Origin of the sequence: Sphingopyxis sp. SE2 (assembly GCF_032227185.1) — a bacterium.
Lineage (GTDB): Bacteria > Pseudomonadota > Alphaproteobacteria > Sphingomonadales > Sphingomonadaceae > Sphingopyxis.
Map to the genome: position 1 here is coordinate 3484662 of NZ_JAPMXW010000001.1, position 115343 is coordinate 3600004.

General features: G+C 62.7%; 94 protein-coding genes and 1 pseudogene (2 of these 95 cut by a window edge). 46 read left to right on the forward strand and 49 right to left on the reverse strand.

Translation table 11 applies throughout. The annotated features are described in order from the left end of the window. Window positions 1-87 carry the 5' end (the start) of an energy transducer TonB gene (locus tag OVY29_RS16780; RefSeq protein ID WP_313911743.1) on the reverse strand. It extends 810 nt beyond the left edge of the window, so only the first 87 of its 897 coding nucleotides appear in the window; the start codon lies at window positions 85-87; its stop codon lies beyond the left edge, outside the window. Between the two features lie 542 nt (window positions 88-629). Here OVY29_RS16780 and OVY29_RS16785 point away from each other — a divergent pair. The 3 genes from OVY29_RS16785 to prfH are packed head-to-tail and all read left to right on the forward strand — an operon-like array spanning window position 630 to window position 2838. Next, a complete protein-coding gene (locus tag OVY29_RS16785) occupies window positions 630-1115 on the forward strand; it encodes a hypothetical protein (RefSeq protein ID WP_313911744.1) in 486 nt (161 codons plus the stop codon). Beyond that, window positions 1112-2215, forward strand: coding sequence for an RNA ligase RtcB family protein (locus tag OVY29_RS16790; RefSeq protein WP_313911745.1), 1104 nt, complete (start codon window positions 1112-1114; stop codon window positions 2213-2215). Before OVY29_RS16785 ends, OVY29_RS16790 begins: the two co-directional genes overlap by 4 nt. Next, on the forward strand, window positions 2212-2838 hold the full coding sequence (gene prfH / locus OVY29_RS16795) for a peptide chain release factor H (RefSeq protein ID WP_313911746.1): 627 nt from the start codon (window positions 2212-2214) through the stop codon (window positions 2836-2838). The genes OVY29_RS16790 and prfH overlap by 4 nt, the downstream gene beginning before the upstream one ends. A gap of 62 nt (window positions 2839-2900) precedes the next feature. Here the strand turns inward: prfH and OVY29_RS16800 are convergent, their stop codons facing one another. From OVY29_RS16800 to groES, 3 genes are all read right to left on the reverse strand, one after another. After that, window positions 2901-3083 (reverse strand): hypothetical protein, encoded by a 183-nt coding sequence (locus OVY29_RS16800; protein ID WP_313911747.1) that lies wholly within the window; start codon window positions 3081-3083, stop codon window positions 2901-2903. A 74-nt stretch (window positions 3084-3157) separates the two neighbouring features. Continuing rightward, a complete protein-coding gene (gene groL, locus OVY29_RS16805; RefSeq protein WP_313911748.1) occupies window positions 3158-4777 on the reverse strand; it encodes a chaperonin GroEL in 1620 nt (539 codons plus the stop codon). A 49-nt stretch (window positions 4778-4826) separates the two neighbouring features. Next, window positions 4827-5141, reverse strand: coding sequence for a co-chaperone GroES (gene groES, locus OVY29_RS16810; RefSeq protein ID WP_313911749.1), 315 nt, complete (start codon window positions 5139-5141; stop codon window positions 4827-4829). Window positions 5142-5401: 260 nt separating this feature from the next. Between groES and OVY29_RS16815 the strand changes: the two genes are divergently transcribed. Beyond that, window positions 5402-5638 (forward strand): hypothetical protein, encoded by a 237-nt coding sequence (locus tag OVY29_RS16815; protein ID WP_313911750.1) that lies wholly within the window; start codon window positions 5402-5404, stop codon window positions 5636-5638. Next, entirely contained in the window at window positions 5635-5904 is a 270-nt protein-coding gene (locus tag OVY29_RS16820; RefSeq protein ID WP_313911751.1) for an usg protein, read from the forward strand. The genes OVY29_RS16815 and OVY29_RS16820 overlap by 4 nt, the downstream gene beginning before the upstream one ends. On the opposite strand, the gene OVY29_RS16825 is transcribed toward OVY29_RS16820, so the two are convergent. From OVY29_RS16825 to OVY29_RS16840, 4 genes are all read right to left on the reverse strand, one after another. Then, window positions 5888-6343 carry an NADH dehydrogenase ubiquinone Fe-S protein 4 gene (locus OVY29_RS16825; protein ID WP_313911752.1) on the reverse strand — a complete coding sequence of 152 codons (456 nt, stop codon included), beginning with the start codon at window positions 6341-6343 and terminating at the stop codon, window positions 5888-5890. The genes OVY29_RS16820 and OVY29_RS16825 overlap by 17 nt on opposite strands. Window positions 6344-6392: 49 nt before the next feature. Further along, window positions 6393-6914: an Hsp20/alpha crystallin family protein gene (locus OVY29_RS16830; protein ID WP_313911753.1), complete on the reverse strand. Its 522-nt coding sequence runs from the start codon at window positions 6912-6914 to the stop codon at window positions 6393-6395. Between the two features lie 88 nt (window positions 6915-7002). Next, the gene (locus tag OVY29_RS16835; protein ID WP_313911754.1) at window positions 7003-7482 is read right to left on the reverse strand and encodes an Hsp20 family protein; all 480 of its coding nucleotides are present in this window, start codon (window positions 7480-7482) and stop codon (window positions 7003-7005) included. A 248-nt stretch (window positions 7483-7730) separates the two neighbouring features. Further along, window positions 7731-8426, reverse strand: coding sequence for a type 1 glutamine amidotransferase domain-containing protein (locus tag OVY29_RS16840; RefSeq protein WP_313911755.1), 696 nt, complete (start codon window positions 8424-8426; stop codon window positions 7731-7733). 273 nt (window positions 8427-8699) lie between these two features. Here OVY29_RS16840 and OVY29_RS16845 point away from each other — a divergent pair, with 273 nt between their 5' ends. Further along, window positions 8700-9614, forward strand: a complete 915-nt coding sequence (locus OVY29_RS16845; protein WP_313911756.1) for a LysR substrate-binding domain-containing protein — start codon at window positions 8700-8702, stop codon at window positions 9612-9614. Window positions 9615-9775: 161 nt separating this feature from the next. Here OVY29_RS16845 and rtcA read toward each other — a convergent pair whose 3' ends face one another. The 5 genes from rtcA to OVY29_RS16870 form a co-directional block, all read right to left on the reverse strand. Next, window positions 9776-10795, reverse strand: coding sequence for an RNA 3'-terminal phosphate cyclase (gene rtcA / locus OVY29_RS16850; RefSeq protein ID WP_313911757.1), 1020 nt, complete (start codon window positions 10793-10795; stop codon window positions 9776-9778). Further along, a complete protein-coding gene (locus OVY29_RS16855; RefSeq protein ID WP_313911758.1) occupies window positions 10795-11580 on the reverse strand; it encodes a nucleotidyltransferase domain-containing protein in 786 nt (261 codons plus the stop codon). The genes rtcA and OVY29_RS16855 overlap by 1 nt, the downstream gene beginning before the upstream one ends. Window positions 11581-11590: 10 nt before the next feature. Further along, entirely contained in the window at window positions 11591-12061 is a 471-nt protein-coding gene (locus OVY29_RS16860) for a hypothetical protein (RefSeq protein WP_313911759.1), read from the reverse strand. 27 nt (window positions 12062-12088) lie between these two features. Further along, the gene (locus OVY29_RS16865; RefSeq protein WP_313911760.1) at window positions 12089-13315 is read right to left on the reverse strand and encodes an RtcB family protein; all 1227 of its coding nucleotides are present in this window, start codon (window positions 13313-13315) and stop codon (window positions 12089-12091) included. Between the two features lie 683 nt (window positions 13316-13998). After that, a complete protein-coding gene (locus tag OVY29_RS16870; RefSeq protein WP_313911761.1) occupies window positions 13999-15546 on the reverse strand; it encodes an RNA-binding protein in 1548 nt (515 codons plus the stop codon). Between the two features lie 263 nt (window positions 15547-15809). On the opposite strand from OVY29_RS16870, the gene rtcR reads away from it, so the two are divergent. The 3 genes from rtcR to OVY29_RS24735 all read left to right on the forward strand — a co-directional run bounded on the left by rtcR (window position 15810) and on the right by OVY29_RS24735 (window position 19604). Further along, window positions 15810-17399 carry an RNA repair transcriptional activator RtcR gene (gene rtcR / locus OVY29_RS16875; protein WP_313911762.1) on the forward strand — a complete coding sequence of 530 codons (1590 nt, stop codon included), beginning with the start codon at window positions 15810-15812 and terminating at the stop codon, window positions 17397-17399. A gap of 229 nt (window positions 17400-17628) precedes the next feature. Further along, window positions 17629-18429 carry a type 1 glutamine amidotransferase domain-containing protein gene (locus OVY29_RS16880; RefSeq protein WP_313911763.1) on the forward strand — a complete coding sequence of 267 codons (801 nt, stop codon included), beginning with the start codon at window positions 17629-17631 and terminating at the stop codon, window positions 18427-18429. A gap of 266 nt (window positions 18430-18695) precedes the next feature. Continuing rightward, window positions 18696-19604 carry a dipeptidase gene (locus OVY29_RS24735; RefSeq protein WP_409581489.1) on the forward strand — a complete coding sequence of 303 codons (909 nt, stop codon included), beginning with the start codon at window positions 18696-18698 and terminating at the stop codon, window positions 19602-19604. Window positions 19605-19699: 95 nt separating this feature from the next. On the opposite strand, the gene OVY29_RS16890 is transcribed toward OVY29_RS24735, so the two are convergent. Both OVY29_RS16890 and OVY29_RS16895 read right to left on the reverse strand, forming a co-directional pair. After that, the gene (locus tag OVY29_RS16890; RefSeq protein WP_313911765.1) at window positions 19700-20071 is read right to left on the reverse strand and encodes an energy transducer TonB; all 372 of its coding nucleotides are present in this window, start codon (window positions 20069-20071) and stop codon (window positions 19700-19702) included. Between the two features lie 93 nt (window positions 20072-20164). Next, the gene (locus OVY29_RS16895; RefSeq protein WP_313911766.1) at window positions 20165-22957 is read right to left on the reverse strand and encodes a DUF3857 domain-containing protein; all 2793 of its coding nucleotides are present in this window, start codon (window positions 22955-22957) and stop codon (window positions 20165-20167) included. Window positions 22958-23283: 326 nt separating this feature from the next. Here OVY29_RS16895 and OVY29_RS16900 point away from each other — a divergent pair, with 326 nt between their 5' ends. Further along, window positions 23284-24204: a HEPN domain-containing protein gene (locus OVY29_RS16900; RefSeq protein ID WP_313911767.1), complete on the forward strand. Its 921-nt coding sequence runs from the start codon at window positions 23284-23286 to the stop codon at window positions 24202-24204. A gap of 762 nt (window positions 24205-24966) precedes the next feature. Here the strand turns inward: OVY29_RS16900 and OVY29_RS16905 are convergent. Then, the gene (locus tag OVY29_RS16905; protein ID WP_313911768.1) at window positions 24967-25374 is read right to left on the reverse strand and encodes a hypothetical protein; all 408 of its coding nucleotides are present in this window, start codon (window positions 25372-25374) and stop codon (window positions 24967-24969) included. 642 nt (window positions 25375-26016) lie between these two features. Here OVY29_RS16905 and OVY29_RS16910 point away from each other — a divergent pair. The 4 genes from OVY29_RS16910 to OVY29_RS16925 all read left to right on the forward strand — a co-directional run bounded on the left by OVY29_RS16910 (window position 26017) and on the right by OVY29_RS16925 (window position 28086). After that, the gene (locus OVY29_RS16910; RefSeq protein ID WP_313911769.1) at window positions 26017-26508 is read left to right on the forward strand and encodes a hypothetical protein; all 492 of its coding nucleotides are present in this window, start codon (window positions 26017-26019) and stop codon (window positions 26506-26508) included. Continuing rightward, window positions 26505-27014: a sigma-70 family RNA polymerase sigma factor gene (locus OVY29_RS16915; RefSeq protein ID WP_313911770.1), complete on the forward strand. Its 510-nt coding sequence runs from the start codon at window positions 26505-26507 to the stop codon at window positions 27012-27014. The genes OVY29_RS16910 and OVY29_RS16915 overlap by 4 nt, the downstream gene beginning before the upstream one ends. Continuing rightward, window positions 27008-27583 (forward strand): RNA polymerase sigma factor, encoded by a 576-nt coding sequence (locus OVY29_RS16920; RefSeq protein ID WP_313911771.1) that lies wholly within the window; start codon window positions 27008-27010, stop codon window positions 27581-27583. The genes OVY29_RS16915 and OVY29_RS16920 overlap by 7 nt, the downstream gene beginning before the upstream one ends. Window positions 27584-27654: 71 nt before the next feature. Then, window positions 27655-28086, forward strand: a complete 432-nt coding sequence (locus OVY29_RS16925) for a MucR family transcriptional regulator (RefSeq protein ID WP_313911772.1) — start codon at window positions 27655-27657, stop codon at window positions 28084-28086. A gap of 2 nt (window positions 28087-28088) precedes the next feature. On the opposite strand, the gene OVY29_RS16930 is transcribed toward OVY29_RS16925, so the two are convergent. Genes OVY29_RS16930 through OVY29_RS16940 form a run of 3 tightly spaced genes read right to left on the reverse strand, consistent with a single transcriptional unit; the run spans window position 28089 to window position 28838 of the window. Beyond that, window positions 28089-28256, reverse strand: coding sequence for a hypothetical protein (locus tag OVY29_RS16930; RefSeq protein WP_313911773.1), 168 nt, complete (start codon window positions 28254-28256; stop codon window positions 28089-28091). Continuing rightward, on the reverse strand, window positions 28253-28549 hold the full coding sequence (locus OVY29_RS16935; protein WP_313911774.1) for a conjugal transfer protein TraD: 297 nt from the start codon (window positions 28547-28549) through the stop codon (window positions 28253-28255). Before OVY29_RS16935 ends, OVY29_RS16930 begins: the two co-directional genes overlap by 4 nt. Further along, on the reverse strand, window positions 28533-28838 hold the full coding sequence (locus tag OVY29_RS16940) for a conjugal transfer protein TraD (RefSeq protein ID WP_313911775.1): 306 nt from the start codon (window positions 28836-28838) through the stop codon (window positions 28533-28535). Before OVY29_RS16940 ends, OVY29_RS16935 begins: the two co-directional genes overlap by 17 nt. Before the next feature lie 172 nt (window positions 28839-29010). Here OVY29_RS16940 and traA point away from each other — a divergent pair, with 172 nt between their 5' ends. Together traA and OVY29_RS16950 are read left to right on the forward strand one after the other, a co-directional pair. Beyond that, window positions 29011-31926 (forward strand): Ti-type conjugative transfer relaxase TraA, encoded by a 2916-nt coding sequence (gene traA, locus OVY29_RS16945; protein WP_313911776.1) that lies wholly within the window; start codon window positions 29011-29013, stop codon window positions 31924-31926. Window positions 31927-31934: 8 nt separating this feature from the next. Continuing rightward, window positions 31935-32639, forward strand: coding sequence for a DUF6118 family protein (locus OVY29_RS16950; RefSeq protein WP_313911777.1), 705 nt, complete (start codon window positions 31935-31937; stop codon window positions 32637-32639). A gap of 48 nt (window positions 32640-32687) precedes the next feature. Here OVY29_RS16950 and OVY29_RS16955 read toward each other — a convergent pair whose 3' ends face one another. From OVY29_RS16955 to OVY29_RS16985, 7 genes are all read right to left on the reverse strand, one after another. Then, entirely contained in the window at window positions 32688-33245 is a 558-nt protein-coding gene (locus tag OVY29_RS16955) for a toxin-activating lysine-acyltransferase (protein WP_313911778.1), read from the reverse strand. A gap of 11 nt (window positions 33246-33256) precedes the next feature. Beyond that, window positions 33257-48817 (reverse strand): Ig-like domain-containing protein, encoded by a 15561-nt coding sequence (locus OVY29_RS16960; RefSeq protein WP_313911779.1) that lies wholly within the window; start codon window positions 48815-48817, stop codon window positions 33257-33259. Continuing rightward, complete coding sequence (locus tag OVY29_RS16965) at window positions 48814-49932, reverse strand: hypothetical protein (protein ID WP_313911780.1); 1119 nt, start codon at window positions 49930-49932, stop codon at window positions 48814-48816. The genes OVY29_RS16960 and OVY29_RS16965 overlap by 4 nt, the downstream gene beginning before the upstream one ends. 238 nt (window positions 49933-50170) lie before the next feature. Continuing rightward, a complete protein-coding gene (locus OVY29_RS16970) occupies window positions 50171-51565 on the reverse strand; it encodes an HlyD family type I secretion periplasmic adaptor subunit (protein WP_313911781.1) in 1395 nt (464 codons plus the stop codon). Further along, window positions 51562-53730, reverse strand: a complete 2169-nt coding sequence (locus OVY29_RS16975; protein ID WP_313911782.1) for a type I secretion system permease/ATPase — start codon at window positions 53728-53730, stop codon at window positions 51562-51564. Before OVY29_RS16975 ends, OVY29_RS16970 begins: the two co-directional genes overlap by 4 nt. Continuing rightward, window positions 53727-55379, reverse strand: a complete 1653-nt coding sequence (locus tag OVY29_RS16980; RefSeq protein WP_313911783.1) for a TolC family protein — start codon at window positions 55377-55379, stop codon at window positions 53727-53729. The genes OVY29_RS16975 and OVY29_RS16980 overlap by 4 nt, the downstream gene beginning before the upstream one ends. A gap of 459 nt (window positions 55380-55838) precedes the next feature. Continuing rightward, entirely contained in the window at window positions 55839-56978 is a 1140-nt protein-coding gene (locus tag OVY29_RS16985; protein WP_058815468.1) for an ABC transporter substrate-binding protein, read from the reverse strand. A 79-nt stretch (window positions 56979-57057) separates the two neighbouring features. Here OVY29_RS16985 and OVY29_RS16990 point away from each other — a divergent pair, with 79 nt between their 5' ends. From OVY29_RS16990 to OVY29_RS17015, 6 genes and pseudogenes are all read left to right on the forward strand, one after another. Next, a complete protein-coding gene (locus OVY29_RS16990) occupies window positions 57058-57726 on the forward strand; it encodes a response regulator transcription factor (protein ID WP_058815843.1) in 669 nt (222 codons plus the stop codon). A 26-nt stretch (window positions 57727-57752) separates the two neighbouring features. After that, a complete protein-coding gene (locus OVY29_RS16995) occupies window positions 57753-59135 on the forward strand; it encodes a sensor histidine kinase (RefSeq protein WP_137889389.1) in 1383 nt (460 codons plus the stop codon). A 158-nt stretch (window positions 59136-59293) separates the two neighbouring features. Further along, the gene (locus OVY29_RS17000) at window positions 59294-60634 is read left to right on the forward strand and encodes a CitMHS family transporter (RefSeq protein WP_058815466.1); all 1341 of its coding nucleotides are present in this window, start codon (window positions 59294-59296) and stop codon (window positions 60632-60634) included. After that, window positions 60627-61724, forward strand: coding sequence for an AbrB family transcriptional regulator (locus OVY29_RS17005; RefSeq protein ID WP_058815465.1), 1098 nt, complete (start codon window positions 60627-60629; stop codon window positions 61722-61724). The genes OVY29_RS17000 and OVY29_RS17005 overlap by 8 nt, the downstream gene beginning before the upstream one ends. A gap of 118 nt (window positions 61725-61842) precedes the next feature. Beyond that, window positions 61843-64968 (forward strand): TonB-dependent receptor domain-containing protein, encoded by a 3126-nt coding sequence (locus OVY29_RS17010; protein WP_058815464.1) that lies wholly within the window; start codon window positions 61843-61845, stop codon window positions 64966-64968. Between the two features lie 134 nt (window positions 64969-65102). Further along, window positions 65103-65417, forward strand: a pseudogene (locus OVY29_RS17015) (ATP-binding protein); the annotation flags it as partial. Window positions 65418-65896: 479 nt separating this feature from the next. On the opposite strand, the gene OVY29_RS17020 reads toward OVY29_RS17015, so the two are convergent. Next, on the reverse strand, window positions 65897-66499 hold the full coding sequence (locus OVY29_RS17020) for a glutathione S-transferase family protein (protein WP_137889384.1): 603 nt from the start codon (window positions 66497-66499) through the stop codon (window positions 65897-65899). A 345-nt stretch (window positions 66500-66844) separates the two neighbouring features. Between OVY29_RS17020 and istA the strand changes: the two genes are divergently transcribed. Beyond that, window positions 66845-68359: an IS21 family transposase gene (gene istA / locus OVY29_RS17025; RefSeq protein ID WP_300501672.1), complete on the forward strand. Its 1515-nt coding sequence runs from the start codon at window positions 66845-66847 to the stop codon at window positions 68357-68359. Beyond that, window positions 68346-69074, forward strand: a complete 729-nt coding sequence (gene istB, locus OVY29_RS17030) for an IS21-like element helper ATPase IstB (RefSeq protein WP_300501673.1) — start codon at window positions 68346-68348, stop codon at window positions 69072-69074. The genes istA and istB overlap by 14 nt, the downstream gene beginning before the upstream one ends. A 70-nt stretch (window positions 69075-69144) precedes the next feature. Here istB and OVY29_RS17035 read toward each other — a convergent pair whose 3' ends face one another. Then, complete coding sequence (locus OVY29_RS17035) at window positions 69145-69801, reverse strand: alpha/beta hydrolase (RefSeq protein WP_313911784.1); 657 nt, start codon at window positions 69799-69801, stop codon at window positions 69145-69147. A 1-nt stretch (window position 69802) separates the two neighbouring features. Next, window positions 69803-70531 carry a class I SAM-dependent methyltransferase gene (locus OVY29_RS17040; protein WP_313911785.1) on the reverse strand — a complete coding sequence of 243 codons (729 nt, stop codon included), beginning with the start codon at window positions 70529-70531 and terminating at the stop codon, window positions 69803-69805. A 127-nt stretch (window positions 70532-70658) separates the two neighbouring features. Here OVY29_RS17040 and OVY29_RS17045 point away from each other — a divergent pair, with 127 nt between their 5' ends. Beyond that, window positions 70659-71378 (forward strand): helix-turn-helix transcriptional regulator, encoded by a 720-nt coding sequence (locus OVY29_RS17045; RefSeq protein WP_313912075.1) that lies wholly within the window; start codon window positions 70659-70661, stop codon window positions 71376-71378. 146 nt (window positions 71379-71524) lie between these two features. Here the strand turns inward: OVY29_RS17045 and OVY29_RS17050 are convergent, their stop codons facing one another. Together OVY29_RS17050 and OVY29_RS17055 are read right to left on the reverse strand one after the other, a co-directional pair. Continuing rightward, window positions 71525-72862 (reverse strand): tyrosine-type recombinase/integrase, encoded by a 1338-nt coding sequence (locus OVY29_RS17050; RefSeq protein WP_058815882.1) that lies wholly within the window; start codon window positions 72860-72862, stop codon window positions 71525-71527. Window positions 72863-73286: 424 nt separating this feature from the next. After that, window positions 73287-75818: an exo 1,3/1,4-beta-D-glucan glucohydrolase gene (locus tag OVY29_RS17055; protein ID WP_313911786.1), complete on the reverse strand. Its 2532-nt coding sequence runs from the start codon at window positions 75816-75818 to the stop codon at window positions 73287-73289. A 255-nt stretch (window positions 75819-76073) separates the two neighbouring features. Between OVY29_RS17055 and OVY29_RS17060 the strand changes: the two genes are divergently transcribed. After that, entirely contained in the window at window positions 76074-79058 is a 2985-nt protein-coding gene (locus OVY29_RS17060) for a TonB-dependent receptor (protein ID WP_052182474.1), read from the forward strand. A 94-nt stretch (window positions 79059-79152) separates the two neighbouring features. Here the strand turns inward: OVY29_RS17060 and OVY29_RS17065 are convergent, their stop codons facing one another. The 8 genes from OVY29_RS17065 to ectA form a co-directional block, all read right to left on the reverse strand. Beyond that, window positions 79153-80181 carry a LacI family DNA-binding transcriptional regulator gene (locus tag OVY29_RS17065; protein ID WP_037557434.1) on the reverse strand — a complete coding sequence of 343 codons (1029 nt, stop codon included), beginning with the start codon at window positions 80179-80181 and terminating at the stop codon, window positions 79153-79155. Window positions 80182-80565: 384 nt separating this feature from the next. Continuing rightward, window positions 80566-81924, reverse strand: coding sequence for an MFS transporter (locus OVY29_RS17070; protein WP_313911787.1), 1359 nt, complete (start codon window positions 81922-81924; stop codon window positions 80566-80568). Continuing rightward, window positions 81909-83177 carry an MFS transporter gene (locus OVY29_RS17075; protein ID WP_037557432.1) on the reverse strand — a complete coding sequence of 423 codons (1269 nt, stop codon included), beginning with the start codon at window positions 83175-83177 and terminating at the stop codon, window positions 81909-81911. Before OVY29_RS17075 ends, OVY29_RS17070 begins: the two co-directional genes overlap by 16 nt. A 21-nt stretch (window positions 83178-83198) precedes the next feature. Further along, window positions 83199-84638: an aspartate kinase gene (locus tag OVY29_RS17080; RefSeq protein WP_037557431.1), complete on the reverse strand. Its 1440-nt coding sequence runs from the start codon at window positions 84636-84638 to the stop codon at window positions 83199-83201. Next, window positions 84635-85555 carry an ectoine hydroxylase gene (gene thpD, locus OVY29_RS17085; protein WP_037557430.1) on the reverse strand — a complete coding sequence of 307 codons (921 nt, stop codon included), beginning with the start codon at window positions 85553-85555 and terminating at the stop codon, window positions 84635-84637. The genes OVY29_RS17080 and thpD overlap by 4 nt, the downstream gene beginning before the upstream one ends. Window positions 85556-85585: 30 nt before the next feature. Further along, on the reverse strand, window positions 85586-85987 hold the full coding sequence (locus OVY29_RS17090; protein ID WP_037557429.1) for an ectoine synthase: 402 nt from the start codon (window positions 85985-85987) through the stop codon (window positions 85586-85588). A 20-nt stretch (window positions 85988-86007) separates the two neighbouring features. Then, a complete protein-coding gene (ectB, locus tag OVY29_RS17095) occupies window positions 86008-87312 on the reverse strand; it encodes a diaminobutyrate--2-oxoglutarate transaminase (protein WP_037557428.1) in 1305 nt (434 codons plus the stop codon). Between the two features lie 4 nt (window positions 87313-87316). Then, the gene (gene ectA, locus OVY29_RS17100) at window positions 87317-87820 is read right to left on the reverse strand and encodes a diaminobutyrate acetyltransferase (protein ID WP_152567698.1); all 504 of its coding nucleotides are present in this window, start codon (window positions 87818-87820) and stop codon (window positions 87317-87319) included. A 279-nt stretch (window positions 87821-88099) separates the two neighbouring features. Between ectA and OVY29_RS17105 the strand changes: the two genes are divergently transcribed. From OVY29_RS17105 to OVY29_RS17120, 4 genes are all read left to right on the forward strand, one after another. Beyond that, complete coding sequence (locus OVY29_RS17105; protein WP_037557426.1) at window positions 88100-88579, forward strand: MarR family winged helix-turn-helix transcriptional regulator; 480 nt, start codon at window positions 88100-88102, stop codon at window positions 88577-88579. Between the two features lie 168 nt (window positions 88580-88747). Next, window positions 88748-89956 (forward strand): CoA transferase, encoded by a 1209-nt coding sequence (locus tag OVY29_RS17110; RefSeq protein WP_313912076.1) that lies wholly within the window; start codon window positions 88748-88750, stop codon window positions 89954-89956. A 157-nt stretch (window positions 89957-90113) separates the two neighbouring features. Next, window positions 90114-91337 (forward strand): acetyl-CoA C-acetyltransferase, encoded by a 1224-nt coding sequence (locus OVY29_RS17115; protein WP_313911788.1) that lies wholly within the window; start codon window positions 90114-90116, stop codon window positions 91335-91337. 133 nt (window positions 91338-91470) lie between these two features. Continuing rightward, the gene (locus tag OVY29_RS17120) at window positions 91471-93075 is read left to right on the forward strand and encodes an acyl-CoA dehydrogenase family protein (RefSeq protein WP_313911789.1); all 1605 of its coding nucleotides are present in this window, start codon (window positions 91471-91473) and stop codon (window positions 93073-93075) included. Here OVY29_RS17120 and OVY29_RS17125 read toward each other — a convergent pair. From OVY29_RS17125 to OVY29_RS17140, 4 genes are all read right to left on the reverse strand, one after another. Beyond that, a complete protein-coding gene (locus OVY29_RS17125; protein WP_313911790.1) occupies window positions 93072-94235 on the reverse strand; it encodes an alginate lyase family protein in 1164 nt (387 codons plus the stop codon). The two genes, OVY29_RS17120 and OVY29_RS17125, sit on opposite strands and share 4 nt — an antisense overlap. Continuing rightward, window positions 94232-95479 (reverse strand): alginate lyase family protein, encoded by a 1248-nt coding sequence (locus OVY29_RS17130; protein ID WP_052182465.1) that lies wholly within the window; start codon window positions 95477-95479, stop codon window positions 94232-94234. The genes OVY29_RS17125 and OVY29_RS17130 overlap by 4 nt, the downstream gene beginning before the upstream one ends. After that, window positions 95476-98397, reverse strand: coding sequence for a TonB-dependent receptor (locus OVY29_RS17135; RefSeq protein WP_313911791.1), 2922 nt, complete (start codon window positions 98395-98397; stop codon window positions 95476-95478). The genes OVY29_RS17130 and OVY29_RS17135 overlap by 4 nt, the downstream gene beginning before the upstream one ends. Window positions 98398-98556: 159 nt before the next feature. Then, window positions 98557-99711: a glycoside hydrolase family 105 protein gene (locus tag OVY29_RS17140; protein ID WP_313911792.1), complete on the reverse strand. Its 1155-nt coding sequence runs from the start codon at window positions 99709-99711 to the stop codon at window positions 98557-98559. A 127-nt stretch (window positions 99712-99838) separates the two neighbouring features. Here OVY29_RS17140 and manD point away from each other — a divergent pair, with 127 nt between their 5' ends. The 6 genes from manD (at window position 99839) to OVY29_RS17170 (ending at window position 103858) form a co-directional block, all read left to right on the forward strand. Continuing rightward, on the forward strand, window positions 99839-101050 hold the full coding sequence (manD, locus tag OVY29_RS17145) for a D-mannonate dehydratase ManD (protein ID WP_313911793.1): 1212 nt from the start codon (window positions 99839-99841) through the stop codon (window positions 101048-101050). Between the two features lie 114 nt (window positions 101051-101164). After that, window positions 101165-101872, forward strand: coding sequence for a FadR/GntR family transcriptional regulator (locus OVY29_RS17150; RefSeq protein WP_037557419.1), 708 nt, complete (start codon window positions 101165-101167; stop codon window positions 101870-101872). A 103-nt stretch (window positions 101873-101975) separates the two neighbouring features. Next, window positions 101976-102455 carry a response regulator transcription factor gene (locus OVY29_RS17155; RefSeq protein WP_037557418.1) on the forward strand — a complete coding sequence of 160 codons (480 nt, stop codon included), beginning with the start codon at window positions 101976-101978 and terminating at the stop codon, window positions 102453-102455. 55 nt (window positions 102456-102510) lie between these two features. Beyond that, on the forward strand, window positions 102511-102888 hold the full coding sequence (locus OVY29_RS17160; RefSeq protein ID WP_235211605.1) for a hypothetical protein: 378 nt from the start codon (window positions 102511-102513) through the stop codon (window positions 102886-102888). Window positions 102889-102913: 25 nt separating this feature from the next. Next, the gene (locus tag OVY29_RS17165) at window positions 102914-103327 is read left to right on the forward strand and encodes a hypothetical protein (RefSeq protein ID WP_313911794.1); all 414 of its coding nucleotides are present in this window, start codon (window positions 102914-102916) and stop codon (window positions 103325-103327) included. A gap of 27 nt (window positions 103328-103354) precedes the next feature. After that, complete coding sequence (locus tag OVY29_RS17170) at window positions 103355-103858, forward strand: MarR family winged helix-turn-helix transcriptional regulator (protein WP_037557416.1); 504 nt, start codon at window positions 103355-103357, stop codon at window positions 103856-103858. Window positions 103859-103911: 53 nt separating this feature from the next. Here the strand turns inward: OVY29_RS17170 and OVY29_RS17175 are convergent, their stop codons facing one another. From OVY29_RS17175 to OVY29_RS17200, 6 genes are all read right to left on the reverse strand, one after another. Then, the gene (locus OVY29_RS17175) at window positions 103912-104655 is read right to left on the reverse strand and encodes a sigma-70 family RNA polymerase sigma factor (protein WP_037557415.1); all 744 of its coding nucleotides are present in this window, start codon (window positions 104653-104655) and stop codon (window positions 103912-103914) included. Then, window positions 104645-106768 (reverse strand): flagellar biosynthesis protein FlhA, encoded by a 2124-nt coding sequence (gene flhA / locus OVY29_RS17180; protein WP_313911795.1) that lies wholly within the window; start codon window positions 106766-106768, stop codon window positions 104645-104647. The genes OVY29_RS17175 and flhA overlap by 11 nt, the downstream gene beginning before the upstream one ends. Next, window positions 106765-107595 (reverse strand): transglycosylase SLT domain-containing protein, encoded by an 831-nt coding sequence (locus OVY29_RS17185; RefSeq protein WP_037557412.1) that lies wholly within the window; start codon window positions 107593-107595, stop codon window positions 106765-106767. Before OVY29_RS17185 ends, flhA begins: the two co-directional genes overlap by 4 nt. An 80-nt stretch (window positions 107596-107675) precedes the next feature. Beyond that, on the reverse strand, window positions 107676-107969 hold the full coding sequence (locus OVY29_RS17190; RefSeq protein WP_313911796.1) for a hypothetical protein: 294 nt from the start codon (window positions 107967-107969) through the stop codon (window positions 107676-107678). Between the two features lie 11 nt (window positions 107970-107980). Continuing rightward, window positions 107981-108280, reverse strand: a complete 300-nt coding sequence (gene flgM, locus OVY29_RS17195) for a flagellar biosynthesis anti-sigma factor FlgM (RefSeq protein ID WP_161786573.1) — start codon at window positions 108278-108280, stop codon at window positions 107981-107983. 166 nt (window positions 108281-108446) lie between these two features. Beyond that, window positions 108447-108956 (reverse strand): flagella basal body P-ring formation protein FlgA, encoded by a 510-nt coding sequence (locus tag OVY29_RS17200; protein ID WP_037557410.1) that lies wholly within the window; start codon window positions 108954-108956, stop codon window positions 108447-108449. A 281-nt stretch (window positions 108957-109237) separates the two neighbouring features. Between OVY29_RS17200 and OVY29_RS17205 the strand changes: the two genes are divergently transcribed. The 10 genes in view from OVY29_RS17205 to flgK are tightly spaced (at most 35 nt apart) and all read left to right on the forward strand, a layout consistent with a single transcriptional unit that may run on beyond the window. After that, complete coding sequence (locus OVY29_RS17205; RefSeq protein ID WP_037557409.1) at window positions 109238-109579, forward strand: flagellar basal body rod protein FlgB; 342 nt, start codon at window positions 109238-109240, stop codon at window positions 109577-109579. Then, the gene (gene flgC / locus OVY29_RS17210; RefSeq protein WP_037512556.1) at window positions 109576-109986 is read left to right on the forward strand and encodes a flagellar basal body rod protein FlgC; all 411 of its coding nucleotides are present in this window, start codon (window positions 109576-109578) and stop codon (window positions 109984-109986) included. Before OVY29_RS17205 ends, flgC begins: the two co-directional genes overlap by 4 nt. Window position 109987: 1 nt before the next feature. Continuing rightward, window positions 109988-110290, forward strand: a complete 303-nt coding sequence (locus OVY29_RS17215) for a flagellar hook assembly protein FlgD (protein WP_037557408.1) — start codon at window positions 109988-109990, stop codon at window positions 110288-110290. Between the two features lie 4 nt (window positions 110291-110294). After that, window positions 110295-111122, forward strand: coding sequence for a flagellar hook-basal body complex protein (locus tag OVY29_RS17220; protein ID WP_037557406.1), 828 nt, complete (start codon window positions 110295-110297; stop codon window positions 111120-111122). Window positions 111123-111157: 35 nt separating this feature from the next. Continuing rightward, window positions 111158-111901: a flagellar basal-body rod protein FlgF gene (flgF, locus tag OVY29_RS17225; protein WP_037557405.1), complete on the forward strand. Its 744-nt coding sequence runs from the start codon at window positions 111158-111160 to the stop codon at window positions 111899-111901. Window positions 111902-111924: 23 nt separating this feature from the next. After that, on the forward strand, window positions 111925-112710 hold the full coding sequence (flgG, locus tag OVY29_RS17230) for a flagellar basal-body rod protein FlgG (protein ID WP_037557404.1): 786 nt from the start codon (window positions 111925-111927) through the stop codon (window positions 112708-112710). Further along, window positions 112691-113350 carry a flagellar basal body L-ring protein FlgH gene (locus tag OVY29_RS17235; RefSeq protein ID WP_037557403.1) on the forward strand — a complete coding sequence of 220 codons (660 nt, stop codon included), beginning with the start codon at window positions 112691-112693 and terminating at the stop codon, window positions 113348-113350. The genes flgG and OVY29_RS17235 overlap by 20 nt, the downstream gene beginning before the upstream one ends. A 13-nt stretch (window positions 113351-113363) precedes the next feature. Continuing rightward, on the forward strand, window positions 113364-114473 hold the full coding sequence (locus OVY29_RS17240; RefSeq protein ID WP_052182463.1) for a flagellar basal body P-ring protein FlgI: 1110 nt from the start codon (window positions 113364-113366) through the stop codon (window positions 114471-114473). Then, window positions 114470-114787: a rod-binding protein gene (locus tag OVY29_RS17245; protein WP_037557402.1), complete on the forward strand. Its 318-nt coding sequence runs from the start codon at window positions 114470-114472 to the stop codon at window positions 114785-114787. Before OVY29_RS17240 ends, OVY29_RS17245 begins: the two co-directional genes overlap by 4 nt. Continuing rightward, on the forward strand, window positions 114784-115343 hold the 5' end (the start) of the coding sequence (gene flgK / locus OVY29_RS17250) for a flagellar hook-associated protein FlgK (RefSeq protein WP_037557401.1). The gene runs 766 nt beyond the window's last position; only the first 560 of its 1326 coding nucleotides appear in the window; the start codon lies at window positions 114784-114786; the stop codon falls past the right edge of the window. Before OVY29_RS17245 ends, flgK begins: the two co-directional genes overlap by 4 nt.

Consider the following 115343-nt stretch of genomic DNA (forward strand, 5'->3'; position numbering starts at 1 on the left):
CGCCAAGCGGAGCGGTTCTGCTGCGATTGCAACCGGCGTGAGAATGAAGGCCGCCAGCCATCCGGTTACTGTCGAGAAGCGCAGCATGATAGGACCCCGTCGGGAATTTGTCGCCCAAAGTTGAGCACGCGAGCTAGCTAACAGTAAGTCGGTATTTTCGCTATTCTTTACTGCGGTATATGGCATTTTTAGCGTGAGGCTTCCCGCAGCAGCGAGGCGGCTTGGCCGGGGGCTGCGACAGGAAGCGCGCCTTGTCCACTTTTCAAAGCTGCGACTGAAAGCGGCCTGACAGCAATCCGGACATCTGCGTCCAAATCGACCATTTGGTGCCTGCGTCCGTTGCTCATCTTGTCCTTGGTTAGGGGCTTGAGCTCACGGTCCAGACTATGTATTGGGCCCCTCGTCAATCCCGGCGTCGTTCCTGAACTGGAAAGGAGAGAATCATGCGAGCAGCATCCGTCCGCAACGCTACATTTTTCGAATTCCAGAATAGTCAGGGACAAATTGCATGGGCAATTTCCTATCGGGCGACCTTGCTCGCCTGAACCGATCGCGCGGCCTTCCTGCCGCTGACCTTCTTACGTTTTACCTTACGGTCCAGTCTTTCCTCGATTTCGGGGAGACGCACCATGCGGTCTGACATGTTTAAAGTCATCGTCGAGCGTCCGCGTTGGGGCGCTGGCCACGCTCCTCCGGTCAAACTGAAGAGAGATCGAGATCCGAACTGCAAATTCATCGGGCTGAAAAAGCACGCGAAGTGCGAAGCCGCCTATACCAAGTCGCTCAATGAGAATCTTCAGCCGCTCGTCCGATTCCTGCGAAGCAGGCGGGGCGCTCGTTGGGATGATGTGTTCAGCGAAATTTGTGCGCAGCTTGACACCGGCAGCACTGTGAAAATGCATGTCAGGCTGCACCTGGACGACATCGTCGCAACCCGAGTGTCCGTCGGGCGGCATGGCGAATGGATGTTTCAAGGCGAAGTGCTGGGTCGGCCTCGCCGCTGGTCTCGCCGCCGTGATTTCTTTGTCGATCCACGCGACGGCATCCTCAAGGATTGGGCCGATCTACCGAAGGAAATAGCGGCTGGCTGCGACGGGAACGGGGGTGTCGCATGACAGAAGCTGCGATCAGGATCATTTCATCGGACATCGGCCGGATGGACCCGCTCGCGCTCGATCAGCTTGCGCAGACTGCGCGGCTACCGGGCATTTCCCGTATTGTCGGTTTGCCCGATCTGCATGCTGGCCGGGGAATTGCTGTCGGCGCGGCCTTTTGGTCGCCCGACATGATATTTCCCCACCTTGTCGGAAGCGACATCGGCTGCGGAATGGGGTTGTGGGAGACTGAGCAGCCCGCGCGTAAGTTTAAGCTCGATGCAGTCGAGCGGAAGCTTCGGGGGCTGGACGAGCCGTGGGACGGTGATGTGGCCAATGCGCTGTCTCGGGCAGGTCTGCATTCGGAACAGGGCGGCGGCGCCCTCGGCACGATCGGCGGCGGCAACCATTTCGCCGAATTCCAGCGCATTGAACAGATTGTCGACAAGGAGCGGTTCGAAGCATTGGGCTTTCGCGCCGACGCAATCTGGTTGATGGTCCATAGTGGCTCGCGTGGCCTCGGTCAGGCGGTTCTGGACAAATGGATGCGCCGCAAACTGGTTGCGGCGGCGGCGGCAAGCGAAGAAGGAGCGGACTACCTCGTGGCGCACGATCATGCGATTGGTTGGGCGACGCTCAACCGCGAGATCATAGCGCGGCGCTTCTGCGAAAAGCTCGGCTTGGACGCCCGGCGGCGCCTCGACATCTGCCACAACAGCGTCACGCCGCACAAGGGCGGCTGGCTTCATCGTAAAGGAGCCGCGCCAGCCGATAAGGGATTGGTGGTCATTCCGGGATCGCGCGGTGATTTCAGCTATCTGGTCGAACCTGTGACCGAGGAAGGCGAACAGGCTCTATTCTCGCTCGCGCATGGCGCTGGTCGAAAATGGAGCCGCAACGATGCCCACGGCAGGTTGTCTAAGCGATTTCGCCCGGCTGAACTCGAGAGAACGGCTCTTGGAGGACGGGTGATTTGCGAAGATCGCCGCCTGATTTTCGAAGAAGCACCTGAAGCCTACAAGGATATTGGCGTGGTCATCCACGACCTCAAGGATGCGGGGCTAGTCCGCGTCATCGCAAGTTTGCGCCCGCTACTTAGCTACAAAACGAGGCGCGCATGACGGAAATCATCCTGCACCTTTCTTCCGGCCAAGGACCAGAGGAGTGCCGTTGGGAAATTGCGCAGCTTGCGCGCATCTATTCCAAGGAGGCAGCGAGCATGGGCTGCGACTGCGAATTGCTCGAACCGGCGGTGGCCGATCCTGCATCGCTGCTGCTGCGCATTACCGGCCCCAATGCTCAGCAATTCTCTGCCCAAAGAAGCGGAACCATATTGTGGACGGGAACGAGCCCGTTTCGGCCCAATCACAAAAGGCGCAACTGGTTTGTGGGTTCGACATTGATCCCGCCGATCGAGGAGATCGGCGAGTTACGGGAAGAAGATGTTCGCTATCAGTCGATGCGTGCGTCAGGCCCGGGCGGGCAGCATGTAAATAAAACGGATAGCGCCATCCGGGCGACGCATGTGCCGACCGGGCTTGTCACAACCGTGCAGGACCAACGGTCACAACACGCCAACCGAAAGCTCGCCCGCATCAAGCTTGCGCTGATGTTGATCGAGCGCCGGGACGATGAGAAGCGAAATGCCCGGAAGGAAGGATGGGATCGCAATCGGCAACTTGAGCGCGGTAATCCGGTCAGGACCTACGTCGGTTCAGACTTCAAGCTCAAACGATCGAAATGACGTAAACGGGATGTCAGCTTACTCGGTCTCCTGGCCGAAAGCTGTCATTCCGCTTTCGGCCATCAATGATGTGAACCCTTCCGCCCTAGATCCTCGAGCACCGCGTCCCAGAAGGCGATCTCTTGCTCGTTGCCGCGGGTCTGCGCCCAGCGGACCTGCCGCGCGACGCGAAGCTCGGCCTCCTTGCCGTGCAACAACTTCAGCTGCGCCGAACAGGCTCGAACGCTCTGACCGGAAAAGGGCATAGCCGATCTCCCATATTCTCCTGCAATTCGTCACAAGGGTGAGGGCGGCGGTTCGTCCCGCCGCCCTCCGATCGTCAGAAGTCCATCGTCGGCATCGGCGCGGCCTTCTCTTCCTTCGGCAGCTCGGCGACGAGCGCTTCGGTGGTGATCAGCAGCGAGGCGACCGACGCCGCATCCTGCAGCGCGGTGCGCACGACCTTCGCGGGGTCGATCACGCCGGCTTTTACAAGGTCTTCATATTTCCCGGTCGCGGCATTGAAGCCCCAGCCATACTCCTCGCTCTCGAGCAGCTTGCCGACGATCCACGCGCCGTCCTCGCCGGCATTGTCGGCGATCTGGCGCGCCGGTGCGCGGAGCGCGCGGCGGACGATGTCGATGCCCGACTGCTGGTCGTCGTTCGCCGCCTTCAAGCCATCGAGCGCCTTCAGCGAGCGGAGCAGCGCTATGCCGCCGCCTGGAAGAATACCTTCTTCGACCGCCGCGCGCGTCGCGTGCAGCGCGTCGTCGACGCGATCCTTGCGCTCCTTCACCTCGACCTCGGTCGCGCCGCCGACGCGGATCACCGCGACGCCGCCGGCAAGCTTGGCAAGCCGCTCCTGCAGCTTTTCGCGGTCGTAATCGCTTGTGGTCGTCTCGATCTGCTGGCGGATCTGCGCGACCCGGCCATCGATATCGGATTTCGAGCCGACGCCGTCGACGATCGTCGTATTGTCCTTGTCGATGACGACCTTCTTGGCGCGTCCGAGCATGTTGATCGTGACGCTCTCGAGCTTGATGCCGAGTTCCTCGCTCACGACATTGCCGCCGGTAAGCACCGCGATATCCTCGAGCATCGCCTTGCGGCGGTCGCCGAAGCCCGGCGCCTTGACGGCCGCGACCTTGAGACCGCCGCGGAGACGATTGACGACGAGCGTCGCGAGCGCGTCACCCTCGACATCCTCGGCGATGATGAGCAGCGGCCGACCCGACTGGACGACGCTTTCGAGCAGCGGGAGCATCGCCTGCAGGTTCGAGAGCTTCTTCTCGTGGATAAGGATGTAAGGATCGTCGAGCTCGACCTTCAGCTTCTCGGCATTGGTGATGAAATAGGGGCTCAAGTAACCGCGGTCGAACTGCATGCCTTCGACAGTTTCGAGCTCAGTCGCGAGGCTCTTGGCTTCCTCGACGGTGATCACGCCCTCGTTGCCGACCGTCTCCATCGCCTCGGCGAGGATCTTGCCGACCTCTTCGTCGCCGTTCGCCGAGATCGTCGCGACCTGTGCGATCTCGCTGTTCGCCTCGACCGACTTGGCGTGGACCTTGAGATCCTCGACGACGGTGTTCACAGCGAGATCGATGCCGCGCTTGACGTCCATCGGGTTCATGCCCGCGGCGACCGCCTTCGAGCCTTCGCGGACGATCGCCTGCGCGAGCACGGTCGCGGTCGTCGTGCCGTCGCCGGCCTTGTCGTTCTGCTTCGACGCGACCTCGCGCAGCATCTGCGCGCCCATATTCTCGAACTTGTCGGCAAGCTCGATTTCCTTGGCGACGGTGACGCCGTCCTTGGTGATGCGCGGCGCGCCGAAGCTTTTCTCGATCACGACGTTGCGGCCCTTGGGCCCCAGCGTGACCTTCACTGCATTCGCAAGCGTATCCACGCCGCGCAGCATGCGATCACGCGCGTCCGACGCAAATTTCACTTCCTTGGCAGCCATTTCGATACCTCCTTTTCATATTCCTTTCAGGTTGCTGGATGATGTGGCCTTACGCGGCCTTCTTGAGGGCTTCGGTCTGTTCGATCACGCCGAGGATGTCGCTCTCCTTCATGATGAGCAAATCCTCGCCGTCGATGCGCACCTCGGTGCCCGACCATTTGCCGAACAGGACGCGGTCGCCGGCCTGAACGTCGAGCGCGGTGACCGTGCCGTCCTCGGCGCGGGCACCCGGACCGACGGCGACGACTTCGCCCTCCTGCGGCTTTTCCTTGGCGGCGTCGGGGATGATGATGCCGCCCGAGGTCTTCTCCTCGGCTTCGATGCGGCGGACGACCACACGGTCGTGCAAGGGACGGAAATGCATGCATAACCTCCATGTTGCATAACGATATGATAAACCGGCGCGCCTGTCCGGGACGCGCGGCGCCGATGAGCTAGGAAGCGGATTTTTTCGCTTCAAGAGGGTCGGCGAAAATTTTTCGATGGCAGCTCGCGCAAGAAACTAATGCCCCTTATCAACGACCTGACACCTCTTGACTCGACTCGCTTCGCTCCCAAAATCTGTTCCCGCGGCACCTCGCCGCACGACGAGAAAGGAATGGCGACAAGGAAGGAGGCACGATCATGTCCGAGCCATTTTCCCGTTTTCTTCATCCCTTCGACGTGGCGCGTCACCCGAGCCTTGAGCCCGAGGTCAAGCGCGCCCTCCTTGCATCCTGGGCCTCGGACCGCGCCGCGGTCCGCAACAAGCCCGCGCTCCGCAAGCCGCCCGGCGCGAAACGCGCCGTTCCGGTTGACGATGTGCTGGCGGCGCTTCGGACGCTCGATCAGGGCGGCCAGGAGCGCCCCGCTGCCCCATGAGCGATCCCGCGCTGGCCCGGCTATTGCAGGGCTATGGCCTGACCACGGCCGAAATCCATTATTACCGGCCCGATCATCCGTCGCTGCTGCAACTGTTCGTCTGGCAGGAATATGATCTCGCGCCCGACTTTCCGGTGCTGTTCGATTTTCTCGACCACTGGCGGCGCGAGATCGAGGCCGCGCTCCACTCGGTCCGGATCGCGCACGAGCGGCTGATCCGACCGACGGAGTGGCGCGCGGTCGATGGCGTCATCCCGATCCAGTGAGCGGCACGGCGGCGCGCCACGAAACGCGCCGCGCGTCGCCGTCATTTTCTGCCACCCATTGCTCCAGAAGCGGATATCGTCCGCAGCAAAGAGCATGCGGTCCTGTCGGCCAGCAGCATAGCGGCGGGGCCTCGACCGGCGGGAGCATTGGTACGCGCGGCAGCTCCGGTGGCGCATAGCGGCGCTCGAAGGCTATGCCGATCCGCCGGCAATAGGCTTCCGCGAATTCCCGGTTGGCGAAACGCAATTCGATCGTCCCAAGCGGATCGCCGCCGCCGGTCCAGCCGGTCAGCGGATCGGCCGACGATCCCCATCGCGGTGCAAAGCGCACGCGCCAGCGGTTGCGGTGCGCGCGGCCCGATGTGGCCGGGCTCGGGGGAACGGGTTCGACGATCGCAACCGCATCATCGGGCAAGGCGCCGAACGTTGCACGTCGCATGCGATTGTCGTTGGCGACCGGCCCGGGATGGATATCCCGGGCCGCGCCGTCAGGCCGCCTTGCCATTGACGGGGATGCGGCGCACATTCTGCTTCGCCGCCTCCGTCTTGGGAAGCGTGACAGCGAGCACGCCATTCCTGAACGTGGCGTTCGCGTGCTCGCGGTCGATGCCCTGCGGCAGACCGATCCTCCGCTCGAAGCGGCCATAGCTCCGCTCCGAATAGCCGCGATCCTTGTCCTCGATCTCGGCGCGCTTCTCGCCGCGGAGGGCCAGCACGCCTTCCTCGACGCTGATCTCGACGTCCTTTTCATCGAGACCGGGCAGCTCGGCGGTGACGCGGATCTCTTTGTCGGTCTCGCTGAACTCGACATGCGGCCAGCCGCCATTGCGACCGAGACCGCCGAAGGCCGGAACGCCGAAACCGCGCAAGACATCGTCGAAGAGCCGGTTCACCTCACGGTGAAGCGACAGCAGCGGATGCGCGTCATATTCCGGGTCGCGCTCCGGGCTGACCGGAACAGGGAGCCGGTTTTCCTGCCGGCTCCAGGGAATGAGATCACGAAGTGCCATGATGATCATCTCCTTTCTGGCTGAATGGGAATGGCCGACCGGCCCGCCCGGAACGGGCGGCGCCGGAGGGCCGTTCATTTGTGCGGGATCAGGCGGATTCGGTCGCCTTCTCCTTGCGCGATTCGATCTGCCCGGGCGCGGATGTGCCGCCGCCGATCGCAATCTTGCGCGGTTTCATCGCCTCGGGGACGACGCGCTTCAGCGCGATCGAAAGCAGACCGTTGTCGAAGCCCGCCTCGCCGACCTCGATGAAATCGGCCAGCTGGAAGCGCCGTTCGAAGTCGCGCGCGGCGATACCGCGATGCAGATACCGGCCCTTGCCGTCCTCCTCGGCGCGTTTGCCGGTGACGGTGAGCTGATTCTGCTGCGCGATCACCTCGATCTCGTCGGGGCGGAAACCGGCGACCGCGAGTGTGATCCGGTAGCTGTCCTCGCCGTCCCTGACGATGTCGAAGGGCGGGTAGCCGTCGGATGCGTCGCCGCGCGTGCCGGTCTCGAGCAGGTCGAAAAGACGGTCGAAGCCGACCGTGGAACGCCGATAGGGCGTGAAGTCGAAGTTGCTTCTCATTTCCAAATCCTCCTTCTCGAAGCAATTCGGGCATGAGATGCGCCGGTAGCGAAGAGCCGACGCTCTCCATGTCCAACCGGACCCGAGCCTGGCGTCCGGCAAGAAAAAACTAGGAACCCCTAATCTGGATTCAAGGGCCTCTGATCACGGCTGCTTTCACCGGATTTTGTCCCAGAAAGCGGCCAGTCTCCAACCGGCCACAAGCGAATGCGGGGTCGGCATGGAGCCGACCCCGTTGCGAAGATCGTTCAGCGCAGCGCTGCCAATACCGCTTCGGCGAGTGGTTCGCTCGAGGCCGGATTCTGGCCCGTGAGGAGATTGCCGTCGCGCACGACATAGGCGCCCCAGTTCGGACCCTTCTCATAGCGCGCGCCGGACTTGCGCAGAGTGTCGGCGAGCAGCCAGGGGGCGTTGTCGGCGGTGCCCAGCTCGACCTCTTCCTCGTCGCTGAACGAGGTCATCGCACGTCCGGCGAACGGCCAGCTTCCATCGGGCCCGCGCGTGGCGAGCAGAGCTGCCTGGCCATGACAGACCGGCGCAATGAGGATGCCAGCCCGATCGGCTTCGAGAAGGATGCGGCCCATGTCGGGATCCTTGTACAGGTCCTCGACGGGACCATGCCCGCCGGGGATGACGATGGCATCATAGTGGCGGCCGTCGACGTCGGCGAGGACGAGGGGGGTCGCCAGCCTTTCGGCAATCGCGTCGAGATAGCTGCGGAAGTGATCGACGTTCGCTTGGCCAACCACATCCGGGTTCATGCTGTGCTGATCGATCGTCGGCGCAACGCCGCCGGGCGTCGCAATGTCGACGGTGCAGCCCTCGGCAATGAACTTCTCGTCCATGACGACAAATTCTTCGGCCCAGACGCCGCTTTCATATTTCGAGCCGTCTGCGCGGGTCCAGGTATCCGCGGCAGACAGGACAATCAGGATCTTGGTCATCGCTTTTCTCCAACAAATTTTGCGTTGAGATGCTTGGCTCCCGTGAGCTCCATGCCGGGAGGAGTCGCATCATCCGCGACGAACGACCGGGCAGGCGCGCAGGACCTCGCCGTACGAAGCACGCTCCGCACGCTTATGCCTGCTTGGATGATTGCCGTTGGTCAGACCTTTGAGGCAGGTCCTTATCGTCTCGGTAGGCACCAAATACGCCTTGGAGCTCGGGACTACAAAGACTTTGCATCTTGGGCTTCCATGCCTAGAAAGCATGGTAAGATGGAACTGCGTCACCTTCGCTACTTCGTCGCCGTGGCGGAGACCGGTAGCCTTACCGAGGCGGCGGAGACGCGCCTTCACACATCGCAGCCGTCGCTCAGCCGTCAGTTGCGGGACCTGGAGGCTGAGGTCGGCACACCGCTCTTTGTCCGCGGCTCGCGCGGCGTCGTGCTCACCCCTGCAGGGAAGGCATTCCTCGATCATGCCCGCCTTGCGCTTGCTCAGGCGCGCGAGGCGGTTTCAGCTGCACGGCGTACCGCCCGGCCCGCAAAGGCCAGCTTTGCCGTGGGTTTTCTTACGGGACATGAGGTGGAGTGGCTGCGCCACATCACGAGCGTGCTAAGCGATGAGCTGCGGACGACCGATTTTCGGGTCACGAGCGACTTCTCTCCCGCGATCGGCGCCGCGGTGCAGAGCGGTGACATCGACCTCGGCTTCTCGCGTATCGAGCCGCAGCCTGATGTGACCTACAAAATCATCGCGCACGAACCGATCGTGGTGATCTTGCCCCGCGAACATGCGCTGGCTTCCCGAGCCGAGATCGATCCGCGCGAGATCGATCCCCTATCTTTTGTCGGTTATTCCGACACCCCGCATGTGCTGCGCGGGATTGTCGAGCGCTATTTCGAAGATCGCGGGCTGACCATGGCGCCCAGCCATTTCCTCGATGGCTATGCGACCGGGATTTCTCTCGTTGCTTCGACCAGAGGGGTCACCCTGCTGCCCGCGTATGTGGAAGCCTTGCTTCCTGCCTCCTTGGTCAGCCGACCTCTTACCGGGAATGGACCGGTGATCGAAGTCGCGGCCGGCTATCGCGCCGACAACCCGTCACCCGTCTTGGCTGCTTTCCTCCGGAACATCGACCGGCTGGTCTCCGCACGTGCGGCAGGCGTGGATGGTGGCTCAGACGTTTGAGTGGGGCGGGAGTGGTGACGGCTTTCCATGCTCTGGCGCTGAAAGCGGAACGGCCGCTACCGGCCAAACGGTCGGGCTTTCATTTTGGTGAGGCTTAGACCGAACCCATGCCAATCGAGACCACCAGTGGTTCCGACCGGCCTCAAGGAATGGAGGTCGCTCTAACGGGCGACCTCGACTAGGTTAGCGCCCTCCTCGCGCTCGGTCACTCTGAAACCCACCCCAAGAAAGCGCTCGATTAGGCTGGCAGCCGTTCGCGTGTGCTCACTGATTTTGACCGTCGTGAACGCGCCGCCCCGAGCAAGAGCCATCGGCAGCAAGAGCTGGTCCTGAAGATAAGGACCAGCGAAGGCGCCCGACGCGATATAGCCCGACATGCGCTTCGCCGCCGTCGTCGCAAGTCGCTCCGCCAGCACGCCGAGCTTGCCGAAGCCCGACATCAACTCGGTCACATGTTCAAAGTCAGCCTCGATCAGGAGCGCATTCCCCGGTCCCTGATCGGCGGGGAGTTGTCGCACCACGAAGGCTTCCTCGGGCCATTCTGCGAGCACCTTCTGTGCTGCCTTAAGCTCGCGATCTGCGACGTCGAATGGGATGCCAGCGACAATCGCGGTTACTTGCGCCGGTCCGGCGGCGCCGCGCTCGACGCATGTGATCGCACGAAGCGGTGCAGGCTCGATGTCTATTTCGATGCGGCCACCACCACGCGGGAAGAAGCCGTACCGAACCAGCTTTGCCGTAATGGTCGGACCCATGCGGTTGATGACAGGGAGAAGCGTTCGCTCGATAAAATCGAACGGAGGCGCCGCCAGGGCATGGGTGCCGCCCTCGATCACGAGATGCGAGGGCGCATTCGCGAGCATCAGCGGCACCATGATCGTCTGGAGCACGAGGCCCGTGCTGCCTGCCGTGCCGACGGCAAAATGATAGTCGCCGGGTGTGACGGCGCCAGGCCGAAAGCTGATGCTGGTCGAGCTCACCGCGAGCCCCGAGCATTCTGCGTTGCCGATTACGCACGCGGCTTCGATTGCAGTCACATGCTGACGCATCAGCCCCGGCTTTTCACGTCCCCCGCGAATATTCTCGATTGTGAAGGGCTCGCCAGTGAGAAGCGACAGCGCGCAAGCGTAGCGCAGCACCTGTCCTCCGCCTTCGCCTTCGGAGCCGTCGATGGTGATCATTATTCTTCTTCTACCAAATCCAGAAACAGCGCGTTCGCCTCGGCTGCGAATGCCTCGCCCGGCGGACGCGCGGGCACTTCGCCGGCACGCACCAGTTCGTCGGCGATCAAAGCGTCGATTTCGGGCACGCGCGCGATCGGTCCCGCCTCTCGCGTGGCCGCCTTCATCGCCACCAGGCGCTCGATCTCCTCGGTGGCCGACGACGACAGATCGGCTTTGGCCATCAACCGCTGCAGCCGCATCGGCGGCCGGCGCGACGGGTCGCGCCGCAACACGCGGATCGCTAGCGCCGGGCGCAGCGCATAGAAATAGCGCTTCACCGCAACCTCGCTCTCATCCTGTAGCCAGCGTGTGACCGAGGTCAGCCCAAGCTTCGCATAGTGCAGCGCAAAGCCGTTGGGATCGAAGTGGCGATCGATGAGTTCGGCCATCCGTGCGATCAGCGGATGCGCGTTGCGATAGTGGATCGGCGATTCGACCCATTCGGATAGAACCGAATTGTTGCGCAACATTAGCCCCAGCGCCTTGCGGATATCCCAGCCGTTGAGGTCAATCTCGTCGACGATCGGTCGCTCGATCACATCGCGTACCTGGCTCAGCGCCAGATAGTCGCGACGCCGCCGCACGTAGAGGAAGCGCACATCATAGTCGCTGTCGGGCGACGGGAAGCCCCACGCCCGGGACCCCGATTCAATCGTGAGCAATAGGCGCACGCCATCCTCCGCCTCGATGGCGGACAGGCGGGCTTCGATTTCGTGCCGCACGGCGCATTCGATACTCGTCATGGTCCATCTACTACTTATAAAATCCGGTCGACCAGGGCATCCACCAGAAATACCAAGGCTTTATCCTGTGATCGTCGGACGGCCTTATGCCGAAATCGCCGTTCCCGACCTCCACATCGGTAATGGCAGCGCGCAAATCGCGAACCTGCTTGTTGCCAAAGGTCAGGATTAACCGGTCGCCATCCTCTTCCATCGCCATCTCGCCTGCATCGGGTCGAAAGGCGACGCGCATCGAGGCGAAGCCATCCGGCTTAGGTTCGCCATAGTTGGGAACCGCCGAAATCTCCGGCGTCAAACGTCCGAGCCGCATCGTCCGATGGCAGGCTTCGCCGCCCGCCATCCGGTCGATGAGGTTGCGGATCGAGCGGCACCCCGCCGGATCGCCGGTGAGATGCCACTCGCCCGCATGCTTGTTTCGCTTCGGATAGCGCCAGACGAAGATGTCGCCGTCCTGTCGCCACTCGGCCACCCAATCGCGCATCAGAGCCCCCGATGGCGGCGTGAAGGATTACCCCTTCACGCAAACCACCTGCTTTAACGTATGGACGATCTCGACGAGGTCGGCCTGCGCCGCCATCACCGCCTCGATCGGCTTGTAGGCCTTGGGCGTCTCATCGATGACGCCTTCGTCCTTGCGGCATTCGACCCCCGCGGTGTCGGCGATATGCTCGTCGAGGGTGACAAGCTTTTTCGCCGCAGTGCGGCTCATGACGCGGCCCGCGCCATGGCTGCAGCTGTCGAACGACTCCGGGTTTCCGAGGCCGCGCACAATGAACGATTTCGCGCCCATCGATCCCGGGATGATCCCCATAGTGCCCTTCGCCGCGCGCACCGCCCCCTTGCGGGTGACGAGCACATTCTCGCCGAAGTGGTTCTCGCGCGTCACATAATTGTGATGGCAGTTCACCGCTTCGGCCTCGGCTTCAAAGGGCTTGGCGATCTCCTGGCGCAGCGCGGCGATGACGTGCGCCATCATCATACGCCGGTTCAGCGCCGCGAAGTCCTGCGCCCAGCCCACCGCCTCGACATAGTCGTCGAAATGGTCGGTCCCTTCCGGGAAATAGGCGAGATCCTCATCGGGCAGGTTGATGAACCACTTGCGCATGTCCTTCTTCGCCAGTTCGATGAAGTAGGTGCCGATCGCATTACCGACGCCGCGCGAGCCCGAATGGAGCATCACCCACACCCGCGCATCCTGGTCGAGGCACAGCTCAATGAAATGGTTGCCCGTCCCGAGCGTCCCCAGATGGGTGAGGTTGTTGGTGTTCTTCAGCCGCGGATGCTTGGCGACGATATGCCCAAACCGTTCGGCGAGCGTCGCCCAAGCGTCTACAATTGCCGCCGGCGGATCGCCCCACGAGCCTCTGTCACGCTTCGAGCGCCCGACCGAGCGGCCGTGCGGAACCGCCGCCTCGATCGCGCTGCGGATGCCCTCCAGATTGTCGGGCAGATCATGCGCCATCAGCGTCGTGCGCGCCGCCATCATGCCGCAGCCAATGTCGACGCCGACGGCGGCCGGGATTACCGCGCCCTTGGTCGGGATCACCGATCCGACCGTGGCGCCGATGCCGACATGGACGTCGGGCATCGCTGCGACATGCTTGAACACGAACGGCATTTGCGCCGCCTTGGTCAGCTGCGCGCGCGCCATGTCCTCCACGGGCACGCCGCGCGTCCACATCTTGACCGGGCGTCCGCCCTCGACATTCAGCACTTCGTAAGTCGTCTCGGTCATCGCTGACCTCCTTCTGTTCATCTTCATGGTGCCGGCGACGAGGCGTGGCGAGACATTTTTTCTGAGCTACTCCGGCACGCCGGGGGCGGATTTGAACCGCCGTCCTTCCGCGGTGAAGCGGACGCTCTAACCCTGTAGTCCCGCCGGCATTCGCCGACTGTTTCGGGGGGCTGGCAACGAGTTTATGGCGAGACATCCGGATTTCTCCGGTGCGGAGTCGAACCGCGGGCCTTTCGGCCTGACCGATGTAGTCCCACCGGCATTTGCCAGCATGAAGTGGGCGCCGGCGGCGAGGAAAAGGACGAGACTGCCCAAAGGGCCATCGTGACAGGATGTAGTCCCGCCCGGCATCCGCCGGCGTTTGACAGTCTCGCAGCGGCGAGAGTTGGTGAGACGGCGGTCCTTAAGCTACGTTCCAGCGGCGGGATTCGAACCCGCATCTCCCAGAAACCTTCAAGCATCTGGGCGCTTTACTCGTCGGACCTTGTTGAGGGATGTAGTCCCACCGGCATCCGCTGCAATTCTGCAAAAACTCGAGGCATCACGGCGACGAGGGGTTGGAAAGACGTTCCTGCTCTACCACTGAGCTACGGGTCCATTGAGGAACCCGGCGGGATTCGAACCCGCGACCTGGCGATTAACAGTCGATGTAGTCCTTCCGGCATTCGCCGTGACGCTTTCTTTCATACCTCCGTTTCGTTGACGATCTCGACCCAGTCGCGCGTTTCGCCGGCGGCGAAACGTGCCATTGCCTCGAAGACCGCGTCGGTGAAGCCACCGACATTCATGATGTCCTTCCGGTCCTTCGCCTGCGTGGAGCCATAGGGCTGGATGTCGATGCAGATCAGCTTCGCGCCCGGGTTCCGGGCCCTCAGCTTGTTCCACTCGTTCATCGTTGCCGTGGCGCCGCGCCGGGTCGGATCGATCCAGCTCTCATTGTCGGACACGATCACCACCGTATCGACTTTCGCGCGTTCGCGGTTTAGCCGAGCGAGCGGAGCCGAGACGTTGGTGCCGCCGCCGCCAATCGCCGCCAGCCGTGCCGCGTTAACCGCGACGCGCGCCTTGGGATCGAGCGCCATGTCGACGACGTCGACATCGAACGGCATCACCCGCGCCGACCGATTGGTGCGCAGCACCGCCGCCGCGACGAGCGCCGCGATGTCGATGCAGCGGACCGCCGAGGTCGCACCCTTGCGGTATCCGGTCGCCGCCCAGCTCATCGAGCCCGAGACGTCCGGACAGACCACGACCTTGCCCGCCAGCACCGGAACCGCCCTGAGCGACAGTTCGAGCACCTCTTCGAGCGCGGCCTGAACCGCAAGCGGAACCGCGTCGCCGACCTGACCCATCGCGACCATCAGCTGATACGGCGCCGGGCGGACCCGGGCGATCGTATCGGCATCGGACAGTCGCGCCGCGACCTTCTCGGTCACCCCCTTCACGTCGAACGCGCCGTTACGCGCCAGCGTGTTCAGGTTCATGCGCAGCGCCTGCCAGCCGATGCGGCCGGAAAGCTCTGCCCACTGACCGGCGGTCAGCGGAAAGGCGGTCAGCCATTCGAACGGCACCGGGGGCAACGACCCTGCGGGGTCGCGCTTCCAGACTTCGAACGCTGCGATTTCCACCGGCAGCGCCGCGACATCATAAGGCTTGCCAATCAGCCAGCCATAGAAGGCGCGGCGTTCGGCCGAAGCCGGCGCCGGGTGGACCATACGGACGATGTCGGCGAGGCTGGGGTCGTTGCCCGTTGCCGCGGTCATCAGCTGCGGCATTGAGGCCTTCTCCAGCCACTCGCGGACCAGCCGCTTCGGACGCGAACCGAGCGAACGGCGGCCGACCTGGCCCGAGCGCATGATCTGCACGAAGTTGCGCAGCATGCGGCCATTGTCGATCACGCGGCCGAAGACCCGCACCGCAAGGTCGGGGTCGGCGACGGTCAGATAGGCGGCGAGCAACGCCGGCATATCCTTCATCGCGCCCGACTTGCGAGCATAGACCGCAACCTTGGCTACGAAATCGGAAGGCGCCGCCTGCGCAGCCGTCAGAATGTCCGCGAGCTGCGCGTCGGCGCCCGAATAAAAGCCGTCCGACAACGTGCCCGTTGCGGCAAGCTGCGCGAGCTTCGCTTCGGCGCCATAGGCATAGGCAGCACCGCCGGCGTCGTTCACCGCGTCGGTCTGCGGCAGGAAGCGCGCGAGGGCGCTCGAGAAAAGCGACTTGTTGGCCATCGTCCAACTCCAAAATCATCAGAACCTTTTGGGGCGGCCGGCCCATTCCGGCCGCCCCTCTGTTCCGCGCTGCCGGGTGACGTGATCCCCGACGCAGATAGCTTTGCAGGAGGTGTGCCAAATGCGCGTCATCGATCGGGCAGATAGTCATCTTACTGATATAAGACGATAATTCATCTTCCTGCGGAATACACACGATCGTCGCATGTTGGAAAGTGCGAGATAATAGTATCGCTGATTATATTTCTATATAAATTGAGATCATGAAACCCCTCACCGTTATCGGCTTTCTCGGCTCAACCCTCGATGCCGCCAAGTTCGGACCTTCGCGCTGGAACAAATGGCGGCCGACGGTCAGCATCTGCATGCAGGAAGATCTGCGGGTCGATCGCTTCGTGCTGCTGCACGGCACCTACCACCGCCGCCTCGCCGACTATGTCGCTGAAGACATCCGCGACGTGTCGCCCGAAACCGAAGTGACCCCACATCTACTCGACTTCGATGACCCGTGGGATTTTGAAGAGGTTTATGGAAAGCTGCTCGATTTCGCGCGAAGTTTCCCATTCGATCCCGACAATCAAGATTATCTGATCCACATCACGACGGGGACGCACGTCGCGCAGATCTGCCTCTTCCTGTTGACCGAAGCGCGTTACCTGCCCGGCAAGCTGCTCCAGACCCAGCCGCAGCGGGGGGCGCCGCAGCCCGTGGGCACCTGGAGCGCTATCGATCTCGATCTGTCGCGATACGACAGCATCGCGACGCGCTTTGCCGAAGCGAGCGCGGAAAGTGCGAGCTTCCTCAAAAACGGGATCGAGACGCGCAACGCCGCCTTCAACCGCATGATCGACGAAATCGAGCAGGTCGCGGTGCGCAGCCGCGCCCCGATCCTCCTGATGGGACCCACCGGCGCGGGAAAGAGTCAGCTTGCGCGCAAAATCTATGAGCTCAAGAAACTGCGTCATCAGATCGGCGGCGCCTTTGTCGAGGTCAACTGCGCGACCCTCAAGGGCGACAGCGCAATGTCGGCGCTGTTCGGGCATCGCAAGGGCGCCTTCACCGGCGCGGTCCAGGATCGGCCAGGCTTGCTCAAGACGGCAGACAAAGGTGTCCTCTTTCTCGACGAGATCGGCGAGCTCGGTCTCGACGAGCAAGCGATGATCCTGCGGGCGATCGAAGACGGCCGCTTTCTCCCGGTAGGCGCCGATAAAGAAACCGCGAGCGATTTTCAGCTGATCGCCGGCACCAATCGCGACCTCGTGGACGAAGTCGCGACGGGCCGGTTCCGCGAGGACCTGTTCGCCCGCCTCAACCTCTGGACGTTCTGCCTTCCGGGTCTTGCCGAGCGCCGCGAAGATATCGCCCCCAACCTCGACTATGAGCTCGAGCGCTTTGCCGAGCGCGAAGGGACGCGGGTGACGTTCAACAAGGAAGCGCGCGATCGCTATCTGCGCTTCGCCGAAGATCCCGGTTCCCGCTGGCGCGGCAATTTCCGTGATCTCGCCGCCAGCATCACGCGCATGGCAACGCTCAGCCCCACGGGGCGCATCGACGTCGATACCGTAGCCTTTGAGACAACGCGGCTTCGCTCGCTCTGGTCGGGCGAGAAGAATGCGGGCGATGCACTCGAAGGCCTGTTATCGATGGATCAACTCGCGCAAATCGATCCGTTCGACCGGGTTCAACTCGCTTATGTCGTCGGGGTCTGCCAAAGCTGCAGCAGCCTGTCTGCCGCGGGGCGGCAATTATTCGCAGCCTCGCGGGAGCAGCGCCGGTCTACAAACGACGCGGATCGGCTGCGCAAATATCTGGCACGTTTTGAGCTCGACTGGGCCAGCATAACCGGGAAGTAGAGACATGGTACGCCGCCGAAAGCATGGTCAACGAGATATCGACCGACGCAACTGGGGAATGTCCGCCATCCGAAGCTTCGCCCGCAAAGCGGCCTGACCGCTTCCGGCCAGAATTGGCCCAGATTTGGCCGCCGACTTCAGTCCGGACGACAGAAGCTAATTCGCTTGTGTATTATGTGGGCAATACGGCATAGGTGACCGTCTCGTGAATAGTAGCAGGCGCAGCGGCATGACGACACTTCGCAAGCTTATCTTATCTCTGACAGCCGCATCGTTGACGATGCCTGTTGCCGCAGCGGAAAAGCCGAATAAAATCCTCATCATCGCGTCGAACGTTCGCGATGCGGGAGATATGGACAAGACGGATGCGCGCAACAATCTTTGGGAAGTCGCGCCGCCCTATCACATGTTCGTGATGCACGGATTCGAAGTGGACTTTGTGTCTCCGCAGGGCGGGAAGCTTCCCTTTTCGCTGGACGTGGACGATGTCGATCCACCTGGGATGATCGCATACACGATCAAGTTCGAGCGGTTCCGCGAGAAGGCCGATAGTTCGCTGCGGCCGGACCAGGTGGATGCGGATGCCTATGCAGCGGCGTTTATCGGGGGCGGATTCGGCCCGCTGTTCGACGTCGCAAGCGATCCGGAAATTCTAGGCTTGATGCGCGAGATTTACGAACAGGGCGGCGTGCTTGGCGCCTGCGGTCATGGGCCGGGGAGCTTTTCGAACGTTAGGCTTTCGAACGCGACCTACATGGTCTCGGGCAAGCGCATCACCGGCTTTCCGAACAGCAGCGAGGAAAACAGCAAGCGCTCGAAGGCCGGTGCGGTTCTTCCCTTTCGCGTCGAAGATGGCTTGCGGGCAAGGGGAGCCTTGTTCCAGTCCAAAGCGGACTTGGCCGACAAGCATGACGTCGTGACCGACCAGAGGTTGGTGACGACGATGTTTTTGCCATCCTGCGCCATCGCCGCCAAGACAATGATCGACCAACTCGGCGCGGCGCCGATCCCGCATGGTTCCGGGCGCTGAAAGCGGCGGGCGGTTTCTTGAACGCTAAGGAACCCCGACTCGAGATCGATCGTCGGCTATTCCTTGGGGGTGCCGGCACACTTGGAACTCTGCTGGCGCTGCCGAGGACATTTGCGAAGGCGGCAGTTTCGGAGAGGAGGCAGGAGCGGCACAGTGTCTGGGTCGATGCCCAGGGTGTGATCGACGGTTTTGAGCCCGGCGTTTCGGACCAATATGTTCTGGGCGAGCGTCTCGCTGCCGCGCTAGGGGAGCGTCATCTCGATGCCATGAGCATCACCATCGGGACTGTCGGAAACGGTCCTGATCGCCTTCGCCTTGCGCTCGATGATCTGGCGCGTATCGATCGCCTCGTTGCGGCTTATCCCTCGCTCCTGAGCAAAATCGAAGGCGCAGCCGACATCAAGGCTGCGCGTCGCGGAGGCCGCCTCGGTCTGATCTATAATTTCCAGGATACATCGCCCCTCGAAGGGGATGCCGGGAATGTCGCCAAGTTTGCGGCGCGGGGTATTCGCGTCATGCAACTCACATATAACCGGCGCAATCTTGCGGGAGACGGCTGCCTCGAGGTCGCGGACGCGGGCCTGACGGAATTTGGACGCGATGTAATCGGCGCGATGGAGGAAGCGCGCGTGTTGCTCGATCTCAGCCACGGCGGGCCGCGCACGATCGCGGAAGCGATTGAAGCGAGTCGGCAGCCGATGGCGATCACGCACAGCGCCTGCCGCGACCTTGTCGATTGGCCCCGCAACACATGGGATATCGAGATGCGCGCCCTCGCGGATAAGGGCGGCGTCTTTGGCGTGTTTCTGATGCCATTCCTGCGACATCGCGGGCAGCCAGGGCCCGACGACTTCTATCGTCACCTTGATCACGCCGTGAATATCTGCGGCGAGGACCATGTCGCCATAGGGACAGATAATCCTTTGCTCGGCTATGAGATCGACGACACGTCGCGGCGACAACATCGCGAGAATCACGAGGCGCGGGTGGCACGAGGCATTGCGGCGCCGGGAGAGCAGCCGGATGTCCTGCTCTACGTCGAAGGCTATAATGGAGCCGACCGTTTCGAGAGGATCGCGGCCGATCTCAGACGGCGTGGCTGGACCTCCAACCGCATCGACAAAATCCTTGGACGTAATTTCGCACGTTTGCTGGGCGAAGTGTGGCGCGATTGATGGGGAAAATGTCCGCTTGCCTTGGTTTCGTTCCGAAACCGGCCAGTCATCAGCCGGCCAGTCCCAGCGGTTAAGGCCTTCGACTTTCATCCGGCCTAACGCTTGCCAAGGTACCAGTTCACCCTGTTTTGATAGGTGCCGCCGACAGTTTCTCCCTCATGATTCTTTCCCGGTCGAAAGCGGGCGCGGGCTTTGACCAGCCGACATGTCTGCTCATCGAGATCGGCGTGACCGCTGGACGAAACGATTTCACAACCGGTTGGCTTGCCGTTTTTCCCGTAGCGGACGAGAAATTCGGTCGTTCCTTCGCGCCTCTCTTTTTTGGCGAGTGGAGGATAATCGAGCGACGTTGCCCAAGTAGCTGGGTGAGTTTTGAATGTGCCCGGTCGCGCCCTACTTTTTTCCGCGCTGGATTCCGATGCCGGATTTACGGCAGAAAGAGCGAGGACCATCATGGCGACTAGCATTGGCAACTCCTAAAATTGCTTGGGCCAGCGCCGCACCTCCGGAAGTCACCGGAGCATCGGAATCGGCCAAGCTTCACAGAGATTGAAAGGCGGTCAATGCTGAGGCTCGATGCCGTAGCCTGCATAAGTCTTGTCGATCTGGCCGTTCTGAAGACGGGCGAGCGAAAGGTCAGCGGTCGCCCCCAGCTTGTCATCGCCGCGACCGCGGATGATCCCGCGCATGAAAAGCGAGCCGGGCTCGCCCGGACTCAGTTTCAGCGCCGCATCCAGATCGGAGCGCGCCTCATCAAGACGGCCGAGCCTGAAGTAGATCACTGCCCTGCTGTCAAGCACCGCGGCCGAATTTTGGCTAAGCTCGACCGCGCGGGTGCAATCCTTGAGCGCAACGTCGAGTTGAATATTTCGCGTCCCGCGCAGCCAGCACAAGGCGTTGAGCAGGCTAGAATCGCCGGGCTGCTCGGCGAGCGCTTCGGCAAGTATCGCCGCGCCTTCCTCTGCACGATCCGCTTTGCCGAGCGTCTCGGCCTTCAGGCCCAACCAGTCGCGCTTGTCTTTGGCGCTTGCCATCTGCTCGTCGATCACGGTGAGCGCGTCGTCGGTGCGGCCCAGTTCGACGAGCAAGCCAGCTTTCTGCCACTGCGCGCCCTCCGAGCCAGGGTCGAGTGCCAGTGCTTCCCCGACATCCGCAAGCGCGGCTTCATAATCGCCCAGCATGGCTTTAAGCCACGCGCGATACAGATAGCTGGCGGTCGTTGGCTCGCGCGCTATCGCCGCGTCATAATCGGCCATCGCCGCCTTGTAATCAAAGATGCCGCTGTTGAAGGCCGCACGGTTCAAGTAATTATTCGCCTCGTCGGGATCGTCGTCGATCGCCTTTTGATAGGCTGCAAGGATCGGGACGAGACGTTTGGTCTTACGTGCATCAGCGATTTCCTCGACGCGAGTGGGATAGCCTGCGGGGGCGCGCATTCGGAATTCGCTCTTTTTTATCGCTGCCGCTTCGGCGCGTGCGGTAGGAAGCGCGCTGGCGGGCAGTTCGATCCCTTTCGTCCAAAGGCTTTCTATGTCTTCGAGCCGGTTGCCGCTAAGCCGCGCATCGCGTTTCAGGACGAAGCCCGCGATCTCACGCTCCGTCTGTGCGGGCCCCTCGGCCACAAATGCCACGCCCTTCGGCAGCGTCAGCCCGAACCGATACTCCATCAAATATGGGTTGCCTGTCGCGACAGGGATGTCGCGCCAGGCGGCGCGGGCCCGGTCGATCTCGACCTTGAAATCGTCCGCCAGCCCTTCGATCGCGAGGTAAGGCCTTTCCTCGCTGCGATTCCAGGGCAGGTTGCCAATGCCTTCGGCATGGATCGTGGCCAGGCCGTTTTTCTCATCGATCTCGATCGAGCGGCTATAGATCACGCCATTATTGACGAACTTGCCAAGCGCGCTCTGCGCGAAGTCGCGAAGCTGGTCGGGCTTGGCCTGCGCCTTCAGTGACGTGAGAGGCGCCGCCATCGCTCCACGAAGCGTGAAGGTCAGGTCGAACAGCGGCGGAAAGGCGGTGCCTGCCGACTGGTCATATTCGATCGCAATCGCCATCTGCGGGCGAGCGGGGCGCCGCGCCGGCAGCGCGGCGATATCGTGCCCTTCAGGCGTCAGCGGCAGAACGAAGCCGAATGGCGGCACATCGGCCAGATCTTCGATATGCGTACCGGCCGTCGTACCGTCGAGCCAATAATCGGTCCCATCGATCCTGGCTTCGACGATAACATGATCAAAAGCGCCGAGCGTCGGCATGCGGTCGCGTAACAGGTCCCCGAGCGTCGAATGGACGAGCGCCGGGCGCGCCTCGATGCCCAGCCGATCGAGCATGGCGAGCAGCAGCAGCGTTTTGGCCTTGCAGTCGCCATAGCGCAGCGACCAGGTCGCTTCCGGCGTTTGCGGCACGTAATTGCCGTTTTCCATACCCCGATAGAGGTAGCGGATTTCGTTCTGCACGACTCGCAGGGCAGCGTCCGCGCGCGCCTTAGGGTCGGCGGTCGCCGCGGCGATCCGGTCGATCTCGGCCGCTAGCGCACCGCCATCCCGGATCGTGCCCGCGGTGGCATAGACCGGCGCAATGGTCCGCGACAGGTCGGTCCAGGACGCGAAGGTCGAAAGTTCGATTCCCGGGGTGCGGCGGAAGCGGAGCGGTGCGTCTTGGGGCATCTCGTCTTGTTTGACCAGCGGATAGGACTGGGTGAGGACATGATAGCCGTCCTTGTCACTCTCCGTCGGAGCGATGCCCTTGCCGAACGATTTCCATTTGATCGGCAAATCCTTCGGCCACAATATCCGTACCGAGCCTGACCTGATGGGCGCGGGATCGGCAGCGAGGTCGAGCAGTGCTTCACCATTGCCCTTGAGTACGGTCGAGCGCTCGACGAGCGTCGTCGAAAAGCGCACCGTATCGCCAACGCGCAAATCCTCGATCGGCGCAGTCGCCGTCAATCGACCGTCAATGGCGCGTTCCTCGAAATCCTTCTCGCGCTGCAGCACGTTCAGTTTCAGGCCCTGCGCGAGGAGGTCGATCGGCTTGCCGTCGCGGATGATCGCGATGCTATGGATGATCAAATCATCCCTGTCAGGCTGCCACTCGAACGTCATGTCACTCCAGTTGCGCAGTATTTCGGCAGACTGGATACGAAAAGCACTGTCCGTAAAGGTCGATCGCTTGTCGCCTTCGATCAGTACCTGCTGATCGGCGAGCAGCCATGGCCGCGCGTCCGAACTTTCCGCCAGAGGCGTTTTGTGCGGCACAACCCAAGCACCTGGCGGTGCATAGATCGGCGCCTCGGCCGCCACCGCTGGCACTGCACACGACATCGCCGTAGCGGCGAGATAAATCCCGTATCGCAAGATGTTCGCTCCCCCTGCAGGAGCTCTAGTCAAAAGTCGCCGGGGCAGCAATGTGCGATAGCGAGTACATGGCATTTATTGAGAACCCCGGTTTTTACCGCCGTCGCTCACTGCCGAGACGACAAATACCCACAATTTCCAGCCCCTTGGATTGAAGCGCCCGTGCTCCGTCTCGCCTGCTTTGTGGTGACGATCGCTGGCTCATGACCAACTTCTATCATCGGAGGAACGGCGCTGCCGTTCCCCCAGAATTTTTCGCCCGGCGCAAAGCGCCCGGCATTCTGTTCTTGCCAAGTGACGGGCATTGCCCGAAGATTCCTGGCTCCATGCGTACCGACGTCGATCATCTTCCTGCCGTCAAGCAGCGCGAACTTGAACGTATCGTCGAGATATTGTTCGACGAGTTCGGTCAGGCGACGGAAAACGCGACCGGGCGCCGCAAGGGCGCTCGCATCCTGAAAATCATCCTGTTCGGCAGCCACGCGCGGGGCGACTGGGTCGATGCCCCCCTGTCGGCGAACCAGTATAAATCCGACTACGACATCCTCGTCATCGTCAGCCAGAAGGAGCTGACCGATCGCGCCGTCTATTGGGCGAAGGCCGAGGAACGGCTGATCCGCGCCTACACGATCGAAAAGACGCTGCGGACGCCGGTCAATTTCATCGTCCATTCGCTCCATGAGGTGAACGACGGGCTCGCGCATGGCCGCGTCTTTTTCATGGAGGTCGCGAAGGATGGGATCGCGCTCTACGACGCCGATGATCGCGAATTGGCTACGCCGAAGCCCAAATCGCCCATGCAGGCGTTGGCGACAGCTCGGGAGTATTTCGAGGACGGCTTCCCGTCAGCAATGAAACGCTATGAAGGCGCGCAGTTCTACCTTCAAAAGGGGTATGCAAAGGACGCGGCTTTTGACCTGCATCAGGCAACCGAGCGTTTGTACTCGTGCCTACTGCTGACGCTGACCTTCTACACTCCATACAACCACAATATCGCCTTTCTGCGGTCGCTTGCCGAAGGGCTCGATCGTCGCCTGCATGGCGTGTGGCCTGAGACCAATCGCGCTGAGCGCGCGATGTTCCAGAAACTGAAAGAGGCATACACGAAGGCGAGATATTCAAAACATTTCCGAATCAGCGAGGAGGAGCTGAGCTGGCTTGGCGAGCGTGTCGAAGAATTGGGGCGCGTCGTGCATCAGGTCTGCACCGACAAAATCGCCGAACTCGAGGCGGCTACCCGCAGCTAACAATGCGCACCCTCTAAGTTCTGTTTGGGGTGGGGAGCTGTCGTCCAGATCCTCCCCTTTGCGCAGCAATGGGGAGGTGGCAGCCCGCAGGGCTGACGGAGGGGTCGACGCCGTCAGGCGTCGGTGCAAGGCCAGACCCCTCCACCACCGCTTCGCGGAGTGTAGGGTTGGATTGCCCCCGGCAATCCAAGTCCAGTCCGGGGGACTGGACGACCCAACACTCCCCCTCCCCAGCGCTTCGCGATGGGGAGGATCTGTACGTCCGCTTCCGGTCGTGGTCAGCCATAGCGCGGGATCGTCGCCCAGAAGGCGACAACGGGGTGGGAAGCGGACCCTGCAGAGTTTACTATCCAATTACGTTTATCCGCGATCACCCAACCATGATCGGCACGCAGGCACCAAAGGGCTTTGGCCTCCTCTTCGTAATTGTGGGCATCCCACTGATCCTCTGGAACGCGTCACTAACAGTGAGCTTGAGGCCCTGGACGCTTCGAGTAGCACTGAAAGCGCACGCATCGAGGCATGCGAAGCGAAAGCGGTTAAGCTGGAACCCAACTCGTCAGCGCGACGTCAACTGTGCGGCTGCATTGTCAAGAAAGCTTCTGAGCGCGGCGCCTTTAAAGATTATGGTGCTTACGATGAGGGTTTACTTGAGCCTATAGTCGGCGAGTGCATGCGCGAAGGCTGATGCCCGCAACCGGCCTTTTCTGACATCGTGACCAGATCGGCGACAAACGACACCAATGGGGTGGTGAGCGGACGTCAGTTGTCCTGATGCTGTGAATTGGCCACCGTGTTAAAGCGCGCCTCGCCGATCTCAGAAGAATGGTCGGATGCGAAGCGGTAGACGAATGTCGCCACAACAGCTGTACCAAGCAGGATCAGGCCCGGAACAATTAAACCCCCAGGCCAATTCGCATCTCTAGAAAGGAACATCGCTGCGGCGATGCCGCAAAATGCGACTACGGAGGTGCCACTGCGCGCAGGGCTTAAATCGCGGTAGGCCTCCTTGTTGCTAGGGGCCGTGGTGCACCACGCGACAAATAGTATCCACCATACGAGTTGGACGTCGTCGGTCAGACTTCGTAGTTCTTCCGTTGGTGAGATGCGTGCTGCGACATATGAAGCGAGTAGCCAAGCACCCGTAGCCATCAGGAAGAGGCATTGCATGACCGGCCTCCAGAACTGTCTGGTAGATACCTTGCGAATTAGGGCATTCATTGGGGTCCCCGCGTGTTGGTCAACAACGTAACACATGCACCGCCCCGCGAACGTCCGCAACCGGTCGCTTCCCGTCGTAGCGCGCATCTAGCAAAGCCCGAAGCTACTCTGCCTTATTTTTGAGCGCCGCAGCGCTTCTGAACTTTTCAATCGCAGCCTGCTTGGCAGCTCTGCTCTGGCCGAGCGGGTCACCGACATGATCTAAACTCCCGTCCAGTTTCGGCACCGACTGGTGAGCGCGCGCCTTCCTGCGAGCGCTCCCCGTTCTCGTACGGCTGGCTGATACGACGCTAGACATACTCCGCAGATAACATGAAGTCCGAGAAAGCCAAATGTCCGCAATCGGTCGTTTTCAGAATGGCCGCTTTGCGGACATCCCCGTTCCCCGGCTTGTCCGCACCCCCCGCTTCTGACATAATCCCGCCCACGGGATGGATTGACTGGCGGCCATCCCGAGGAATGTCCTGCCAGCATCATGTAGGTCCGGCCGCGAAGGTCGGGCAGTTGCTGTAGCCCGCACTCGCGGCACACAGCGGACACCGCTTGCACATCCGCGCATCGACGCGCGGACCGCCGCTGTGCGAGCCTATCATGCCTACCCCAACGAACGACGTTTACGCGCGCGAAGTCGTGATGGCGCGCGTCGGCCATTTGATCCGCCGCAAGCAGCGCGAGATCGAACAGGTCACGCGCATCCTGCGATGCTTCTTCGGTCCTTCATCCGTGCACGCGCCCGAGCCGGGGCGGATCAAGCGCATCATCCTGATCGGACCCTATGCGCGGCGAAACTGGTACGAAGACAAGAGAACGATCGACTTTTCCGATTATGAGCTCTGGATTGTCGTCAACCATCCGCTCTTCAAAGACGAAGGCTGCTGGCGCCGTGCGCGCGACATCATCCGCAGTGAGCTTGGCGACCGCTGCGCGGTCGACCTTGAGGTTTATTCCAAGTCCGACATCCGCATCGCCAAGGCCGAACGCGACAGCTTCATCCTCGACCGGATCGAGGCGGGCATCACCCTCTATCGCGCTTCGCGCGATGCGCCGCTGTCATCGACCGAACGCGGGGAGGCACGGCCATGACCGCGCCTGTTCCCACCGCGTCGTTCGATGACATCTATCACGCCGAATATCGTCGTCTGCTGCGCAAGCTGAGGCGCCGTGTCGGTCCTGATGAGGCGCCCGATCTGGTGCAGGAGATATTCGCGCGCTTCCTGCGCAGCGGAGCAGCGGGCCGCGCCCTTAACCCCGCCGCCTATCTGTCGCGGATCGCCCGTAACCTGCTGATCGATCGCGCCCGCCGGAAACGCCAAGGGATGCCGATCTTCTTTCCCTTCGAGGAAGACCGCGACGCATTGGTGCGGCCCGAGCAGATGTGGCGGATCGAGGCCGGCGACCTGCTCCGTCTATACCGGCAAACCGTGCGCGCCATGCCGCCCAAGACACGGCGGGTGTTCGTCATGCGCCGGGTGAAGCGCATGAGTGGCAAGGAGGTTGCCGCGCGGCTCGATATCAGTATCGCCACCGTCGACTATCATATGGTGCAGGCGCTCGCGCGCTGCCGCGTCGCGGTAGCGGCACAATGCTAGCCGCCGCACGCGTCAGGCATCGACGCGATACCGGCACCCGCGAACGCCCAGACATTGCGGGTCAGCCCGGTTCGCCTGCGGCCAGCTTCGAGGCTTTCTATCGGGCCGAGCACGCGCGGGTGTTCGGCTATTTCCGGCGGAAGGCCGGACACGACGATGCGCCCGATCTGACGCAGGAGGCGTTCATGCGGCTCTATGGCAGCGGCAAGTTCGCGGACCTCGAATATCCCCGGGCCTATCTGACAAGGATCGCGCACAACATATGGCTGAACCGAATACGCCAGCAAAAGCGGCGCGGGATTCTCTATCCGTTCGACGAAGCATCGGATGCCCCGACGCCGCCCGAACAGGAACGGCGGCTCGAAGCGAGGGACTTGCGACGCGCCTATTGGCGCGCGCTTCGCCCGCTGTCGCGAAAGACCCGGCGCATCTTCCTGATGCACCGGCTGCGCGGCATGACCTATCAGGGCATTGCCGAGGAACTACGTATCAGCAGCAAGGCTGTCGAGAAGCGTATCGGGCGCGCGCTGGCGCGGTGTCGCCGGGTCGACGCGCTGCGACATGGTTGAAGCGGCGCGATCAAAGGTGCATGGGGAAGATGGGTAGAATACTATCGAACTGCATCGCAACGGAGGCGCAAATGGAAGATACCGAAACGCTCGTCACGCTGACGGCCGATATTGTCGCGGCGCATGTCAGCAACAACAGCGTCGCCATATCGGATATTCCGCTCGTCATCCGCTCGGTGCACGAGGCGCTTTCCGGGCTTGGCGCGGCCCAGGAACCCGAAGTCAAACAGGAACCGGCTGTGTCGATCCGTGCGTCGGTGAAGCCCGATTACATCGTCTGCCTTGAAGACGGCAAGAAGCTGAAGATGCTCCGCCGTCACTTGATGACGCACTACAATATGACGCCCGACGACTATCGCGCCAAATGGAACCTGCCGAAGGATTATCCGATGGTCGCGCCGAACTATGCCGAGAAGCGCCGCGTGCTTGCGAAGGCGATCGGGCTTGGCACCAAGGGCCGTGGCGGCGGGCGCAAGAAGGCGCCAGCGCGCCGCGCCAAATAGTCTCAGGCGGCGGCGTCGGTCTGTCGTTCGAGCGCGTCGGCGATCATCGCAGCGAGCGATTCTTCGGCGCGGATGCGCGCGACCGGGTCTTTGGCATCGAGGTCGCGCTTGATCCATTGCGGCGCGCGCTCGATGACCCTGAGGACCGTCTCTGTGAGTTCGCGTGTCATGGCGCGCCTATGGCAGACGCACCCTCGTGCGGCAACGCCTCGGCCTCGAACGCGCGTTTGCCGCGCCGCTGCCAGAGCGCGGCGGCGTGACCGCCTTGTTCGCTCCGCAGCTTGTCGGCCATCCACAGGAAAGCGCCATAGAGCTTGGCGCGATCGTCGCCCGCGAGATCGACCAGCCCGGCTTTGACGACGAGTCCGCCGAGTTCGATGAGCTGGCGCGTGCGCTCGCGGCGCTTCACCTGCCATTCGCGTGTGTCGGTTCGTGCCTTCACCGCTTCAAGCCGATGCCGCATGGCTCTCAGGCGCCGCGTCATTCGCTGCACCGCGATCAGCTCGCGTCGCAGCTTTCCGCGCGCTTCGCTGAAAGAAGCTCGCGCCTGCCTTGCGCCAGCCCTCCTTCGTGCCCGCGTCTTTCGTCGTCACCGCGCCGAGCAATGCGCCGGCGAGCATGTCGGCATCGAGCATGTCGGCGCCGGTGGCAATGACGAGTTCGCCGAGTTGGCGAACGCGGCGTTCCTTGAGGGTCTTCGCTTTTGCATCGAGCGCCTTCAATTCCGAATCGATATCGCGTGGTTTGCGCATGTCGCATCTCCATGATGGGGTGATGCGCCCATCATAGGGATGCGCCTGTCGATGCGCAGCAAGGTCGTCGGGACAGCATGGCACAGCCCGGTCCCTCCGCGGATTTTTCCGTGTGAGGGCGCGCTTATACGTCGTGCCGACGTGGCTTTTGAAGTGTAGATGGATGGCCGTCATGGCGATCTTCCATCTCTCGGTCAAAGTCATCAGCCGCGCCGCGGGCCGCAGCGCTGTCGCGGCGGCCGCCTATCGCTCGGCGGAGCGATTGCACGACGAGCGGCTCGACCGGGCGCATGACTTCACGAACAAGTCGGGTGTCGTGCACAGCGAAGTGCTGCTGCCCGAGAACGCGCCAGACGAATGGCGCGACCGCGAACGGCTCTGGAATGATGTCGAGGCGTTCGAGAAGCGCAAGGACGCACAGCTCGCGCGCGAGGTCGAGTTCGCGATCCCGCGCGAGCTGAGCCAGCAACAAGGCATCGAGCTGGCGCGCGACTTCGTTCAATCCGAGTTCGTCGATAGGGGCATGGTTGCCGACCTCAATGTCCATTGGGACATCGGTGCCGATGGCCTCGCCAAGCCCCACGCGCATGTCATGCTCACAATGCGCGAGATCGCCGTCGACAAGGATGGCGAAACGAAGTTCGGCGCAAAGGTTCGTGAGTGGAATGCGACCAGTGACCTCGAACGCTGGCGCGAGCGTTGGGCCGATCATGTGAACATCCAGCTTGCCGAACTCGATATCGATGCACGCATCGATCACCGCAGTTTGGAGGCGCAGGGCATCGCGCTCGAACCGCAGGACAAGATCGGCGGCGCGGCCTCGCGCATGGCTGGTCACGGTCTGGAAGCCGAACGGATCGACCAGCACCGCGAGATCGCGGCGCGCAATGGCGAGCGGATCATCGCCAATCCTTCGATCGCGCTCGACGCAATCACACACGGGCAGGCGACATTTACGAACCGCGACCTTGCCATATTCACACACCGGCACAGCGACGGCCGCGAACAGTTCGACGCTGTTATGAGCGCGGTGCGATCGTCGCCCGACCTTGTCGCGCTGGGTCAGGACGGGCGCGGCGAAGACCGGTTCACGTCGCGCGACATGATCGAGACCGAGCAGCGGCTGGAGCGGGCAGCGGACAAGCTGTCTCGCCTTCATCATGCGAATGTCCCGGCGGCATCACACCAGGGAGGGCCGAACGCCGCCGGGACTGCCGGTCTGGTGCTCGGTCGCGAGCAGCAGGCGGCGCTCGCGCATGTAACCGGCGACCGCGGAATTGCAATCGTCGTCGGCTATGCCGGGACGGGCAAGAGCGCGATGCTCGGCGTCGCGCGCGAGGCGTGGGAAAGCGTCGACCTTCATGTTCGCGGCGCGGCGCTGTCGGGGATCGCCGCCGAAGGTCTCGAGAATGGTTCGGGCATCGGCTCACGCACCATCGCCGGTCTCGAACATGGCTGGTCGCAGGGCCGCAATCTGCTCACCTCGCGGGACGTGCTCGTGATCGACGAGGCAGGCATGGTCGGCACGCGCCAGATGGAGCGTGTGCTCTCCCATGCCGCAGAGGCGGGCGCGAAAGTCGTGCTGATCGGCGATGCGCAGCAGTTGCAAGCCATCGAGGCGGGTGCGGCGTTCCGCGCGCTCCACGAGCGACATGGCGGCGTGGAGATCAGCGAAGTGCGCCGGCAGCATGAAGGCTGGCAGCAGGACGCCACCCGTCACTTGGCGACCGGGCGAACCGGCGAAGCAATTGCCGCCTATGCCAATCGCGACATGGTGCACCCCGCCGCCACGCGCGAGGCCGCGCGCAGCGAGCTTATCGAAAGCTGGGATCGCGATCGGCAGGCAAAACCGACCGCCAGCCGGATCATATTGACCCATACCAACGTCGAGGTGCGCCAGCTCAACGCGGCGGCGCGCGATGCGATGCGCGCGTCGGGCGATCTCGGCGCCGACGTGTCGATCAAGGTCGAGCGAGGCGACCGCGATTTTGCCGCGGGCGACCGCATCATGTTTTTGCGCAACGAGCGCAGCCTGGATGTGAAGAACGGCACGCTCGGGACCATCGAGCGCGTCAGCGAGCGCAGTATGGCGGTGCGCACCGACGACGGGCGCCGCGTCGCGTTCGACGTCAAAGACTATCGCGACCTCGACCACGGCTATACCGCGACGATCCACAAGGCGCAGGGTATGACGGTCGACCGCACGCATGTGCTGGCGACACCCGGCATCGACAGCCATGGAACCTATGTCGCCATGTCGCGCCACCGCGAAGGGCTCGCGCTCCACTATGGCCGCGACGACTTTGCCGATCAGGGCAAGCTTGTTCGCACGCTGTCGCGCGAGCGCGCGAAGGATATGGCGAGCGATTATACCAAGGCCGATCCGGCGCGCGCGTTCGCCGAGCGGCGCGGGATCGCCGTGCGCGAGCGTATCGCGGAAATCGTCAAGCAGGCGCCCACAAAGGCGCGCAGCATCTTCGCGGGGTTCAGGCCGACCGGAAAGCGGGCGAACAACGACGTGCGGCAGGTGCCACGCGCCAACGACATGTCGCGCGCGGTCGAGCGTTATGCCCGCGCGCAGGCTGACATCGACCGGATGACGGCGAAAGGACTCCCTACGCTCGCGCATCAACAGAGCGCGCTCGACAAGGCGGGGAGCGAACTTGACGCGGTCCGCACCAATGCGCGAACCGATCTTGCGTCGGCGTTCAAGCGCCAGCCCGAACTGGTTGGACCGGCGGCGCAGGGCAGCAGTCAGGCCGCGATCCGCGCGATGCGGCTCGAAGCCGAGATCCGCATCGATCCCGCGAAACGCGCCGAGCGGTTCGTCGGTGACTGGCAGAAGCTGCAGCAACAGCGCGACCATATGATCGCGCGCGGCGAGCGCGGCGGCGCCGCGAGACTCTCCGGCCAGATGGGCGCGATGGCGAAGGGCCTCGAACGCGATGCGCAGGTCGAATCGATCCTCAGCACCCGCAAGGCATCACTCGGCATCGATATGCACGCGGCGCGCTCGGTCGGGCAGCAGCTTGCCGACATGGCGGACTTCGGGCGCGGCCGCTCGCGCGGCATCGGCATTGGAATGTAGGAGAAAAGATGATGGACGAAGAAGAGATCGATCCCGCAGCAGAAGCGTTCGCGCGGCTCGAAGGCGAGATCGCGATGATGCGCCGCGCTGTGCGAGATCTGGCGACCGAGAAGGGCGCGATCGAGATTCCCGATTACAGCTCGACGCTCGGCGAGATCGCACAGCATCTGCAATCCGCGACCGAAACACTCGATATGCTCGCCTCCAAACCAGCAATGGAACTGACGCCCGAAACCATGGCGCAGCGGCTCGAACGAGCAGCGCGGCAGGCACGCGAGTCCGATCAGGAACTGATTACCACGGCGCGAAGGCGTTACGATGATGCCATTGGGGAACTGCGCGGCCTTGTGGCTTCGACACGGCACGCCACCGATCAGCGCGAGTATCTGATCTGGGCCGCGAGCGGCGGCGTGATCGCCGGATGTCTGCTATGGGCCATCCTGCCGGGCTCGATCGCCCGTGCGCTTCCCGAGAGTTGGCATATGCCGGAGAAAATCGCGGCGCGCGTGCTGCGCGAGCCGACGATATGGGAAGGCGGGGTGCGCTTGCTGCGCGTCGGGAGTCCGGCTGCGTGGCGCGCGATCTCGGACGCCGCCGTAATGCGACACGACAACAAGGAGAAGATCGCCGCGTGCGAAAAACGGGCCTCGAAGGCAAAACGCTCCATCCGCTGCACGATCAATGTCAAACCACCGGCATCAACCAAGCGTTAGTAAAACGGCGTGGGCCGCCATCATTCAGCACGCCGAAGCAGCGAAGACTCAGTCTGTCACCGCTTCCTTGATCGCATCGGCCAACTTATCGCCCGCGTCCGCTGCGACGGTCTGAACGACACGCTTGCCCGTCGCCGGATCGGTCTGGTGGAAACGGAACTCGACGCCTTTGAGCGGCTTCGAGATCAGATCGGCAATCATCAGCTCGCGATGCTTGTTCTCCGAATTGGCGAAGGGCGCAATGAGATCGACGAGCCATATCTGCTCGCCAGATGCCCACTCTTCGAGCGTCAGGCGATTTTCGGGCTCGATCATGCCCTTGTCGAGCTTCGCTACGGCCTCGGGCGTGCATTTGGCCCACATGGCCAGCCCAACCGGCTGCTCCCCATCGCGAAACAGGTAGAATTGCTGATGGATCAGCGCCGGCATCACGAGCCACTCAAGGTCGCCGATGTTGAAGCCGCGGTGCAGCGGCGACTGGGTAAGCAACCACGTCATTTCGCCGAGAAGGTGGCTGACGGTTGGAGCCGCAGCTTGTTGTTCAGCCTTACCCGATGACGTTTTGCCCGAAGGCTTCTTGCCCGAAGGTCCCGATTTCCTGTTCATCTATCTTTGCCTTATGCCACCGCCGCGGTGAACCAATCATTCAGGGCCATCCCATCCTTCGGCACATTCCGCAAGTCACCCTCGGCCGCATCTGCGCCGAACCGGCTCATCGCCTGTGCAAGGTTTGATGCCGCACGCGCGGCGTCGATCGGCAATATGTCGGGCCGCTGTCCCGGCTCGGCAGGGCGCGTAATGCTGCCCTTCGTCGGCTCAAAGCCGAACGCAACATTCCCGATCGTCGCTGTCGTGCCGTTCTCGCGCTTGTACGTCGCGGTCGACAGCGCGAGATTGCGGCCCACCTTGACGCTGTCGGATGTCGCGGACGAGCGAAGGCCGATTTCGGCGATGTCGAGATCGGCGAGTGTCTTGATCTCGTCCGCCTGCGAGATACCGTCGCCGTTGCGATCGGCCCAGACCTTGAGCTCGCCGAACCGCGCATCGGCCTTGTCGAGCTTTCCGTCCTTGTTGCTGTCGAGCGCCGCGAGGCCCTCCCAACTGTTCTTCGCGCCTTCCTTTTCGGACAGGAACGAGAATTCGGAAGGCTGATAAATTACGCCATCCTTGTCGCGGTCGATGACGAGCATGCCGTCGCCGCCCGACATCCAACCGGTATCATCACGAAGCCCGTCGCCGTTCATGTCGAAACGCGCTTTCGACTTGCCGGCCCGCTTGGCCTCGAGACCATCGCCGTCGAGATCGAGAAGGATCGCCGAAAGCATCGAAATGTTCATATTACCGAACGAAAGCGTCGCAGCGTCGGCAATCTGGCCGGCATCGGCCGACAAGGTTCCCTTTGGATCGCGAGGAACCACCCGCACGGTACCCGACGATGCCTGCAGCCGGTAGCCTTTCGCTTTGCCCTGCCAGGCGCTCTGCTGGAATTCGATCTCGGGGAAAATGGAGAGCGGCTTGAATCCGAGGCCCACGTCGAGCAGTTTGCCCGTCTCGCCGTTGGCGCGCGTGAAGCCGCCGGTGTTGTAGACAATATTCTTGCCCGATACCGCCTGCTCACCGGTGGCGACGCCGGTCAACGAGACCGAAACGACGGCGGCCTGCGCGAGGCTGAGCAATTCACCCGCATCGGTCTGGCCATTACCGTTATTGTCGAACCAGAGGCGGAATTCAGCAAAGCGCGCATCGTCGCCGTTCAGCTGGCCGTCCGCATTGCTGTCGAAAGCCGCGAGTCCTTCAAGATCGGTTTTTGCCCCTTCCTTGTCCGCGACAAAGGAGATTTCCTTGATGTCGTCGATCTTGCCGTTTCCGTTGCGGTCGAGCGCGAGGAAAGCGTCGCCCTGTTCGATCCAGCCTGTCTTGTCGGCGATTCCGTCGCCGTTCATGTCGAAGCGGACCTTGTTGTCGGCCATCTCGGTGAGGCTCTTCCCGTCGCCATCGAAATCGAGGACGATCGGCGGAGCGACATTCTCGACATTCGAGGGATCGAAGGAGAGGAAGACGTCGCCGATCGCGCCTGTGGTTCCATCGACCTTCTCATAATCGGTCGTTGCGAAGAGGATATTATCCCCTTCGTCCGAATTGCCGGTGAGAGTCATCGACAGGTTGATCGCACGGATACCCCATTCGCCGAGCGTCTTCATTTCATGGGCCTGGCTGACGCCGTCATGGTTCTCGTCGCGCCATATCAGGAAGCTTGCGAACTGCGCATCGCCATCGTCGAAATATCCGTCACCGTCGCTGTCGTACGTCCGCAGCCCCTCAAGGTCGCTCATCGCACCTTCGGCATCGCCGACGAACGAGATTTCGCTGATATCGTCGATCAAGCCGTTGCCATTGCGATCGAGCGCAAGGAAACCATCGTCAGCGCCTGCCCAGCCCGTCGTGTCGCGTATGCCGTCGCCGTCCATGTCGAACTGGACGGTCGAACCGTCGGCAGGAGTAATTTCGAGGCCATCGCCATCGAGATCGAATACCAGCGGCGGAACCGATGATCCGCGCCTAACGAAGGTGATCTTCATATCGATCTGGGTGGTCTTGCCCCCCGCGACAATATTCAGTTTGAAGTTAGCATCGACACTCGTCGTCTCGCGATAACCGCCAATCTTCAGACCACCTTCCCATTCCCCGTCCCAATCCTGGTTGGGGACATGGAAGCCGATCTGACCGGCGCTGTTGATAGTTATTATCGGCATCGCGCTAGCATTGATCTCGCTGCTGCCACCTGCGACGCTATTGTATTTTTGATAGGTCAGATTGGAGATGGAATAAGAAATAGCCTGGCCTTCGGGATCGTACACGCTGGGCGTGATGTATCGTGTTACCGCCGACGTATTGGCGAGGATCCGGTATTCCGTGTTAGAGATTTTGATCCACGTCCCTTTGGAGCTTCCCGTGATATAGGAGCTATGTGTTACATGCTCGTTCACATCGGTTACACTGACGGTGAGTGTCCCCGTGGCTGTATGCACCCCGTCACTGGCTTTGATCGAAAGATTTTGCGTCGCGAGGGAATAATCACGCACGGGGTAGGTGTATTCAATCGGTTCATAAGTATAGGGATCATAATCATAATAGGTTTCATAGTAGGTGGTCAGTGCTTCAAAATCGACCGAACCGGAGGTCAGATACAAGCGCCCCGTCGAACCTTCGATCGACCAGATGCCGCTCGTGGAGCTACCATTCGCAAACGTCCAGTTCATCGGTGCATTATCGTCCAAGTCGGAAAAATTCATCGCCGATCGAAGATTCACAAAGCCATCGGGATTGTCGAATATTGGATAGGGCGCGTAGGTTCCCTCGGCAATGCTGCCTGATCCGTTCGAAATTGTATGAGGCTCATTTTGATTGACGAGCGAAACAGTAAAGGACTCGTCATAGACGGCACCGCGGGCATCGGTCACCCGGACGGTGATCGAATGGCTTGCGCCGGCTTCATAATTGAGCCCGGTATTTCCAACTAAGAGAAGCCCGTCACTGCGAAGCGCAAACCGACCACCCGCATTGTTGATCAGCGAATAGCTCGCGATATTATTGTCGGGATCCGAGCCGCCAAACCACGCTAGACCGGTGCCAACGCCGATATTTTCGCTGAAGCTCAGCGTCCGGTCGGCCCATATGTCCGTGGGCGTTTCGTTCTTATCTTCTATGTACACATTGTAGGTGAAGGCGTCCGATTCTGCTCCCGCAGCGTCGCGCGCCTTCAATGTCAGCGTGGCAACGCGAATCTCCGCATAGCCATCGCCGTCAGTATCGTAATAGAACCCCGCATCCGTACCTCCGGTACCACGGTAGGCCCGAAGCCAGTCGGCGGAGAAATTGGCGCCAGCGAACAAAAGTTGGCCTGCGCCATTGGTCGTGAACCAACCATTCTGGTTCCCGCCGACGATCACGAGGCTCGGGGTCGTCTGATCGGGGTCGGACACAGAAAAGTTGGCTATGACCTGACCCGAGTGCGGCGTATCGCCCGCTATTGTCTCCGAATACAGCGTCTGGTTCGCCAGCGAGAGATTGTTCGGCCGTTCATTGACGTCAGAAATGTAAACTCTGAGAGCGGTAACTCCAGAGGTCAACGCGCCGTCACTGGCTTGGAGATAGACGTTGGCAATATGCGCATCGAGGCGTCCGTCGCCGTTAAAATCGGTGACCAAGTAGCCGGCCGCCTTCGCCCATTCGAAGTTGAAATCGAGCCCCGGATTGAAGCGTACGACGTTACCGTCGATATAGAACCAATTGTTCGGATTGCCGCCGCTCGCGAACTCCAGTGTGGGAACCGTTCCGTCAGGATCGCTCATAGGGAAAGCCGCGACGCCAACATGGGCGTTGGCGGGGTTCGAGCCTAGGCCAGTTTCATCGAAGAAGGACAAGACAGTCGCACCGCTATTCGGCGCATTCGGCGTCTCGTTAAGATTGCCTACACCAACAGCGATCGTCTGGTCGCGATATTCCCCGAAACTGTCAGTGACCCGAACCGTGATGCTATGCGATGTGCTCGCTTCATAATCAAAATTTGCGCCGGTCGCCGTGATCAGCCCGGTCACCGAATTGATCGCGAAGCGCCCGCCGGCATTGTTGATGAGCTGGTAGCTGTACTCGAGCTTCTCGATGGTCGGCTGGTACCATTGCGCGCTGTAGCCCGCATTACCCTGATTGTAGAAGCTGAAGAAGCGCGCACCGGTCTCGGAGGCGCCCGCTCCGAAACGATAGGTATATGTATAGGCGACTTTCTCTCCGGTTACGGTGTCGAACACACCGCCGTAGGTCTCGTTGCCGATAAGCGCTGTGCCCGATGGGAGAACATAGCCCTCGACGCGGTACCAGCGATCCTGAACGAAGCCGCTCGAGTTTCCGTAATAGAAATAGGGATTGCCGTTGGGCTGACCGTCCCAGGCATTCTCGATGTTTCCATAGGTCCCGAAATAGAGGCTATGCCCCATATTATTCTCGGGTTTAAAATAGATCGTGAACTTGTAGGCCTTGCTCGTGTCGGCAGCGCCGACGCTGAGCCAGGGAAGTCCGCCACCATGCGGATCTCCCGCATTGCCGTCCTGCCCGGTTTCGACGACCTGCACCGAGCCGCCAAGCGGACCCGTCGTCGTAACGAGCCGCTCTTCTCCCCAACCACGAAAAGGCAGTTGGGAGAGGTTGGGCGGAAGCAGGTTGCGGTCGAGCGAATCCGGATCGATGACTGCCGCCGTTCCAACGGCTTTACCGGTCGGGTTATTCGTGGGGGTATATTCGTAAACCCAAGGCGTCGCACTCGTGCCGAGCCCGCGAACGGAAATGCCGGTCGGCGCCGCATTGATGACGAGCTTGAGATTGACCGGCGCACTGACCGCCGTCTGGCCATTCTCCGTAGCGCGCGCGGTTGCCGTGAGATTGAGATCCTGGCTCCAGCCCGCGGGCGCATGCACCTTCAGGTTGGAGAGCTGAGCTGGCGTAAGCCTCCACGCCCCGCTGCCACTGTCATAGCTACCCGCGCTCAGCGACACGCCCGTCGGAATGCCGGTGATCCAGATTTGATGAGTTTCCGATCCATCTAGGTCCGGAAAGCTCGATCCGAGATTGAGCGCAATGCCCCCGGCATAGCCCGATGTGCCGCCCACGCTCGTGAATTGCGTGATCGTCGGTGTGTCGGCTACACCGCTGACGACGATATCGAACTCCTGCGTCGATGAGACGCCGCCGGCGTCGGTGGCAGTCACGCGGATGCGCGCGGTACCGCTCGCATTGGCGAGCGGATTGACGATCATCGAACGAACACCGTTCGCATCAGCGGCGCCGAAACTGATCCGCGCGTTGGTGACGACGTCCGTTCCCGAGATCACCTGCGCCGACAGCTGGATCTGCGCATTGGGGGTGATGTCGTCGGTCGCGGTCACGACGATCGTCTTCGCGCTATCCTCGCCAGTGGACTGGGTCGCGATCACCGAGAGGGCCGGCGCTGCGTTGGTTCCCCAATGCGTTGCCCAGTTCGCGCGGTAGGTGAGGTCGGCCATCAGCGTGTCGCGTTCAGCCGTCGTTGAGGGCTTCGACTTCGTCGCCATCAAATCAGCCAGCGCTTCGATGTTGAGCGTGCGGCTGAACCGGGTACCTGCGACGATGAAGTCGATCTTGTGATTGGCGCGGCTCGCGGGGGGCGCGTCGACATACCAGTTGACGATCTGCACGCTCGACGTCGTGTCAATGACCGAGATCTTGAGATCGTTACCGATACGCTCGAACCAGAGGTCCTGATCGTTGATCGCGCCCATGGCGTCCTGGAAACCGATCACGTCGATGTCTTCACCCGACGGGTCATAATTCTGGATCGTGTCGGCACCCGAATTGCGATTGATGATATAGGTGTCGTTATCGATACCACCGTTGAGGATATCGTTCCCTTCGCCGCCGTCGAGCATATCGTCGCCCGATTCGGCGAAAAGCTGATCATTGCCCGCGCCGCCGAGCAAAATGTCATTGCCCGTTCCGCCGTAGATAATGTCGTCGCCAGCGCCCCCGATCAGCGTATCGTCGCCGTCGTCTCCGCTCAGCGTGTCATTGCCCTCGCCGCCGTCGAGCGAATCGTCGCCTAACCCACCACTGATGTTGTCGTGGCCGCCCAGACCGTAAATGGCGTTCGCGGCCTCGCTGCCGATAATCATATCGCCGAAGTTGGTTGCGACGAGGTTCTCCACGTTGGAGATCATGTCGCCGTACATGTAGCGCGCCGCTGGTTCGTTCGCCGCATAGTAGGCGTCGTAGCTGCGCGTCAAATCGACGTTGATCCCGCCGTTCGTGAAATGATCGTAGCGAACAGTGTCAATGCCGTCGCCACCGTCATGACGGTCCCAGAAACCCACGCCTTCGCCGCCGTCCTCGTCGATGACGAACGTGTCATTGCCTGCATCGCCGTAGGTTAGGTGATTGCCCGAGCCCGCGATGATCACATCGTCGCCATCGCCGCCTGAAATAACGCCATTCGGATAATAATCTGAGCCCGAGCCGCTATAAATGGTGTCGTTGCCGGCGCCACCATAGAGCTGGTCTTCGCCACCTTCACCGTGAATGATGTCGTCGCCGTCACCGCCTTCGATCAGGTCGTTACCGGCCCCACCGTAGATGAGGTCGTTTCCGCCGTATCCATAGATCAGGTCGCACCCCGCCTGACCCGTCAGCGTGTCGGCGCCCGCCGCCCCTTCAAGCACATCGTCACGATCAGCGATCGCGAGGACGAGCGTGCGACTGATCGTAAAGGGTGCGCCGCTCTGGTCGGTCGCAGTAATTTCAACCGACACGCTGGGTGTAGCCTCGAAGTCGATCGACGCACCCGCTTTGAGCCAGAGCGTGTTGCCGACAAGTTCGAACCGCGAGTCGTTGATCGCGAGGCTATAGGTGGAGTAGGGGAAACCCGCAGTGTCAGGATCGGCGACCGACAGCGTTCCAAGCGCAATCGCAGGACGCGCCTCACCCGAACCGATGCGGTCACGCTCAACAATATTTGCAACGAGCGGCAACCAGTCGAGGCTGATCGGGACCTCGTTAACATCGCCAATGGCAATCGTCACCGCGCTCTGCGCCTGATTATATCCCGGTTCGCCGGCATTATCGTGTGCAACGACCTGATATAGCTGCGATGGCGATGCGGCTTCGAAATTCAGGCCACCATGGACGCGGATCTGCCCGGTCAACGCATCGATCTCATAGCGTCCATCCGCCGAAATCGCCGAGGCGCTCGCGCCATCCCAGAAATAGTAGCGCTGCGACGCAAAGGCGCCCGACTGGTCGAGATCGGTCGCGGCGACGGCGCCCACGAGAGTACCGGTCGCAGCATTTTCACTCACTGCAAAGCCATAGCTCGCGGACAGGGCGTTCGCCTCATTGGCATCGCCGACAGCGATGCTGAAATCCTGCTCGCGCCACGCGCCATGGCCATCGGTCACGCGCACACGCACGATATGCGAAGCGGAGGCTTCGAAATTGATCGCGCCGGGATCGGCTACGATGAGCTGGCCAGCGGCGTTGATCGCAAAACGTCCGCCAGCATCGCCGACGAGCGTATAGGTCAGCGTATCGCCTTCGACGTCGACGCTCTCGAACTCGCCGATGATCGTACCCGGCGCCACGACGGCGCCCGGCACACTCTCGGATATAGTCAGCGTTCCGCCACCCTTGATCGATATGGTGCCGGGCGCATCATTGACCGCCGCGATCGAGACATTCACAGTCAGTTCGACCGAGTGACCATTCGCATCGGTGACGATGACGACAAAGCTGTCGGTTCCGGTGGCATCGGCATTCGGCGTGTAGGTCAAGGCGCCCGTCGCCGGATCGAAACTCGAGATCACGCCCTTTGCGGGCTCCGACCCGGACTTCAGCTGATAGCCACTGATGTCATTGTCATGGTCGACGACACCGTAATTGCCGTCGATCACGATCGCGACATCCTCGGTCGCCGTGATCGTCCGTGCCGCCGTCGGCGCGATCGGCTTGGCCTTGCCACCCTCATGCCAGTAGCGAGCCTGCACGTCGGCGATCGCCTGCGGTACTGTAGCAGGCACCGCAGCAGAGGCAGCAGTCATCGCCGCGATCAGGCTCAGTGTGTCGGGATGGTCGAGGAAGATTGCATGCGTCGATGTCTGGATCGACTTGATCCGGCTCGGTGACGAGGCCGCAAAGAACCCCGATACGGTCAGGACCGTATCCTCGCCGATCACGCCAATCTTGAGATCCGACCCAGACTGCGTCAACCAGATCTGCCGGTGATCGATACCCGTGTCGAAACCAATGATGTTGGTTCCTTCCGCATCGATAATGACGTCCGCGCCATCGTTGGATTGCACGAAATAATAATCGTCACCCGCGCCGCCGTGCAACGTATCGTTGCCAGTGCCGCCGCCGAGGCGGTCGTTGCCGTCACCGCCGGTCAGATTGTCGTTACCCGCTCCGCCGTAAATTTCATCGTCGCCGATGCCGCCATCGAGGATCGTATCATTGCCGTCGCCGCCCAGAAGCTGGTCGTTGCCCCCTTCGCCGCGGAGCTGATCGCCACCGCCACCGCCGACGAGGATGTCGTCATCGGCGCCGCCCCAAAGCTGGTCGTTGCCGTCGCCCGCCGAGATATTATCCTCGCCCGCGTCGCCGCGGAGGATGTCATTGCCCGAACCTGAAATCAGGACGTCGTCACCGCCTTTACCGTCGACGACATTGTCGCCGTCGAGGCCGTCGATGATATTGGCGCCGCCATCGCCGGTGATCGTATCGCCGCCCGTCTGCGAGCCGACGACATTCTCGATACCGAATAACGTGTCGCCTTGGGCATGACCGCCCGACTGCGCGGTCGTAATCCCTAGGTCGATCGTAACCGCCGACGAATTGACATAACGCACCGTATCGCCGGTCCCGTCCGCCGCATTGCCGCCGCCATCAAGCCGGTCGGCGCCTGCGCCACCTTCGAGCACGTCGTCGCCGTCTTCGCCATAAAGCTGGTCATCGCCCGCGAGACCGCTCAGCACGTCGTCGCCCGCGCCGCCGTAGAGAAGATCGTTCGCTACGCCGGTCTGGCCGACGATCAGGTCAGATTCGGCCGTCCCGCTCAGCGCAGCGCCGCTGGTCGCCGACAGGATACTCGCGAGCGACACCGAAAGCCCGTCATGGAACTGGAGTGTCTCGACCCGACCATAGGCGGTGAAGTGCCCCTCGATCGTGATCTGGGTCGCTGCCGAGCCGCCGTACCGGACAATGAGATCGGCACCATTGGCGTCCGGCGTGCCGCTGGATGCGCGAATGAAGGTCAGGTCGGTGAGACTGATGCCCGCGGTGAACTCGATCGTGTCCTGATCGCCTCCACTAATGCTCGTATCGAACTTGTCGCGCGTGACCTGCTGACCGTTCGTCTTCGCAAATCCGCCGAGCCAACCGGCGGCATTCCACGCCATCGGCGCGGGCATGGCCGTGCCAGCAGCATAGCTGAAGAGCGCATAATTATAGACGAGCTCGTCCCCGGGACCCCGAATTTCGAGCCGCCAATAATATTTGCCGCTCGTCGACGGAGACCAAGTGTTGGTCCATGTCGTCGAATAGCCGTCAGCCAAAACGCCGGCCGCCGTCACCGCCTCCTCGACGAGGAACGCACCTTCGCGGATCGTGTCCGCACCGCTCGTCGCGCTCCAGACATAGGTGTCGTCGCTTGCGCCGCCCATCAACGTGTCGGCACCGGCACCGCCGGTGATTTCATTCTCGCCTTCGTCACCGCCGATATTGTCGGCCCCCGAACCGCCTACGATATTCTCAATCGAATCATATTCGTCGCCGGCAGCATCGCCCGTGATCGCTGTCTGGAAAGACAAGCGAACGCGCACTGCGCCGGATGCCGACGCATAGGACGCGCTATCCGTCCCCGAACCGCCGATCAGAATATCCCTGCCGGGACCGCCTTCCAGGATATCGTTTCCGGCGCCCCCGTAGAGAACATCGTCGCCCGCTTCACCGCGCAACGTGTCGGATCCGCTGTTCCCAGCGATGATATCGTTTCCACTGCCGCCTGCGACGAAGTCGTCCCCGGCACCCGCGGTGATCCAGTCGGCGAGGACCGTGCCGCTTAGCGGGGTGGTCAGCGAGCCATCCACGCCATCAGTACCGGCGATCAAATTCGTATCACCCGGAGCAATATTGAGCATCCCGGTCGCATAGAAGCTCAGCGTCTCGATTTGGCCTGGCGACAGGTACCAGTCCTTGATCGTGATGCTGTCGGTTACCGCGCTGGTGTCGCTGACCTCCGCGCTGTCCTTCGATATGGCCATGACAAGGTCGTTCCCGACCTTGCGGAGGATGACGTCCTGTATATTGATGCCGAGCGCGAACTCAATCATATCAGAGCCGCTGTTCGCCGCGATCGCCGCGCCCGCAGGGGGATTGAAATATTTGAGCGTCCCGGACGCGCTGTCGTAATCGAACCGGCCAACCCATTGAAAATCCGGCTCGGTCGCCGTTCCGAAATTCTTACGCAAAATAGCGCCGCCCGGCCCCGTTACCTCGCCCGTCGCCGTGTTATAATTGATGCCGGCCGCAGTGTTCCAGTTGCCCGAAGTGGACCAAACTACATCCCAATGGTCGGTCAACTCGTCCAGATACATGTCCCGGCCATCGCCGCGCGCGAACTTGAAGATATCGTCGCCCGCGCCGCCGATCACCACGTCGCCATCACCGCGACCGCCCGACAGGACGTCGTTGTCCGCCCCGCCATAAATGTCGTCGGCTCCGGCATCGCCCGAAATCGCATCGTCGCCCGCGCCGCCGATCAGCTCGTCGACGCCGGTTCCGCCGATGATCAGGTCACGGCCTTCATCGCCCCAGACTTTGTCGTTCCCCGAGGCGCCGTTGCCGATATCGTCGCCCGCCAGGAGGAGCAGTTGGTCGTTGCCTTCGCCGCCATAAACGAAGTCGTTGCCGTCGGTTCCGATCAGCAAATCATCGCCGAAACCGCCCACAATGAAGCTGCGAATATCGCCGATGCGGATTTCGTTGCCGTCGGCGAACTTCAGCCACTCGACACGCTTGAACGCGTTCGAAAACCAGCCACGAATCGTCAGCTGGGTTCCGCTGAAACTCTCAACACCCTCCTCGTCGGTCTGCATCACCTCGATGATCAGGTCGTCGCCCGGCATCCCGCCGTTTTCGGACCGCTTCAGCCGAATGTCGCCGATATCGATGCCGGCCCCGAATACAACGGCATCCTCGCCGCCCGCAATTGTGCCCTGCTCGACGCCAGGAGCCGAACCGTTCCAGTCGGGACGGATTGCAAGGCCCGATCCGGGATCGGTTTTCCACGTCTCAATTCCCAGTATGCGGTCAAACATCGCGTTGCCGCTAAAGAAGGGTACAGGCGCGCCTGACGCATCTTCCTCGACAATGTCCGCACCGTCGCCGCGGCGAAGCAGATACTGATCAGCGCCCGATCCACCCTTGAGGTCGTCACCATCGCCCGCGCCGCCGGACAGGATGTCGTCTCCGGCACCGCCCGTGATGATATCCACACCATCGCCGCCTTCGAGCCAGTCGGAACCCTCGCGACCGCGGATAATATCGTTGCCCGCGCCGCCATCGAGATAATTGCCGTCGCCGCCAAGCTTGATGCCGTCCTCAGCTCCAGCATCCAGTGTATCGTCGCCGCTGCCACCAAGAAGCCAGTCGTCCAAACGTCCGCCATAAAGGACATCTTGTCCCTTACCACCGAATACCGTGTCACCGAGGTCGGACGCATAAATAGCATCGTCTCCGTCGCCTGCGTCGATCAAGGCAGCGATAGGAATCGTTATCGCCGAACCATCGAAGGCCGTGGCGTTGACGGTCAATCCCGTGTTTACGGCGTTGATCGAGGATTGGAGGACATTGCCCGAAAGCTTGATAATGTCCGTCGCGGCTGTACCAGAAATCACGGTTTGTCCCGCAACATCAATGGTGTCGCTTAGTGAGAATGGACCGTAATCGATAATTCTTTCAACGATCTTGCTGTCGGTGGAATAGTTAAGTTTGAACTGGAAATCAGCCAGAGCTACATTTGCCGCCGAGCGTAGATATTCCCATCCGCCGAACCAGTCACTGGCACCGCGACGACGAAGCCCAAGCTCCTGAGCGTGCGTCAGTGTGAACATCAGCTCGGCCGCTAGAACTGTATCGGCGTTGGCAGACGCCATGCGGTTAGCCAAGTCGAAGTTGTACAAATAATTCTGAAGTGAGCTGGCAGTCGCAAAACCGCCAGTTAGGACCGACATATCTAGCTTCGTGTAGTCTCCCGATATACTTTCAATATAGTTATAGAAAGCTCGTTTTTGATATACGTTACCCCCTAACAATTTAAATTGCGCGCTCGACATGGCTTGCAGTGCGCCATAGTTAATGAGGCCTGACATTCCGTCAGCCCCAGTGAACCGCTTCGTTATCGCGCCTTTGTCTTGCGTTGAATATGGTCTATAAACGTAATCCTGCTTGCGCATTCCATAATTGCCGGCTTGAACGGCAGCCGGATTCTCGAGTCGACCGCCCGTCATATCAAGGACGGCATTGAGCATGTCCGCAACGGATCCAGCTGCAGCCTCTGCGGCGTCTTTAGATCCTCCCTTCCGCGCATAGAGATTGGTTACAACGAACCGATTCGAAGCATCGTCCCAGCTAGTGTCGGCGCCCGACCTCGGCGTACCGCCGAATAGTGATCCGATCAGGCCACCGAGAAAATATCCGACGAAGGCGCCAACTGCGGCCCCCACGGGGCCGCCAAACCCACCCAGGGCCTGCAAGAGCTTGGGCACCAAGGCCTTGAGAACTGTCCCTGCGAAAATCGAGCCGGCGGCCGATCCGATGGCCGATCCGATCTGTCCCCCTACGCTGTCAAATGTGTAGATCGTGCTCGCAAGCTTGGTGCCCACAAAGGAGCCTGCTGCATTTGCCAGTCCGGGGCCAATGTCGGCAAACGGGTTCGGTGCATTGGTCAGAATGTTTTGGGCTATCGTACTAATGACGTTGCCGGCGGCGGACTGCAGCACCTCACCCGCGATTCCGTCGACGCCAGCTGCAGCGACTATCTGCGCAAGAAGATAAGAGGATGCGCTGCCAATCAGATTACCGGCGAACTCGGTCCCAATATTGTCAAGCACTGGCAGGCTCGACAATGGAAGCTCACCCCATGCCCCCCCATTTCGCAAAGACTCAAAAAGATTCTCAAGGACCGTTCCAAAGGTCGCACTTAATGCGATTCCTAGCGCCGCGTCATTGCCGGCTATACGGGATCCGAGAATTGACCCGATGGAGTTACCTAGAGAGCCAAACTGTTCAATAGACTGATATTTATCAACCTCGTATTGATAAAGTTGCTTATGCACCCCTATTGGAAGCTCACTCCTGACGACACCCGCCTCATCCGGAGTTTCAGTATTTGTGAAATCATCATATTCGTCCCAGACACGTTCGATGATGAGCTTGTCATCGATAATCTTTTCACGAAGGACCTTACCTTCCGGATTGATATACTCAATCCCTATCCGGCCATCGTCATACTGCGTGAACCGGATCGATAGCTCAGCGCTAACGTGATAAATTGACTTACTGAAATCGCAAAGTGCTTCGTTATGAACGCGATATCCACTCGCAACAAATGTCGGAAAAGGCGCAACCGAAATACTAAACACCCCGCCACCGTCTGCGGGAGAAACGTTCGCAACATGAGCAGCGCCCCCGTCGGACTGCACGAGACAGTCCCCGACGGCCGCCTGATCGGCCGGACGAAATTTCCCGTCGGCGAATAGAAGCTGATGGTCAGGAGTGCAAACGAGATCATCGATCCGAAGCATACTGGACGCCTGTAGCGCCCTCTTACCAACGACCTTGCCACTAACCAGTGGGCCCGTCGGATCGGTGGGATCATAGCACAGGATAGCGTCGCCTAGGGCCAATTCTTCAATGGACTTGGCAATCCCTTCACCAACGAGAACTTGCGTGCCCGCAGGGAAGCAGGTTGGCTCATTGGGGCGCGCGCCTACCGATTCTCGCAGCAGAGCGGCATCGATTGCAGCATCGACGATCCGCTTCTGCGTAACCGCGGATGCCAAGTTCCCAGCTTCCAATGCTCCGAGGCGATTGGCATCCGTTGGATCGAATTCAACCACAAACGCCTGGTAAAGATTGACGATGTCATTTTCCTGCGGCTCAGCGCCCCGTCGAATTAGCTCGCCGACAAATGTTCGCAGGACTCGATTGAACTGGCTAGCAAAGGTTCCGCCGAAATTTCCCGTAGCCGATTTTAGCGCGTTAACAAGAGAAGAAGGAAGAATGCCGTTGAAAAGGCTCTCATTAAAGCGGCCATAATTTGAATGATTTAGTACAAAATCACGAAATACTGGATTACTCGTGGTTTCATCAAAGCCATTCCTAGCTGCAATCAGCCGGTCTATATACGAAGGATCATTCGCCAATGCGGCAGAAAGCTCTCTCGATATATCATAGTCCAGCCAATAGTAATTGTTTCGCTCATACTCTCCAGCGAGTATTCCAGTGAGAAGTTCAAACCTTTCATCATTTACGGTATTGATTATCAAATCGTTGCTGAACAATTCGCGTCTTGCAAACGGAATTAGAAGATTATCGCCCTGAAACAATAGATTATCGATATCACCCTGCGAAGAAAGCAGCGCAATATTCAAGACGCCGTCTGGTGTACTAAACTCACCCAAACCATCGATATCGGACGTCCCGACGCTGACATTGATGGGCCCAACCTCATTCAGACCCGCCTTTAACGCTTCATCGAGACCAAATTTAATCAGCTCCGCTGCCGCCGCAGCTCGTTTAGCAAAGCGGAGAGCCACGATAGCCTTGCCAAATGGCATAGCATTAGCGCCAAAATTGAACAGACTCTGACCGCTACTTCCGTCATAGCCATCGGCGATACCCGTAGAGCGCGTGGGGATTAGGGTTTCAAATGACGTAACCGACGCGATATCGAACGGGGAGTAATTCCAGCGAATACTATGATCAAGCGTTAACGATGTTCCGCTAAATAATGATCCAGAAACCCTGAGTGGCGACACAAAATTGTTTGCAGCATCGATCAGTTGCTGATCAATTGGAATCGAGGAAAATGTTATAGATGGAGTACCAGTTACAGCACTAAACAAATTTGCGACTGTTCCTCCATTGTATCCCCCCGTAACAACAAAGTTAGCATCAGGGTCTATTGCCCGAATTTGTTGCTGTAGCGATGCGATGGATACCATTGCAGCGCGCGTGGCGTAATCTAGATTGCCATTTACGTCGTACGGTTGACCCGATAATAGCTCCCCGTTGCCGACCGACAGAACATAAACATGACGATCACTGGTGCTCTGGAAAGCCATCACAACCTGGCGTAACGCGCCTTGCGTAGTATTGATCGGGTTGCCGGGAAGCGCTATCGCATTAATGTCTCGCAGCGCATTGACGTAAATGCCATCTAGGCCTCTAATTTTCGCGACGTTCTCAAAGGGGGTCGTCAGCTTCACCGAGACTGGATTGGCTGTCTCGAGATGGTTGAAGGACGATAGATTTATCGAAACCCGGGAAAGAGCACGAAGATCGCGGGCATCAAGCTTAAATGACGATTTATCGCTCACTGCTCACTCCATTCAAGCGGGGGATTAAAATAAAGAATCTCAACGTCGCCAAGCATCAAGTAAAGTATGTTCGAGTCATCCATGTAATATCCCGAGTTATTTCCTGCGGGAATATCAATTTCGGCACCAGAGGTCGTCTTTATAGAAACCTTCTGGACACTTTTAAGCCAAAATTCGGTTGAATTAGCTTCAACGATAAAGTCCATTTTGCGGATATTTTTGACTTGAACATTGTCGCTCCGGACATAGGAAGCAGCGCTTCCAATGGGGTCAGCGAACGACCAATGTCCCGATGCAAGATTTAGAGCAGGGCGAGATAAAGAAAATTGGATACTGTTCTTTGGTAATGCTGATGAAGCCGTATCTGCGCTCGAACATTTATCTAGAGGAGTGCCACGCTTACTGAAGAAAGCTTCTCCGTCTGGACTATGCTTCAAGGCGCACAGATTCACCGAGCGGACACCTGGAGAAATCGTAGGGCCCAATATTTTTTCAAACTCAGCTCGCGCCGAAGCGCTCGTCAGTCTGACCGACGCCCTTAAAACTAGCGGAGATATCAGCCGGATTGACTTGCCACTCCTGTTACCAAGTATCGTTCTGATATCATCGGCCACAGGAATAGTCCGCTTTTGATACTTGATTTCCGTCGCCAACGTCGGTGAGCTTCCGAACGAATAATCGGTCAACGGCGGATAATTCCTATACTTCCTATGGGCTTGCAATGAAGCCGCCTCAACGACATCGATCATGGCAGGTCGATCTACGTTATCGATCCATATGAGCAACGGTACTTTCTGCCACTCGGGATCTGTTGCGGCTCGCGGGTCTGGCGAACATAACGTATCGCTGTCTTTTCCGACGGCCGTGCCGACAAGCCCCTGCCGGTTCGGCGCAATATGCAACAGACCGCTAGCCGACGGGCGGTAGACAGCGGCCTCGGGAAGTGGAGACGCCTGCAGGACGCATAAAAAGCGAAACTCCGCGTCCACGTCGCGCCCCGCACCACGCAGGCTAATACGAGTTTCCTGCTGGAGGGCCGTGGGTTCTATATCGCCTGCACAACTCGAGACGGTCACCATACCGGACAGCAAGGCGACAACCAAAGCCACGCGCATTATGTATGCTCCTCCGAATCGAGGACCATAGAAACTTGATCTGAACGGGCCAGGATCGAGCACAGAAAAACTCTGAAATCCCTCAATTCGAGAGCGCTCGAATCACCAGCCAGACAGATGCCCCCATCTACCTCAATATCCTGTGACAATCTGATTTCGGGAGCGCCGTCAACTATTGATCGATGCCATTCCGAACGCGTTGCGAAAATTTCGCGAAAAACCGTCGCATGGGGTCAATTTATCTTTCCCGTCCGGCCTGAGAAATACTTGTCTGAAGTGGACTGATTAAATAACTAACTATTCGCCGTGTGCCTGTCTTAACATCAACCGTTGCGGCCAACCCCGGCGCCAGCGCGTAACGCCGCCCGTCGGCGTCAACGAAGCTGCGGTCGAGCGTGACCGTCACAATGTAGACCAGCCCCAGATCCTTGTCCTGCACCGCGTCGCGGCTGATCCGTGCGACGCGGCCGGGAACCGCGCCATAGCGCGTGAACGAAAAGGCCTCGAGCTTCACCGCGGCTTCCTGCCCGGTACGGATGAACCCGATGTCCTTGTTGAGCACCTTCGCCTGCACCTCGAGCGCGCCGCGTGCGGGGACGACGGTCATCAACGGTTTTGCCGCCTCCACCACGCCGCCGACGGTGTGCACCTCGAGATTCTGAACCGTGCCGTCGACCGGGGCGACGAGGCGCTGGAAGCGGTTCATCTGCCGCGCCTTGGTGACCTCCTCGCGGCGCAGGATCGCCTCGCCTTCGGCCTTCGCGAGGTCGGCGAGCGCGGTGCGCAGCGCCGTCTCGCGCGTCTCGCGGATCTGCTCGCCAGCCTTGCGCGCCTCGGCCTCGCCCCGCGCGATCTGCGTGAGCGCGACTTCGCGCTCTCCCGCTTCAGCGCGACGCTGGCGCTGCATTTCGAGCAGGCGCTGCCCCGGCGCATAGCCCTTGGCATCAAGGCGGTGCATCCGCTCGATCTGCCGGTCGAGGATCGGCACCGTGTCCGCCAGCCGTGCAGCATTGGCGCGTGCGGCGTTGGCGTCGGATAGCGCGGTCGCACGCGCCGACGCGAGGCTCGCGGCCGATGCCTCGATCTCGGCCAGTTGTGCAGCGATCAACCGGCGCTGGGTATCGGCGATTTCGGGAGGCGTACCTGAGGGCGCGACGAAGCGGAGCCCCTTGCCCGACAGGGCATCGGCAATTGCTCTATTGCGCGCGATTTCAAGCTCCGCGGTGGCGAGCGCCTTTTCGGCGGCGGCAAGGTCGGCGCCGACGATCGTCGGATCGAGATCGAGCAGCGCCTGTCCTTTGCGGACGGCATCGCCGTTGCGAACGTAAATCGCGCGCACTACGCCTGTGCCGGGCGACTGGACGAGCTTGATATTGCCCGTTGGGATCAGTGTTCCAGGTGCTGAAGCGACGACATCGACCCTGCCGAACACGGTCCAGACGATCGCGATGGCGAGCCCGATCATCGACGCCCACGCAACGACCCGCCCGGTCGGTGATACCGGGCGCTCGGCAACCTCGAGCGCGGCGGGAAGGAAATCGGCCTCCTCGGTCGGAATGAAACCCTTGCGACGCTCGCGATCCGCGCGGATCGCTTCTTTCAGCACGTCCCAATGATGCCGCCAGCCGCTCATGCTGGAATGCCTCCGCTCTGGCGGCGGTGGAGGTCGGCGTAACGTCCGCCCGCGCGCATGAGCTCTTCATGCGTCCCGCGCTCGACGATCTGCCCGCGTTCGAGCGCGATCAGATTGTCGCACTGGCGCACCGCCGACAGCCGGTGCGCAATGATGATCACCGTACGCCCGGCCGAAATCGCTTTCAGGTTGCGCTGGATGATCTCCTCGCTCTCGGCATCGAGCGCGCTCGTCGCTTCGTCGAGGATTAGGATGCGCGGCTGGGTCACCAGCGCGCGCGCGATCGCGAGCCGCTGGCGCTGTCCGCCTGAGAGATTGGTGCCGCGTTCTTCAACCGGTGTGTCGTACCCCTGTGGCAGTTTGACGATGAATTCGTGCGCGCCGGCAAGCTCGGCGGCCGCCATCACATGCTCGAGCGGCATCGCTGGATTGGCGAGCGCAATATTCTCGCGGATCGAACGATTGAAGAGCAGATTCTCCTGCAGCACCACGCCGATCTGACGACGAAGCCACGCCGGATCGATCTGCGCGATATCGACGCCATCGATCAGCACGCGTCCACTGGCCGGCACGTACATGCGCTGGAGCAATTTGGTCAGCGTCGATTTGCCCGACCCTGACGAGCCGACAATCCCCAGCGTCGAGCCCGCCGGAACGTCGAGATTGATGTCCTCCAGCGTCCACGGCCCGTCGAGGCCATAGCGGAACTTGACCGCGTCGAAGCTCACCTCGCCCTTGAGCGCGGGCAGCGCGACGCGGCTGCCGGTACCCGGCTCGACCGGCTGGTTCAGCACATCGCCGAGACGCTCGATCGCGATGCGCACCTGCTGAAAATCCTGCCAGAGCTGCGCCATGCGGATGACCGGCCCCGACACCCGCTGCGCGAACATGTTGAAAGCGACGAGCGCTCCCACCGTCATATCCTTGTCGATCACCGCCTTGGCACCGAAATAGAGGATCAGCACCATGTTGATCTTCGAGATCAGCTGGATGAGCTGGCTACCGGTGTTGCCGAGGTTGATGACCTTCTGCGACGCAAAGCTGTAACCGGCGAGCTGGCGTTCCCAGCGATCCTGCCACTGCGGCTCGACCGCGCCGGCCTTCACCGTCTGGATACCCCCGATGCTCTCGATGAGCAGCGCATTGTTCGCCGCCGAACGCTCGAATTTCTCCTCGATCCGCGCGCGCAACGGGCCGGTGATGAAGATCGCGACCGCGACGTAGCAGGGGATTGCAAGCACCGCGATGATGAAGAGCTTCACCGAATAGAACCACATCACGATTAGGAACACGATCGTGAACAGTGGATCGACGAGCACGCTCAGCGACGCATTGGTCAGAAACTCGCGGATCGTCTCCAGCTGCCGCACGCGCATCGCGACGTCGCCGACGCGGCGCGCTTCGAAATAGGAGAGGTTGAGCCCGAGCAGATGGCGAAAGAGCTTCGCCCCCAACTCGACGTCGATCTTCTGGCTCGTTTCCGAATAAAGCCGGGTTCGCAGCCATCCGAACAGCGTTTCCCAGATCGATACGACCCCGAAGCCGATCACCAGGATCGTGAGCGTATCGAGCGTGTTGTGGACGAGGACCTTGTCGATCACATTCTGGAAGAAGAGCGGCGAAGCGAGCCCCAGGAGATTGATGCAGAGCGTCACCAACAGCACCTCGCCGATGAGTCGGCGATATTTGACGATCTGCGGAATGAACCAGCTGACGTCAAAGGCGCGCGTCACCCCGCCAACTCCCTCGCGCGTCGTCACCAGCAGCAATTCGCCGGACCACATCGCCTCGAGCGCCGCGCGCTCGACCTTGATCACCTGCGGCTGGACGCCGTCGCTGCTTTTGCAGGGCGGCTGGATCAGCGCGTCGTCTTCGCCGACGCGGGCAATGATGAACCAGCCCGCGGGTCCGTTGGCCATGGCGGGGAGCGGCGTCTGCTTGAGCCTGTCCCATGTTGAGCGCACGGACCTCGCGCGCACCTCTTCCTGACGCTTGGCAATACGTTTGAGATCGTCCGCGTCGATCGCGCGGTCGTGCCCGGTGCCGTGGCGCAATTGTGCCGGATCGACCGCGATACGGTGCAGCGCAAGAATCGTTGCGTATGCGATCAGTCCGCTGTCGTCGCGTTCCCGCGAGTTTGCCTCGACGGATGGTTCAGGATTCACTGTCCGCTCTCCCGCGCCGGCGGCATGTTGATGCTGTGTTTCATCAGCCCACGCGGCGGCGCCTCGCTTGCCCCAGGGAGCATCACCGGATCGACCGCCGGCGTGGGCGTCTCGACAGGCTGTGGACGAACTGCCGGTGCGCCAAGGCCATCGATCGCGCGAAAGACAACATCGCTCGGAAGCGCGCCGCGCCGCGCCGCGCGTTTCGCATAGGCCGCAGCGTCATAGGCCGGCGCATTGGCAAGGAGTTGGCGCGCTTCCAAGCGGCCGATATGCCTGAGCAGAATCGCCTGCGCCACGAAGCGGTCGCGCTTGCTCGCGAGCAACGCGATCTCGGTCTCACGCAGCGAGTTTTGCGCATAGAGCACGTCAAAAGTCGAGCGGAGCCCTTCACGATATTCTTCGAGGGTGCCCTCGTAATAGATGCGCGCCGCCTTGAGCTGCAGTGCCTGCGCCTCGGCATTGCGCTCGGCGGTCACCCGCTGATTCCAGGCATTGAGGACCGCCTGAACCATCTGCCGGTGTGTCGCCTCGACACGCAGCGCATCGGCGCTCTGTCTGTTCTTCGCCTGCGCGACGAGTGAGCGCACGCGGCCGCCCGAGACGATGGGAACGGTCAGGGTCGCGCGGCCCGTGAAAGTAACGTCATGCTCGCGCCTGTCGAAGGGCACTGCGGGGCCATTCGTTCCGGCGATGCCCTGGATCGAAAGCTGCGGGTTGCCCTCGGCGCGGGCGGCGGCAATGCGCGCGCGCGACGCCTTCTCGGTCGCGACCGCCGCTGCCAGATCCGGGTTCGAGATTTCTGCAATCGCGAAAGCCTCGTCGGCACTGGCCGGCAAGCCCGGGAAATCCGTTTCCTCCGATAAAATCCCGGGCTCGCGCCCGACGATCGCGACGAAGGCGGCGGTACTCGCTTCGAGTTGCGCTTCGGCCGCATTGTGCTGAACGCGTGCCGCCTGCAACTGCGTCTCCGCCTGCGCGATGTCGGTTCGGGTGAGTTCGCCAGCGTCGCGCCGGGCAACGATCTCGTCGAGCGTTGCTTCGAGGACGCGAACGTTCCTGCCGCGAATGCCAAGCGAGCGCCGGTCACGGCGAACATCGCTGTAGGCAGCGATGAGTTCGACCAGCAGGTCGCCTTCGGCGCCGCGAAGCGACGCACGTCCCGCAGCGCTCGTCGCGACCGCGGAAGCCACCGCGCCACGTACGCGTCCGCCGGTTGTGATTGGCTGGTCGATCACCAGTTGTGTCTGGACGCCGTTTTGCTGGATGTGCGGGTCATTCAGTCGATCCGAAATCGGCCGTCCCGCCTGCGTGATCGAACCGGGCAAAATATAGTCATAGCTGCCTGACAACTGCATCTCTGCTGTCGGCCGGATCCCCGACAAGGCGATACCGATCTCATCGTCGGTCGCGCGCAAATCATAACGGCGCGCGGCAAGTTCCGGGTTGGTCACAAAGGCATCGGCGATCGCTTGAGCCAGGCTGTCGTTCGGCGCGTCCTCAACAAACTCGCCGTCGAGTGGGAGGTCGGGGGCGGGGTAGGCGTCGTGGATGCTGCTCAGGCGCGACTCTTGGGCAGCAGCCGCTGGACCGAGAGCAACTGTTATGAATAACGCGCGGCCAATATTGCGCGCGAGCTTGCGCTTCATATGCGCAAGTCCAGATGCCGCCGTTTACCCAACCCTAAGTGCCCCCGCAGCCGACTCAACAGGTCAGGAGTCGGCCGAGGGCCATTTGATTACAATCACCTGCGAGTCAATCGGTCAATTGATCCATGTTGGCGAGATACTCACCGATCGGTTGTCATCGGCCGCCCAAACTGCGGGGTTACAGTGAGACCTGAAGCGACTTATAACATAGGTGTGCCCGCGAACCCAAGGGCGACGATGTTGAAGCCGCACTAACGGCATCCCCGCGTTCCCGGAGACACCAGTATTATAATTCGCTGGAAGTGGCTATTTGAACGTTGGGGCGATTTGCCCGAGTCTACCGGAGGCGAGCGGCTCCGCTTTGGCGCACGCCTCGGCAAGTATTGCCTACAGGCTAAGAAGAAGGCCGATTGATCGGTGGTAGAATGCGCCCAAAGCGCTCCGTGAGGTTGTCCGCTATCACCCTGTTGGACCAATCTGCTTGCTTGATGCTGCGCCGGCCTCAATTTCGCGATTCCACTGTTTCATGAATCGGTTACGGGTCAGCTTGTCCTGCGCGATGAGCAGTTCAGGACCTACGCGTATTGCTCGCATCGGTGCCGTGGTGCCGCGCAGTTCCATCGGCCGCTCCACGTCGCTGCGCACCGAGGGCATCGCATGGCGGGTAAGCAGCACCTGGCCCTTGGCGGACAACAGAAAATCCAGAAACAACCGCGCGGCGTTGGGATGGCCGGACGTGGTCGGGATCATGGCGATCCGCGACATGACCAGCGTGTAGTCGGCGGGGAACACGACCCCCAGCTCGGGATTGCGAGCCGCCTCGTCCAAGGCATAGGATCCGAGGACATTATAGCCGATCACCGACCGTCCGCTCGAAACATCCTTGATCACCTCTTCGCTAGTCGAAAAAAAACGGGCCCGGTTGGCGCCAAGGCCATGAGCCATCTGCCAGACGTGACCGCTGGTGGCATTGTCCTGCGACAGACAGAGATAGCCGACCGACGATGAAGCGGGATCATAGGTCGCGATACGTCCCTGCAATTCCGTGTCGCGCTGTTCGAGCAACCGGACGAAGTCCATATGGTTGCGCGGGACACGCTCGGGCGACAGCAGCGCCTTGTTGTAGACCATGACAACCGGTTCGGCGGTAACGCCCCAGGCTTGATTCTTCCAGTTCGCCCAATCGGGCAGATTTCCCTTTTCGGGCGAGTCATAGGACTGGGCATAGCCGTCGTTCACGAGCTTGATCTGCATGTCCATCGACGACGAAAGGAGGAGGTCGGGATTTCCGCGCCCGGCCTTTTCTTCGTCCAGAAACCGGTCGCGGACATCGCGGGCGGACAGATCGTGATAGTCGGTCGTTATCCCGGGATAGGCGCGTTCGAATGCAGACAGGAGATCGCGCATGACCTTCCGGTCGGTCGTCGACCAGATGACAAGCCGGCCTTCCTTCGTGCCGTCCTCGACAAGGTTCGCGTAAGAAACGTCGTAGCCCGCGGGAACCCGCGCGGCATAGTCGGTGTCCGGGGAACAGCCACCCGAAAGCCCAAAAATTCCGACCCAGAGCCCGAGGCAACGGACGATGCCGCGTGATTTCATCGGGGCTTTCCCCTTCGCACGTCACTCTCCCTTTAAATCTCCTGTGGACCAATATGCCGAGTTTCGCCAGATTGAAGCGATGGCGAGGATATTGCTTGTCGAAGATGATCCGCCCCTCGCGCGCGGTGTTTCCGCACTGCTGAGGAGCGCGGGGCATTCGGTCGATGTTGCCGAGGACGGCGAAACCGCGATGATGGTCGTCCGCGAGGAACCCTATGCGCTGGTGGTGCTCGACATCGGACTGCCGGACATTTCCGGCCTCGACGTCCTGAATGCGATCCGGCGCGGCGAATCCAAGGTTCCCGTACTGGTCCTGACCGCGCGCGATGCGATCGAGGACCGCATCGCGGGGCTGGACCATGGCGCCGACGATTATTTGCTGAAGCCCTTCGATGCGGGCGAACTCGAGGCTCGCGTTCGCGCGCTGCTGCGCCGCGCGGCGGGCGAGGCGTCGCCGCTGACGACGATCGGCCGGCTGACCATCGATCCTGCTCGTCGTATCGCGGCGGTCGACGGACGGACGCTCGATTTGCGGCGCCGCGAATGGGCCGTCCTCGAACGCCTCTCGGCGCAGACGGGCAAGGTCGTGCCAAAGGAAAGGTTGAGCGCGGAGGTGTTCGGTTACGATGAACCCGTGTCACCGAACGCGATCGAGGTTTATGTCGCGCGCCTTCGCCGCAAGCTCGAGCCCGATGGTCCTGCAATCCGGACAATCCGTGGCCTCGGCTATGTGATCGAACCGCGTTGAAGTCAGCCCGGCCGCGGGAAGGGTCGTTGACGGGCCGGATGCTCGGATGGCTGGTCCTGCCGGTTGCGATGCTGGCGCTGGTCCTCGGGGTCGCCGGTTCTTTTGCGATTACCCGCACGGTCGGCGCCGTTAACGACCGGATATTGAGCGCGGCATCACGCGGCATAGCCGACTCGCTGGGCAGCGACGATGGCGAAATCACCCTCGATCTTTCACCTGCCGTATTCGGAATGCTGGAGAATAACGCGCGCGACAATGTCTATTACAGCGTCCGGCGGGGGCGCGAAATCCTGACCGGCTATACGGACCTGCCCCAGATCCGGATCGACCCGGCGCGGCAGGAGGAGTTTACTTTCGCCGAAAGTCGATACCTGGGACATGAAGTCCGTATCGTGGCGGTTACCCGGATCGTGCCGCAGGTCAGCGAGCCGATCGTCGTTCAGGTCGCCGAAACGCTCGATGCGCGCAAGCGTATGGCGCGTGGACTGCTGGTCGGGCTCGCGGTGCTGGAGCTCGCGCTCATTGCTACCGCAGCCATGCTGATGCCGATCGCCGTGCGTCGCGGCCTTGCTCCGCTGAAGCGTTTGCAGGCCGAAATGGATCGACGCGGTGCGGAGGACCTGACCCCGCTTTCGGCTGCCGGCGTTCCGGGCGAACTCGGCGATCTGGTCAGTGCATTCAACACCATGCTCGCCCGGCTCGACAGCGGATTTGCGGGCATTCGCCGGTTTACCGCCGATGCATCGCACCAGATGCGTACACCGCTGTCGGTCCTGCGCACCCATGTCGCGGTCCTCAAGCGGGCGAAGCCGGGAAGCGCCGAAGCGAAAGGGTCGATCGAAGATATCGACGATGCAGGAGCCCGGCTCAGCCATTTGCTGAACCAGCTGCTGTCACTGGCGCGCGTTGATAGCGGACATCCCGAACGGGTGATCCTTGAGCCGGCCGATCTTCGCCGGTTAGCGGCCGATGTCGTGAGCGGGCAGGAGGCCGTCGCGAGCGCAAGGCAGATTCGACTGCATCTCGGCGCGCCGCAGCGCGCGGTCGAGGTCCGGACCAACACGGCGCTGGCGACGGAAATGCTCGTCAACATCGTCGACAATGCCATTCGCTATAACCGGCCGGGCGGGCAGGTCAGCGTGATTGTCGATGAGCGACCCGCCGCGATCCGGGTTGAGGACGACGGGCCCGGCATTCCGCCCGAAGATCGCGAAAAGGTCTTTGAACGCTTCATTCGGCTGAACCCGCACGCCGGGAACGATGGCAGCGGATTGGGATTGTCGATCGCCCACTCGATCGCCGAGACTCTCGGCCTTGACCTCGGGCTCGACGGCGGTCCGGGTGATCGCGGTTTGCGGCTTACGATTATTTTCCCGCCAGACGCTGACAGCTTGGTGAAAGGTCCCTGAGCTAGTTGGTGTGCAAGGTTCCGGAACAGGAACAGCAATGAGGGAGGATTTGTGGCTATCCATCAAGGCGCGGACATGCCGGCATCTTTGCCGGCCCGCCGAAGCGCGGGGGGCCTTGTCCGGCCTCCGGCTGCGGCACCACTCGGCTGATCAGGACCATGTTGTCTCTCTACGCCTTCGCGATGGTCAGCGTCTTCATGACGCTGATCATGACCAAGCGTCTTTCCGCCATTGTCGCGCTGATTGTCGTGCCGGTTTCTTTCGCGCTGGTCGGATTTCTGTTGTTCGGGGCCTATCAGACCGACCTCGGCACGATGATGATGAACGGCGTGAAGCAACTCGCCCCGACCGGTGTCATGCTGGTCTTTGCGATCCTTTATTTCGGGCTGATGATCGATGTCGGCGTCTTCGACCCGTTAATCCGTGCGATCGTCCGCATCGTACACGGCGACCCCGTCCGCATCATGATCGGTTCCGCGCTGCTTGCGCTGATGGTATCGCTCGATGGGGACGGCGCGACGACCTACATGATCACCACCGCGGCAATGCTGCCCGTCTATCGTCATATGAAAATGGACGTCCGGATGCTCGCCTGCGTCGTGATCATGGCGGGCGGGGTGATGAATGTGCTGCCGTGGGGCGGCCCCACGGCGCGGGTTGCGAGCGCGCTCCATGTCGACGTCAGCGACATATTCCTGCCGCTGATCCCGTCGATGATCGCGACCGCGGCCTGGGTTGTGTTCGTCGCCTATCGTTTCGGACTGAAGGAACGCGACAGGCTGGCGAAGCTGCCGGTCGATGCGATCGACGAAGATGCGACCGCATCCGAAATCCTCGCAGCCGACGTCGAAAGCCATGTCGAGGCCCGGCGTCCACGGCTCTTCTGGTTCAATCTCGCGCTCACGTTCGGGCTCCTGGTAATGCTGGTCATGGGCGTCATGCCGCTAGCCGTCCTCTTCATGCTCGCCTTTGCGCTCGCGATGATGCTCAACTTCCCGTCGCTCGACGAACAGCGCGAACGGTTGTCGGCTCATGCGGGCAACGCGCTCGCGGTGGGCGGGCTGGTCTTTGCCGCCGGCATCTTCACCGGCATCCTTTCGGGGACGCAAATGGTCGATGCGATGGCCGCTACGGTGACCCACGCGGTGCCGGAAAGCATGGGTCCCTATCTGGCGCCGATCACCGCCGTGCTGAGTGCGCCCTTTACCTTCTTCATTTCCAACGACGCCTTTTACTACGGCATCGTACCCATCCTTGCCGAAACGGGGACGCATTACGGCATCAGTCCTGTCGAGATGGGGCGCGCCTCGCTGGTCGGGCAGCAGGTGCATCTGTTGAGCCCGCTCGTCGCCTCGACCTTCCTCCTCGTGAGCTTCGTCGGAATCGAGCTTGGCGAGCATCAGCGCTTCACTCTCAAATGGGCGCTTGGCTCATGCGTCGTCTTTTTCTTCGCCGCGATCCTGACCGGCGCGTTCCCGTTCGTCGCTGCAGGTGGATGACGGCACGGACGAGGCGGCCGGGAAGCAATATCCGCGGCCTCCGCTGACCCGCTGGGCCGCGCTGCTCGCACTCTCGATCGCGCTGACCGGATTGCTGGAACTGCTTGCCGTTCCGGCGGCCATGCTGCTCGGCCCGATGCTTGCCGGCATCGTCCTTGCGATGCGAGGCAAGACGGTAACCGTGCCGCGCCCCTGCTTCCTCGCGTCGCAGGCGGTCATCGGCTGTCTGATCGCGCGCTATTTCGAGCCGGGGTTGCTGGCGACGCTGGCGAACGACTGGCCCGTCTTCGTCGGCGTGACCTTCGCTGTCTTTGCCGCGAGTTTTGTACTCGGCTATCTCCTGATGCGGTCGGGCGCGGTGCCGGGCACTGCCGCGATCTGGGGATCGGCCCCCGGCGGGGCGGCGCCGATGGTGATTCTAGCCGACGCCTATGGCGCCGACGCGCGTCTGGTTGCGGTTATTACCTATATGCGCGTCCTGACCGTCGTCGTTGTGGCGTCCGTTCTGCTGGTGTTTGTAGGCGACGGCCATACCGCTCCGGACAGGTCGGTGGCGCTGTGGCAAGGATTCGATCTCGCGGCGCTGGGTGTCACCCTACTGGTCGTGCTGGCGAGCGTTGTCGCCGGCCTGGTACTGCGTATCCCGGCGGGGCCGATGATCAGCGCGATTGTCATCGGCACGGCGTGGAACTGGTGGTCGGGCGCGGCGTTGGCAACCCCGGCTCCGCTCCTCGCCGCCGCCTACGCCTTCATCGGCTGGCGCATCGGCCTGACGTTCAGCCGCGACGTGGTAGCCAGCGCGGCGCGCAGCCTGCCATGGATCATTCTTTCCTCGCTGGTGCTGGTCGCCATGTGCGCCGGGCTGGGCGGCCTTCTGGTCTGGCAACTCGGCATCGATCCGGTCACGGCCTATCTCGCTACCAGTCCCGGCGGGCTCGATTCGATCGCGATCATCGCGGTGTCGACGCACAGCGACACGCCGCTCGTGATGTCGTTGCAGGCGATGCGATTTCTGGTCGCCTTGTCGCTTGGACCGCGTGTGGCCATGTTCGTTTCAAATAAATTTAGTAAAATCAATGCTATGACATGATTCCCTGCATGTCGGGCGGCGACAGCTTGGTGACAGCTTGCGTGCCTAATGTGGGAAAAGAGGCTCGAAGAATCGGGTCCGCAACAAGTGATCGGCAAGACCGGTCAGGGGAGGATTTATGGCAGGCAAGGTGCGCGCCCGGAAGCTATGGGCCTATTCGCAAAGCAGTAGCGGATCGATTGCGATCGCGATGATGGCGAAGGTCGCGGTGTCGCGCGTTCCCGCCGTCCGCCTTTCGAGCGTGACGCTCGCGGGATGCGTCGCCGGCCTGATCGGTGTCCCGGCCGGTACCGCTCGCGCTCAGGAGGTCGACGCGACCGCCGTCGAAGGTGCGGAAACATCCGATGCGGCAGGCAATGCGGAAATTATCGTAACGGGCTCGCTGATCGCGCGCCGCGATGCGCGGTCTTCTAGCCCGATTTCCACCGTCGGCGAAAGCGAACTTTCCGCGACGGGGCAGCCTTCGCTCGACAAGGTGATCGGACAGTTGCCGCAATTTGCGGGTGGGCAAGGCGCCGCCGAGGTCGGCGACACGCAGGGCACCATCGGCTTTGGCGGCGGCCAGTCCTACAGCGACCTGCGCGGGCTCGGCCCGAACCGCTCGCTCGTTTTGCTCGATGGTCGCCGGCTCATGCCGTCGAGCCCCGATGGCGCCATCGATCTCAACACCATTCCATCGTCGCTGATCGGGTCGGTCGAGGTGATCACCGGCGGCGCGTCGGCGACCTATGGATCGGATGCGGTCGCCGGGGTTACCAATTTCAAGCTGCGCACAAATCTGGACGGCCTCGAACTGTCCGCGAAAAAGGGGATTACCGACCAAGGCGACGGCGATACCACCAGCGTGAGCGCTGCCTTCGGTGCGGATTTCGCCGAGGACCGCGGCAATTTCCTCTTTGCCGTGGAATATGCAGAACGCGGGGCGGTGATCGGCAGCGCCCGGCCCTTTTTCGCCAATATCCGGCAGCTTGCCCGCCCTCCGGAAGGCATTATCGCGGCCGGAAACTATGGCGGCGGCGCGCCGACGATCGCTGCCGTCAACGCCGTTCTGGCGCGATATGCCGGAACTACGCCGATTTCCGGCAGCGGCCTCTATAACGGGGCGATCGGGGTCAATGGCGACGGCACGATATTCACCGACCTTGCCGGAACCAATTGCGTCCAGAACTATCGCGGCCTCAACCAGGGCGTCGTGGGCCTCAACATCAGCAGCAACTGCCGCCAGGTCCAGATCGCACTCGGCCAATATTTCGCCGTCCAGGTCCCGCTGAAACGCTACAATGCCTTTGCGCGGCTGACCTATGAATTCAGCCCCGAAATTACCGGCTATGCCCAATTCGGCTATCTGCGTTCGGAAGCCTTCAGCCGGACCGGGCCCGGCTCGTCGAAACCGTCGGCACCCTTGCTGGTGCCCCAGAACAATCCCTTCCTGACGGGCAACGCCGATCTGCGCGCCATTCTGAATTCGATCACGCCAACCCCGACCGGAAATATCATCGTCACCAAGGCGCTGACCACGCTCGGCAACCGCCTGTCGTCCTTCGACAATGACGTCTGGCAAGCCGTATTGGGCCTGAAAGGCGAAATTCCGGGCACCTCGTTGCAATGGAATGTCTACGGATCCTACGGAAAGTCGAAATTCGTCAACGTGATGGCGGGTGATATCAGCCTCGCGGCCGTCACGAGCGTACTCAACGGGACCGCCAACTACAGCGGCCCCGCTGGCACCTGCCGCGGCTATGCTTGGAATCCGCTCGGTCTCGATCCGCTCAGCCCGGGCTGCCTCGAATATGTTGGTCGCACGAACATCAACGTGAACGACCAGTCGCAAAGGATCGTCGAGGCGACGATCCAGGGCCCTCTTTTCACTCTTCCGGCGGGTGATCTGAGCTTCGCGCTCGGTGCCGGGAACCGCCAGACTTCGTTCGATTATCTTCCCGATTCGACACTCTCGACCAACGATTCGATCGGCTACGGATTTGTGAGCGCGGCGTCGGGGAAGCAGAAGGTCAGCGAGGTTTTCGCTGAATTGCTCGTGCCGATCCTCAGGGATACGCCCTTCTTCCAGGAACTCACAGCAAACCTCGGCTATCGCTATTCGGATTATAGCCTGTTCGGGGGGCAGCACACCTACAAGGCCGATCTGAGCTGGCGTCCCGTCGAGCCGGTGTTCGTGCGCGGCAGCTATTCTGTCGCGATCCGCGCGCCCAGCCTCGGCAATCTGTTCGGGCCGACGTCGGTCGCGCAGCTGCCGATCGGGACGGGCCCGAATGCGGGCGATCCCTGCGCGGTCGGCAGCATCTATCGCACCGGGGGGAGCGCGAGCCAGGTGCAGGCGCTGTGCCAGGCACAGGGCGTTCCCGCGGCGATCTATCCGACCTATACCTATGGCATTTCAACCGTCGCCGGGCAGGATGGCAGTAACGTCAATCTGACGCCGGAGCGGGCCAAGACCTATTCGTTCGGGGTGGTGTTGACACCGCGTTTCGACAGCAAGCTGTTCGACAAGGTCAGCCTGTCGGTGGATTATTACAATATCCGGATCAAGGACGCGATCGGATCGCTGCTGCTTTCGGATATCCTGCCGCGCTGTTTCAATTCGGATGGCGCGAGCAATCCATCCTATTCGGTGAACAACGCCTATTGTCAGCGCATTTCGCGCGATCCTCTGACCGGGCAGATTGCGTTGGGCCAGCAGGGGCTCTTCAACTTCGCCACCTACACGGTCGCAGGCATCGATACCCAGTTCACTTGGGGTTTCGGGCTCGAAGCGCTCGGGATGTCGCCGTCGGCGGGCGCGCTCGAATTCAGCACGACCGCATCCTACCTGCGCCAGTACAAGGTGGCGGGCCTTCTGGGATCACCCACGCTCAACTATGCCGGAAGCGCCGGGTTCGGCGGTGTCGGCGGCGGGATTTCGCATCCCGAGTGGAAGATCAACACCCGCATCACCTATTCAAACGATGATTTCAGCCTGTCACTTCTGTGGCGGCATATCTCGGCGATGGTCCATTCGGACGTAGTTGCCAATCCGGCCTCGGCGACCCCCGGGGTTCCGGCTTACAATTATCTCGATCTCAACGCGGACTTCGATATCGACAAGCGCTTCTCCTTCGGATTGGGTGTGACGAATCTGACCGACAAGGCGCCGCCGTTCATCAGCGCTTCGCCGCTGACGACCGATGCTGCGACTTACGACGTGATCGGGCGCTCCTTCTACGCATCGATCAAGGCGAAATTCTAGCTATGGGGCCGATCATGATGTCGGCGCTCTCGCAGACCTGTTCATCCTGACTCGAGCTGGCTTCGCCGAAGCCAGCTCTTTTTTGGGGTGCTTCCGGCCGGATAGCGGACGCGTATAGGGCTACTTGGCCCTAAATGGTGACACGCCTCGAAGAGGAGACCCGGATCAGCAAGGGCGGGACCCTGGCGGCACAGCTATCGCGGCTCGACCTGGTGGTGCTCGATGAGCTTGGATATCTGCCCTTTGCGCGCTCGGGAGGACAGTTGCTGTTCCACCTCATCAGCAAGCTTTATGAGCGTACCAGCGTCATCATCACTACGAACCTCGCCTTCGGCGAATGGCCTACCGTGTTCGGCCACCCCAAAATGACCACGGCCCTGCTCGACCGCGTCACCCACCATTGCGATATCGTCGAGACCGGCAACGACAGCTGGCGCTTCAAAAACCGCAAATTGCCGCCCGGTTCGGCCGCTTTAAAATCTATCTTGCGCTGCGCGCGTCTCCGGTCGGGCTACGCCCGCCCTCCGCCGCACGCAGCGCTAGGCTCACCTCAACAAACCAACATCATATCCGAAAAGGGGCTCCCTCTTCGACGCCGATCGGGGGTCCCGTTTGAACGCCGTTTGACACACTTGGGTTTTCCGTAGGGGTCACCAGTCAAGCGGTTTATCGCGTTGATTTTACGTGAAAACTTCAAAATTGCCCAAACCTGACACCACAGGCGTTCCCACATTTCCCGTGGGCCGAAATGATATGATTCGGAACGCAACGGGACGGAAACAGCGCTGCTTCAAATCTTATTTTAGGCCACTGGCCGTTCGGATAGCGAATGATGCTCAACTATTTGGCTCACGTCTCACCGGAAATGGTAAAATCTGGACTGTCGAATTATCGCCAATCGCAGACCAAGGCAGCCAAATTGCCGAATTTAGCTAAGCGACTTTTGCAACGCCGGGCGGGCGAATAATCTGTCAACATACTCAAGCGTTTTGGGATGCGCATCGGTGAGCAGTTGAAGCCACTTCGCGGACCCCAGTGTAAAGCCCATCATGATGTCAGCAGCCGAAAAATCGTTTCCGGTAATATATGGCTGGGTAGCGAGGGCTGCTTCAATCTTGTTAAACACCGTGTTTGCGCTGTCACGCACCGCGCTGATGATTTCCTGATGTCGATCCGCATCATCCCGGTAGACTGTCAACCAAACGGTCGTATTGATGGCATTGGCGGCTGTGCCTTCTGCAAAATGCAGCCAGTAGAGATAGGCGGCACGATCCTTTGATCCGATAGGCGGCTCGAGCTGCCCATTTCCATACCGCTCCAAGAGATATTGGACGATCGCCCCCGACTCTGAAAGAGCGACATCGCCGTCTTCAATGTATGGGTATTGGCCTGACGGGGTATTCTGGGCGAATCCCCTGCTACCGTCTCGATTATACTCTGAACGTAATAACTCGTATTCGAGCCCCAACTCTTCCAAGAACCATCTGATTCTGACGGAGCGAGTAAGGGGAGCAAAGTGCAGTTTTAGCATCCACCGATGCTGTCACGAACAGCAGCTTTTGCGCAACGAGATTTTGTTGTCGGAAAGCCGTTATCGGTCGTTTGCTGACAGCAGGCTTCGTCGGGCTGCCCCGCGCGATATGCTCAAAGTTGCCGGTTCCTCACTCTAATCGTGCACCGCACCGGCTGCCTGACCTTGGTGGCCCGCTGCAAGCAAGCGTCGATCACCTCGCGGTTGTCACGGCGCATGTCGGCGGCCTCGGCTGTGGACCGGCGTGCAAAAAGGACCCCGTTAGCGGGGTGATCGGCGTCTAAAAGGGACCCCTCATTTCGATGGTTTAAGCAGCCGGCTGGATAATCAGGCGGCGAGATCGGGATGTTGGTTTTGGAGACAGTGGTTCGGATTCGGCGCGAGTATGCCGGTGGTAAGGCGATCAAGGCGATCGCGCGGGATTTGCATGTGTCGCGGAAGGTGATCCGCAAGGCGATCCGAGCGCCGGAAGGCACATTCGACTATCAGCGCAAGGTTCAGCCACTGCCGCGGATCGGTCCGTTTCAGGATCGGCTCGATACGCTGCTGGAAGAGAATGAGGTGCGCGGCAGGCGCGAGCGGCTGCGGATGACGCGGATCCATGACCTGCTGGTGCGCGAAGGTTTTGAGGGCTCCTACGATGCCGTGCGCCGCTACACGGCGCGCTGGAAGGCCCTTCGGCGCAAGGATGCCGGCGATGGTGTCACCGCCTTCATCCCGCTGACGTTCAAGCCGGGCGAGGCCTACCAGTTCGACTGGAGCCATGAGGATGTAGAGATCGCCGGCACACCGATGCGAGTGAAGGTCGCGCATATGCGACTGTGCGCATCGCGAGCGGTCTATGTCCGAGCCTATCCACGCGAGAGCCAGGAGATGCTGTTCGACGCGCATGCGCGCGGCTTTGCCTTCTTCGGCGGCGTGCCGGGGCGCGGCATCTACGATAATATGAAGACGGCGGTGACCAGCGTGTTCACCGGCAAGGAACGGGTCTTCAACCGGCGGTTCCTGATCATGACCGCCCATTATATGATCGAGCCGACCGCCTGCTCGCCTGCGGCGGGATGGGAGAAGGGGCAGGTCGAGAACCAGGTGCAGACGATCCGGGGCCGCTTCTTCCAGCCCCGGTTGCGGTTCGCCAGCCTCGAGGAGCTCAATGGCTGGCTGGAGGCCGAGTGTCGGCGCTGGGCGGAACGGCAGGCGCATCCTGAGCAGGGCGAGCTAACCGTGGCGCAGGCGCTGGAGATCGAACGATCGGCACTGCAACCGATGCTGGGGCCGTTCGACGGCTTCAACGAGAGCGAGCATGCCGTGACGGGCACCTGCCTGATCAGCTTCGACCGCAACCGCTACTCGGTTCTCTCGACGATGGCGCGGCGCACGGTGCAGGTCCGTGCCTATGCCGACCGCATCATCGTGCGCTGCGGCGAGGAGGTTGTCGCCGAGCATCCTCGCTACTTCGGGCGTAACCGCACGATTTACGACCCCTGGCATTATCTGCCGGTGCTGGCCCGCAAGCCCGGCGCGCTACGGAACGGTGCGCCCTTCCAGGACTGGGATCTGCCGCCGGCACTGGCTCGCCTGCGCCGCAAGCTGGGGAACGGCGACGATGCCGACCGCCGGTTCGTCCGTGTGCTGTCGGCCGTGCTGACCGATGGCCTGGATCCGGTCGAAGCGGCCGTGCGCGAAGCGCTGGCGACCGGCACGGCGAGCGACGATCTGATCCTCAATATCCTGGCGCGCCGCCGCGAGCCGCCGCGCCCACTTACGATCATCACCTCCGAGGATAGCGCGCTACGCCATCCGCCGATCGCCGACTGCGCCCGTTACGACCAGCTGAGGACCTTCGATGCTGCGGCATGACATGATCGAGGCGATGCGCGGGCTTGGGCTCAAGGGCATGGCGGGCGCGTTCGACGATGCGGTCACCACCGGCCTTCAGCGCCAGCGCACCACGATGGAGATACTGACCGACCTTCTGCGGGCGGAAGCGACGCATCGCCATGCCGCGTCGATCCGATACCGGATGGCGGCCGCAAAGCTGCCGGTCGTGAAGGATATCGATGCGTTCCGGTTCGAGGGCACACCGATCAACGAGGGGCTGGTGCGTTCATTGCACAGCGGCGCGTTCCTGCCCGCACGGCGCAATATCGTCCTGGTGGGCGGCACGGGCACCGGCAAGACCCACCTGGCCATCGCTATCGCCGCCAATGTCGTTCGCTCGGGTGCGCGAGGCCGCTACTTCAACACCGTCGATCTGGTGACCCGCCTCGAGGAAGAGGCCAGGATCGGCAAGAGCGGTGCACTCGCCGCCCAGCTCGCCCGCCTCGATCTCGTGGTGCTGGATGAGCTGGGCTATCTACCGTTCGCCCGCTCAGGCGGCCAGTTGCTGTTCCATCTGATCAGTAAGCTCTACGAGCAGACCAGCGTCATCATCACCACCAACCTCGCGTTCGGCGAATGGCCCACGGTGTTCGGGGATCCCAAAATGACCACCGCGCTCCTCGATCGCGTGACCCATCATTGCGACATCGTCGAGACCGGCAATGACAGCTGGCGCTTCAAAAACCGCAGCTGACCACCCCCGCCGACCTCCGATTAAAAGATGCCTTTGCGCTGCGCGCGCCTCCGGTCGGGCTCCGCCCTCCCTACGCCGCGCGCAGCGCAAGAGCGCGTGTCCGATCAACCTTGCGCCATCTTGAAAAGGGGGTCCCTTTTGCGCGCCGATAGGGGGTCCCGTTTGCACGCCGATTGACAATCGCGTCGTAAACCATCTCGCGAATGACTGGCGCCAAATTGGGCAGTATTGGCGCCCAGGCAGCATAAAGCCCTTCTTCGCGGACGCGCGCCGCGAACTCTCTCATGAATGCCGTTTCAGCTACTTTGGCCTCGTCGTCTTCGATGTCTTCAACGCTGATCAAGATGGCCGCTCTCACTCTCTCCCGATGGGCGAGTGCGGTTCGCAAAGTGATCGTGGCGCCGAGCCCCGCACCGCCGACAATGGCGGAATCTGCCTTCAGGTGATCGAGAAGCGCGATCACGTCGGCTGCGTAGGACGCCCAGGTGTGTTTCGCTTCCTCACTGCAAAGGGACCGGCCATAGCCACGGACATCGGGCAGCAGTACCGCATGCCGGTCGCACAGCTGGCGCGCCAAGGGTATCAAACTCTGGTGATCAGGGCCGCCGCCATGCATGAGCACAACGACGTTGGCGGTCGGCAGCCTGCGATAGGGATCTACAAGCGCAGCAAAGAGCGGCCAGCCGTCAGGTCCGGAATAGGTTATGTCGATTATGTCGGTCCGCATGCTAACCGCCACGAGCTGCCGAGAGGATGATCGCGCCGTCATCCGAAAGACCATTTAATCGGGCTATATCAAGCAGCCTCTCCAGATCGTCGCGCAATCCGCAAGGCTCCGGGATCTCGTGAAGCCTCTGTCTGGCCGATAATTCGATTTGGGAAACGGAGAGGGGCACGAGAAAAAGCCTACAAGAATAGTCGATCCTAAAGCCGGCGGTCAGAAATGGGGCGGCGAGATCAGCTGGCTGGGGGCAGGGATTGTGCACAAGACCGGCCCGACGGTCGATTGCCTTTGTCCATTCGTCATATAGCTGTGCTGCCAGTTGCGATGGAATGGCCGCATCGTACCAGCAATCCAACACCACGACACCCAAACGTGCGACCCGGATTGCCTCCTGAAGCCCCCTATGAAGGTTTTCCAGATGGTGCGCGGCGTATTCCAAAGTCACCACATCAAAGCTTTGATCCGGGAATGGAAGTGTCTCTGCTCGGCCGAGGTGTATTTCCAGACCTAGTGCGCGTCCTTCCTCTACGGCCTCTTCCTCCGGGTCTATGCCGACGCAGTGGGCCACATCGGCTTCGCCGAATAGCTGCAGCGAAGCACCATTGCCGCACCCTACATCCAGTATCGACGACGGCTTGAAGGCGAGCACACGCGATAGGAATTCCTTGCGATACTCCCCGTGCGGGCGAGGCCTCTCTTCTGGCTCCCGCTGTTCGATCATCTTCAACGACATCTGCAACTCCACCTGATGGCGTCTGGTAAGCAATCCGAGTTGCGTCGGATATGTGCTAGCACGACAAAGAATATTCTGGATCGGACATATTGTGACAATTGCCGAAGGCGGGGCCGATGCCCTCTCAGTGGACCGTTCGGTCTTTCCGGCGGGGTTCAGGGGCACGTGGCATGCCCACCCTGCGGCGCAGCTCATCTATCCTAGCCGCGGTGTGATGATCCTCGAAACGGCGGCTGGATGCTGGGTCGTGCCGCCCCAGCAAGCCTGCTGGCTTCCTTCCAATGAAGATCATCGGGTGCAAACTTCAGCGGGCTTCGAAATGCTCAGCGTTTACTGTCGCGGCAGCGTGCTCCGCCGGCTACCAGACGCTCCCGGTATCGTTGCGGTGAGTGGCCTCCTGCGCGAGTGCATCTTTGCCCTCGAAAAGGCAGCGCCGCGCTCTCGGCGCGTCAGTTTGACGCTCTTGTTTTCCCAAGAAGTGTCCGTCGAAATCGCGGCATCCCTATTCGTCCCTCAACTGCGGTCCTCGCGTCTAAGAAAAATCGAGGCCGCTCTCTCGCGGGAGCCGGGGAATGACAAACCCTTGTCGGAGTGGGCGAGCGAGTTGGGCGCGAGCAGTAGGACCCTGGCTCGCGCATTCGAGCTTGAAGCGAATATGACTTTTACCGATTACAGAAAACAGGTGCGGCTTCGGGCTGCTCTGGTTCGCTTGGCCGAAGGTGAGCCCATCACCAATATCGCCCTAGATTTGTCATTTGGCTCGGCCAGCAATTTCATCCGTATGTTCCGTCAGGCGACCGGCGTCACCCCGGGGAAGTATTTCCAAGGTCAGCCCAAGCGGAGGTAGATGGTCGAACTTCGGCGCGCCGCTAGCTGCGGCTCCAACGGTGGCCGGAATGGGCGAATCTAAGTCATCGGAATCCTTGCCATCGTCACGCGCGGCTTGCGATCGGAGTTCAAGCCTCCCTCCAAAACCGCGTAACCCTGTCCCAGCTAGGCTGCCTTGCGAATTGGTGCCTCCTGTCGCTCGAGGAACTCGGAGAGAGCCGCCTTCCGCGATGCGCGATCGAGCGAATAAGCACGCTGCTTGAAGATTCTTCCGTCGAGCAGGGCGGCAATGTAGCCGGCCAGTGTGTCGGCCGCCATAATCAACGCCGCGTCCAGGACATGGATATATTTGCTCGTTACCGACCCCTTCGCATGACCCATAAGGGCGGCGATGGTGACCTCGGTGAAGCCCAGGTCATTACCGATGCTGGCGAAGCTGTGGCGCAGAACATGCGCAGTGACGCCTTCGAGGGGCGAGCCCAAGAATATCTCGTCCCAATGGTTTGGAAAGCCGCCAAATGCTGTGTCCTCCCCACGGGGTCCAGGAAACACATATGTGCCGTTGTCGTCGCCTTGGCGCTGCTCCAGAAACTCCACAACCGGCAAGCCGACGGGGCGAACCGACTTTCCCTCCTTGCTCTCGGAGAGGCGAAGGCAACTTCCGTCGATATCGACATCACACCATTTGAGATTGATAATCTCACCGCGTCGGCAACCCGTAAGTGCGATTTGCCGAATGATATCGATCGTCGGGCCGAACTTCTCGATTTGCGCAGCGGCCTTGAGCATGCGGCCAAGAATTCGATACTCGCCGTCGTTGAGACGCCGCGAACGGACATTGTCTTTGGGACGCTTGATGCCATGCGCGGGATTGCTGTCGATGACGCCGAGATCGACCGCATAGGTCAGTATTCCGCCAATCAACCCTAGCGTCCGAGCCGCCGTGCCTGGCCCGCCACGCACATTGGCGCGGCCGCGGAGCTTTTTGGTCTTGATGAAGGCTTTGGTCTTACCCGCCATGATATCGCGCATGGCTTTGGTGAGGATCGCCTTCGAGAGGTCCTTGACGCGGCGGGATCCGAGGAGCGGGATGACGTGCCGTTCGATCCGGCCCAGATCGATGTCGACGGTCGATTGCTTCTTGGGACGGCCCCCTTTGCCTAGAATGAGCCCGTCCTTGAGATCCTGCATGTAGAGCTCGCAGAGCTCCTTCATCGACATCGCTTTGTTGAGTTCGGCCCGTTCTTCGGCGGGGTCCTCGCCTTGAGCAACCCTGCCCAGTTGGGACTTGGCCTCCCGCCTGGCAGTTTCCGGAGTCCAGACTCCGTGGATGCCGATCGTGTAACGACGCGAGCGGCCTCCGGCGCGATACTGAATGAGATAGCTGCGCTTTCCGGTGGGGAATATCCGCAGCCCGAAGCCAAGGAGTTCATCGTCCCAGAGGACATAGTCCTTCGTCTCTGCTACAGCTGCATCGACAACGCGCTTGGTCAGTTTGACCATCGAGCCTACTCCCGTTTGGCCCGGTTTTCGCGTAAGCACCACGTAAGCACGCGGAAGGAAATCAGGGCGAATTCAAGGTTACGGCAGCGCAGATCGACAAATCAAGAATAGCGTTTGATTATAGTGACTTAGGTTAGAAAAACTTGCTCTGGCGTAGGCTGGCGCAAACATGCTAGTACCCCCTCCGAAGGCAGAGGCCAGGGGTTCGAATCCCTTCGGGTGCGCCATTTCCTTTTCATTTCAAATACTTGATGGGAATCCGGATAGCGCGTATCCCGACGGCGGAAATCGAAACCCGCCGATAGCATCAAGCAGCCGTTCGATCTCTCCGCTGGCCACCACATGGCTGCGGCTCTTGAAGGAATGGCGTCTTCGCGAAGTCGTCCTTTGGCGAGCAGCAACATCTGGCCATTGATAAAAATGGTCAGGCCTCGGCGCATTTCGCGACGACGTCGGCTTCCGCGCCGCTACCCAAGGCGACTCGCGAGAGACTGATATTGAGGCTGCCACGGGTATCCACGCGAAACGGGGCGGTTATGCGTGACATGTCGGCGCCCGTCGCCGCGAAGCATTTGAGCGGCACGCCTACTACGCGCCACTGGCCGGACACGAGCGCAGCAAATTCGGGCAGAAGAAGCGGACGACCGCAATCCGAGCCATCGCAGCGAACCGACAGGGTAACCGGCGCAGAGAGCGGCGCATCGAGCCTCACGGTCGCAAGCAGCATGACGTCGCCGTTAGTCTCTCTCGAAAGATCGATGGCATTCCGGGCGTTGATTTCGATCGCAGCGCCCTCAGGGCCCGCAGTGATGACGAAGCGCCGCGCCCCTTCCTGTACGGTGTGATCGGCCGCGTTGACGGTCGCGCGACCCGACAGGCCGGTCGCAGGAACCGTCGTCACGCGCAACGGATCGCTGCCATCGGCTTGCGATACGATTAGCGACCATGATGCCGTTGCTTCGCCTTTGTCGAAATAGACGCCGCTGCCGCTGCCGTCGTCGGCAACCTGGCTGTCCTGCGAAAGCTTTTTCCACGGTTGCGATCCATCGGCGTAGGTCAGGCCATAGCCGAGAGGAAACAGCGTTGGTCCGCCTTGCCTCGCCGTCGCTGGCCAGGCCGTCGGCAGGCGTCCCTGGAAATCGAAAGCCATCGTGCCGTCCTTGCGTGCGAACAACAGGTCGGCGACGCCGGCACCCTCCGAACCGGGAAGCCAAGCCGTGACGAAGGCGTCGGCTTCGTTCAGCACTTCGTTGACGAAGAGCGGCCGACCGGTGATCATGACCGCCACCACCGGGATTCCCGCCGCTTTCAGCTTGCGCATCGTTGCGAAGGGGCGGCGCAGTTCGGGACGCAGCTGGAGCGACGGGATGTCGCCCTGAAATTCGGCATAGGGGGTTTCGCCGAAGACGACGATCGCCGCATCCGGGCGCTGCTTATAGTCGCCATCGGGGGCAAGCTCCGCACTGCCGCCCGCCGCGGCGACATTTTGCTCGATGCCGCGCCATAGCGAGGTCGCGCCCGGAAAGTCGCCGTTATCGAGCCCCGTCCCCTGCCAGCTCAGCGTCCAGCCGCCCGACTGGCGGGCGATGTCGTCGGCGCCGTCGCCTGCGACGAGGATATGCGCCTGCGGCCTGAGCGGCAGCAGGCCGGTGTTCTTGAGGAGGACGAGCGATTTGCGAACCGCTTCGCGGGCGACGGCCCGGTGCTCGGGCGCGCCGAGCAGTTCGTAACGGCCCGAGTAAGCGCGCGCCGACGGCTTGCCCGCGTCGAACAGCCCCAGCCGTTGCTTGACGCGCAGGACGCGCAGCACCGCGTCGTCGAGCCGCGCCATCGGGATCGTGCCGTCCTTCACCTGCGCGAGCGTGCTCGCATAAAGCGCGCGCCAGCTGTCGGGGGCCATGAACATATCGATCCCGGCGTTGGCGGCGACGGGGCAACTGGCGTTGCTGCAGCCGGCGACCTGGCCATGCGCGTTCCAGTCGGTGACGACGAAGCCGCCGAAGTTCATCCGCTCTTTCAATATATCGGTGACCAGCCCCTTGTTCCCGGCGATCTTCACGCCTTGCCAGCTCGAAAAGCTGGTCATCACGGTGGCGACGCCATTTTCCATCGCGGGAATATAGGGCGCGCCGTGGACGAGGCGCAGTTCGAGTTCGGACACGGTCGCGTCGCCCTGATCCTTGCCGTCGACGGTGGCGCCGTCGGCGAGGAAATGCTTGGTGCTTGCGGCGACATGCGGTCCCGCCAGTATCGGCGCGGTCGACGGCGGTCCTTGCAGCCCGCGGATCATGCTGCCGACATAGGAAGCGACGAGCGCGGGGTCCGACGAATAGCCTTCATAGGCGCGCCCCCAGCGATAATCCTGGGGGACCGTTACGGTTGGGGCGAAAGTCCATTCCTGACCCGTGACGCGGATTTCGATCGCCGTAATCCGGCCGATGCGCTCGATCAGTCCGGGATCGCGCGCGGCGCCCAAGCCGACATTGTGGGGAAACAGGGTGGCGCCGACGATATTGCTGTGCCCGTGCACGGCATCGGTGCCCCACATGATGGGGATTGCCGGCGTGCTCTCCATCGACGCCGCGTAAAAGGCGTCGGCCAATGCGAGCCAGTCGTGCGCGGGAGCGAGGTCGTTGCCGCCTGGCCCCGAGTTTCCGCCGTTGAGCACCGAGCCCAGATGATATTCGCGCACTTCTTCGGGCGTCACGCTGCCGATGTCGGCCTGGATGATCTGGCCGACCTTCTGCTCGACCGACATGCGGGCCAGCAGCGCGCGGACATGCGCCTCGCCGCTGGGGGTCAGGATTTGGGGATAGGCGACTTCGGGCCATTGCTCGGGATGGACCGCGCCGGACGATGTGTCGGAAGCAGCGGCTTCCCGCATCGTCGGCGCCGCGAGCGCGGGAACCGTCGCGGCGGTGACGGCAATGGCATAAACCGTTATTTTTGAAAGCATAAATCCCCTCTCGGATGCGGCGTCGTTCGCCGATTCTTTCCGGATTTTTCTTATGTCAACCTTGACAGGCATAAGTCCATATATCGTCGATTTCCAAACATCGTTTGACAACGTTGACAAGATTATGCAACAAAAATGGAGCGCGAGGCTGACCGTCCCTTCGAGTCCGCTTGCCGGTTCCGGAATTCGGTCCGCCCCGCGCGAACAGGGATTTTCATTGTCCGCACACAAAGATGCGGCTTGGGAGGGATGGATATGACCAGCGCGACTTTGCGCCACCGGAGCATGTTGTTTGCGGCGGCATCGGCCTTGGCCATGGGACTGGCCGCTTCGCCCGCGGCCGCGCAGTCCGCGCCGGCGGCTGACGAAGGCACGGAAAGCGAAATCGTCGTCACCGGTTTTCGCGCGTCGTTGGAAAATGCGCTGAACGCCAAGCGCGATTCGAACCTGATCATCGAATCGGTGACGGCCGAGGATATCGGGAAATTCCCCGACCAGAATGTCGCCGAATCGCTGCAACGCCTTCCCGGGATTCAGATCGACCGCGAAAATGGGCAGGGGTCGAAGGTCCGCATTCGCGGCCTCGAACAGAATGTGACGCTGCTCAATGGCGAGCTTTTCGTCAGCGGGCTCGAAGTCTACAAGGTCGGCGAGGGCAATTATAACCGCAACGACAGCCTCGAAGGCGTGCCGTCCGAACTGATCGGCGGCATCGAGGTTTTCAAGTCGCCCAACGCGTCGCTACTCGAAGGCGGCCTCGGCGGTATCGTCAATCTCAAGACCCGCAACCCGCTCGACTTGCAGGACGGGCTGACCGCCGCGGGCAATTTCAAGATGAGCAAGGGCAGCGAAATCGGCGGCTGGGAACCCGCCGGCGCGGCGGTGCTCGGCTATAATTTCAACGACCGGCTCGGGATCATCGCGTCGTTCAGCTACGAGCGGACGAACAATCACGTCAATGTGCTCGGCGGCGACAATCGCGGCAACTGGGCCTTTGCCGAGGGGCGCCGCGATACCGCGACCGTCCCGACCAACTATTATGCCCCCGAATATCGCTATATCACCGACCGTGACCAGTATCGGCGGCGTTGGGGCGCGTCGCTCGGGGTCAATTTCAGGCCCACCGACGAACTCGAGGTCAGCGCGCAATATTTCCATTCGGACCTGAAGATCGACACGCGCGAGGCTTCGGTCAAATTCCCGTTCGGCCAGGGCGAATCGCAGGGCCTGGTGGGCAGCTACAATATCAACGACAATGGCGTGCTGACCGACGGAACCGTGCGTGCGCAATCGGCCGAGGTCATTTCGTTCGTCGACGTCTCGAAGATCAAGTCCGACAACCTTCAGTTCGGGATAGAGTGGGACAACGACGCCAATTTCCGCGCGTCGGTCATGGCCGATTATTCCTCGTCGAAGATGGGCCGCGAAGTAGCGAACAACGATGTGCGTTTCACCGCCTATGGCGTCCGCGGCCCCGGCACCTCGGGGCCGCAGCCGGGTTTCATCCCCAATCCGGCGGCGCCCGCGACGTTCGATTTCACCTATCGGAACGGCGACTTCCCGAGTTTCGGCATCGCGCCGGACAGCCCGCAGGATTTGTTCAGCAATCCGGCCTACGGCTTCTTCAAGTCGCACTGGGCCTTTGGCGACCGGTCCGACATCAAGGGCCATTCGATCCGCGCCGACTTCGGTTATGACGTCGACGACAGCGACACGAACACGATCACGCTGAGCGCGGGCTTTCGTTATGGCCAGCGCACGGTCGATTTCACCTCGGGCCGCTATCTCGCCGATTACAGCGGCAAGGGCGAGATCGACGCGACCGCGATTCCCGAGGCCGAGCGCGTGCCCGGTTTCTCGTACAATTGGACGCCCTACGGCTATTTCCAGGACGGCGCGATCGGATACAAGATCTGCGACCTGCCCGAGGCGAACAAGCCTGCGGCGTTTGCCGGATGCACCCGCTTCGGCAATTCACCGGCGCTCATCACGCCCTATCAGACTTTGACCAGCAATCCCGAGCGGGTCGAGACGATCACCAATTTCGCGGGCGGTGGGCATGTCGCGGGCGATACCGTGCTTGTCGCCGACCGGTCGCAGATGACCAATGCCCTGCAATGGATCCAGTCGCTCTATCCCGACACCCCCTTCACCTTCTTCGCCGATCCCTTGCAGACCTATCGGGTGAAGGAGGAGACGAAATCGGGCTATGTCATGGCCGACATGGGCGGGCTCGACGATCCCTATCATGTCAATGTCGGGCTTCGCATCGTCAACACCAGCCTGACGGTCGATCAGAACCAGCCCGCCAGCGCCGATCCCAGCTATTGGGGAACCGACAGCTGGAACGGGGTGCTGCGCGACTTCACCACCGCCCGCGTCGTTCGCCGCTACACCGACTTCCTGCCCAGCGTGAATGCGGTCTTCAACCTCAGCGAAGGCGACAAGGTCCGCTTCTCGGCCGCCCGCGTCGTCGCGCGCCAGCCGCTGGTTTCGCTGGGACAGGGTTTCGCCACCCAGTTCACGCGCGACCCTGCGGACGATCTGTTCAAATTCACCAACGGCAGCCGCGGCAACGCCGATCTCGATCCGTTCCGCGCCTATCAGTTCGACCTCGGTTTCGAGCACTATTTCGGAAATCAGGGACTGCTGTCCGCCGGGCTGTTCTGGAAGGAGGTCGACAGCTTCATCGTCAACGAAACCGTCGCGGTTTTCGTGAACGACCAGGCCGGTGGCCGGCTCGGTCCCGTATCGCAGCCCGCGAACGGATCGGGCGGCCGGGTGAAGGGGTTCGAGCTCGCCGGCCAATATGCCTTCGATTTCGGCCTCGGCTTTACCGCCAACTACACCTTCTCGGACACCAGCACCGATTTCAGCACCGACTTCACCGATAATCTGCCCTTGCCGGGCGTGTCGAAGCATTCGGCGAACGGGCAGATTTACTTCGAGAAATATGGCTTCGCCGCGCGCGCGTCGTACAGCTGGCGCTCGAAGCAATATCTCGGCAATTTCGGTTTCGCCGACGGGACGACGACGCGGACGCTCGGCATCTATCAGAAATCCTATGGGCAGCTCGACGGCCAGATCAGTTACAAGATTACCGACAATTTCGAGGTCTTCGCCGAGGCGATCAACATCACCAAGGCCGATACCAGCGTCTATCTGCAATTTCCCGAACTGCCCTTCCGCTATGAATCGGGTTCGCGGCGGTTCTATGGCGGGGTGAAATTCAACTTCTGATTTCGGCATCCCCCGAAATATGGCAGCGGTTCTCTTCGCGAGGACCGCTGCTCCCTTTTTCGGGGCGTCCCGATAGAGCGGGACCTCGCTGTGGCTATGACGAGATCGGCGGCGGCGCGGCGGTCAGCCGATCGACGAACGCGTGCGCATGGATAACCATCGCTCCCGGTTCCTCGCCCGCGAGTTCGCGAAGCAGCATGTCGGTCGCCGTCTTCGCCATCTCCATGACCGGCTGGCGGATCGTCGTGAGGCGTGGCCACACCACGCGGGCGATCTCCGAATCGTCAAAGCCGACGACGGTGAGGTCGGTGGGAACGTCGAATCCCAATTCGCGCGCCGCCGACATCGCGCCCACCGCCATATCGTCATTCTGCGCCAATATGGCGGTCGGCCGCAGCTTGCGCGACAGCAGGCGCTTGGTCGCCTCATAGCCCGATTCAAAGCTGAAATCGCCTGTCTCGACGAGTTCGGGGCGCTGCGACAGCCCGGCCGCGTCGAAGGCCTGGCGATAGCCGACAAGGCGCTGCGCGCTGGCCGCGTGGGCCGGATCGCCCATGATGATCGCGATTGTCCGGTGGCCGAGCCCTACGACATGCTCCGCGATCTCGCGCGCCGCCGCAACATCGTCCATCGCGGTCGACAGGCCGACATCGAGCCGGGATTGGGGCGCGATCCGCGCGAACGGAATGCGCGCATCCGAAAGCCCGTCGAGAATGTCGGGATGATCGGACGCCGGCGGCGCGAGGATGACGCCGTCCAGCGCCGCGGACCGGACGAGACTGACCACTTCGAGCGGGCGGTCCATGACCGATTCGACCGGCAAAACGATCAGCCGGTAGCGTCCGCCATGCAATCGTTCGAGCGCGCCCCGCTGCAATTCGACGACATAGCTCGGACTCGGCTTTTCGTAGATCAGGCCGATAAGATAGGATTGTCGCCGGACAAGGCCCTGCGCAAGAACATTGGGATGGTAGTTGAGCTCCTTCGCCGCACGGAGCACCTTTTTGCGCAATGCGGGCGAGATATGCGGTTCGTTGTTGAAGACGCGCGACACGCTTTTGGGTGACACCTGAGCCAGCCTGGCGACGTCAATGCTTGTCGAGCGCTTTCCTCCTTGAGCCATGCTTCAGCTCGTGACGAGATTGTCCTTCGTTGTCAATCGGGGAGCTGCTTCGCGCTTGAACGGGACTCAATGGCGCAGCGCCCCCTTTTTTTCAGTCGGGTAGAAAAATGGATGCTGGCCGGCTTCTTGCTTGCTGGAATTTGCAACCAGCATTGCCAATCGTCGCGGCCAATTACCGCACGGCTGCTTCTTGCGATTTGCGCCTCAGAGCTGCCCCGTCCCCGATCGGCCAAAAGCGCCGGGCAGGCGCAAAGCCGACACCTACCCGGCCGCCCAGGCGTAGCCTGTCAGTACCCGCTCCGAAAGCAGAGGCCAAGGGTTCGTATCCTTTCGGGTCCACCATTTCTCTTTACATTTCAGTTTGATATATCGCCGCGGTGCCGCCTATCCGCCACTGGAAGCGGGGGTCGCTTTTCGCGCGAAAGGATCTTCGCGCAGCGATCGCCCGGCGGTTTCCGGCATGAAACGCAGCGCCGCGAGGCCGACCAGACACGCCAGCATCATATAATAGGCGGGCATCAGCGGGTCGCCGGTCAGGGTGATGAGGCCGCTTCCGATCATCGGCGCGGTGCCGCCGAAGATCGAGGTCGAGACATTATAGGCGATCGCGAAACCCGCGAAGCGCACTGCGGTTGGGAACATCGCGGGAAAGGTCGCCGAGATCGTCGCAAGCTGCGGCACGTAGAGCAGGCCGAGCGCCATGAAGGCGATCAGCGCGCCGGCGAAGCCCGTCCCGATCAGCATGTAGAGCGGCACCACGCCGAGTAGCAGCCCGACCAGCGACCAGCGCCACATCGCGCGGCGTCCGACGCGGTCGGACAGCGCGCCCGCAAAGGGAAGGAAGACCATCATGAAGAGCATGCCGATGATCGGTACGAGCAAGGCCTCTTCGTTCGACAGGCCGATGCGCCGCTGCAGATAGGTCGGCATATAGCTGAGCAGCGAATAATTGACGACGTTGAGCGCGACGACGAGTCCGCCGACGACGAGCAGCGGGCGCCAATAGTCGCGCAGCATGATCGCGATGCCGGGCGGCGTTCGCCGTTCGGCCGACGCCATTTCCTCGCGAAAGATCGGCGTGTCCTCCATCTTCGAGCGGACATACATGCCGATGAGCCCGATCGGTCCCGCGATCAGAAAGGGAATGCGCCAGCCCCATTCGTGCATCGCCTGATCGCCGAGGTGCAGCGAATAGCCGAGCATCAGCGCCGCGCCTAAGGAAAAGCCGGCGAGCGTCCCGAATTCGAGGAAGCTGCCATAAAAGCCGCGCCGTTCGTCGGGGGCATATTCGGCCATGAAGGTCGCCGCGCCGCCATATTCGCCGCCGGTCGAAAAGCCCTGGAGCATCCTGAGCAGGATGAGCAGCGTCGGCGCCCAGAAGCCGATGCTGTCATAGGAAGGGATCAGCCCGACCGCGAAGGTCGCGCCCGCCATGAGCAGGATCGTCATCGCGAGCACCGACTTGCGTCCGATGCGGTCGCCGAGCGGCCCCCAGAACAGCCCGCCGAGCGGCCGGACGAGGAAGGAAATGGCGAAGGTCGCAAGCGCGAACAGCACCGCATCCTCCATGTCGCCGGGAAACAGCGCCGCCGAGATATAGGTCACGCCATAGGCATAGATGCCATAGTCGAACCATTCGACCGCGTTGCCGAGCGCGGAGGCTCCGACCGCGCGGTGCAGCGGCGTGGGCTCGCGAAAGGGGGGCGGGTGCCCCGGGGCGTGGGTCGTTACGGGCTTTTCCATGTCTCACCTGTTTGCGGAGGGGGTTCGGACGACGGCTCGGGGCCGGCGGGGTCGAGCAGCGCGGCGACGGGCGTCGTGCGCGGCAGAATCTGGAAATCCTGCTGCGCCGCGCCGGGGACGGGCGCGCTGGTAGCGAGGCGCCACAGGCCGAAGGCGAGCATCGCCGCCGCCGCGAGTGCGATGAAGAGAAAGAGCCCGCCCGCACCCGCGAACGTCATCGCCGCGGCGGCGCCGAGCGGGCCGAGCGCGGCGCCGACCGAATAGAGGAGGACGAGCTGGCCGCTCGCGGTGACGCGCTCCGACGGGAGCAGGCGGTCGTTTGCGAAGGCGACGCACAGCGGGTAGAGCGCGAAGCTGAGCCCGCCGAATATCGCGCCGAGACCGAGCAATAGGGTGCCGGTAGGCGCGGTGGCGAGCGCAATGCTGACGGCAAGCGTCGCGGCGAAACATGCGATGATCACGCGCCGCCGGTCGTAGCGGTCCGACAGGCGACCGAGCGGCCATTGCAGCGCGACGCCGCCGAGGATCACGATCGTCATGAAGGTCGCGGTGTCGGCGAGGCTGAGGCCGATCCGGCGCGCGTAAATGGCGGCAAGGCCATAGAAGGCGCCGAGCAAGAGGCCGGTGATCCCCGCGCCCGCGACACCGAGCGGCGAGGCTTCGAACAGGCGCTTCAGCGGTAGCGAGGCGGCATCCTCGAGCAGCGGCGCGGCCGCGCGGGTCAGGCAGACGGGGATGATCGCGAGCGTGATGAGGATCGAGGCGAGTTCGAAGGGGATCTGCGGCGCCGTGTTCCCCGATCGCAGGATGAGCTGGCCGAGCGCCTGCCCCGAATAGAGCGCGACCATATACCAGGCGAGCACGGTGCCACGTGTCGCCGGTTCGGAACGGTCGCCCAGCCAGCTTTCGACGCAGATGAAGACGCCCGCGACGCACAGCCCGTCGACGAAGCGCAGCGCCGCCCACAGCGCGGGGTGCTGGAACAGCGCATAAGTCAATGTGCTTGCCGAGAGCAATGCGACGAAGGCGGCGAAGGCACGGATATGACCGACGCGGCGCACGACCTCGCCCGCACGCAGCGCGCCCACGACGAGCCCGGCAAAATAGGCGGTCGCGACGAGGCCGATGATCATCGTGCCGCTGCCCGCGCGTTCGAGGCGCAGACCGATCAGTGTCGACAGGAAGCCGCTGCCCGCCATCATCACGAAAATCGCGACCAGCAGGCTCCGCACGGGCAGGATCGTTGCGAACATCGGCCGCGCCCGGCCGCCGCATCACGCGGCGCGCCGGCCCTCCGCAGCCGCATCGACGTCTTCGACGAGCGCCTTGTGCAGCACGCGCACCGCCGCGTCGAAATCGCGGCTGTCGACGATGAACTGGATGTCGACATTACGGATTTGATGCTGCATCGCGATCATGCCGATGCCGGCGTCCTCGAGCGCGCGCAGCGCGTCGGGGACGAGCCCGGGGCGCGAAATGTCGCTGCCGATCGCCGCGATCATCGCCACCGGTTGCGTCGAGATGGCAGCCTCGGGATAGTCTTTTTGCAGGTCGGCAATCACCTTTTTCACCGCGTCGGCGCTCGCCGACAGATAATGGGTGATCGTGTTCGCGTTCGACGATTTGCTGACGATCCACAGCCGGTGGCGCGTCAGCGCGTCGAGGATCGCGGCGTCATAGCCCTTCACCCCGACCATATCCTGTTCGAAGAAGGTCAGCGCCTGCATCTGACGGATGCCGGTGACGATCTCGACGCGCGGCACGTCGGAGACATAGTCGCCCGTGACGAGGGTGCCGCCATCCTCGCGGTCGAAGGTGTTGCGCACGCGCAGCGGAATGTCGGTCTGGCGAAGGCCGCGTCCGGCCCCCGGATGGATCGCTTCCATGCCGAGGTTCGCGAGCTGGTCGGCGACATCGTAGTTGGTGCGGCCGATCTTGCGCGCCTTGTCCTCGCCGACCAGCTTGGGATCGGCGCTCGACAGGTGGAATTCCTTGTGGATGATCGCCTCGCGCGCGCCGGTAAGGACGGCGAGCCGCGAAAAGGTCATTTCGGTATAGCCGCGCGCATAGCGGCGCACCATGCCGCCCTCGCAGCCGGCATAGCCGGTCACGATCGGCAGCGTCGTGGCGAGGTCGATTCCGGCGAAGGCGTCGCCGATCCGCGCGTCGAGACTGCGGAGATCCTCCTGATCCCAAAGCGTCAGGTCGACGAAGCGCGCGTTCACGTCGCGGTCGCGCAGCAGCAATGCTGTGCTGTGCGCGCTGTGCGCCTCGCCGATCCCGGCGAGCAGTTCGCGCACCGTCATCAGCTGTTCCTTGACGCAGAAGCGGCCGTGGGCGCGCAGGCGCGCGAGGTCTTCGAGGCACGCCGCGACCGTGGCGATGCGCGTGTCGACGAAGGCGTCGGCCTCGTCGCGGCTTTCGGGCCGCGCGAACATTCCGGCGTTGCGTTCGTGCATCGCGCGGCGGACATCCTCCATCGCCTCGCGCCAGCCGCCCACATCCTCGTCGGCGACGAAGCGGCCATAGACGCCGGGCACGCCGCTCTTCTTGTTCTCGAGCAGCAGGTCGGTCATCCCGCCATAGGCCGAGACCACAAAAATGCGATTGTAGAGATCGGCACCCGACCGCCCCGCGATCAGCACATTGTCGAACAGGGTCGCGGTTGCGGCCATCGAAGTGCCGCCGATTTTTTCGACGCTATGCCCGGTCATGCGGCCACCGTCTCGGCGAGCGGGCCGCGTTCGATCGTCAGCGGTTCGGGTTCGCCGCGATGGGCGAGGAACCAGGGGCGCGGCTTGTCCACACCGAACGGCATTTCGAGCCGGTTGCTGACCGCATTATAGACGAGGAAGGCGTTGGCGCGCGGGAAGGGGGTGATGTTGCCGTTCGACCCGTGCATCAGGTTGCAGTCGAACAGGATCACGGTGCCCGGCTTGCCCGTCGGCGCGACGATGCCGTGCCGGTGCGCGAGTTCGGCGAGGCTTTCCTCGTCGGGAACGCCATATTCCTGTTTCTTGAGTGAGCTCAGATAATGATCGTCGGGGGTTTCGCCGACGCAGGTGAGATAGGTGCGGTGCGACCCCGGGATCACCATCAGCGGCCCGTTGTGCGGCGTGTTCTCGGCGAGCAGCACCGACATCGACAGCGCGCGCATCCGCGGCATGCCGTCCTCGACGTGCCAGGTCTCGAAATCGCTATGCCAGTAGAATTCCTTGCCCGTGAAACCGGGCTTATAGTTGAGGCGCGACTGGTGGATATAGACCTCGTCGCCGAGCAGGAAGCGCGCGACGTCGGCGAGCCGCGCATCGGCGGCGAGCCGCGCCATCACGGGGCTCTGCGCGTGAATCTCGAAGATCGAGCGGATCTCGTTGGCCTGCGGTTCGGTGACGATCGTGTCGCTATCGAGCGCGGCCGGATCGGCGAGCAGCGCGCCAGCCGCTTTTTGCAGGAAGGCGACCTCGTCGGCCGAGAAAATATCCTCGAGCACGATATAGCCGTCGCGGTCGAATTGCGCCGCCTGGCGCGCGCTGATCGGCGCGTCATTGTTCCATTCGCTATGGACGACAGGGTCCTGCCGCGGCCGCATTTCGGCCTCGGGTGCGTGCCGCGATGGGTAGAGGTCTTGCATCGGACGTCTCCCTTTCTGTTTTCGTGATGATCAGTCGGCGGCGACGAGGTCGGCGTCGGCCGGATAGGCGCCGGTTTCGTCGTGGACTTCCTTGCCGGTCACTGGCGGGTTGAAGGCGCAGGCGGTCAAAATGTCGGTTTCGGGCCGCACGATGTGCCGGTCATGCTCGTTGAGCGCGTACATCACGCCGGGTTCCAGCCGGTGGATTTCGCCGGTGCCCAGATCTTCGATGGTGCCGGTGCCCTTCAGAACGAACACCGATTCCAGATGATTCTGGTAGTGCATCTTGAGCTCGGTGCCCGCGAACATGGTCGTGACGTGGAAGGAAAAGCCCATGCCATCGTCCTTGAGCAGCATGCGGGCGCTCGCCCAGCCGTCCGAGCGGACGTTGCGGTCGGATTTGCGGATGTCATTCAGGTTGCGAACGATCATGTGGATATCTCCTGTGTCTGTTATTCGGCGGCGACGGCGTAGTCGGCGGCCGTCGCCTGACGGATTTTGGTTTCGAGGATGTCGAGCCCGGTGCCGAGGACGGCGTCGTCGATGACGAGCGGGGCAAGCACCTTGATCACCTCGTCGTGCGCGCCGCTGGTCTCGATGATCAGGCCAGCGTCGAAGCAGGCGGCGGTCACGGTCGAAGCAAGCTCGCCCGAGCCGACATTGACGCCGCGCATCATGCCGCGGCCGCGGGTTTCGAAGCCATGCTCGGCCGCGATGCGATCGAGCCGCATCGCGAGAATCTGGCCGCGTCGCTCGATGTCGCGCTGGAAATCGCCCGTGCTCCAGAAATGCCTGAGCGCGGCGGTCGCGGTGACGAAGGCGTGGTTGTTGCCGCGGAAGGTGCCATTGTGTTCGCCCGGCGACCATTGGTCGAGCTCGGGGCGCAGCAGGGTCAGCGCGAAGGGCAGGCCCATGCCCGAGAGCGATTTCGCCAGCGTCACGATGTCGGGGGTGAAGCCCATATCCTCGAAGCTGAAGAAGCCGCCGGTGCGGCCGCAGCCCGCCTGGATGTCGTCGACGATCAGCAGCGCGCCATGCGCCCTGGCGATGTCCGCGATGCGGCGCAGCCACTCGGGCGAGGCGGCGTTGAGCCCGCCTTCGCCCTGCACCGTTTCGACGAGGATCGCCGCGGGGGCATCGAGCCCGCTCGACGGATCGGCGAGCCGCTGTTCGAGCAGGTCGGCGGTGTCGACGTCGGGGCCGTAATAGCCATCGTAAGGCTCGTGCGCGACATGGCTGAGCGGCACGCCCGCGCCGCCGCGCTTGGTGGCGTTGCCGGTGCAGGCGAGCGCCCCCAATGTCATGCCGTGGAAGCCGTTGGTGAAGGCGATCACCATTTCGCGGCCCGTGACCTTGCGCGCGAGCTTGATCGCGGCCTCGACCGCATTCGTGCCCGTGGGCCCGGTGAACATCACGCGATGGTCGAGCCCGCGCGGTTTCAGGATCAGCTCTTCGAAGGTGGCGAGAAAGTCCTGCTTTGCATCGGTGTGCAGGTCGAGCCCGTGCGCGATGCCGTCGGCGGCGATATAATCGAGCAGCGCCTGCTTCAGGATCGGGTGGTTATGCCCATAGTTGAGCGTCGAGCAGCCCGACAGCAAGTCGAGGTAGCGCCCGCCCTGGTCGTCGTGCATCCACACGCCTTCGGCCCTGCCGAACTGGCGCGGCATGGAGCGGGCATAGCTGCGAACTTCGGATTCGCGGCGCTCATAGATCGTCCGGTCCGGAATCGCGCCGGACGGCTGGGGTGTCGTGATCATGTGTCTATCCCTGTTCTGCGTCTATCTTGGTACGGTCGATCGGCCCGATGCGGGCCAGATATTCGGTGGCGTGGGCGCCCGCGAAATGGGCTTCGCGCTCGAACAGCGCGCTGCGTTCCAGCTCGGCGTCCCATTTGCGCGCGAGGCTGCGGAACAATCCCCACGATGCCTGATTGTCGGCGGTGATCGTGGTGATCATGTGCGACACGCCATCCTGTGCCGGCCTGGCGAGCAGGTCGGCGATCATGCGGCTCGCGAGTTGCTTCCCGCGTCCCTCGGTGGAGACGGCGACCTGCCACACGAAAAAGGCCGCGGGATCCGACGGCGGGCGATAGCCCGACACCCAACCGACGATCCGCCCCGCCTTTTCGGCGATGACGCAATGGTCGGCGAAATGTTCGCACTGGAGCAGGTTGCAATAGCGGGAATTGCGATCGAGCGGCGGACACGCCGCTATCAAAGCGGTGACGGCGGGGCCGTCCGACGCGATCGGCCGGCGGAAGCGTATATCGGCATCTGCGGCCGGGATCGCGTCAAAATCTTTCCCTGGAGGCAATGACTCTTCGTCTTTTTGCCGATCTAGTATCTTTCATCTCCTGAAATAAATTTCGGATTTATGCGGCCTGGCAAGACCGTGATTCGCGCAAAATATAAGAGTTAAGGCCAAGCGTTCAACCCGCCGCCGTAATTTTATTTCATATATCGAAATATATGACAGCCCTGTGTCACCCGTTAGCGATCAGGGATAAGGCGTTGGCGCGCGCGGGGCGGGCGGCTAACAGGGCGCATGGAATCCGAAATTGCGAACGCGACGTTGAAGGCCTTGCGGCGCGTCCTGCGCGCGACCGACGGCGGCACCCGCAGGCTGGCAGCCGCCACCGGCCTCACGCCGTCGCAGCTGCTGGTGCTGCGCGAGATCGATGCCGGCGACGAGGTGACGCCCGGGGTGGTCGCGCAGCGACTGGAGTTCAGCCATGCGACGATCACTGCGATCGTCGACCGCCTCGTCGCGCTGGGTCTCGCCAGCCGGACGCGCAGCGTACAAGACAAGCGGCGCGTCCTTTTGGAAGCGACCGAAGCGGGCCGCCGCCGCCTCGTCGAAGCGCCGGACATGCTGCAGGAAAAGTTCGAGGCGGGATTCGCTGCACTCCCGGGGTGGGAGCAGGCGATGATTCTGGCGGGCACCGAGCGTCTGGCCGACTTGCTGGGGGCGGGCGATGTCGATGCCGCGCCGCTGCTCGATACCGGGGCGATCGATCGCGATTGAAGCAGCCGGCCGCATATTTGCGAAGATCGCCGCGCGGCATCGGCGAGTCTTGTTTTTGACTGGCCGAGGCTGTTAGTAGCGAGGGCGGCCGCCGGAGCTATCCTCTCGGATGTGCCGGACAGCTTCGACCGGCCGTTCGAGCCGATGACCTGGGGAGACGGGCGCCAGATGTACGACCTGCTGGCCGGCCTGTCGGTGATCGAAGCTTCGTCCTTCGTCGCCTCCCCGACCGCCGGGCTTTATTGCGCGCAGATGGGCGCCGAAGTGATCCGCGTCGACCAGATCGGTGGCGGCCCCGATTTCCGCCGCTGGCCGGTGACCGCGGCCAATGATTCGCTCTATTGGGAAAATCTCAACCGCGCGAAAAAGTCGGTCGCGCTCGATCTCGGCCGGCCCGAGGGGCGCGAGCTGCTGCAGGAACTGGTGCGCGCGACGGGGCAGTTCGTTACCAACTTCCCGGTCGGCGGTTTCCTGTCGCACGACACGCTCGCCGAGGGGCGCGCCGACCTGATCACCGTGCGCGTGATGGGCTGGGCCGACGGCTCGCCCGCGCTCGACTATACGGTGAACAACAGCGTCGGTTATCCGATGCTCACCGGCGCGGGCCCCGATCCGGTCAACCATGTGTTGCCCGCGTGGGATTTGCTGACGGGCGCCTATGCCGCCTTCGCGCTGCTCGCGGCGATCCAGCGGCGGAACGTCAGCGGCGAGGGCGGCGAGGTGCGGCTTCCGCTGTCCGACGTTGCGATCGGTACCGTCGCCAACCTCGGCGGGGTTGCAGAGGTGCTTTATTCGGGCGCGAATCGCCCGCGGCTCGGCAATGCGGTCTATGGGCTGTTCGGGCGCGATTTCGTAACGCGCGACGGACGGCGCACGATGATCGTGGTTGTCACGCCGCGCCAATGGACGAACCTGGTCGCCGCGCTGGGACTCGGCGACGCGATCGCTGCGATCGAAAGCGATCGCGGCGTGTCCTTCGCGGCCGACGACGGGCTGCGCTTCGATCACCGCGACGCGCTCTATCCGCTGTTCGAGCGTGCGATCGCGGCGCGCGACCATGACGATCTGGCGGCCGCCTTCGACGCGGGCGGGATCGTTCATTCGCCCTATCGCACCATGTATGACGCGGTACAGGACCCCGCGCTCGTCGCCGACAACCCGATCTTCGGCGCCGCGGACAATCCGAGCGGCTTCGCCTATCCCGCAGCGGGTGCCTTTTCGACGATCCCGCAGGCGAAGCGCCATTCGCCGCGCGCTGCCCCGCTCAACGGCCAGCATTCGGAAGAAGTGCTCGCCGACCGCCTTTCGCTTTCCTCGGGCGAGATCGCCCGCCTGATCGATGCCGGTATCGTCGGCGTGGCGAGTTGCAAAAAATGACGTTTCCCAGCTTCCGATTCCCCGAGCGAAGACGAGGGGCTATGCCGAGCGAAGTCGAGGCGGCCGCGTCGCAGTTTCTCGCTCCGCTCGAACGAGCCCCTCGTCTTCGCTCGGGGAATCGGAATTATAGACTCACGCATTATCCCTGGAGACAAGCATGACCCTGCGCCGCGCCGCCATCGTCGCCCCGATCCGCACCGCTGTGGGAAAATTCGGGGGCGCGCTTTCGTCGATGACCGCGGGAGAGCTCGGCGCCGTCATTTTGAAAGCGCTCATAGAACGCACGAAGATCGACCCGGCGCGCGTCGACGACGTCGTCTTTTCGCAGGGCTATGGCAATGGCGAAGCGCCCGCGATCGGCCACTGGTCATGGCTCGCCGCGGGGCTGCCGCTCGAGGTGCCGGGCTATCAGCTCGACCGCCGCTGCGGATCGGGGCTGCAAGCGATCATCAACGCCGCGATGATGGTGCAGACGGGTATGTCCGACGTCGTTGTCGCGGGCGGCGTCGAATCGATGTCGAACGTCGAACATTACAGCACCGACATTCGCAAGGGCGTGCGCGCGGGCAACCTCACGCTCCACGACCGGCTGACGCGCGGGCGGCTGATGTCGCAGCCGGTCGAACGCTTCGGGGTGATCAGCGGCATGATCGAGACCGCCGAAAATCTTGCCAGGGATTATGGCATCTCGCGCGAAGCAGCCGACGCCTATGCGGTGCAGAGCCACCAGCGCGCCGCCGCGGCGTGGGCGAAGGGACTGTTCGACGACGAGCTGGTGCGGGTCGAGGTGCCGCAGAAGAAGGGTGATCCGGTCGTCTTTGCACATGACGAGGGTTATCGTGCCGACGCGACGATGGAGACGCTCGGTAAGCTGCGCCCGCTCGAAGGCGGGGTGGTGACGGCGGGCAATGCGAGCCAGCAGAATGATGCGGCGGCGGCGTGCCTCGTCGTCGCCGAAGACAAGCTCGACGAACTAGGGCTGGAACCGATCGCCTGGTATCACAGCTCGGCGGCGGCGGGCTGCGATCCGAGCCGGATGGGGATCGGGCCGGTCCCCGCGGTCGAGCGGCTGTTCGCGCGCAGCGGCCTCGGCTGGGGCGACATCGACCTCGTCGAGCTCAACGAGGCTTTCGCGCCGCAGGTGCTGGCGGTGCTCAAGGGCTGGGGCTGGTCGGACGACGACAGCCGGGGCGAGATTTTGAACGTCAACGGATCGGGCATCTCGCTCGGCCATCCGATCGGCGCGACCGGCGGACGTATTCTCGCGAACCTCACGCGCGAGCTGGTGCGCCGCGACGGGCGTTACGGGCTCGAGACGATGTGCATCGGCGGTGGGCAAGGCATCGCCGCGATTTTCGAGCGCGCTGCCCGAGGGGCATAGGATCGACGAAAGTGAAACCGCCACCTCAACAAAAAGCCGTTTGTGCTGAGCTTGTCGAAGCACCGTCCTTCTTCGCGAGACCCGAAAGGAAGAACGGCCCTTCGACAAGCTCAGGGCGAACGGATTGTTGGTAATGCAAGCCGATCTGAACAACGCACTGAACGCAGCGCAGGCCTATCGTGACGCCGCGCGGAGGGCGCTCGTGGAGCGGCTCGCGCTGCATCCGATCGACCGCGAGCAGCGCGCGGCGCATGGCTTCGCATGGGTCGCGACGACGGTCGCGGCGCTGGAGGCGGTGCTGGCGTGGTGCGAGTCCGGCCAGAACTCGAACCCGCTCGATGCGTTCGATGCGAAGGTCGCGGTGCTCGCGTTCGCCGAGGGGATCGGCCAGCTCGTCGGCGGATTGCCGATGGGGCAGAATGAGATTTTCCGCCCCGCCGATCTTGGCCTAGGTGTCGAGGCGCGCGCGCTCGCGGATAGCTGCGCCGGCCTGCTCGATACCGACCATGCCGCGACCCGTGCCGCCGTCGCCGCCGAACTCGCCGCGGGGCGGTGGCCGAGCGAGACGCTGCACGACGCCGATCTCGACGCGATCCGCGAGCAGTATCGCCGCTTCACCGACGCCGCGATCGTGCCGGGCGCGCATGGCTGGCACCTCGCCAATGCGTTGATCCCCGACGCGACGGTGCAGGCGATGGCCGACCTCGGCACCTTCGGCGTCTGCATTCCCGAGGAATATGGCGGGCTCGGGCTCGGCAAGCTCGTCATGTGCATCGTCACCGAGGAATTGTCGCGCGGCTGGATCGGCGCGGGATCGCTCGGCACACGGTCGGAGATTGCGGGCGAGCTGATCGCGATGGGCGGAACCGAGGCGCAGAAGGCGGATTGGCTGCCCCGGATCGCGAGCGGCGAGGTGTTGCCGACCGCGGTGTTCACCGAACCCGACGTCGGATCGGACCTCGGATCGCTCCAGACCCGCGCGCGGCGCGAGGATAATCAGTGGGTCATAGACGGCGCGAAAAACTGGATCACCCACGCCGCGCGCTCGGACCTGATGACGCTGCTCGCGCGCACGCTTCCGCAAGCGAAGGGCTATGCCGGGTTGTCGATGCTGCTCGTCCCGAAGCCGCGCGGGACCGAAGCCGATCCCTTCCCCGCCAAGGGCATGAGCGGCAGCGAGATCGAGGTGCTCGGCTATCGCGGGATGCGCGAATATGCGTTGCAGTTCGATGCGATGCACGCTCCCGCCGACGCGCTGCTCGGCGGCGCGGAGGGGCAGGGGTTCAAGCAGCTCATGCGCACCTTCGAAGGCGCGCGGATCCAGACCGCGGCGCGCGCTGTCGGGGTGGCGCGGCGCGCGCTCGAACTCGGGCTCGACTATGCGCTCGCCCGCAAGCAGTTCGGCCGGGCGATCATCGATTTCCCGCGGGTGTCGGACAAGCTCGCGATGAGCCTCGTCGATTTCGTGATGGCGCGCGAGCTCAGCTATGCGGCGGCGCGCGCGAAGGACAGCGGCAAGCGCTGCGATATCGAGGCGGGGATGGCGAAGCTTCTCGCCGCGCGCGCCGCTTGGTCGAACGCCGATGCGAGCCTGCAGATCCATGGCGGCAACGGTTATGCCATGGAATATGAAATCAGCCGTGTGCTGTGCGACGCGCGCATCCTCAATATCTTCGAGGGCGCCGCCGAGATTCAGGCGCAGGTGATTGCGCGCGGGCTGATCGAGGGCCGCAACTAGAGCCAGAGCAAAGGCTGGCGAACGGGGAAGTTGCGCACGACCTCGCCGACGACGGGGTCGGGGTTCAGCCGTTGCCAAAGCGCCAGCCAGTCGCTGCGTTCCTGCGCGAGGCCGCCGAAGAGCAGGCTCGGCTGGCGCACGGGGAAGCCGTCCCAATATTCCACGTCGGGCGGCAGCGGCCATTTCGTCTTGTCGGCGATATAGGGCGCCATCCATGCGATCGCGCCGCCGATCGAGCGGCCGTCGGGGGTCTTCCAGCCGATCAGCTCGCCGCCGCCGAGCAGCCACGCCGACGCGGTGAGGACGTCGAGGTTGAAGAGCGAATAGGCGTAGGGCTTGGTGCGCGCGAGTTCGAGCGGCTGGCGGCCGTCGGCGGCGATCTGCGTCGGGATGATGATCGTCTTGAGCCGGGCGCGGGCATCGGCGAGGATGTCGTCGCGGCCGAGCAATGCGGCGAAGCTGGCCGCCTGCAAGAGCCAGCAAGTTCCGTGGTTATTCTTCTCGTCGCGCTCTTCGGTACCGAAGGGCGAGGTGGTGAGCCAATCCAGATAGGATGCGAACCAGCCTTCGACGCCGGCGCGGATCGCGGCATAGCCCGGCGCGTCCTTTCGCGCGAACAGCGCCGCAGCGCGCGCGACCTCGACGATCTGCAGCGTGTCGATCACCCCGATCGCGCGGCCCGTATTGACGCCGATGATCGCCTGCGCGCGGTCGAGATTGGGGTTCATCCGCGTCTTTGGATCGACGAACCATGCGTGGAGGTGGCGCATCGCGGCGTCGGCGAAGCGCGGCTCGCCGGTGAGATCCCATAGCGCCGCGAGCGCGGGAACGGTCCGCCCGAAGGCGATCAGCGCGTCGCGGTGGCCGTCGAACTTGTCGGGGTTCGAGCGGCCGTCGCGGCGGATATAGGCGCCGCCGGGGTTCGCCGGATCGGGCCACCAATAATCACCTTCCGAATAATAATCCTGCGGTCCGGCGGGACTGCGCGGCGCGGGGATCGCGGCGATGGTGCGCGGCTCGGCGGCGAGCAGGGCTTCGGCTTGCGGCAGCAGACGGCGGCGCTCGATCGCGCGAATGTCGAGCGCGCCGGGCTGCGGGCGTGCCCATGCTGCGGACGCGGCGAGCAGCGCGGTGAGTAGCAGGGTGCGGCGTGCGATCATTGGGGGCCCTTCGGGGCGATGCGACGGCGAAGCAACAGATCGCCGTCGACCGCGCGCGGATAGGCGCCCGGACCCCAGGCATCGTCGGCGCGAACGAGCAGCCGGTCCAGCATCGCGGCCGGCCAGCCCTGTTCCTTGTACGGCCAGTCGGACGCGCGGCCGCGATATGCGGCGACATAGTCGGTCGCCCGGCGCAGCGAGCGGCCGCGTTCCTCGGCGCGATAGAGATCGATGCCAAGGCACGCCGCGCTGTCGGCCAGCGTGTAGGCGGCGTCGAGCGCATAGAGCGAATAGTGGAAGCTGCGCGTTCGCGTCAGCTCCTTGGGCAAGGCGCCTGAGGGATCGACTTGCCGTGCGAGGCGCCTTGCAGGAAAGGCCGCCACGATCCGGCGTGCGACATCGGGGCGCCGCGCGAACAGTGCGAAGCGCGCGACCTGCGCGTCGTACCAAAGGCCATGGTTATTGGCGGCCTTGCCTTCCGCCCTGCCGTTCGGACTCGTCAGCATCCAGTCGAGATAGCGCGAAAACCAGCCTTCGAGCGCGGTCATTTCGTCCGCCGTCAGCGCGCCCGACGGCGCGATCAGCCCGGCGGCGTCGATCACCGCGACGAAGCCCGCGCCGTCGAGCACGCCTTCGGCGCGACCGTTCGACACGCCGGGCACGGCTTGCGCGAAGTTCATGTTCGGGTTCATGCGCGTCGCGGGATCGAGGAACCAGACGCGGATGACGCGCGCGGCGCCGTCGGCATATGTTCGCTCGCCACTGTAATAATAAGCGAGGCCGAGCGTGTCGGCGTCGCGCACCATGCGCGCAAGCGCGGCGCGGTCGAAGCGGCCCGATTCGATATCGGGATTGGTGTCGCCGTCGCGGCGGACATAGGCGCCGTTTGGATTGGCGGGGTTCGGCCACCAATAGCGCGCGAGGCTGACATAATCGTGGCGGTCGCCCGATAGGGGGATGCTGCGCTTGTCGGTCACCGACGCGGGTTTCGCCGCCAGCGCCTTGTCGGCGCGGACGATCAGGTCGCGATAGGCGGCGCCGATCGCCGGATCGGTTGGCAGCGCCGCCTTGATCGCTTCGAGATCGGCGGGGCGCAGCGCGAAGGTGCGGCGACCATCGAACGACGCCGAATAGCCTTCGCTCGTCTCACAAGCAGGCGTTGAGGAAAAAGCCGCCGCCGCGGACGGAGTCGCGGCGGCGGCCAGGATAGCCCAAGGGAGTCGGGCTAAAACTGCTGGCTTCACAGGCGGACCCGGAAGCCGAAGAAATATTGCGTACCGCTGCGCGACACCTCGGCGATGCTGTCGTATCCGCCCTTGTACATGATGTCGTTGGTGCCGGTGACGTTGAGCGCCTGCAGCTTGAGCTGGACATTGTCGGTGAGATTATATTGCGCCGACAGATTGATGTAGGTCGCGCCGCGAATCTCGCGATTGGTGCCGCTGTTCGGCTTGTAATAGCCCGAGCGGTAGCGAAGGTTGGCGCGCAGCGAGAGGCCCCATTTTTCGAACCACACCGATCCGCTCGCGGTCCATTTCGACAGGCCGATCAGGTTCGCGGGATCGACATAGTCGGCGATCGGCGAGGTATCGGGATATTCGAAATTGGCGAAGGCGCGGTTGACCGATCCCTGGATGCCGAGCCCGTCGAGCGGGTCGGGAAGCCAGGTGAAGGCGTGGCTCGCGGTCGCCTCGATCCCGTAGAGATGCCGCGTCTCGCTGTCGTTGGTCGGGGCGACCGGTGCGATGGTAACGGTCTCGGTTACCGGCGCGCCGCCGTCGCGGATCGTCGTGATGGTGACGTCGGTCGGGATCGGCTCCTCGGCGCTGATCACCGTGCCCTTCGCCCACTTATAATAGCCCGCGATCGAGAGAAGCGTGTCTTGCGACGCATAGAGCTCGAGGCTCGCATCGAGGTTCCATGCGCGCAGCGGCTTGAGGTTCGGGTTGCCGGTGGTCGCGTCGAAGATGATATTGTCGAGCCCCGTGCCCGCCGAGGGGTTGAGCCGGATGCCCGCGCCGAAGCTTTCAATCCCCGACCGCGCGATCGCGCGATAGGCGGCGAGGCGCAGCTTGACCTCTTGCGACAGGTCGAAGGCGATGTTCGCGCTCGGCAGGAAATAATTATAGCTGCCCGTGGCGCGGTTCGTCAGCAGTTCGCCGTCCGGATCGGGGTCGACGCTATAGCTGTCGCCGGCGGTGTCGATCGTGATCACATAGGGCTGGCGATAGCCGATCGAGGTGATGTCGGTCTTGACCCAGCGTAGCCCGATATTGCCGCTGAACGGCACGCTGCCCGCCTGCGATTCGAAATTGGCGAGGCCGTAGAGCGCATAGATGCGCTCGGTGACGTCGATGTCGCTCGGGTCGCGGCCGTCGGTCGGATAGGGCAGCGCGTCGTCGCCGCCGGTGAAGGTGCGGAACAGGCAGTCGTTATCGAACGTCGCCCAACGCGTGACGTTGGTGCCCATGTCCTGCATGTAGCTGGTGGTGGTAAAGGGCACGCGGCAATTCTGGTTCGCCTGCGCGATCAGCTCCGCCGGGGTCGTGCCGTCGATAGCGGCCAGCGTGTTGAGGTCGTTGTTGCGGGCATTGTCGTTGGTGCGCTGGTGGTCCGAATAGCGGCCGCCGACCTTGACCGAGGTGATGAAGCCGTCGAACTCGCGCTCCACGTCGAGCCGTCCGGCCCAGATCCGGTCGCGGCGGTCGGTGACGAAGCGGTTGCGCGCATAGACCGAATTGGGCGCGGTGGTCAGGAACAGGTCGTGGTCGGTGATGTCGAAATCCTCGAATTCGACGACTGGCACGACATTGTCGTCGACATAGGACAGCGTATAGCCGACGCGGCGGTTCGATCGCATGCGCGTCGCCTTCTGCGTTTCGGTGCGGTGGCTGTCCGAATAGGATCCGTCGAAGCTGACTGTCCAGCGATCGGGGGTCCAGATCAGATTGAGGCCGCCGCCCTTGTAGCTTTCGTTACGCTGGCGCGTTTCGAGCTGGTTCTCGATATTCGAATTGCCGCGATAGCTGATCAGCGCGCCGGGCGAATAGCCGTTGCTGCCGTCGCCGATGACCAGCGGTTCGATCCCGCGCAGCCCTTCGGGGATGCCGAGCACGTTGCGGTCCTCGCGGCTGCGGCGCTTCGAATATTGGCCGTCGATCGCGATCTCGAATTCGGGTGACGGGCGCCACTGGATCGCGCCGATCAGCCCGTCGCGAATCTCCGAGGTTTTCTGGGTGCGGAAGCTGCGCGACGAGGTGGGGAAATAATAATCCCCGATCGTTTCGCCGACCGTCACGCCATTGGCGGTGCGCGGCCCTTCGGCGAAGGTGCAGTTGATGTTGGCGCCGGCGGCTGCCTGCGTCGCGGCATTGCCGGTCAGCTGCCAGGGATTGTCGGCGGAGGTGTTGCAGAGCTGGAAGGTCGAATTGCCGTTGTAATAATCCTCGGGCGCGCTCGTGTCCTGACGCTGGTAACCGATCGACACGCCGATGTCGCCGAGCCCGGTTTCATATTGGTCGGTGTAGGAAATATTGGCGCGGTAGCCAAGCCCGTCGTGCTGATAGACATCGTCGTCCTGCGGCTGGAAGTCGCCGCGCACCTCGAGCTGGATGCGCCGCTTGCCATAATCGAGCGGCTTCATCGAGCGAAGCTCGATCACCCCGCCGACGCCGCCTTCGAGAAAGTCGGCGCGCTGCGTCTTGTAGACGAGGACGCCGTTGACCAGCTCGGACGGGAATTGCTGGAAGGCGACCGAGCGGTCGGGCCCCGCGGTCGACACTTCGCGGCCGTTGAAGGTCGAAAAGCTCAAGGTCGGACCAAGGCCGCGCACCGACAGTTCGTTGGCGTTGCCCTTGAAGCGGTCTGCCGAGACGCCGACGATGCGTTCGAGCGTGTCGCCGACCGAATTGTCGGGGGTCGCGCCGATCTCTTCGCTGACGAGGCCGTCGACGACGACATCGGCGGCGCGCTTGAACTCGATCGAGCTGCGCTGCGTCGCGCGCGTGCCCGTGACGAGGATCTCGTCGCCGCCATCGACCGCTGCCGCCGCCTCGCCTTTGGTTTCGGCGGGCGCTTCCTGGGCCCATACGGGCATCGCGGCGAACAGCGCCGCCGACGCCAGCAAGGCGGCGCGGGTCGGCAGGACCGATGATGGCTTCATTTTCCTCTCCTTTTTATGCCGCCCCTGGATTTGCGGCGCGGACCCGGTTGATACCGGTGTCAATTTAAGTTGTTATACAACTTCCAAATTGTATTACAACTCTAAAAGGAGAAGTCAATCATTCGCGCCGGGAGCCGGTATGAACCGCAACCGCCGAATTTATTGAGGCTTTCCGCGCTTTTTCGCCAAATCGAACATCGCGGTTCCCGCGAGCAGATAGGCGCCGCTGCCGTAGAATTGTGTCTCCTTTGCCGAGACGCTGTCGGGGCGGTCGCCGACCTGCTGGACCCAGCCGAGCATGCCGTCGGGCTGGACCGCGCGGCCGAGCGCCGCCCAGCCGCGCACTGCGGCGGGCTCGTAGGTCGCGCGGTCGAGGAGGCCGTTGTCGACCCCCCATGCGAAGGCATAGGTGAAGAAGGCGGTGCCGCTCGATTCGGGCGGCGTGCCGGGGTTGTTGTCGAGCAGCGAGGCGGGCCAGTATCCGTCGGCCTTTTGCAGCGTCACGAGCCGGGTTGCCATGTCCTTGAACAATTTCTCATAATAGGGGCGCTGCGGGTCCTTCTTGTCCAGCACCTGCAGCACGCGGACGAGCCCGCCCATCACCCAGCCGTTGCCACGGCTCCAGAACAGCTTGCGCCCCTTGGCGTCGCGCATGTCGAAAAAGCGGCTGTCGCGAAAATAGAGCTGTTCCGACGGGTCGAAGAGATAGTCGGTCGTCGCCTTCCACTCTTCGTGCACGAAATCGGCATAGCGCTTGTCGCCGGTCGCTTTGGCGAGGCGGAGCAGCGTCGGCGGCGCCATGAAGAGCGCGTCGCACCAGCACCAGCGATCGGTGCAGGCCGACGTGCCCTTGCCGGGCGCGACGGGGATGAATTCGAGCCCCATCGTCGGCCGGTTGGCGAGGACATGGTCGAAATAGGCGCGCATCGGCGCGATCGCCTTCTTGCCCGCGCCATTTTTCGCCGCCCATAGCCACGCCTGCCCGATCAGCTGATCGTCGGCGTGAAAGGGAAGGTCGCCCAGTTGCCATTTTTCGGCGCGGCCAAGGTCGAGCAGCGGCTTTGCATATCGTCTGTCGCGGTTCGCGAGCTCGGTCAGCGCGACCCAGAAGGTCGCCTGCTGCCAGTCGCGTACCTCTTGTACGCTCTTGCGCGCCGCCGGCATCGTCGCCCAGTTGGTGCGGTTCGCGAGCTGCCAGTCGGCAACGCGGCGCGTGTCGGTGAGGATCGCGGCGGGGTGCGGCATCACCGGCTCGGCGGGCGCCGCCAAGGCCGCGGGCGTCGTCATCAGAATCGAAAACAGGCTCAGCGACATGGCATATCCTCTCCCTCTCAAGCGGGCCCGGCTTTTCGCCTTGACACCGGTGACATACCTCTTTCCTTTTTAATCGAGTGTCAATAATGTTGTCACACAACTAGCGCATATGGCCAGAGGGAATGGAATGCCGAAAATCGTGTCAGCCCGGGTGATATTGACCTCGCCGGGCCGGAATTTCACGACGCTGAAAATCGAATGCGATGACGGCACGACCGGCGTCGGCGATGCGACGCTCAACGGCCGCGAACTGGCCGTCGCGGCCTATCTTTCGGAGCATGTCGTCCCCTGTCTGATCGGGCGCGACGCACATCGGATCGAGGATATCTGGCAATTTCTCTACAAGGGCGCCTATTGGCGCCGCGGGCCGGTGACGATGGCGGCGATCGCGGCGGTCGACATGGCGCTGTGGGACATCAAGGGCAAGATCGCGGGGCTGCCGGTCTATCAATTGCTCGGCGGCGCGGCGCGCGAGGGCTGCATGGTCTATGGCCACGCCAACGGAACGACGATCGAAGATACGATCGAGGCGGCCCTCGATTACCAGCGGCAGGGGTATAAGGCGATTCGCCTGCAGTGCGGCGTGCCCGGGATGGCGTCGACCTATGGTGTCAGCAAGGACCGCTATTTCTACGAGCCTGCCGACAATGACCTGCCGACCGAAAATATCTGGTCGACGGCGAAATATATGCGGATCGTCCCCGAACTCTTCGCCGCGGCGCGCGAGGCGCTCGGTTGGGACGTCCATCTGCTCCACGACATCCATCACCGGCTGACCCCGATCGAGGCGGCGCGGCTCGGCAAGGATCTCGAGCCCTATCGTCCCTTCTGGATCGAGGATGCGACCCCGGCCGAAGATCAGGAGGCGTTCCGCCTGATCCGCCAGCACACGACGACGCCGCTCGCGGTCGGCGAGATTTTCTCGTCGGTGTGGGATTGCAAGCATCTGATCGAGAACCGGCTGATCGACTATATCCGCGCGACGGTGCTCCACGCGGGCGGCATCACGCATATGCGACAGATCGCCTCTCTCGCCGACCTCCACCAGGTCCGCACCGGCTGCCACGGCGCGACCGACCTGTCGCCGGTGACGATGGCGGCGGCGCTGCACCTCGGGCTTTCGATCCCCAATTTCGGTATACAGGAATATATGCGCCACACGGTGGAGACCGACTCGGTTTTTCCGCATGCCTACCGCTTCGCGGAAGGCATGCTGCATCCGGGCGACGCGCCCGGCCTCGGCGTCGAGATCGACGAGGCGCTCGCCGAAACCTTTCCTTATGCTCGCGCCTATCTGCCGGTGAACCGGCTTGAGGACGGAACGATGTGGAGTTGGTGATGCGGTCGAAGATCCTTGCCTTTTCGCACCGGACAAAATCGCCCCAACTTCGAACGCGTAATTCATGGGCACGGACCCTAGCCAGCCTCGCGGCTCGATGATAACGCAGCATCCATGGCGGTAACCAAGGCGGCATCGCTGGCCGACGATCTGGTCCAGCGTTTCGAGGAACAGATCGAAACGGGCGAAATGCCCGTCGGATCGCGTTTCCCGACCGAAAAAGAGATCACCGAGACGTTCGGCGTCAGCCGCACGGTCGTGCGCGAGGCCTATTCGCGGCTCGCGGCGCGCGGCCTGCTGGTCTCGCGGCGCGGATCGGGCGCCTATGTTCCCGACGGCGCGCAATATCGCGCCTTCCAGGTGACTGCCGAAGAAATCGGCGAGATCGACGATGTATTGAGGCTGCTCGAAATGCGCATGGGGTTCGAGGTCGAAATGGCCGACCTTGCCGCCCGGCGCCGGACCGATGCGGACCTTGCGGCGCTGCGGCATACGCTCGACGCGATGGAGGAAAGCCGCGACGTCGATGCGTCGGTCGCCGCCGACGCCGCCTTTCACGCCGCGATCGCAAGCGCGACCGGCAATCCCTATTTCCTGCGCTTCACGCAGTTTCTCGGCGTGCGGCTCGTGCCGTCGCGGCGGCTCTATCTGCAGGGCGACGATCCGGTCCGGCACCAGCGCTACGCGCACACGATCAATCGCGATCATGAGGCGATCGTCGTCGCGATCGAGGCGGGCGATCCCGTCGCCGCGCGCCGCGCCGCGCGCCGGCACATCGAAAAGTCGATCCAGCGCTATCGCGGTTTGAAGGAGAGCCGATAGCGGGGCGAATCGGACGCCGGAGCGGTGGCCGAATATGGAGCGGCAAGGAAATTAGCTAGCTACCGACCTTGATTTCGACTCGTGATGCTCTATTCCAACCCCCGTGCAAGGCGACCCCGACAATTACCTCAGCCTGCTGTCGGCCGCGCAGATCGAGACGCTGCGGCACGTTTACGAGCATAAAAATTCCAAGCAGATTGCCCGTCTGATGAACGTGTCGCCGCACACCGTCGATGAGCGTGTTCGGCGCGTGTTAAAAAAACTTAATGTTTCCAACAGAATCGAAGCGGCGCGGATCCTGGCGGTTAACGGTGTCTTCGATCATGTTACCCCTTATCAGCCTTTGACATATCAATTGATCGACCTAGGCGAGGTTCCTCCAGCCGTCGATGCGGAACCGGGGCGCAGTTCGTTTCGGCGATTTTTCGATATTGGTTCGCCATTTCCTACCGCGTCCCAGCCGGCCAACCGGCATGGGTTGATGGAAAGGATAATCTGGCCAATCCTGATCGCCTTCGCGACGATTTTGGCTTTCTCCGCCCTCTATTCGATCCTTGTCGGACTCGGTCGCGTTCTGACCTGATGTTCGAACGAATGCTGCGGGGGGGAACCGGTAGCATTCTTTTTCAAGGAAAAAGATGATGCTGAATCAACGAGTTTCTGCGGCGAAGAAGATCGCTTCCGAGCTGCATCTGGCCGAAGACGCCATCGACGAAGCGATGATCCGCATCGCGCAGCTCGCCGCGACGCTGCCCGCCGCGCGCCGCGAGACGAATATGTCGGCGATCGTCGGCCAGGAAGCGATGGCGAAGGTCGCACAGGCGCTCGCCGCCGCCGGCGAGGTCCGCCAGCTCTTGACCGACGCGCATCTGGCGCTGACCGTGACGCAGAAGGAAGTCGGCCTCGGCACGCGCATGTTCGGCGCGGGCGTCAAGCCGGCGAGCGCGAAGCTGGTCGACGAGGGCAGCAACGACCGCCAGGGCGCCGACGCGCCGGCGTTCGCGAAGGCCGGTTGATCCGCAAGAAAGGTTGACTGCCACAATGTGGTCCGTGGCGATCTATTATGCCGTTCTGCTCATCACCGTCGCCGTCGCGATCCGACGCGGCGGACCGCTCGAACGCTGGGCAGCCTATACGGCATTGATCGCCTCGGTCCTCACGACGGCCGTGACGCCTTTCCCGACCTGGACCAACATCGAGGTCAATATCTTCATCATCGACGTACTGGTTCTGATGAGCTTCTGGTTCATCGCCATGCGGACGCAGAGTTTCTGGCCTTACTGGATTACCGGATGGCAGCTGATCGCCATATTCGGGCATATCCAGAAACTCATGTTCGCGGAGATATTGGCGCGGCCCTATTCGCTGCTCTCGGTGTATATATCCTATCCGATCCTGTTGCTGATCATCTACGCATCGGGATCCTACAGTCGGCGGAATGACGTTACGGCCTGAAATGTGGCTCCCCAGGGGCATCGTCACATGCAGCCGTTTTCGAACGAAGAAATTGCCGAGCTGAAATCGCGGGTCGACCAGATCCACGAACTGCTCGCGAGCCGCGGCGAGGAATCGCCATCCGCCGCCGCGCGCCCGGCCGAAGCTGTTCGCCGCGACGCGGCGACAAGCGCGGGGCTGCTCGACCAATTGTCGCTCAGCATCCAGATCCGGCGTATCCGCCGCAGCCATTTCGGGACCGCCGAAATGTCGGGGCCTGTCTGGGACATGATGCTCGATCTGATGCTCGCGGGCGCGCACGGCCGTATGCTCAGCGCGAGCGATCTCGCGACCGGGGCGGGGGTTCCGCTGTCGTCGGGGCTGCGCATGATCGCATCGCTCGAGCAGCGCGGACTGGTGCATCGCTCGATCGACGAGCGCGATCGCCGCCGCACGATCGTGCGCCTGAGCGACAGCGGGACCGAGCGCATGGCGAGCTATTTCGAAAAGATCGGCGGCGTCCGCCAGGCTCTTCCCCCGCTGGCGGCCTGATCCCCGGATCGGGTGCGGGGGCGACTGGTCGCGCGCACCGCACCCGGCCGCTCCTATTCGGTCATTTCCTTCATCATGCGGTCGACCTTGATCATCGCCTCGCGCTTGATCTGGCAGATGCGCGCGGCGCTGACGTCGAGCGTCAGGCCGATTTCGTGCAGGTTGAGTTCTTCGAAGAAATAGAGCTGGAGCACCATCTGCTCGCGCTCGGACAGGCGGCCGACGCACTCGCGCAGCGCCCCCATCAGATCCTCCTGCTCGCAGCGTTCGTCGGCGCCGGCATCCTCGTCGGCGGCGAGGAAAGCGCCGATGTCGGTCAATTCGTCGAGCGAGGTCGACCGGCCGTGCGTCGCATTGCGTTCGAGCGCGAAATAATCCTCGGCCGACATGTCGAACGCGACCGCCATCTCGGCCGCGGTCGGCGCGCGCATCAGCTGCTGTTCGAGCGCGCCGCGCATCGCCTGGATCCGCTTCGCGGCGACCATCGCCGAGCGGCCGACGTCGGCCTCGCGGCGCAGCTGGTCGATCATCGCGCCGCGAATGCGCGTTGTCGCATAGGTGGCAAAGGCGAAGCCGCGCTCCTCATAATGGCGGCTCGCTTCGATCAGCGCGATCAGCCCGGTCTGGATCAGATCGTCGAGTTCGCTGGTCCGCGACACGCGCGAAAAGACCTGCCACGCGATCTTGCGCACCAGCGGGGCATATTCCTCGACCAGCGCCTCGACGCTTTCGCCATAGCCTCGCGCACCCGGCGCTCGGCCGCTCGCGGCAAATTGCTCGGCGGGCTCAATTCTCATGCACTTGGTCCTCCATGGGGGCGTCGGGCCCGGACGCGAGGCGCGGCACTTCGGCGCCGATCGTCGCGACGATTTCGGTCTGCTTGGTCGCGGGAATCTCGAGGTAGGAGATGACGGCGACGTCGGGGAAAGTGGCGCGCACGAGGCGCGAAAGCGCGGAGCGGCAGATCGGCGAGGCGACGAGCGCGAAGCTGCGCGTCTGGAGCAGCAGCGGTTCGACCGCCTGTCCGACCTGTTCGATGATCGTCATCGCCATGCCATGTTCGAACGGCCATTCGGCGGCCGGATTGGCGCGCACGGCCTGGTTGAGAAGCATTTCGATTTCGGGGCTGAAGGTGACGACGGGAAGCGGCATCCGGCTCGGCACGATCGTCTGGACGATGAGCGCGCCGATGCGCTGGCGCACCGCCTCGACCAGGTCGATTTCGCCGAGTTGCTGGCCCGACAGCGCAACCATCGCCTCGGCGATCTTGCGGAAATCGCGCAGCGGCACGCGTTCGACGAGCAGCGATTTGCAAAGGCTCGCGACGCGCGGCAGCGAATAGCCTTGCGGCGAGAGATTCTGCGCGAGCTGCGGATAATGCGTCTTGAGATTGTCGATCAGCGCCTGCGCATCGTCGATGCCGAACAGCTCGGCCGCCGATCCGACGATACTGTTGTTGAGGTGCGTCGCGACGACGGTGGCGGGGTCGACGACCGTATAGCCCGCCGCGATCGCGTCATTCTGCATCGCCTTCGGAATCCACAGCGCGTCGAGGCCGAAGGTCGGATCCTTGCACGGCCGCCCGGTCACCTTGGTGACGAGGTCGCCCGAATCGAGCGCGAGCATCTCGTTGGGGAAGACCTCATCCTCGCCGACGATCACCCCGGCGACCGAGATGCGATAGACGTTGCCGGGCAGCGACAGATCGTCGCTGACCTTCACCGGCGGGACGACGAAGCCGAGTTCCTTCGACAGCTGGCGGCGGATGCCGGTGATGCGCGTCATCAGCGGCGATCCCTTGCGTTCGTCGACGAGGGTGACGAGCGCATAGCCGATCTCGAGCTGGCACGCGCTTGCGTCGCTGACGTCGGCCCATTCGATGTGCGAGGGGTCGGGCGCGGGCGCGGCGGGCTCGGGCAGGTCGGCGACCGCGGCTTCGGCTCGGCGGAGCTGCCAGCCGATCGCGAAGGAGAGCGCGGCGGCGGGCAGGATCAGCATCTGCGGCATCGCGGGAACGAGGCCGAGGATGAGGAGGATGCCGCCGACCGCCATCCAGATGACGGGCGAGGAGAATTGGCTGCCGATCTGGCCGCTGAGGTCGAAGGGCGACGCGACGCGGGTGACGATCGCGGCGGCGGCAATCGACAGCAAAAGCGCTGGAATCTGCGCGACGAGCGCGTCGCCGATCGCGAGTGTGATATAGGTGCTTCCGGCTTCGGACAGGCTGAGGCCGTGGCTGAACATGCCGAGGATCAGCCCGCCGACGATGTTGACGAACAGGATCAAGAGGCCCGCGACCGCGTCGCCCTTCACGAATTTCGAGGCGCCGTCCATCGAGCCGTAGAAATCGGCTTCGGTGCCGACCTCGACGCGGCGCGCCTTGGCTTCTTCGGGGGCGAGCAGCCCGGCATTGAGATCGGCGTCGATCGCCATCTGCTTGCCGGGCAGCGCATCGAGGGTGAAACGCGCCGACACTTCGGACACGCGGCCCGCGCCCTTGGTGATCACGATCAGGTTGATGATCATCAGCACGAAAAACACGAACAGGCCGACGACATAGTCGCCGCCGATCAGCACTTGGCCGAACGCCTCGATGACATGGCCCGCCGCCGCGGTGCCCTCGTGGCCGTGGACGAGCACGACGCGCGTCGAGGCGACGTTCAATGCAAGGCGGAACAGGGTCGCGAGCAGCAGCACGGTCGGAAAAGCCGAGAAGTCGAGCGGTTTCGACGCCTGCAGCGCGACCATCAGGATCAACAGGCTGATCATGATGTTCGCGACGAAGCTGATGTCGAGAATCAGCGGCGAGACCGGGATCACCATCAGCCCGACGAGGATCAGCATCCCCGCCGGCAGCGCCGAGACGCTGGCGAAGCGCGCGAAATTGCGGAGGTTGAAGCCAGCGGTCATGCCGCGCCTCCCGAAAGCGACGCGAGCCGCCGATAGGCATCGGCGGCAAAGCCCATCGAGAGCTTCTTTGGCATAGGCTGGATATCCATCATCTGGAGCGGCGGACGTCCTCCGCCGGCGGCGCTCGCCAACCCGCTCGAGCTGCTCGCCTGCGCGTGCCAGCCGGTGGGGGCGAAGGGCTTCATATTTTCGATCTTGCCGCCCTCTTCGAGCTTCACGCGAAAGCGTTCGCGGATCTCCGCAAGGCTGCGCATGCTGCCGTCGCCGGCGTAGAAGACCGACCGGTTTGCGGCGGCCGCCTCGGGCATCATCGACGCGCCGGGCTGGTCGGGATCGGCCGCGAGCGCCGTCAGGAATTTGGCGGCGCCGCCGCTCCCGAGGAAATGCGCGAGATAGAGGTCGACCGGCTCGGCGCTGCGGCCGATCCGGCTTTCGAGATAGGCGCGATTGTCGCCGGTCAGCGCGGCGGCCATATTCGAGGAGGCGGCGGGATCGTCGCGCAGGTCGAAGATCTGCTGACGAAGCGCGGGATCGGCGACGCTCAGCCGGCCCGACGCGTCGCGGCCGATCGCATCGGCCGCCCAGGCGAGGCCGTGGTTCGCGCCGTGGCGGTCGAGCGTCGCGAGCCAGGTCTGCTTGGTGAACTGATAGAGGCCGCGCGCCGACGAGGTCGACGCTTTGGCGGCCGGATTATAGGCGCTCTCGACGCGCGCGACGTCGAACAGATAGTCGAAATCGATTCCCGACCGCACCGACGCATTCTGCACCGCGTCGAGCACGGGGGCGGCGATGCGGTTGGCGCCCTGGGGATTGTTGATTGCGTTCATGGCTTTCGGTTCCGCTTGTTCAGCAGACCAAAAGCAATCATCGTGCCATTTCGCGGAAACGACCGATATTTTGTTTATTTTTAGTAGCTTAAAGCAGCTCCGCGCGGGCGGGTGCCGCGGATGTCATGGCTTTTGTCAATCCTCTGACGCGTCCAGTTCTTCAATATGTTGACGCGCACCGCAGCGGCTTCGAGCTGGTTCAGCGTCTGCCCGATCAGCGCGCGCGCGCGATGCTCGCTGCCCGCGGGGACCGCCGCGCCGCGAAACAGGATCACCGCGGTCGCGAGTTCCTCGGTCGCGGCGATGATCGCGCCGGCATCATGCCCGTCGAGCGCGCCGACGAGCGTGTTGAGCCGCGCCTGAACCTCATCCATCTGCGCCAGCATCATTCGGCCCCGCGGCCGTGAAAGTCGAGCATCGCGCTCGCGATGATCGCGGGGTGGACGCTATAGCTGCCGTTGGCGATCGCGGTGCGCAGCGATGCGACGCGCGCGACGTCGACCGGCGGCGCCTGGTCGGCCAGGCTACCGGCGAGGCGCGTCAGCTTCGCGGTCGGCAGATTTTCCTGTGCCGGCTGGAGCTGTGCGGGCGTGCGCATCGCCGCGACACTTTCGCTCGCGACCCGGCGCAACGGGACGGCGCGGCCGACGGCGCCGACTGGTCCGATCTTGCTGTCACCCGACATAAAAGCCTCCATCCGGTGCCGTCAGAAAAGTGACGGCGCGGTTCACGAAGGCTTTAACGGACGGTGTATGCGGCGATTAAGGCGGCTGATCAAAAAAACAAAAGAAAGGCCCGGCGCCGTCGGAAAGCCGACAGGCCGGGCCTGGAGGAGGGTAAGGTAAGAAAGATCAGTCGTGCAGGACGGCGCGCCCCGGCCCTGTGACGGTGGCGCTGAGCTTCGACTTGTTGTCCTCGCCCTTGAGCGCAATCGTCTCGCCGACGCGGCCGTCCTCGGCGGCGATCGCGGCATAGCTGATCGAATAGCTTTGCGTGTCGATCGTGACGCGAACATTGTCGCCGCGGCGGATCACCGGGGCGCTTTGCGCGGGGCGGGCATAGCTTGCCGCCGCGGGTGCGGCGCCGGCGGGTCCCGTCATCGGGACGCGCAGGCGCCAGCCGAGCGCGTCGCAGCGCACTGCAAGCGTGTGCGCGTCGATCGCGGTGATCGACGCCTGTTCGGGGCAGCGCGCGAGCTTGATGCGGCGATCGATCGGCGTCGCCGTACGGCCCAGCGCATTGGCGACCGTCGCGGTCAGCGCGTCGATCGTTTGCCAGTCTTCGGTCGCCTGCTGGGCGCCGGCACCATATGGGGCGGCGATGAGGCAGGCGGCGAGGCCGGCGAGAATTTTGCGGGACAAGGTCGATCTCCTTCGGTCCGGTTGTTCGCCCGATAAGCTGCAGGAAGCGTGCCAGTCGCGGTTTGACGCGCGGTTTTGCCGAGGGGCGACGGGCGTCGTCGGTTTTTTGACGAGGGCGCTCGCACCTTGCATTGAACTCCATATAAATTATTGAAATATGATGATTAATTTCTTTTGGCACGGCCATTGCATCATGCCTTGGTGTATTTCCGCGCGTCCGTGCCACCCGGCCGGACCCGGCGAAAGCCCCGCCGCCGGATGGCGGCAAATGAAGGAACGGGATGATGGCATCCGAGAAACTCTTTGGCCTGCACGCGACTGCGCTCCAGCTGCGCAGCCAGCGCATGATGATGCTCGCGTCGAACATCGCGAACGCCGCGACGCCGAATTACAAGGCGCGCGACATCGACTTCGCCAAGGCGCTCGACCTCGCACAGCAGGGCGCCTCGACCGACGGCGCGATTTCGTATCGCGTGCCGGTCCAGGCGTCGCTCGACGGCAACACCGTCGAGATGGCGACCGAGCAGACCGCCTATGCCGAAAACGCGCTGGCCTACCGGTCGAGCCTCGCCTTCCTCAGCGGCCGCATCAACACGCTGTCGCGCGCGCTCAAGGGCGAATGACGATGAACGGCAATTTCTCGGTCTTCGACATCAGCGGCCGCGCGATGTCGGCGCAGCTCGTCCGGCTGAACACGACGGCGTCGAACCTTGCCAACGCGGGGACGGTCGCGGGCAGCGAGGCGGGCGCCTTCCGCTCGCTGAAGCCGGTGTTTCGCACCGTGATGGACGACCATGGCCGCGCGACGGTCCAGATCGATCAGGTCACGACCTCGAAAATGGCGCCGTCGAAACGCCATGATCCGTCGAACCCGCTCGCCGACGCCGACGGCAACGTCTGGGAAGCCGCGGTCGATAGCGCCGCCGAGCTGGTCGAGATGGTCGAGACCGCGCGCCAGTATCAGAACAATGTCCAGGTCCTCGAAACCGCGAAGGGCCTGATCAACGAAACTCTCAGGATGGGACAGTAAGATGGGCGTCAACAGCATCACCAACAACAACCCCGTGATCCACCCCAAGGGCACCAGCCAGCAGATGGATCAGAGCGATTTCCTCCGCCTGATGACCGCGCAGCTGTCGCAGCAGGATCCGTTCAACCCGGTCGATAATCAGCAGATGGTCGCTCAGATGGCGCAATTCTCGAGCCTCGCCGGGATCAGCGAGACGAACAATGTGCTCGCGCAGATTTCGGAGCAGCTGACCGCGCAGACGCAGCTGCTCAAAGACATCAAGGCCGCCACCCCGGCGCCCGCTCCCACCACGCAGGAAGGATAAGTCCATGTCATTCTATACCTCGCTCTCGGGCCTCAAGGCTTCGCAGACCGATATGTCGGTCATCTCGAACAATATCGCCAACGCCGGCTCGGTCGGCTTCAAGCGCAGCAAGGCGCAGTTCGGCGATATCTTCGCCTCGTCGCCGACGCAGTCGACGAAGACGATCGCGGGCCAGGGCACGCGCCTCAACGGCATCACCCAGCAGTTCACGCAGGGATCGTACGAAGCGAGCGAAAAGACGCTCGACATGGCGATCGTCGGCGAGGGCCTGTTCATCGTGAAGGGCAATCCGCCGACCGAAGCGATCACCTATACGCGCAACGGCTCGTTCGAACCGACGCCCGACGGCTATGTCATCGACACGACGGGTTCGAAGCTGCAGCTGCTGCCCGTCGATGCCGACGGCAATGTCACCAACAACACGCTCGCCGGCGCCTTCGACATGCAGCTGCCCACGGGCGCGCCGTCCGACCCGACCGCGTCGCTGGTCAATGTGTCGATCGGACTCGACGGCCTCGTCACCGCGACTTTCGCGAACGGGGAAGACCAGATGCTCGGCAAGGTTGCGATGGCGACCTTCCCGACGATGTCGGGCCTGCGTCCGACGGGCGATGCGCACTGGCAGTCGACGGGCGAAAGCGGCCCGCCGACGATCGACGGCCCGACCAGCGGCTCGATGGGCGCGGTCCGTTCGGGCGCGCTCGAACGCTCGAACGTCGATATCACCGAGGAGCTGGTGATGCTGATGTCGGCGCAGCGCAATTTCCAGGCGAATGCCAAGGCGATCGAGGGCGCGTCGCAGCTGACCCAGACGATCATCGGCATGCGCTGACGCAGCCCTGACCACCGCCTGCCGGGAGTATCCAGATGGACCGCCTCATCTATACCAGCCTTACCGCGATGCGGGGCAGCATGTCCCGGCAGACGGCGATCGCCAACAATCTGGCGAACGCGCAGACACCCGGCTTCCGCGCCGATATGGCCAATGCGCAGTCGCTGTGGCTCGACGGCAGCGGGCTCGACGCGCGTGCGATGGCGTCCGAGGAAGTGCTCGGCGCCGACATGCGCGCCGGGACCGTCACCCAGACGGGCCGCGACCTCGACATCGCGATGCAGGGCGATGCCTTGCTGGTGGTGCAGGCGAAGGACGGCGAAGAGGCGTACACGCGGCGCGGCGACCTGCAAGTCTCGCCGAGCGGGCTGCTCACCACCGGCGACGGCAACCCCGTGCAGGGGACGCAGGGCCCGGTGACGATCCCGCCCGCCGACGCGATCAACATCGACCAGGAAGGCCGCGTGTGGGTCGTGCCGCAGGGCGGCGATCCCGAAAATCCGCAGGAGGTCGACCGGCTGCGGCTCGCGACTCCCGCGGGGTCGGAAATCGTCAAAGGCCTCGATGGCCTGTTCCGCGTCAAGGGCGGCGGCATATTGCCGGACGACCCCGAAGCGCGGCTGCTCACCCGCTCGATCGAAGGATCGAACGTCACCGCGACCAGCACGCTCGTCGAGATGATCGAGGCGAGCCGCAGCTGGGACACCCAATTGAAGATGATCAGCGACGTGCGCGACATGGACAGCGCGACCGCCAATCTGATGCAGCTCCCCCGTTAGAGCACGCTCAAGGAGAATATGAAATGAGTATCGGTGCCTTGCACGTCGCGCGGACCGGTCTGGATGCCCAGGGCTTCCGGATGCAGGTGATCGCCAACAACCTCGCCAACGTCAACACCACGGGCTTCAAGCGCGACCGCGCGAGCTTCGAGACGCTGAGCTATCAATTGATGACGCAGGCCGGCGCGCCTTCGACCGCGGAAAATCGCTATGCGACGGGGCTCAATCTCGGCACCGGCGTCGCACTCAACGGCACCGCGCGCATCGATACGCAGGGCGCGTTCCAGACGACGGGCAACGGGCTCGACGTCGCGATCGACGGCGCCGGCTATTTCCAGGTCGAAATGCCCGACGGGCGCATCGGCTATACTCGCGCGGGCAATTTCGGCCGCGCCCCCGACGGCACGATCGTGACGTCGGACGGCAAGCCGCTGACCCCCGCGATCCAGCTTCCCGAGGATGCGAGCAATGTGACGATCGGTCTCGATGGCACCGTCTCGGCGACCGCCGCCGACGGCACCGCGCTCGAACTCGGCCGGATCGAGATCGCGCGCTTCGCCAACCCGGCGGGGCTGCAGGCGATCGGCGGCAACATGCTCGTCGAAACGCAGGCCTCGGGTGCGCCGCTCGTTGGCGGCGCGGGCGAGGAAGGCCGTGGCTCGCTCCGCGGCGGGATGCTCGAGGGATCGAACGTCAATGTCGTCGAGGAGCTCGTCGACATGATCGAGACGCAGCGCGCCTATGAGGTCAATTCGAAGATGATCTCGGCGACCGACGAGATGATGAAAAATGCGTCGCAGACTCTCTAGGCTGGCGATGCTGGCCGTCGCGCTCGCGCCTGTCTTGGCGCACGCGAAGGACAAGCTGCCGCCCGACGCCTTTGCGGCGTCGATGCCGCTGCCGCCTCCTCCGCCGCCGGCGAACGGCTCGATCTTTCAGGGCGCTTATGTGCCGCTGACGTCGGGCGGGCGCGCGGGCGCGGTCGGCGACATCGTCACGATCCAGCTCGTCGAGCGCACCGCGGCGACGAAAAGCAATGCTGCGGGCACCCAGCGCGACGGCGATATCGGCCTCACGCCGCCGACCACCGGACCGCTGTCGCTGTTCAACCCCAGCGATATAGCAATGGGGGGAGGCCAGCAGTTCAAGGGCAAGGGCGAAGCGTCGCAGTCGAATGCGCTGTCGGGCGAGGTCAGCGTGACCGTCGCCGCCGTCTATCCCAACGGCACGATGCTGGTGAAGGGCGAGAAATTCCTGACCCTCAACCGCGGCGACGAGCGCGTCCAGATCTCGGGGATAGTGCGCGCGATCGACATCAGCCCCGACAACCGCATCCTGTCGACCCGCGTCGCCAACGCGCACATCCGCTACGTCGGCAAGGGCGAGATCGCGCGCGCGAGCCGGCAAGGCTGGCTGCAGCGTTTCTTCTCGATCATCAGCCCCTTCTAACAAGGAATTTGAAGTGACCCAGCGTCCGATCCTGTTCACCCTTTTTGCGCTGCTGCTCGCGAGCTTCGCCTTCGCGGCGCCCGCGCACGCCGAGCGCATCAAGGACATGGGCCAATTCCAGGGGCTGCGCGCGAACCAGCTGACGGGCTACGGCCTGGTCGTGGGCCTCGCCGGCACCGGCGACGACAGCCTCGACTATTCGACGTTGGGCATGCGCGGCGCGGTGTCGCGCTTCGGCCTGACGCTGCCGCCCGGAGTGAACCCGGCGCTCAAGAACGCCGCGGCGGTGATGATCACCGCCGAACTGCCGCCCTTCGCCAAGCCCGGCCAGCGGCTCGACGTCACCGTCTCGGCGATCGGCAAGGCAAAATCCTTACGCGGCGGCACGCTCGTGCTCGCGCCGCTCTATGGCGCCGACGGACAGATTTACGCGATGGTGCAGGGTAACCTCGTCATTGGCGGGCTCGGCGTCGATGCCGCCGACGGGTCGAAGCTGACTGTCAATGTGCCGTCGAGCGGGCGCATCGCGGGCGGTGCGACGGTCGAACGCGCGGTCGACACCGGCTTTGCGACCGCCAGCTATCTGACCTTCAACCTCCACCAGTTCGACGCGACCAATGCGAAGCGCGTCACCGACGCGATCAACGCCGCGCTCCCCGCCACCGCATCGATGATCGACGGCGCGAGCATCGCGATCCGCGCCAGCGGAAACGGCGACGAGCGGATGCGGCTGATGTCGCAGATCGAGAATCTCGGCGTGACGCGCGCCGAACCGCCGGCGAAAGTGATCGTCAACGCGCGCACCGGCACGGTGGTGATCAACGGCGCGGTCCGCGTCGGTACCGCCGCAGTCAGCCACGGCAAGCTCACCGTGTCGATCAAGGAAGCGCCGATGGTCGTCCAGCCCGCGCCGTTCAGCCGCGGCCAGACCGCGATCGAGCCATCGAGCGAGATCGAAGTCACCGAAGATTATCGCCCGGCCTTCCTGATGAACCCCAATGCCTCGCTCTCCGATCTGGTCGATTCGATCAACCGGCTGGGCGTTCCCCCCGGCGACCTCGTCGCCATCCTCGAGGCGCTGAGCCAGGCCGGCGCGCTCACTGCGGAACTGGTGATCATATGACGAGCCCCATTTCTTCCGTTTCGGCGACGCCCACCCCCGCGGCTGCGGGGGGCGGCGACGGCGGGCTGCGCAAGGCGGCCGAGGCGTTCGAAGCCGTGATCCTGCGCCAGCTGATGGCGTCGATGCGGCAGGCGAAGCTTGCCGACGACATCTTCGGGTCGAGCGCGACCGACAATTTCCGCGAGATGGCCGACGCGCGCACCGCCGACAGCCTCGCCGCGATGCGCCAGTTCGGCATCGCCGACATGGTCGAGCGGCAGTTCCGCGGACCGCTCGGCGGGCTTGCCACGCGCTCGGGCGGAGGCGTGCAATGAGCGACTTGCTCGGCATCGGCTACAGCGGGCTCAAGGCCTATTCGCGCGCGCTCTCGACGATCGGCGACAATATCGCCAACGCCCAGACGCCCGGATACGCGCGGCGGCGGCTCGAAATGATGGAAGCCGTCGGCGGCGGCAATTCGATCTTCTATCGCGGCAACACCAATCCGGGCGGCGTCGACATCCGCGGCCTCGACCGTTCGGTCGACGCGTGGCTGATCGAGGATTCGCGCCTCACCTCGGGCGATGCCGAACGCGCGGCGACGAAGCTCGACTGGCTGGGCAAGGTCGAAGGCGCCTTGAGCGACGAGACGAACGGGATCAAGACCGGCCTCACCAACCTCTATACGACCGCCGACCAGCTGACCTCGGATCCGTCGAACCGGACGCTGCGCGCCCAGTTTCTGCAGTCGGTCGACGACATCGCATCGGGATTCCGCACCGCCGCGAACGAACTCGACAAGATGGGCGAGGGGATCGAGGGCGCCGCCGCGAGCGAGGTCGACACGTTCAACGCGAACCTCGATGCGCTCGAACAGATCAACATCGGGCT

Coding starts and splice junctions, on each gene's coding strand:
- OVY29_RS16915 (WP_313911770.1), top strand. CDS start 26,505: ATGACCGCGCCTGTTCCCACCGCGTCGTTCGATGACATCTATCACGCC.
- OVY29_RS17010 (WP_058815464.1), top strand. CDS start 61,843: ATGGCAGGCAAGGTGCGCGCCCGGAAGCTATGGGCCTATTCGCAAAGC.
- OVY29_RS17165 (WP_313911794.1), top strand. CDS start 102,914: ATGTGGTCCGTGGCGATCTATTATGCCGTTCTGCTCATCACCGTCGCC.
- rtcR (WP_313911762.1), top strand. CDS start 15,810: ATGAAACCCCTCACCGTTATCGGCTTTCTCGGCTCAACCCTCGATGCC.
- OVY29_RS17120 (WP_313911789.1), top strand. CDS start 91,471: ATGCAAGCCGATCTGAACAACGCACTGAACGCAGCGCAGGCCTATCGT.
- OVY29_RS16925 (WP_313911772.1), top strand. CDS start 27,655: ATGGAAGATACCGAAACGCTCGTCACGCTGACGGCCGATATTGTCGCG.
- OVY29_RS17105 (WP_037557426.1), top strand. CDS start 88,100: ATGGAATCCGAAATTGCGAACGCGACGTTGAAGGCCTTGCGGCGCGTC.
- OVY29_RS17055 (WP_313911786.1), bottom strand. CDS start 75,818: ATGCTTTCAAAAATAACGGTTTATGCCATTGCCGTCACCGCCGCGACG.
- OVY29_RS16785 (WP_313911744.1), top strand. CDS start 630: ATGCGGTCTGACATGTTTAAAGTCATCGTCGAGCGTCCGCGTTGGGGC.
- OVY29_RS17115 (WP_313911788.1), top strand. CDS start 90,114: ATGACCCTGCGCCGCGCCGCCATCGTCGCCCCGATCCGCACCGCTGTG.
- OVY29_RS17065 (WP_037557434.1), bottom strand. CDS start 80,181: ATGGCTCAAGGAGGAAAGCGCTCGACAAGCATTGACGTCGCCAGGCTG.
- OVY29_RS17070 (WP_313911787.1), bottom strand. CDS start 81,924: ATGGAAAAGCCCGTAACGACCCACGCCCCGGGGCACCCGCCCCCCTTT.
- flhA (WP_313911795.1), bottom strand. CDS start 106,768: ATGACCGCTGGCTTCAACCTCCGCAATTTCGCGCGCTTCGCCAGCGTC.
- thpD (WP_037557430.1), bottom strand. CDS start 85,555: ATGCAAGACCTCTACCCATCGCGGCACGCACCCGAGGCCGAAATGCGG.
- OVY29_RS17220 (WP_037557406.1), top strand. CDS start 110,295: ATGTCATTCTATACCTCGCTCTCGGGCCTCAAGGCTTCGCAGACCGAT.
- OVY29_RS16930 (WP_313911773.1), bottom strand. CDS start 28,256: ATGACACGCGAACTCACAGAGACGGTCCTCAGGGTCATCGAGCGCGCG.
- OVY29_RS16935 (WP_313911774.1), bottom strand. CDS start 28,549: ATGCGGCATCGGCTTGAAGCGGTGAAGGCACGAACCGACACACGCGAA.
- OVY29_RS16845 (WP_313911756.1), top strand. CDS start 8,700: ATGGAACTGCGTCACCTTCGCTACTTCGTCGCCGTGGCGGAGACCGGT.
- OVY29_RS16830 (WP_313911753.1), bottom strand. CDS start 6,914: ATGGCACTTCGTGATCTCATTCCCTGGAGCCGGCAGGAAAACCGGCTC.
- OVY29_RS16900 (WP_313911767.1), top strand. CDS start 23,284: ATGCGTACCGACGTCGATCATCTTCCTGCCGTCAAGCAGCGCGAACTT.
- OVY29_RS16910 (WP_313911769.1), top strand. CDS start 26,017: ATGCCTACCCCAACGAACGACGTTTACGCGCGCGAAGTCGTGATGGCG.
- OVY29_RS16835 (WP_313911754.1), bottom strand. CDS start 7,482: ATGAGAAGCAACTTCGACTTCACGCCCTATCGGCGTTCCACGGTCGGC.
- OVY29_RS16865 (WP_313911760.1), bottom strand. CDS start 13,315: ATGACCGAGACGACTTACGAAGTGCTGAATGTCGAGGGCGGACGCCCG.
- OVY29_RS16990 (WP_058815843.1), top strand. CDS start 57,058: ATGGCGAGGATATTGCTTGTCGAAGATGATCCGCCCCTCGCGCGCGGT.
- OVY29_RS16860 (WP_313911759.1), bottom strand. CDS start 12,061: ATGCGCGATTGGGTGGCCGAGTGGCGACAGGACGGCGACATCTTCGTC.
- prfH (WP_313911746.1), top strand. CDS start 2,212: ATGACGGAAATCATCCTGCACCTTTCTTCCGGCCAAGGACCAGAGGAG.
- ectB (WP_037557428.1), bottom strand. CDS start 87,312: ATGATCACGACACCCCAGCCGTCCGGCGCGATTCCGGACCGGACGATC.
- OVY29_RS17075 (WP_037557432.1), bottom strand. CDS start 83,177: ATGTTCGCAACGATCCTGCCCGTGCGGAGCCTGCTGGTCGCGATTTTC.
- manD (WP_313911793.1), top strand. CDS start 99,839: ATGCCGAAAATCGTGTCAGCCCGGGTGATATTGACCTCGCCGGGCCGG.
- OVY29_RS16970 (WP_313911781.1), bottom strand. CDS start 51,565: ATGAGCGGCTGGCGGCATCATTGGGACGTGCTGAAAGAAGCGATCCGC.
- OVY29_RS16890 (WP_313911765.1), bottom strand. CDS start 20,071: ATGCTAGTCGCCATGATGGTCCTCGCTCTTTCTGCCGTAAATCCGGCA.
- OVY29_RS24735 (WP_409581489.1), top strand. CDS start 18,696: ATGAGCATCACCATCGGGACTGTCGGAAACGGTCCTGATCGCCTTCGC.
- OVY29_RS17035 (WP_313911784.1), bottom strand. CDS start 69,801: ATGCGGACCGACATAATCGACATAACCTATTCCGGACCTGACGGCTGG.
- OVY29_RS17050 (WP_058815882.1), bottom strand. CDS start 72,862: ATGGTCAAACTGACCAAGCGCGTTGTCGATGCAGCTGTAGCAGAGACG.
- OVY29_RS16905 (WP_313911768.1), bottom strand. CDS start 25,374: ATGCAATGCCTCTTCCTGATGGCTACGGGTGCTTGGCTACTCGCTTCA.
- OVY29_RS17175 (WP_037557415.1), bottom strand. CDS start 104,655: ATGAGAATTGAGCCCGCCGAGCAATTTGCCGCGAGCGGCCGAGCGCCG.
- OVY29_RS17000 (WP_058815466.1), top strand. CDS start 59,294: ATGTTGTCTCTCTACGCCTTCGCGATGGTCAGCGTCTTCATGACGCTG.
- OVY29_RS16840 (WP_313911755.1), bottom strand. CDS start 8,426: ATGACCAAGATCCTGATTGTCCTGTCTGCCGCGGATACCTGGACCCGC.
- OVY29_RS16790 (WP_313911745.1), top strand. CDS start 1,112: ATGACAGAAGCTGCGATCAGGATCATTTCATCGGACATCGGCCGGATG.
- OVY29_RS17150 (WP_037557419.1), top strand. CDS start 101,165: ATGGCGGTAACCAAGGCGGCATCGCTGGCCGACGATCTGGTCCAGCGT.
- OVY29_RS17140 (WP_313911792.1), bottom strand. CDS start 99,711: ATGTCGCTGAGCCTGTTTTCGATTCTGATGACGACGCCCGCGGCCTTG.
- OVY29_RS16855 (WP_313911758.1), bottom strand. CDS start 11,580: ATGACGAGTATCGAATGCGCCGTGCGGCACGAAATCGAAGCCCGCCTG.
- OVY29_RS17235 (WP_037557403.1), top strand. CDS start 112,691: ATGCGTCGCAGACTCTCTAGGCTGGCGATGCTGGCCGTCGCGCTCGCG.
- groL (WP_313911748.1), bottom strand. CDS start 4,777: ATGGCTGCCAAGGAAGTGAAATTTGCGTCGGACGCGCGTGATCGCATG.
- rtcA (WP_313911757.1), bottom strand. CDS start 10,795: ATGATCACCATCGACGGCTCCGAAGGCGAAGGCGGAGGACAGGTGCTG.
- OVY29_RS16825 (WP_313911752.1), bottom strand. CDS start 6,343: ATGCGACGTGCAACGTTCGGCGCCTTGCCCGATGATGCGGTTGCGATC.
- OVY29_RS16980 (WP_313911783.1), bottom strand. CDS start 55,379: ATGAAGCGCAAGCTCGCGCGCAATATTGGCCGCGCGTTATTCATAACA.
- OVY29_RS16955 (WP_313911778.1), bottom strand. CDS start 33,245: ATGAACAGGAAATCGGGACCTTCGGGCAAGAAGCCTTCGGGCAAAACG.
- OVY29_RS17215 (WP_037557408.1), top strand. CDS start 109,988: ATGGGCGTCAACAGCATCACCAACAACAACCCCGTGATCCACCCCAAG.
- OVY29_RS17090 (WP_037557429.1), bottom strand. CDS start 85,987: ATGATCGTTCGCAACCTGAATGACATCCGCAAATCCGACCGCAACGTC.
- OVY29_RS16940 (WP_313911775.1), bottom strand. CDS start 28,838: ATGCGCAAACCACGCGATATCGATTCGGAATTGAAGGCGCTCGATGCA.
- OVY29_RS16880 (WP_313911763.1), top strand. CDS start 17,629: ATGACGACACTTCGCAAGCTTATCTTATCTCTGACAGCCGCATCGTTG.
- OVY29_RS17060 (WP_052182474.1), top strand. CDS start 76,074: ATGACCAGCGCGACTTTGCGCCACCGGAGCATGTTGTTTGCGGCGGCA.
- OVY29_RS16985 (WP_058815468.1), bottom strand. CDS start 56,978: ATGAAATCACGCGGCATCGTCCGTTGCCTCGGGCTCTGGGTCGGAATT.
- flgC (WP_037512556.1), top strand. CDS start 109,576: ATGACGATGAACGGCAATTTCTCGGTCTTCGACATCAGCGGCCGCGCG.
- istB (WP_300501673.1), top strand. CDS start 68,346: ATGCTGCGGCATGACATGATCGAGGCGATGCGCGGGCTTGGGCTCAAG.
- OVY29_RS17190 (WP_313911796.1), bottom strand. CDS start 107,969: ATGGATGAGGTTCAGGCGCGGCTCAACACGCTCGTCGGCGCGCTCGAC.
- OVY29_RS17135 (WP_313911791.1), bottom strand. CDS start 98,397: ATGAAGCCATCATCGGTCCTGCCGACCCGCGCCGCCTTGCTGGCGTCG.
- OVY29_RS17080 (WP_037557431.1), bottom strand. CDS start 84,638: ATGACCGGGCATAGCGTCGAAAAAATCGGCGGCACTTCGATGGCCGCA.
- OVY29_RS17110 (WP_313912076.1), top strand. CDS start 88,748: ATGTACGACCTGCTGGCCGGCCTGTCGGTGATCGAAGCTTCGTCCTTC.
- groES (WP_313911749.1), bottom strand. CDS start 5,141: ATGCATTTCCGTCCCTTGCACGACCGTGTGGTCGTCCGCCGCATCGAA.
- OVY29_RS16800 (WP_313911747.1), bottom strand. CDS start 3,083: ATGCCCTTTTCCGGTCAGAGCGTTCGAGCCTGTTCGGCGCAGCTGAAG.
- flgF (WP_037557405.1), top strand. CDS start 111,158: ATGGACCGCCTCATCTATACCAGCCTTACCGCGATGCGGGGCAGCATG.
- OVY29_RS17205 (WP_037557409.1), top strand. CDS start 109,238: ATGATGGCATCCGAGAAACTCTTTGGCCTGCACGCGACTGCGCTCCAG.
- traA (WP_313911776.1), top strand. CDS start 29,011: ATGGCGATCTTCCATCTCTCGGTCAAAGTCATCAGCCGCGCCGCGGGC.
- OVY29_RS17245 (WP_037557402.1), top strand. CDS start 114,470: ATGACGAGCCCCATTTCTTCCGTTTCGGCGACGCCCACCCCCGCGGCT.
- OVY29_RS16870 (WP_313911761.1), bottom strand. CDS start 15,546: ATGGCCAACAAGTCGCTTTTCTCGAGCGCCCTCGCGCGCTTCCTGCCG.
- OVY29_RS17040 (WP_313911785.1), bottom strand. CDS start 70,531: ATGTCGTTGAAGATGATCGAACAGCGGGAGCCAGAAGAGAGGCCTCGC.
- OVY29_RS16920 (WP_313911771.1), top strand. CDS start 27,008: ATGCTAGCCGCCGCACGCGTCAGGCATCGACGCGATACCGGCACCCGC.
- OVY29_RS17020 (WP_137889384.1), bottom strand. CDS start 66,499: ATGCTAAAACTGCACTTTGCTCCCCTTACTCGCTCCGTCAGAATCAGA.
- flgM (WP_161786573.1), bottom strand. CDS start 108,280: ATGTCGGGTGACAGCAAGATCGGACCAGTCGGCGCCGTCGGCCGCGCC.
- OVY29_RS17185 (WP_037557412.1), bottom strand. CDS start 107,595: ATGAACGCAATCAACAATCCCCAGGGCGCCAACCGCATCGCCGCCCCC.
- OVY29_RS17160 (WP_235211605.1), top strand. CDS start 102,511: ATGATGCTGAATCAACGAGTTTCTGCGGCGAAGAAGATCGCTTCCGAG.
- istA (WP_300501672.1), top strand. CDS start 66,845: ATGTTGGTTTTGGAGACAGTGGTTCGGATTCGGCGCGAGTATGCCGGT.
- OVY29_RS17125 (WP_313911790.1), bottom strand. CDS start 94,235: ATGATCGCACGCCGCACCCTGCTACTCACCGCGCTGCTCGCCGCGTCC.
- OVY29_RS16965 (WP_313911780.1), bottom strand. CDS start 49,932: ATGCGCGTGGCTTTGGTTGTCGCCTTGCTGTCCGGTATGGTGACCGTC.
- OVY29_RS16950 (WP_313911777.1), top strand. CDS start 31,935: ATGATGGACGAAGAAGAGATCGATCCCGCAGCAGAAGCGTTCGCGCGG.
- OVY29_RS16815 (WP_313911750.1), top strand. CDS start 5,402: ATGTCCGAGCCATTTTCCCGTTTTCTTCATCCCTTCGACGTGGCGCGT.
- OVY29_RS17170 (WP_037557416.1), top strand. CDS start 103,355: ATGCAGCCGTTTTCGAACGAAGAAATTGCCGAGCTGAAATCGCGGGTC.
- flgG (WP_037557404.1), top strand. CDS start 111,925: ATGAGTATCGGTGCCTTGCACGTCGCGCGGACCGGTCTGGATGCCCAG.
- OVY29_RS16820 (WP_313911751.1), top strand. CDS start 5,635: ATGAGCGATCCCGCGCTGGCCCGGCTATTGCAGGGCTATGGCCTGACC.